The sequence below is a fragment of the Isoptericola nanjingensis genome, from assembly GCF_050311635.1.
Taxonomy (GTDB): Bacteria; Actinomycetota; Actinomycetes; order Actinomycetales; family Cellulomonadaceae; genus Isoptericola; species Isoptericola nanjingensis.
The window spans coordinates 1-102,069 of record NZ_JBNOZL010000006.1 but is presented as its reverse complement, the minus strand read 5'-3'; the positions used below and the strand labels follow the sequence as shown (position 1 = coordinate 102,069).

The following is a 102,069-nucleotide window of genomic DNA, read 5'->3' as shown; positions in this document are numbered from 1 at the left end:
CGGTTCGGCACGAGTGTGCCGAACCGCCGCCCGTCGTCGTGTACAGTTCTCGGGTAACCCAAGACCGCCGGTCGTCCGACGCTGCCCGGGCTCGCCCCAGCAAGCCGAAGACCGAAGTCCCGTGAGAGCGGGGGCCTGCGTAGGTGACACGACGACGATCACACAGCCTGGCTGTGAGCTCCGAGCCCCGTGCGCACCTGCGCCGGGGCTCTTTCTCTTGCAGGTACCGGTGGCACCACCACCGGAAGGATTGCCATGGCGAGGCCGGACAAGGCAGCCGCTGTCGCGGAGGTCGCGGACAAGTTCCGTGACGCGAACGCGGCCGTGCTGACCGAGTACCGCGGGCTCACCGTCGCACAGCTCAAGGAGCTGCGTCGGTCGCTCAGCGGCAACGCAACCTACGCCGTGGTGAAGAACACGCTGACGTCCATCGCGGCCAAGGAGGCCGGGATCGACGCGTTCGAGGCCGACCTCAAGGGTCCGTCCGCGATCGCGTTCGTGACCGGCGACCCGGTCGAGGCCGCCAAGGGTCTGCGTGACTTCGCCAAGGCGAACCCTGCACTGGTCATCAAGGGCGGTGTCCTCGACGGGAAGCCGCTGACCGCTGCAGAGGTCACCAAGCTCGCGGACCTCGAGTCCCGCGAGGTCCTGCTGGCCAAGACGGCCGGCGCGATGAAGGCCAAGCTCTTCCAGGCTGCCTACGCCTTCAGCGCGAAGCCGGCCCAGGCCGCTCGCGTCATCGATGCCCTGCGTCAGAAGCAGGAATCGGAGGCCGCTGCCGCCTGACGGCGGTGCGGCAAGCACAACCCCCTCCCTTGCTTCTGCGGGGCCGTACGCCCCAGGACGCACCAACCGAAAGGAACGCCATCATGGCGAAGCTCAGCACCGACGAGCTCCTGGCCGCCTTCGAGGAGCTCACGCTCATCGAGCTCAACGAGTTCGTGAAGGCTTTCGAGGACAAGTTCGAGGTCACCGCCGCCGCTCCCGCCGCCGTCGCGGTCGCCGCCCCCGCCGCCGGCGGTGCCGGTGGCGCCGAGGCCGCCGAGGAGAAGGACGAGTTCGACGTCATCCTCGAGGCCGCCGGCGACAAGAAGATCCAGGTCATCAAGGAGGTGCGCGCGCTCACGTCCCTCGGCCTGAAGGAGGCCAAGGACCTCGTGGACGGCGCCCCGAAGCCGGTCCTGGAGGCCGCGAACAAGGAGACGGCCGAGAAGGCCAAGGCTGCCCTCGAGGGCGCCGGCGCCACCGTCACCCTCAAGTGATCGCCGCGGCCTAGCCGCGCATCGCTTCCGCGAGGCCCGCATCCCCTTCGGGGGGTGCGGGCCTCGCTGCGTGCGGACGGTGGGCCGGCAGGACGCCGCGGGGGAGCGGGCCGGTTGTGGAGGTGTCGTGTCGTGACCGACGTCGCGCGCCGGCGCCTGGCCGTGGCCGCCTACCACGGGTTAGGCTGGTCCGACAACCGTTTCTTGGGCGGCATATGGCGGCCACCGAGACAACGTCCTCAAGACCCAGAACCGAGGGCGTCCGCTCGTGTGCCCGCGCGAGTTGGACAAACGATGAAGTTCTGGCTACGCTAGCGCTTTGCGCTCGCTTGTGCCCCGACGCCTCCCCGCCGACGATGCCCCGCCCTCCGTGATCACGTCTTCGTGACCCCTGGGGCGGTCCACTCCCGCGGTCCGGCGCCTCCAGCCCTCGCAGAGCGTACAGCGTGCCATCGAACTGCAGGGAAGGACCCCTCTTGGCTGCCTCGCGCACCCCTTCTGTTCCGTCCGCCGACGCCATCGCGAACCGCACCGCTTCCCGCCGCGTCTCCTTCGCCAAGATCTACGAGCCGCTCGAGGTCCCCGACCTCCTCGGGCTGCAGACCGAGAGCTTCGACTGGCTCCTCGGCAGCCCCGCCTGGCAGGCCCGGGTCGAGGCGGCCACCGCCGCCGGCCGGTCCGACGTCCCCGCGACGTCGGGCCTCGAGGAGATCTTCGAGGAGATCTCGCCGATCGAGGACTTCGGTCAGTCGATGTCCCTCTCCTTCTCGAACCACCGCTTCGAGCCGCCGAAGTACACCGCGGACGAGTGCAAGGAGAAGGACTTCACCTTCGCCGCCCCGCTGTTCGTGACGGCCGAGTTCGTGAACTACACGACCGGTGAGATCAAGAGCCAGACGGTGTTCATGGGCGACTTCCCGCTCATGACCGCGCGTGGCACGTTCATCATCAACGGCACCGAGCGCGTCGTCGTCTCGCAGCTGGTCCGTTCCCCGGGCGTCTACTTCGAGCGCACCCCCGACAAGACGAGCGACAAGGACGTCTTCTCGGCGAAGGTCATCCCGTCGCGCGGCGCCTGGCTCGAGTTCGAGATCGACAAGCGCGACGCCGTCGGCGTGCGCGTCGACCGCAAGCGCAAGCAGCCCGTCACCGTCCTGCTGAAGGCCCTCGGCCTCACGGAGGCGGAGATCCGCGAGGAGTTCGCGAACTTCCCGTCCGTGCTCGACACCCTCGAGAAGGACCACGTCCACACCCAGGACGAGGCCCTGGTCGACCTGTACCGCAAGATCCGTCCGGGCGAGCCGCCCACGGTCGAGGCCGGTCGCGCGCTGCTCGAGAACTTCTACTTCAACCCGAAGCGCTACGACCTCGCGAAGGTCGGTCGCTACAAGATCAGCAAGAAGCTGGGCGTCGACGCGCCGCTCGCGGACTCGACGCTGTCCGTGACCGACGTCGTCGCGACGATCAAGTACCTGGCCGCGCTGCACGCCGACCTGGAGACCATCCCCGGCACCCGCGACGGCCAGCCCACCGAGGTCCGCGTCGAGACCGACGACATCGACCACTTCGGCAACCGGCGGATCCGCGCCGTCGGCGAGCTCATCCAGAACCAGGTGCGCACGGGCCTGTCCCGCATGGAGCGCGTGGTCCGTGAGCGCATGACGACGCAGGACGTCGAGGCGATCACGCCGCAGACGCTGATCAACATCCGCCCCGTGGTCGCGTCGATCCGCGAGTTCTTCGGCACCTCGCAGCTGTCGCAGTTCATGGACCAGAACAACCCGCTCGCGGGCCTGACGCACAAGCGTCGTCTGAACGCCCTCGGCCCGGGTGGTCTGTCCCGCGACCGCGCCGGCATGGAGGTCCGTGACGTCCACCCGTCGCACTACGGCCGCATGTGCCCGATCGAGACCCCTGAGGGCCCGAACATCGGCCTCATCGGCTCGCTCGCGTCGTTCGGTCGCATCAACCCGTTCGGCTTCATCGAGACGCCGTACCGCAAGGTCACCGACGGCAAGGTCACGGACGAGATCGTCTACCTGACCGCCGACGACGAGGACCGGCACATCATCGCCCAGGCGAACACCGAGCTCGCCGTCGACGGCACGTTCCTCAACGACCGCGTCCTGGTGCGCACCAAGGGCGGCGAGACCGACGACCTGCCGCCGGCCGAGATCGACTACATGGACGTCTCGCCGCGCCAGATGGTGTCCGTCGCGACGGCGCTCATCCCGTTCCTCGAGCACGACGACGCGAACCGCGCGCTCATGGGCGCCAACATGCAGCGCCAGGCCGTGCCGCTGGTGCGCTCCGAGGCGCCGCTGGTCGGCACCGGCATGGAGCGTCGTGCGGCGGTCGACGCCGGCGACGTCATCGTGGCGACCAAGCCCGGCGTGGTCACCGAGGTGTCCGCGGACCTGGTCCTCGTCGCGAACGACGACGGCACCACGGGCTCCTACCGCGCGGCGAAGTTCCGCCGCTCGAACCAGGGCACCAGCTACAACCAGCGCGTGCTCGTGGACGAGGGCCAGCGGGTCGAGGTCGGCTCCGTGCTGGCCGACGGCCCGGCGACCGACGAGGGCGACCTCGCGCTCGGCCGCAACCTGCTCGTCGCGTTCATGTCGTGGGAGGGCCACAACTACGAGGACGCGATCATCCTGTCGCAGCGCCTCGTGGAGGACGACGTCCTGTCCTCGATCCACATCGAGGAGCACGAGGTCGACGCCCGCGACACCAAGCTCGGGCCCGAGGAGATCACGCGGGACATCCCGAACGTCTCCGAGGACGTCCTGGCGGACCTCGACGAGCGCGGTGTCATCCGCATCGGTGCCGAGGTCGGCGCGGGCGACGTGCTGGTCGGCAAGGTCACGCCGAAGGGCGAGACCGAGCTCACCCCGGAGGAGCGCCTGCTGCGCGCCATCTTCGGTGAGAAGGCCCGCGAGGTGCGCGACACGTCCCTCAAGGTGCCTCACGGCGAGCAGGGCACGGTCATCGGCGTCCGCGAGTTCAACCGCGAGGACGGCGACGAGCTGCCCGCCGGCGTGAACCAGCTGGTCCGTGTCTACATCGCCCAGCGCCGCAAGATCACCGTCGGCGACAAGCTCGCCGGCCGTCACGGCAACAAGGGCGTCATCTCGAAGATCCTGCCGCAGGAGGACATGCCGTTCCTCCCCGACGGGACGCCGGTCGACGTCATCCTCAACCCGCTGGGCGTGCCCGGCCGCATGAACGTCGGCCAGGTCCTCGAGACGCACCTCGGGTGGGTCGCGAGCCGTGGCTGGGACATCGAGCTGGCCGAGGGCAAGGACCTCTCCTGGAAGGAGACCCTGCCCGAGGTCGCGTCGAAGTCGGAGCCGGGGACGCCGGTGGCGACGCCGGTGTTCGACGGCCTCGAGGAGTCCGGCCTGCGCGGCCTGCTCTCCACGACGCTGCCGAACCGCGACGGCGACCGCATGGTCGCGACCGACGGCAAGGCCCGGCTCTTCGACGGCCGCTCCGGCGAGCCGTTCCCGGACCCGGTGTCGGTGGGCTACATGTACATCCTCAAGCTCCACCACCTGGTCGACGACAAGATCCACGCGCGCTCGACCGGCCCGTACTCGATGATCACGCAGCAGCCGCTGGGTGGTAAGGCGCAGTTCGGCGGCCAGCGCTTCGGCGAGATGGAGGTGTGGGCCCTCGAGGCGTACGGCGCGGCCTACACGCTGCAGGAGCTGCTCACCATCAAGTCCGACGACGTCCCGGGCCGCGTGAAGGTCTACGAGGCGATCGTCAAGGGCGAGAACATCCCCGACTCGGGCATCCCGGAGTCCTTCAAGGTGCTCCTCAAGGAGATGCAGTCGCTGTGCCTGAACGTCGAGGTGCTCTCGAGCGACGGGACCTCCATCGAGATGAAGGAGTCCGACGACGAGGTGTACCGCGCCGCGGAGGAGCTGGGCATCGATCTGTCGCGCCGCCCCAACTCGGCTGCCACGGTCGACGAGATCTGATCCAGCGACCAGCTGAACTCCACGGACATTCGAAAGCTTTGAGGAAGTAGGACATCTTGCTCGACGTCAACGTCTTCGACGAGCTGCGTATCGGCCTGGCCACGGCCGACGACATCCGTGCCTGGTCGCACGGAGAGGTCAAGAAGCCCGAGACCATCAACTACCGCACCCTGAAGCCGGAGAAGGACGGGCTCTTCTGCGAGAAGATCTTCGGCCCCACCCGGGACTGGGAGTGCTACTGCGGCAAGTACAAGCGCGTGCGCTTCAAGGGCATCATCTGCGAGCGCTGCGGCGTCGAGGTGACGCGCTCGAAGGTGCGCCGTGAGCGCATGGGCCACATCGAGCTCGCCGCCCCGGTCACGCACATCTGGTTCTTCAAGGGTGTGCCGTCGCGCCTCGGCTACCTGCTCGACCTGGCCCCGAAGGACCTGGAGAAGGTCATCTACTTCGCGGCCTACATGGTCACGTGGGTCGACGACGAGGCCCGCCACGAGGACCTCCCGAACCTCCAGAACGAGATCGACCTGGAGAAGAAGGAGATCTCGGACCGCCGCGACAACGACATCAACACCCGTGCCGCCAAGCTCGAGGCCGACCTGGCCGAGCTGGAGGCCGAGGGCGCCAAGGCCGACGCGCGCCGCAAGGTGCGCGACTCCGCCGAGCGCGAGATGGCGCAGCTGCGCAAGCGTGCCGACCAGGAGCTCGACCGCCTCGAGCAGGTCTGGGACCGGTTCAAGAACCTCAAGGTCGCGGACCTCGAGGGCGACGAGATGCTGTACCGCCAGCTCGTCGACCGCTACGGCACGTACTTCGAGGGCTCGATGGGCGCCGCGGCGATCCAGAAGCGCCTCGAGAGCTTCGACCTGGAGGCCGAGGCCCAGTCGCTGCGCGAGACCATCCGGACGGGCAAGGGCCAGCGCAAGACGCGCGCGCTCAAGCGCCTGAAGGTCGTCAACGCGTTCCTCACGACGACCAACTCGCCCACGGCGATGGTGCTCGACGCCGTCCCGGTCATCCCGCCGGACCTGCGCCCGATGGTGCAGCTCGACGGTGGCCGCTTCGCGACGTCGGACCTCAACGACCTGTACCGCCGCGTGATCAACCGCAACAACCGGCTCAAGCGCCTGCTCGACCTGGGTGCGCCGGAGATCATCGTCAACAACGAGAAGCGGATGCTCCAGGAGGCCGTGGACTCGCTGTTCGACAACGGTCGCCGCGGCCGCCCGGTCACGGGGCCGGGCAACCGCCCGCTGAAGTCGATCTCCGACATGCTCAAGGGCAAGCAGGGTCGGTTCCGCCAGAACCTGCTCGGCAAGCGCGTCGACTACTCGGGCCGTTCGGTCATCGTGGTCGGCCCGCAGCTCAAGCTGCACCAGTGCGGCCTGCCCAAGCAGATGGCGCTCGAGCTGTTCAAGCCGTTCGTCATGAAGCGGCTCGTCGAGCTCAACCACGCGCAGAACATCAAGAGCGCGAAGCGCATGGTCGAGCGCACCCGCGGCGAGGTCTGGGACGTGCTGGAGGAGGTCATCCAGGAGCACCCGGTGCTGCTGAACCGTGCCCCCACCCTGCACCGCCTGGGCATCCAGGCCTTCGAGCCGCAGCTCGTCGAGGGCAAGGCCATCCACCTGCACCCGCTCGTGTGCGCCGCGTTCAACGCGGACTTCGACGGTGACCAGATGGCGGTCCACCTGCCCCTGAGCGCCGAGGCGCAGGCCGAGGCCCGCATCCTCATGCTCTCGAGTAACAACATCCTCAAGCCGTCGGACGGCCGTCCGGTGACCATGCCCTCGCAGGACATGATCATCGGTCTGCACCACCTCACCTCGGACCGCCCCGGCGCGACGGGGGAGGGGCGGGTCTTCTCCTCGCAGGCCGAGGCGATCATGGCCCTCGACCGCGGCGCGCTGGACCTCAACGCCACGATCAAGCTGCGGATGTCGGACCTCGTTCCGCCGACCAGCGGCTTCGAGGCCCCCGAGGGCTGGGAGCCCGGGCAGCCGCTGCTGTTCGAGACCACCCTGGGCCGCACGATCTTCAACGAGGCGCTCCCGATCGACTACCCGTTCCAGAACGGCGTCGTCGGCAAGAAGGAGCTCTCGACGATCGTCAACGACCTGGCGGAGCGCTACCCGAAGGTCGACGTCGCGACGTCGCTCGACGCGCTGAAGGACGCCGGCTACCGCTGGGCCACGCGCTCGGGCGTCACGATCGCGATCTCCGACGTCGCGATGCCGGAGGTCAAGAACGACATCCTGGACGAGCACGAGCAGCGTGCGCTGAAGGTCCAGGACCAGTTCGACAAGGGTCTGATCACCGACGACGAGCGCCGTCAGGAGCTCATCGAGATCTGGACCCAGGCCACCGACAAGATCGCGTCGGTCATGCGCGAGAACCTCGAGAGCAACTCGCGGAACACGCTGTACCGCATGGTGTCCTCGGGCGCCCGTGGTAACTGGATGCAGGTCCGTCAGATCGCCGGTATGCGCGGCCTCGTGGCGAACCCGAAGGGCGAGATCATCCCGCGCCCGATCAAGTCCAACTACCGCGAGGGCCTGTCCGTCCTCGAGTACTTCATCGCCTCGCACGGTGCCCGCAAGGGTCTGGCCGACACGGCGCTGCGTACCGCGGACTCCGGCTACCTGACCCGTCGTCTGGTCGACGTGTCGCAGGACGTCATCATCCGCGAGGAGGACTGCGGCACCGAGCGCGGCCTCACGCTGCCCGTCGCCGAGCGCATCGGCGACGTGCTGGTGCCGCACCCGCGCGTCGAGACGAGCATCTACTCGCGCACGTTCGCGACGGACGTCGTGGACGCGGACGGCAACGTCGTGGCCGAGGCGGGCTCGGACGCGGGCGACGTGATCATCGACAAGGTGATCGCCGCCGGCATCGAGAACGTCAAGGTCCGGTCCGTGCTGACCTGCGAGTCGCGAGTCGGCACCTGCGCCAAGTGCTACGGCCGCTCCCTGGCCACCGGGAAGCTGGTGGACATCGGCGAGGCCGTCGGCATCATCGCGGCGCAGTCGATCGGTGAGCCGGGCACGCAGCTGACGATGCGTACCTTCCACACCGGTGGTGTCGCCTCCGCGGAGGACATCACGCAGGGTCTGCCCCGTGTCACCGAGCTGTTCGAGGCCCGCACCCCCAAGGGTGAGGCCCCGATCGCGGAGTACACCGGCACCGTGGCGATCGAGGACACGGAGCGCACGCGCCACCTGGTCCTCACGCCGGCCGACGGCGGCGAGGAGATCCGCTACCCGGTGACCAAGCGTGCCCGCCTCCTGATCGCCGACGGCGAGCAGGTCCAGGTCGGCACCCAGCTGGTCCAGGGCGCCGTCGACCCGAAGAAGGTGCTGCGCATCCTCGGCCCGCGTGCCACGCAGAAGCACCTGGTGGACGAGGTCCAGGAGACCTACCGCTCGCAGGGCGTGGACATCCACGACAAGCACATCGAGGTCATCGTGCGGCAGATGCTCCGTCGCGTGACCGTGCTCGACTCGGGTGACTCGCACCTGCTGCCGGGCGAGCTGGCGGAGCGCGTCCGCTTCGAGGACGCGAACCGTCGGGCCGTGGCGGAGGGTGGCCAGCCGGCCTCTGGCCGTCCGGAGCTCATGGGCATCACGAAGGCGTCGCTCGCCACCGACTCGTGGCTCTCGGCCGCCTCCTTCCAGGAGACGACCCGCGTGCTGACCGAGGCGGCGATGAGCGGTCGTCGTGACCCGCTGCTGGGCCTCAAGGAGAACGTCATCCTCGGTAAGCTCATCCCCGCCGGCACGGGTCTGCCCCGCTACCGGAACATCGAGGTCGAGCCGACCGAGCAGGCCAAGGCCGAGCTCTACCCGAGCTTCGGCTACGACGAGATCGACTTCCCGACGCTCGGCATGGGCTCGGGCGAGGCGATCCCGCTGGAGGACCTGGACTTCGGCGACTTCCGCTAGTCCGCTGATCCTGACCACGAGGTAGTCCGGGAGGGGCGCACGTCACAGCGTGCGTCCCTCCCGATCCTTTGACCCCGCTTGCTTCCGCGGGTAGCCTTGGAAGCCGTGCCCGTGCCGTCGCGCGCGCATCCCGCTGTCAGCCCAGAACGTTCTCGCTCGGGCCGGCTGCCGGAGGCGTCGCCGTCCTGAGCGCACAGGTACCCCGGGAAGATCGCTCGGACCGTCCGTGAGGGCGGGGGAGCTGAGCTGATCCGGGCCATCGAGCCGGTGGTAAGTGGCGTTGCGGTCCGTGAGGGCCGCGGGTGCCGCATGCGATCGGCACGCACCAGCCAGACAGACCACCGTCGAGGGCCGCCCGGCCCTCGTGAGCTCGAGAAGACGACGGAGACGTAGTGCCTACGATCCAGCAGCTCGTCCGCAAGGGCCGGTCCACGAAGGCCGTGGCGTCGAAGACGCCGGCCCTCAAGGACTCGCCCCAGCGGCGCGGCGTGTGCACCCGCGTGTACACCACCACCCCCAAGAAGCCGAACTCCGCGCTCCGCAAGGTCGCGCGCGTCAAGCTGTCCTCGGGTACCGAGGTCACGGCGTACATCCCCGGTGTCGGCCACAACCTGCAGGAGCACTCGATCGTGCTCGTCCGCGGCGGCCGTGTGAAGGACCTCCCGGGTGTCCGCTACAAGATCGTGCGCGGCGCGCTCGACACGCAGGGCGTGAAGAACCGCAAGCAGGCCCGCAGCAAGTACGGCGCGAAGAAGGAGAAGGCCTGATGCCTCGCAAGGGTCCGGCCCCCAAGCGGCCGCTCATCGTCGACCCCGTCTACGGGTCGCCCGTCGTCACGCAGCTGATCAACAAGGTCCTGCTCGACGGCAAGAAGTCCACCGCCGAGGCGATCGTCTACGGCGCCCTCGAGGGCGTCCGTGCCAAGACGGACCAGGACCCGGTCGTCGTGCTCAAGCGCGCGCTGGAGAACGTCCGCCCGGCCCTCGAGGTCCGCTCCCGCCGTGTCGGTGGCGCCACCTACCAGGTGCCGGTCGAGGTGCGCCCCGTGCGTTCCACGACGCTCGCGCTGCGCTGGCTCACGGACTTCTCGCGCGCCCGCCGCGAGAAGACGATGACCGAGCGCCTCATGAACGAGATCCTCGACGCCTCCAACGGCCTCGGTGCCGCCGTGAAGCGCCGCGAGGACATGCACAAGATGGCCGACTCGAACAAGGCCTTCGCGCACTACCGCTGGTGATGCGCACGGACGGCCCCGGGTGACCCCCGGGGCCGTCCGAGGATCCGGAACCGGCCGGCAGCCGGCCCTCCGGCCCGGCTTCCGACCTTCCACCGACAAGGGGTAAGACACCGTGGCACTCGACGTGCTGACCGACCTGAACAAGGTCCGCAACATCGGCATCATGGCCCACATCGATGCCGGCAAGACCACCACCACCGAGCGCATCCTGTTCTACACCGGTGTGAACTACAAGATCGGTGAGACGCACGACGGTGCGTCGACGATGGACTGGATGGAGCAGGAGCAGGAGCGCGGCATCACGATCACGTCCGCCGCGACGACCTGCTACTGGAAGAACAACCAGATCAACATCATCGACACCCCGGGTCACGTGGACTTCACCGTCGAGGTCGAGCGCTCGCTGCGCGTGCTCGACGGTGCCGTCGCGGTGTTCGACGGCAAGGAGGGCGTGGAGCCCCAGTCGGAGACCGTGTGGCGCCAGGCCGACAAGTACGACGTGCCGCGCATCTGCTTCGTCAACAAGATGGACAAGCTCGGCGCCGACTTCTACTTCACGGTCGACACCATCATCAACCGCCTCAAGGCGAAGCCGCTGGTCATCCAGCTGCCGATCGGCGCCGAGAACGACTTCGAGGGCGTCGTCGACCTGCTCGAGATGAAGGCGCTCACCTGGCGCGGCGACACCAAGATGGGTGAGGAGTACGCGGTCGAGGACATCCCGGCCGACCTCGTCGAGAAGGCCGAGCAGTACCGGGCCGAGCTCGTCGAGGCCGTCGCCGAGGCCGACGACGAGCTGCTCGAGAAGTTCCTCGGTGGCGAGGAGCTCTCGGTCGCCGAGATCAAGTCCGGCATCCGCAAGCTCGTCATCCGGTCCGAGGCCTTCCCGGTCCTGTGCGGCTCGGCGTTCAAGAACAAGGGCGTGCAGCCCATGCTCGACGCCGTGATCGACTACCTGCCGACCCCGCTCGACGTCCCGGCCGTCCAGGGCCACGACGTCAAGGACGCGGAGAAGATCATCGAGCGTCGTCCGGACGAGGCGGAGCCGTTCTCGGCCCTCGCGTTCAAGGTCGCCACGCACCCGTTCTTCGGCAAGCTCACCTACGTCCGCGTCTACTCGGGCAAGGTCGCGCAGGGCGCTCAGGTCCAGAACTCGACCAAGGGCAAGAAGGAGCGCATCGGGAAGCTCTTCCAGATGCACTCCAACAAGGAGAACCCGGTCGAAGAGGCGCACGCCGGGCACATCTACGCCTTCATCGGGCTCAAGGACGTCACCACCGGTGACACGCTCTGCGACCCGGCGAACCCGGTCATCCTCGAGTCGATGACCTTCCCGGAGCCGGTCATCGACGTGGCCATCGAGCCGAAGACGAAGGCCGACCAGGAGAAGCTCTCCACGGCGATCCAGAAGCTCGCCCAGGAGGACCCGACCTTCCGCGTCAAGCTGGACGAGGAGACCGGCCAGACCGTCATCGGCGGCATGGGCGAGCTCCACCTCGACATCCTCGTCGACCGTATGCGTCGCGAGTTCAAGGTCGAGGCGAACGTCGGCAAGCCGCAGGTCGCGTACCGCGAGACGATCCGCCGTACCGCGGAGAAGATCGACTACACGCACAAGAAGCAGACCGGTGGCTCGGGCCAGTTCGCCAAGGTCCAGGTGACCTTCGAGCCGCTCGAGACGACGGAGGGCGAGCTCTACGAGTTCGCCAACGCCGTCACCGGTGGTCGTATCCCGCGCGAGTACATCCCGTCCGTGGACGCCGGTATCCAGTCGGCGATGCAGCAGGGCGTGCTGGCCGGGTTCCCCGTGGTGGGGGTCAAGGCCACGCTGCTCGACGGCGCCTACCACGACGTCGACTCCTCGGAGATGGCGTTCAAGATCGCCGGCTCGATGGTCTTCAAGGAGGGCATCAAGCGGGCCGACCCGGTCATCCTCGAGCCCGTGATGGCCGTCGAGGTCCGGACGCCCGAGGAGTACATGGGCGACGTGATCGGCGACATCAACTCGCGTCGTGGGATGATCCAGTCCATGGAGGACGCGACCGGTGTCAAGGTCGTGCGCGCCCAGGTACCGTTGAGCGAGATGTTCGGGTACATCGGTGACCTGCGTTCCAAGACGCAGGGCCGTGCCGTGTACTCGATGCAGTTCGACAGCTACGCCGAGGTTCCTCGCAACGTTGCTGACGAGATCATCAAGAAGACCCGGGGCGAGTGAGTCCCCACAGGTCGACGACCAGCACAACCATCAACCTGTAGGAAACCCCCGTCGCCCCGCGGGATGTAGGCTCTCTCGCCGAGTCTCGCAACGTTCGGGAACATCTACCCAAGTCCCAGGAGGACCCCAGTGGCTAAGGCCAAGTTCGAGCGGACCAAGCCGCACGTCAACATCGGCACGATCGGGCACGTCGACCACGGCAAGACGACGCTGACCGCCGCGATCTCGAAGACGCTTGCGGACACGTACCCCGACCTGCCGGCGAACACGCAGCGCAACTTCGACGAGATCGACGCCGCGCCGGAGGAGAAGCAGCGCGGTATCACGATCAACATCGCGCACATCGAGTACGAGACGCCCAAGCGTCACTACGCGCACGTCGATGCTCCGGGTCACGCCGACTACATCAAGAACATGATCACCGGTGCCGCCCAGATGGACGGCGCGATCCTGGTGGTCGCGGCGACCGACGGCCCGATGGCCCAGACGCGCGAGCACGTGCTGCTGGCCCGCCAGGTGGGCGTCCCCTACCTGCTGGTCGCGCTCAACAAGGCCGACATGGTCGACGACGAGGAGATCCTCGAGCTCGTCGAGATGGAGGTCCGCGAGCTGCTGTCGTCGCAGGAGTTCGACGGCGACAACGCGCCCGTCGTCCGCGTCTCCGGCCTCAAGGCCCTCGAGGGTGACCCCGAGTGGACCAAGCGGGTCCTGGAGCTCATGGAGGCCGTGGACGAGAACGTCCCCGACCCCGTGCGCGAGCTCGACAAGCCGTTCCTCATGCCGATCGAGGACGTCTTCACCATCACCGGCCGCGGCACCGTCGTGACCGGCAAGGTGGAGCGTGGCACGCTCGACGTCAACTCCGAGGTCGAGATCGTCGGTATCCGCGAGCCGCAGAAGACCACGGTCACCGGTATCGAGACGTTCCACAAGCAGATGGACCAGGCTCAGGCCGGCGACAACACCGGTCTGCTCCTGCGCGGCATCAAGCGCGAGGACGTCGAGCGCGGCCAGGTCGTCGTGAAGCCGGGTTCGATCACCCCGCACACGGACTTCGAGGCGCAGGTCTACATCCTGGGCAAGGACGAGGGTGGGCGTCACAACCCGTTCTACTCGAACTACCGTCCGCAGTTCTACTTCCGCACCACCGACGTCACCGGCGTCATCACGCTGCCCGAGGGCACCGAGATGGTCATGCCCGGCGACAACACCGAGATGACGGTCGCGCTGATCCAGCCGATCGCCATGGAGGAGGGCCTCGGCTTCGCCATCCGTGAGGGTGGCCGCACCGTCGGCTCCGGCCGGGTCACCAAGATCATCAAGTGATCTGCTGATCCTCGGCTGATCGCCTGAGCAGGAGGCCCGGGCCCGACAGGGTCCGGGCCTCCTGCGCGCCCGGGCGCGTGCCGCCCCGAGGTGCGGTGCGTCCGGCGTCACAGCGGTCGAACCCCGTTCCGGCTTGGAATCACGGGGCTCCCTGTGGCAAGATGTTCAGGTTGCCTGTCACGGGCGCGTTCTTTCTCGTGTCGAACAGTGTGTAGCACCACGGTGCGTGTGCCGGTCCGGATCTCCGGAACGGTCCTCGTCGCCTGGAGCGGATCCCCTCCCGGAGAGGGGTCGCGGGGTTGCCGGCTGTCGACGCGCTAGAGCGCCCCGCGGGACACATGTCTCGACAGGCCAGACAAACGTCGTGGTCCGCCTCGCGGACCACAATCAACGGCCCCACGCCGGTTCGGTGTGCGCCCGGGTACGTCGCCTAGCGCGACACGCCCGAGCGCGGGGGTCGGACAGTAGCGGTTCGAGAGAGAGAGTCAGACGACGCCATGGCGGGACAGAAGATCCGCATCCGGCTCAAGTCCTACGACCACGAGGTCATCGACAGCTCGGCGCGCAAGATCGTCGACACGGTGACGCGCGCTGGTGCGACGGTCGTGGGTCCGGTGCCGCTGCCGACGGAGAAGAACGTCTTCACCGTCATCCGGTCGCCTCACAAGTACAAGGACAGCCGCGAGCACTTCGAGATGCGCACGCACAAGCGGCTCATCGACATCATCGATCCCACGCCGAAGGCCGTCGACTCGCTCATGCGGATCGACCTGCCTGCCGACGTGAACATCGAGATCAAGCTCTGAGGCTGGGATAGATATGACCAACCAGCAGAAGAACGTGACCGCGGTGCTCGGCACCAAGCTCGGCATGACGCAGCTGTGGGACGACGCCGGTCGTCTGGTCCCCGTCACCGTCGTGGCCGTCCCGACCAACGTCGTGACGCAGGTCCGCTCCGCGGACGCCGACGGCTACGCGGCCGTGCAGCTCGCCGCCGGCCAGATCGACCCGCGCAAGGTCACCAAGCCGCTCAAGGGCCACTTCGAGAAGGCCGGCGTCACGCCGCGTCGTCACGTCGCCGAGGTCCGCACCGAGGACGCCGCCGAGTTCACGCTCGGCCAGGAGATCACCGCCGAGGCCTTCGAGGCCGGTGCCGTGGTCGACGTCGTCGGTACCACCAAGGGCAAGGGCACCGCCGGTGTCATGAAGCGCCACGGCTTCTCCGGCGTCGGCGCCTCCCACGGTGCTCACCGCAACCACCGCAAGGCCGGCTCGATCGGCGGCGCCTCGACGCCGTCGCGCGTGTTCAAGGGTCTGCGGATGGCCGGTCGCATGGGCCACGAGCGCATGACCGTCCAGAACCTGACCGTCCACGCGGTCGACGCCGAGAAGGGTCTGCTGCTCGTCAAGGGCGCGGTTCCCGGCCCCAAGGGTGGCGTCGTCGTCGTGCGTACCGCTGCGAAGGGTGCGTGACCCCATGGCCAACCAGACCGTCGACGTGCTCGACGCCCAGGGCAAGAAGGCCGGCACCGCCGAGCTTCCCGCCGAGGTGTTCGACACCGTCACCAACGTCCCGCTGATCCACCAGGTGGTCGTGGCGCAGCGCGCCGCCGCCCGCCAGGGGACGCACGCCACCAAGACCCGCGGCGAGGTCCGCGGTGGTGGCAGGAAGCCGTACAAGCAGAAGGGCACCGGCCGCGCCCGTCAGGGTTCGACCCGCGCCCCGCAGTTCGCCGGCGGTGGCACCGTCCACGGCCCGCAGCCGCGCAAGTACGACCAGCGGACCCCGAAGAAGATGAAGGCCGCCGCGCTCCGTGGCGCCCTCTCCGACCGGGCTCGCGCCGGCCGCGTCCACGTGGTCTCCGGCTTCGGCCTCGACGGTGCGCCGTCGACCCGGACCGCCGTCAAGACGATCGCGGCGCTCACCGAGCGCACGCACGTCCTCGTGGTCACCGAGCGCTCGGACGAGCTGACGATCCTGTCGCTCCGCAACGTCGAGCAGGTCCACCTGCTGACCGCGGACCAGCTCAACACCTACGACGTGCTCGTCTCCGACGACGTCGTCTTCACCGAGGGCGCGCTCGCCGCGTTCCTCGCCGGCCCGGCCACGGGCAAGAGCGTGAAGGCTGTCGCCACGGAGTCCGAGGCGGCCGAGACCGAGGAGGCCACCAAGTGACCGCCGTGACGAAGGACCCGCGCGACATCCTGATCGCGCCGGTCGTCTCCGAGAAGTCCTACAACCTCCTCGACGAGGGCAAGTACACCTTCGTCGTGGACCCGCGGGCCAACAAGACCGAGATCAAGATCGCGGTCGAGCAGGTCTTCGGCGTCAAGGTCGACTCGGTCAACACGATCAACCGCAAGGGCAAGGCGCGTCGCACGCGCTTCGGCCTGGGCAAGCGCAAGGACACGAAGCGCGCGATCGTGACCCTCCGTGAGGGCACGATCGACATCTTCGGCGGTCCGGCTTCCTGAGGCGCAGAGAGCAGATCGAGGACTAACCCATGGGAATCCGTAAGTACAAGCCGACGACGCCCGGACGCCGCGGCTCCAGCGTCGCCGACTTCGTCGAGATCACGCGCTCGCAGCCGGAGAAGTCTCTGGTCCGTCCGCTGTCCAAGACGGGTGGGCGCAACAACTCCGGTCGCATCACGACCCGTCACAAGGGCGGTGGCCACAAGCGTGCCTACCGCGTGATCGACTTCCGTCGCCACGACAAGGACGGCGTGCCCGCCAAGGTCGCGCACATCGAGTACGACCCGAACCGCACGGCTCGGATCGCGCTCCTGCACTACGCGGACGGCACGAAGCGCTACATCGTGGCGCCGAACAAGCTGTCGCAGGGCGACGTCGTCGAGGCCGGTGCCGGCGCCGACATCAAGCCCGGCAACAACCTGCCGCTGCGCAACATCCCGACCGGTACGGTCATCCACGCCGTCGAGCTCCGCCCCGGTGGCGGCGCGAAGATCGCCCGCTCCGCGGGTGCCTCCGTGCAGCTCGTCGCGAAGGACGGCCCGTACGCGCAGCTGCGCATGCCGTCCGGCGAGATCCGCAACGTCGACCTGCGCTGCCGCGCCACGGTCGGCGAGGTGGGCAACGCCGAGCAGTCGAACATCAACTGGGGCAAGGCCGGCCGCAAGCGGTGGAAGGGCGTCCGCCCGACCGTCCGTGGCGTCGTCATGAACCCGGTCGACCACCCGCACGGTGGTGGTGAGGGCAAGACCTCCGGTGGTCGCCACCCGGTCAGCCCGTGGGGCCAGCCCGAGGGCCGGACCCGCCGCCCGAACAAGCCGAGCGACAAGCTGATCGTCCGCCGTCGCCGCACCGGCAAGAAGCGCTGAAAAGGAGCCTGACAGATGCCTCGTAGCCTGAAGAAGGGCCCCTTCGTCGACGACCACCTGCAGAAGAAGGTGGACGCTCAGAACGAGAAGGGGACCAAGAACGTCATCAAGACCTGGTCCCGTCGGTCGGTCATCACGCCCGACTTCCTCGGTCACACCTTCGCCGTGCACGACGGCCGGAAGCACACCCCGGTCTTCGTCACCGAGGCGATGGTCGGCCACAAGCTCGGCGAGTTCGCTCCCACGCGAACCTTCCGCGGCCACGTGAAGGACGACAAGAAGGGCCGTCGCCGCTGACCCCCGGGTCAGCCGGACGACAGGCCCCGACGGTCTGAGAAAAGGAAGCAGGACAGCAATGGAAGCCAAGGCGCAGGCGCGGTTCGTCCGTGTCACGCCCCAGAAGGCCCGGCGCGTCGTGGACCTCATCCGTGGCAAGCAGGCCGCCGAGGCCGTCGCGGTGCTGAAGTTCGCGCCGCAGGCGGCGAGCGAGCCGATCCGCAAGGTTGTGGAGAGCGCCGTCGCGAACGCCCGGGTGAAGGCCGACCGCGCCAGCGAGCGTTTCGACGAGACGGAGCTCTTCGTCTCGGCGGCGTTCGTCGACGAGGGGCCGACGCTCAAGCGGTTCCGTCCGCGGGCGCAGGGGCGTGCGAGCCAGATCCTCAAGCGCACCAGCCACATCACCGTGGTCGTCGCACCGCGTGAGCAGAAGGAAGGGGCCCGATAGTGGGGCAGAAGGTTCACCCGCACGGGTACCGCCTCGGCATCACCACCGACCACCGGTCGCGCTGGTTCGCCGACAGCACCAAGCCTGGTCAGCGGTACCGCGACTACGTCCGCGAGGACGTGGCGATCCGCAAGCTCATGAGCACCGGTCTCGAGCGGGCCGGCATCTCCAAGGTCGAGGTCGAGCGCACCCGCGACCGCGTCCGCGTGGACATCCACACGGCGCGTCCGGGCATCGTCATCGGTCGCCGGGGTGCCGAGGCCGACCGCATCCGCGGCGAGCTCGAGAAGCTCACGGGCAAGCAGGTCCAGCTCAACATCCTCGAGGTCAAGAACGCGGAGATCGACGCGCAGCTGGTCGCGCAGGGCATCGCCGAGCAGCTCGCGAGCCGCGTCTCGTTCCGCCGCGCCATGCGCAAGGGCATCCAGTCCGCGCAGCGCGCCGGTGCCAAGGGCATCCGTGTGCAGGTCTCGGGTCGTCTCGGCGGCGCCGAGATGAGCCGTTCGGAGTTCTACCGCGAGGGTCGTGTGCCGCTGCACACGCTGCGCGCGAACATCGACTACGGCTTCTTCGAGGCCCGCACCACCTTCGGCCGTATCGGCGTGAAGGTGTGGATCTACAAGGGCGACATGACCGAGAAGGAGTTCGCCGCGCAGCAGGCGACTGCCGCCCCCCGCGGGGGTCGTGGTGGTCGTCCGGAGCGTGGGGAGCGCCGTGGTGGCGGTCGTCGCCCCGAGCGTCAGGCCCAGCCGGCCGCCGAGAGCGCCCCCGCGTCCGACGCGGCCCCGGAGCAGGCTGCGGCCCCCGAGTCCGGAACGGAGGCCTGAGTCATGCTGATCCCCCGCAGGCTCAAGCACCGCAAGCAGCACCACCCGAAGCGCTCCGGCGCGGCCAAGGGTGGCACCACGATCGCGTTCGGCGACTACGGCATCCAGGCTCTCGAGCCCGCCTACGTCACCAACCGCCAGATCGAGGCTGCTCGTATCGCGATGACCCGCCACATCAAGCGTGGCGGCAAGGTCTGGATCAACATCTACCCGGACCGTCCCCTGACCAAGAAGCCCGCCGAGACCCGCATGGGTTCCGGCAAGGGCTCGCCCGAGTGGTGGGTCGCCAACGTCAAGCCCGGCCGCATCGTCTTCGAGCTGGCCGGTGTCGACGAGGAGCTGGCCCGTGAGGCCATGCGCCGCGCGATCCACAAGCTCCCGATGAAGTGCCGTTTCGTGGTGCGCGAGGGTGGTGCGAACTGATGGCAGTCGGAACCAAGGGCATGGCCCCCGCTGACCTCGACGGGTTCGACGACGAGAAGCTGGTCGCCGAGCTGAAGAAGGCCAAGGAGGAGCTCTTCAACCTCCGTTTCCAGTCGGCCACCGGCCAGCTGGAGTCCCACGGTCGGATCAAGGCCGTCAAGCGCGACATCGCGCGGATCTACACGGTCCTGCACGAGCGCGAGCTCGGTATCCGCACGGCCCCGAGCGTGAGTGAGTGAGGCATCGATGAGCGAGAACACCAACGCGGTGGCCGCTGAGACGACCGAGCGCAGCACGCGCAAGGTCCGTCGTGGCTACGTCGTCAGCGACAAGATGGAGAAGACCATCGTCGTCGAGGTCGAGGACCGCAAGAAGCACCCCCTGTACGGCAAGGTCCTGCGCACCACCACCAAGGTGAAGGCGCACGACGAGCAGAACTCCGCCGGTATCGGCGACCTGGTCGAGATCATGGAGACCCGTCCGCTGTCCGCGACCAAGCGGTGGCGCCTGACGGAGATCCTCGAGAAGGCCAAGTGATCCAGAAGGTCTTCTGACCTTCGGCCGGGGCAGGCCGTGACACACGTATGCGGCCCGCCCCGGCCACCACAGCAACTATCCGTTCGGCAAGGCTCGCCCGGGACAGCCTGGGACGAGAACCGGCTCGACGACAGGAGATCAATCGATGATCCAGCAGGAGTCGCGACTTCGGGTCGCCGACAACACGGGTGCCAAGGAGATCCTCTGCATCCGTGTTCTCGGTGGATCCGGCCGTCGCTACGCCGGTATCGGCGACACGATCGTCGCCACCGTCAAGGACGCGATCCCCGGCGGCAACGTGAAGAAGGGCGACGTGGTCAAGGCCGTCATCGTCCGGACCGCCAAGGAGCGCCGTCGTCCCGACGGTTCCTACATCAAGTTCGACGAGAACGCCGCCGTGATCCTCAAGAACGACGGTGAGCCCCGTGGCACCCGCATCTTCGGCCCGGTCGGGCGCGAGCTGCGCGACAAGCGGTTCATGAAGATCATCTCGCTGGCGCCGGAGGTGCTCTGACCATGGCGAAGATCAAGAAGGGCGACCAGGTGATCGTCATCGCCGGTCGCGACAAGGGCAAGACGGGCCGCGTGCTCGAGGTCCTCAAGGACTCCGACCGCATCGTGGTCGAGGGCGTGCAGCGTGTCACCAAGCACGTCAAGGCCGGCCAGACGGCTCGCGGCACCCGCACGGGTGGCATCGAGACCGTCGAGGCGCCGATCCACGTCTCGAACGTGATGGTCGTCGACCCGGAGACCAAGAAGGGCACGCGCGTCGGGTTCCGTACCGAGCAGGTCGAGCGCGACGGCCGTACCCGCACCGTCCGCGTGCGCGTCGCCAAGCGTTCCGGGAAGGACATCTGATGACCGAGACCACTCTCGAGGCCCCGGCCACCCCGCGCCTCAAGCAGAAGTACCGCGAGGAGATCATCGCGGCGCTGCGCGAGGAGTTCGGCCACCAGAACATCCAGCAGGTCGCCGGTCTGACCAAGATCGTCGTCAACATGGGTGTCGGTGACGCCGCCAAGGACTCCAAGCTCATCGAGGGCGCGATCCGCGACCTCACGGCGATCACGGGGCAGAAGCCCCAGGTGACCCGGGCCAAGAAGTCCATCGCGCAGTTCAAGCTGCGCGAGGGCATGCCGATCGGTGCGCACGTCACGCTGCGCGGCGACCGGATGTGGGAGTTCCTCGACCGGCTGCTGTCGATCGCGCTGCCCCGTATCCGCGACTTCCGCGGGCTGAGCCCGAAGCAGTTCGACGGGCACGGCAACTACACCTTCGGTCTCACGGAGCAGTCGATGTTCCACGAGATCGACCAGGACAAGATCGACCGCGTCCGCGGCATGGACATCACGGTCGTGACCACGGCGACGACCGATGACGAGGGCCGCTCCCTGCTGCGCCGTCTCGGCTTCCCCTTCAAGGAGAACTGACATGGCGAAGAAGGCCCTGATCAACAAGGCGAACGCCAAGCCGAAGTTCGCCGTCCGCGCCTACACCCGGTGCCAGCGCTGCGGCCGTCCGCACTCGGTCTACCGCAAGTTCGGCCTGTGCCGGATCTGCCTGCGGGAGATGGCCCACCGCGGCGAGCTCCCCGGCGTCACCAAGAGCAGCTGGTAAAACCACTACGCCGCAGGTCCGGGCGGTGCGCACGCACTGACTGGATACCCCGGCGAGGAAGGGCTGGAGCCCAATGACCATGACAGACCCCATCGCAGACATGCTCACGCGTCTGCGTAACGCGAACTCGGCGCACCACGAGACGGTCACCATGCCGCACTCGAAGCTGAAGTCGAACATCGCGGAGATCCTGCAGGCGCAGGGGTACATCACCGGCTGGAGCGTCGAGGACGCGAAGGTCGGCAAGTCCCTCACCCTGACCCTCAAGTACGGCCCGAGCCGCGAGCGCGCCCTCACCGGCGTCCGCCGCGTGTCGAAGCCCGGCCTCCGCGTCTACGCGAAGTCCACCAACCTGCCCCAGGTCCTCGGCGGCCTCGGCGTGGCGATCCTGTCCACGTCCTCCGGCCTGCTGACCGACCGCCAGGCCCAGGCCAAGGGCGTCGGCGGCGAAGTCCTCGCCTACGTCTGGTAATCCGGAAAGGAGATATCGCCATGTCTCGAATCGGCAAGCTCCCCGTTCCGGTCCCGGCCGGCGTGGACGTCACCATCAGCGGTGCGCTCGTGACCATCAAGGGCCCCAAGGGGACCCTGGAGCACGCGGTGCCCGCCCCCATCACGGTCGCCCAGGACGACGGCTCCCTCGTGGTGTCGCGCCCGGACGACGAGCGTGAGTCCCGTGCGCTGCACGGCCTCACCCGCACCCTCCTGGCCAACATCGTCACCGGTGTGACCCAGGGCTACGAGAAGAAGCTCGAGATCGTCGGTACCGGGTACCGCGTCGCGGCCAAGGGGCAGAGCCTGGAGTTCGCTCTCGGCTTCTCGCACCCGGTCACCGTGACCGCGCCCGAGGGCATCACCTTCGCGGTGGAGAGCCCGACCAAGTTCTCGGTCGCGGGCATCGACAAGCAGCAGGTCGGCGAGGTCGCAGCGAACATCCGCAAGATCCGCAAGCCCGAGCCTTACAAGGGCAAGGGCGTGCGCTACGCCGGCGAGGTCGTCCGCCGCAAGGTCGGAAAGGCTGGTAAGTGATGGCTCTCAAGGTTCTGGGCAAGGGCAAGGCCGTCGCTCGTCAGCGCCGTCACCTGCGCCTGCGCAAGAAGATCAAGGGCACCGCGGCGCGTCCGCGCCTCGTCGTGACCCGCTCCTCGCGCCACATGGTGGCGCAGATCGTCGACGACACGGTCGGCAAGACCGTCGCCTCGGCCTCGACCCTCGAGGCCGACCTGCGTGCCCTCGACGGCGACAAGACGGCGAAGGCCCGCAAGGTCGGCGAGCTCGTCGCCGCGCGTGCCAAGGCCGCCGGCGTCGAGACCGTGGTCTTCGACCGCGGTGGCAACAAGTACCACGGTCGGGTGGCTGCGGTCGCCGACGGCGCCCGGGAAGCGGGGCTGGAGCTGTGATGGCCGACGTCCGCGATTTCGCACGGAAGATGAGGATCCTCTGATGGCTGCAGGGCAGCGCACCGGCGCCCCCCAGGGCGCCAACGAGTCCAACAAGAACGACGGCCGCCGCGGCGGCGGTCGCCGCGACGACCGCCGTGGCGGTGGCCGCGACGCCGCCGACAAGAACGCCTTCGTCGAGCGCGTGGTGACGATCAACCGCGTCTCGAAGGTCGTCAAGGGTGGTCGCCGCTTCAGCTTCACCGCGCTGGTCGTGGTGGGCGACGGCGACGGCACCGTCGGTGTCGGCTACGGCAAGGCCAAGGAGGTGCCCGCGGCGATCGCCAAGGGTGTCGAGGAGGCGAAGAAGAACTTCTTCCGCGTCCCGCGCATCCAGGGCACCATCCCGCACCCCGTCCAGGGTGAGGAGGCCGCCGGCGTCGTGTTCCTGCGTCCGGCCTCGCCGGGTACCGGTGTGATCGCCGGTGGTCCGGTGCGCGCCGTGCTGGAGTGCGCCGGCATCCACGACGTGCTGAGCAAGTCGCTCGGCTCGTCCAACTCGATCAACATCGTGCACGCCACCGTCGCGGCCCTCAAGGGCCTCGAGGAGCCGGCTGCCGTGGCCGCCCGCCGTGGTCTGCCGCTCGAGGACGTGGCCCCGGCCGCGCTCCTGCGTGCGCAGGCCGCCGGGCTCGCCGAGAAGGCGGCCAAGGCTGACGAGAAGGTGGGTGCGTGATGCCTCGACTGAAGGTCACCCAGGTCAAGTCCGCCATCGGCGGCAAGCAGAACCAGCGTGACACGCTGCGGACCCTCGGCCTCAAGCGGATCGGCGACACCGCCGTGAAGGAGGACCGTCCGGAGATCCGTGGCATGGTCACCACGGTGGCGCACCTCGTCACCGTCGAGGAGGTCGAGTGATCATGGCGGACAACACCGAGAAGGCGGGTCAGCCGCTCAAGGTCCACCACCTGCGTCCGGCCCCCGGCGCCAAGACCGCCAAGACCCGCGTGGGTCGTGGTGAGGCGTCGAAGGGCAAGACGGCGGGTCGCGGTACCAAGGGTACGAAGGCTCGCTACCAGGTTCCCGCCGGCTTCGAGGGTGGGCAGATGCCTCTGCACATGCGCCTCCCGAAGCTGCGCGGGTTCAAGAACCCGTTCCGCGTCGAGTACCAGGTCGTCAACCTGGACAAGCTCGCCGCGCTGTACCCCGAGGGTGGCTCCGTCACCGTCGAGGGCCTCGTCGCCAAGGGCGCGGTCCGCAAGGGTCAGCCGGTGAAGGTGCTCGGCAACGGCGAGATCACCGTCAAGCTGGACGTCACGGTCGACCGCGTCTCCGGCTCCGCCAAGGACAAGATCCTGGCGGCCGGCGGCACGGTCTCCGAGGACTGACATCCGCAACAGGGCCGGCGGCGCACACGCGCTGCCGGCCCTGTGTGCTCCCGGCGTGCTCCGGCAGGCCAGCCCTCCGCGACGGCGTGTGGTCTGGCTCACTGGTCCGGGGCACGTAGAATCCGTCACGGTCCGCGCCACGCACCTGATCCGGGTGACGGCGAGGCCGGGGTCTCCCCGGTCGGACCTTGACCGAGTCGGCGTGACGGCGGCGTGGCCCAACGGCCGCGGTGTCGGGAGCTCGCGCCACACCTCGCCGGTCCCCGGCGACACGACAACCCGCCGCGGCGGGCCAGGAGGATAGGTGCTCAGCGCATTCGGCCGGGCTTTCCGGACACCGGACCTGCGGCGCAAGCTGCTGTTCACGATCGCGATCATGGCGCTCTTCCGGGTGGGGTCGCTCGTGCCCACACCCGGCGTCGACTACGGCAACGTGCAACAGTGCGTCGCGGCCCTCGAGGGCAGCACCTCGCTGCTCGGTCTCGTCAACGTCTTCAGCGGCGGTGCCCTGCTCCAGCTGTCGATCTTCGCGCTCGGCATCATGCCGTACATCACCGCGAGCATCATCGTGCAGCTGCTGCGCGTGGTCATCCCTCGGTTCGAGGCCCTGCACAAGGAGGGCCAGTCGGGCCAGGCGAAGCTGACGCAGTACACGCGCTACCTGACGATCGCCCTCGCGATCCTGCAGTCGACGACGATCATCACGACCGCCCGCACCGGGATGCTCTTCCAGGGCTGCCCCGTCGACGTGATCACGGACGACAGCTTCGTGACGGCCACGCTGATGGTCATCACGATGACGGCCGGTACCGGCCTGGTCATGTGGCTCGGCGAGATGATCACCGAGCGCGGCGTCGGCAACGGCATGTCCCTGCTGATCTTCACGTCGATCGCCGCGAGCTTCCCGTCGGCGCTCTGGTCGATCGCCGGCGGCTCGAACGGCCCCCTGAACTTCATCGTGATGATCCTCGTCATCGTGCTCGTCGTCGGGCTGGTCGTCTTCGTCGAGCAGTCGCAGCGCCGCATCCCGGTGCAGTACGCGAAGCGCATGGTGGGACGCCGCATGTACGGCGGCACCAGCACCTACATCCCGATCAAGATCAACATGGCCGGCGTCATCCCGGTCATCTTCGCGGCGTCGATCCTCGCCATCCCCGGGCTGATCGCCCAGTTCGGCGAGCCGACCGCGGGCTGGGTGCTCTGGATCTCGGAGAACCTGGTCCAGCAGTCCGACCCGCTGTACATCGTGCTGTACGTGCTGATGGTCATCTTCTTCGCGTTCTTCTACACGTCGATCACGTTCAACCCGGACGAGGTCGCGGACAACATGAAGAAGTACGGCGGCTTCATCCCGGGCATCCGCGCCGGCCGGCCCACGGCCGAGTACCTCGACTACGTGATCACCCGCATCACCTCCGCGGGCTCGATCTACCTGGCGATCGTGGCGCTCATCCCCACGATCGTGCTCGTGGTGCTGGGAGTCACCACGAACATCCCGTTCGGCGGCACGTCGATCCTCATCATCGTGGGCGTCGGGCTCGAGACCGTGAAGCAGATCGACTCCCAGCTCCAGCAGCGTCATTACGAAGGGTTCCTCCGTTGACCGAGACGAACGAAGGCGGCCCCGCCGCTGCCACGCCGACCACCCGCCGCGAGCTCCACGGTGCCCCCAGCGCCGAGGCGCGGGTGACGCGCCTGGTGATCATGGGGCCGCAGGGGGCGGGCAAGGGCACGCAGGCCGCGCGCCTCGCCGAGCTGTTCAGCATCCCCGCCATCTCGACGGGCGACATCTTCCGCGCCAACATCAAGGGCGGCACGGAGCTCGGCAAGCTCGCGCAGGAGTACAGCGCCAAGGGCGAGCTCGTCCCGGACGAGGTCACCGACCAGATGGTGCGCTCGCGCCTCGGCGAGGACGACGTGAAGGCCGGGTTCCTGCTCGACGGCTACCCGCGCAACGCGCACCAGGTCGAGGCGCTCGACGGCATCCTGGCCGACCTCGGCTGGGAGCTGGACGGCGTCATCGAGCTCACCGCCGCGCGGGACGAGCTCCTGTCGCGGATCGCCAAGCGCGCCGAGATCGAGGGCCGCGAGGACGACACCCCGGAGGCGATCGCGCGCCGGCTCGACATCTACGACGAGCAGACCGCGCCGCTGACCGCCGCGTACTCCGAGCGGGGCATCCTCGCGAAGGTGGACGGCATCGGCGACGTCTCCGAGGTCACCGAGCGCATCGTCCAGGCGCTGGCCGCCGAGCTCGGCTGAGGCTCGCCACGCCATGATCTTCGGTTCGCGCGAGCGCATCGAGCTCAAGACGCCGGACCAGGTGCGCGTCATGCGGCGCGCCGGCCTGGTCGTCGCGTCGACGCTCGACGCGGTGCGCGCGGCGGCCCGCCCGGGCCTCACGACGGCGGACCTCGACGCGGTCGCGGCGCGGTTCATCGCGGACGCGGGAGCGACGCCGTCGTTCCTCGGCTACGAGGGCTACCCCGCGACGATCTGCGTCTCCGTCTCCGAGGAGGTCATCCACGGCATCCCCGGCACCCGCGTGCTCGAGGTCGGTGACGTCGTGTCGATCGACTGCGGCGCGATCGTGGACGGCTGGCACGGCGACTCCGCGATCAGCTTCGTGCTGGGCCCGGACGGCGCGCTGGACGTCGAGGGCGCGACGGCGGTCGACGGCGTCGACGCGGCGGACCTCGACCTCGTCCGCGCCACGCGGACGGCCATGTGGGCGGGGATCGCGGCGCTGGCGGGTGGCAGGCGGCTCGGCGACGTCGGGACGGCCGTCGAGGCGGCCGTCGAGCTCGCCGGGGGCGTCTCCGGCGTCGATTACGGGATCGTCGAGGACTACGTCGGTCACGGCATCGGCACGGCGATGCACCAGCCGCCCGACGTCGTGAACTTCCGCACCTCGGACCGTGGTCCTCGGCTCCGCCCCGGCATGTGCCTCGCCATCGAGCCGATGGTCACGCGGGGGAGCGGGGCGACCCGGGTCCTCGCGGACGACTGGACGGTCGTGACGCAGGACGGCTCCCGCGCCGCGCACTGGGAGCACAGCGTCGCCCTCCTCGACGACGGCATCAGCGTGCTGACGGCCGCCGACGGCGGGCGTGCGGGGCTCGCCCCGTTCGAGGTCGTGCCCGTGCCCCTCGACGCGTGACCGACGAAGGCGTGTGACCGACGACCGTCCACCCACGTTCGCAGCTGCTGGAACCATGGAGTACGATGGTCTGTCGGGTGTAGTCCGTTCGGCAGTTCCTCGAGATGCAGGCGCGAGTTGGTGGCGCTGCAGACCAGCACCGGCTCGACGTCACGTCGACCGGTCGGGACGAGGGTGAGCAGGCGGCACGCACGACATCCGGACCTCCGTCACGTTGCTGACGGGCGCCCGGGGACAGACGAGAGTTAGCGGAGGACATGGCAAAGAAGGACGGCGTCATCGAGATCGAGGGCAGCGTGGTCGAGGCCCTGCCGAACGCGATGTTCCGTGTGGAGCTGGCGAACGGCCACAAGGTCCTCGCGCACATCTCGGGCAAGATGCGTCAGCACTACATCCGGATCCTCCCGGAGGACCGCGTCGTGGTCGAGCTCAGCCCGTACGACCTGTCCCGCGGTCGGATCGTCTACCGCTACAAGTAACCACCACCCCATCGAGCGCCGTCGTGGCGCCGGCACCCGCCGGCGTGCGTACGGCGGCGGAGGAACCACTGATGAAGGTCAAGCCGAGCGTCAAGAAGATCTGCGACAAGTGCAAGGTGATCCGCCGGCACGGTCGCGTCATGGTGATCTGCGAGAACCTGCGCCACAAGCAGCGCCAGGGCTGATCGCAGCCACCTGCTGACGGCACGCGCTCGCCGTCGGACACAGCGCACCACCACGAACCTCGACGCCGCTCTCTCGGGAGCGGGGCTCCTCACGGGGCGGTCGAGGGGAACCTCCGGTCCAGGGGCCGGGGCCCGCGGTCTTCGCGGGAGGGCGGTGCGGCAGACCTCTGGAAGAAGTACAGGAGCCGGAAGGCACATGGCACGTCTGATCGGCGTCGACCTCCCCCGCGAGAAGCGGCTCGAGGTTGCGCTCACCTACATCTACGGCGTCGGCCGTACCCGCGCCCAGCAGACGCTGGCCGCTACCGGGATCAACCCGGACCTGCGGGTCAAGGACCTCGGCGACGACCAGCTCGTCGCGCTCCGCGACTACCTGGAGGGCAACTTCCAGCTCGAGGGCGACCTGCGCCGCGAGGTCGCCGCCGACATCCGCCGCAAGGTCGAGATCGGCACCTACCAGGGCCTGCGTCACCGCCGCGGCCTCCCGGTGCGCGGTCAGCGCACCAAGACCAACGCGCGTACCCGCAAGGGTCCGAAGCGCACCGTGGCGGGCAAGAAGAAGGCCCGCTGATAGCAGTCCGTGGTGCGGTCGGCTCCCCGAGCTGAACCGCCCCGGTCCGATCAGACCAGGAGATCAGAGAACACATGCCTCCCAAGACTCGTGCCACGGCCGCGCGCAAGCCGCGCCGCAAGGACAAGAAGAACGTCCCGCTCGGCCAGGCGCACATCAAGAGCACCTTCAACAACACGATCGTCTCGATCACCGACCCGTCGGGCGCCGTGATCTCGTGGGCGTCCGCCGGCCACGTCGGCTTCAAGGGCTCCCGCAAGTCCACGCCGTACGCCGCGCAGCTCGCCGCCGAGTCGGCCGCCCGCCGCGCCCAGGAGCACGGTGTCAAGAAGGTCGACGTCTTCGTCAAGGGCCCGGGTTCCGGTCGTGAGACCGCGATCCGCTCCCTGCAGGCGACCGGCCTCGAGGTCGGCTCGATCCAGGACGTGACGCCCCAGGCGCACAACGGCTGCCGTCCCCCGAAGCGCCGCCGCGTCTGACCCTCCCGACGTCGTCGGGCCCCGGGGCCGAGGGATCGGCCCCGGGCTCGTACGACGCCGCAGCCTGCCCGGGCGGGTGGACCGAGTCCCACCCGGGGCCGCGAGTACTCGCGGATCCGTGATGCGTCATATGGCGGACGCACACTGAAAGGACCTGACCGTGCTGATCGCACAGCGCCCCTCCCTGACCGAAGAGGTCATCTCGGAGTACCGTTCGCGCTTCTCCATCGAGCCGCTCGAGCCTGGCTTCGGCTACACGCTCGGCAACTCCCTGCGCCGGACCCTCCTGTCGTCCATCCCGGGCGCGGCCGTCACCTCCATCCGCATCGACGGAGTGCTCCACGAGTTCTCCACCGTGCCGGGTGTGAAGGAGGACGTCACCGAGATCATCCTCAACATCAAGAACCTCGTCGTCTCCTCGGAGAACGACGAGCCCGTCGTGATGTACCTGCGCAAGACGGGTGCGGGCGTGGTCACCGCCGCGGACATCGTGCCGCCGGCGGGCGTCGAGGTGCACAACCCGGACCTGCACGTCGCCACGCTCAACGACAAGGGCAAGCTCGAGATCGAGCTCACCGTCGAGCGCGGTCGTGGCTACGTGTCCGCGGCGCAGAACAAGAACGACGAGGCCGAGATCGGTCGGATCCCCGTCGACTCGATCTACTCGCCGGTCCTCAAGGTCACCTACAAGGTCGAGGCCACGCGTGTCGAGCAGCGCACGGACTTCGACAAGCTGATCGTCGACGTCGAGACGAAGGCCGCGATCGCCCCCCGCGACGCGCTCGCCTCGGCCGGCAAGACGCTCGTCGAGCTGTTCGGTCTCGCCCGCGAGCTGAACGTCGAGGCCGAGGGCATCGAGATCGGCCCGTCGCCGACGGACTCCGCGCTGGCCGCGGACCTGGCGCTGCCGATCGAGGAGCTCAACCTCACGATCCGCTCGTACAACTGCCTCAAGCGCGAGGGCATCCACCAGGTGGGTGAGCTCGTGGCTCGCAGCGAGGCCGACCTGCTCGACATCCGGAACTTCGGCGCGAAGTCCATCAACGAGGTCAAGGAGAAGCTCGCCGAGCTGGGCCTCTCGCTGAAGGACTCGCCCCTCGACTTCGACCCGTCCAGCTCCGCGTACTTCAGCGGCGGGGACGACGAGGCCACGTACTCGGACGAGCAGTCGTACTGACGTCTCCGCGCCCGCAGCAGCCCGCTCGACCTGACCGGGCCGCGCGGTGCGGAACCACCCTCAAGGAGAACCAGAAATGCCTACCCCCACCAAGGGTCCGCGGCTCGGTGGCAGCCCGGCTCACGAGCGACTGATCCTCGCGAACCTGTCGACGTCGCTCTTCGAGCACGGCCGCATCACGACCACGGAGACGAAGGCGAAGCGCCTGCGCCCCCTGGCCGAGCGCCTCATCACCTTCGCGAAGCGCGGCGACCTGCACGCCCGTCGCCGGGTGCTGACCGTCGTCCGCGACAAGTCCGTGGTGCACACGCTGTTCACCGAGATCGCCCCGGCCATGGCCGAGCGCAACGGTGGCTACACGCGCATCACCAAGATCGGCAACCGCAAGGGCGACAACGCCCCCATGGCGGTCATCGAGCTCGTCACCGAGCCGGTGAGCCCGAAGCAGGCCGTCGTCAAGGAGGCCACGAAGGCCGCCGAGAAGGCTGCCAAGGTCGAGGACGAGAAGCCCGCCAAGGACGAGGCCGCCGTCGAGGAGGCCACCGAGGCTCCGGCCGAGGCGCCCGCCGAGGACAAGGCTGACGAGAAGGCCGAGGAGGAGACGAAGGAGGCCTGACCTCCCGCGTCCCCCGCGACCACGACGAGGCCCCGTGCCACCTCCCGAGGTGGCGCGGGGCCTCGTCGTTCCTAGGCTGGGGAGCATGGCCGCCCGCTCCGACGCGCCGCCCCGACCCCGGACCCCCGTGCCGGTCGTGCTCGTGCACGGCTCCCGCACGTCGGCGACCATGTGGCGACGCCAGCTCGAGGCGCTGGGGCGCGCCGGGGTCCCCGCCGTCGCGACCGACCTGCCGGGCCACGGTGCGCGACGGGGCGAGCCGTTCACGCTCGACGGCGCGGTGGACGCCGTGCACGACGCCGTGGAGGGGCTCGGGGGGCGGGCCCTCGTCGCGGGCCTGTCGCTCGGGGGCTACGTCGCCATCGAGCACCGCGCGCGCCACCCCGAGCAGAGCGCGGGGCTCGTCGCGGCGTCCTGCTGCACGGAGTCCTCGTCGTCGCTGCGGCCGGCGTGGCTGTCGCTCGCCCGGTGGATCGAGGGCTGGCCCGACCACGGCGCCCGCCTGAACAACGCGGTCGTCCGTCTCGCCCTCGACGCAGAAGGCGCGGGGGACCTGGGGGCCGGCGGCTACGCGCTCACCGCCATGGCCGAGGTGCTGCGGGAGCTCGGACCGACCGACACCCTCGGCGCCCTCGCGGCCGCGCGCAGCCCCGTGTGGTTCGTCAACGGGCGCTACGACCACTTCCGCGCCCAGGAGCGCGCGTTCGTCGCCGCGGCCCGGGCCGGCGGGGCGGCCGCCCGGCTCGTCGTCGTGCCGCACGCCCGGCACCTCGTCAGCCTCGACGCCCCGGTCGCCTTCACGCGTGCGCTCCTCGAGGCCGAGACCGTCGTCACGTCCGAGGAGGCAGCCGTCGGGGTGTCACCCGTCCACCGGTGACGGTCAGGGCAGCGTCAGGTCCCACGCCCGCGCGCCGCCGACCAGCGCGGCGGAGTTGGGCACGACGACGACGTCGTCGCCCAGGCGGTCGAGGGCGGCGGGCGTGATGCGGCGGGAGTTGCCGCCGCCCAGGTACAGGCGGTCCCAGCGGAACACCGGGCGCAGCCCGTCGACGGTCGCGACGACCCGCCGCGACCACAGCCCGTCGCCCAGGCGGCGGCGCTCCGGCTCTCCGACGTACTGGTCGTACGTCGCGCCGCGCCGCACGGGGGCGTGCGACCACTCCAGGTGCGGCGCGAGCAGGCCGCCGTCGAACAGCGCGGACCCCAGCCCGGTGCCGAGGGTGAGCACCAGCTCGACGCCGGAGCCCGCCACGACGCCCGCGCCGTGCACCTCGGCGTCGTTCAGCACGAGGGCGGGGACGCCGAGCCGGCGGGCGAGCGCGCCGCGGACGTCGAAGCTGGCCCACGCCTCCACGAGCTCCGGCAGCACCCGTGAGCGGGGACCCGAGCGTGTGACGTAGTGCGGGGTGTGGACGACCACGCCGTGGCGGATCATGCCGGGCATCCCGAGCGTCACGCGGTGCGCGGCGGGGAGGCGGTCCGCGATGCCGGCCACGGTGTCCAGCAGCAGCTGCGGGGGCAGCGGGTAGGGGGTGGGGACCCGCACCGGCGACGCGTGCGCGGTGCCCGCGGAGTCCAGGACCGCCGCCTTGATGCCTCCGCCGCCGCAGTCGACGGCGAGGGTGAGCACGTCGGAGGGCGCCGGCGCCCGGGAGGTGCCGTCGTCGGGGCGGGGAGCGGGGGTGCGCGCCGAGGCGCCTGGGTCGACCATCACGGGACATCATCCGGCCACAATGGGTCGGTGAGCACGCCGACACCTCCCGCCGACACCCTCCGGGTCCGGCTCGACCTCGCCTACGACGGCACCCACTTCGCGGGCTGGGCCACCCAGCCGCGGCTGCGCACCGTGCAGGGGGTGCTGGAGGACGCCCTCGCGACCATCCTCCGCACGGAGCCGCGCGGCCTGCCCCGGCCGCGGCTGACGGTGGCCGGTCGCACCGACGCGGGGGTGCACGCGCGCGGCCAGGTCGCGCACGTCGACATGGCGCGCGAGCGCTGGGAGGAGATGCCCGGCCGTTCCGACCGGGAGCCCGGCGTCGCGCTCGCCGACCGGCTGGCCGGCGTGCTGCCGCCCGACGTCGTCGTGCACCGGGCTGCCGAGGCTCCCGAAGGGTTCGACGCGCGGTTCTCCGCGCTGCACCGGCGCTACGCCTACCGGGTGGCCGACCGTCCGGACCTGCGCGACCCCCTGCGCCGGGACTGGGTGCTCTGGCACCGCCGCCGGCTCGACGTCGAGGCGATGCACCGGGCGATGCAGCCGCTCGTCGGGCTGCACGACTTCGCCGCCTTCTGCAAGCCCCGCGAGGGCGCCACGACCATCCGCGAGCTCACCCACCTGTCGTGGGACCGCCCCGCGGACGGGCCCGACGCCGGGCTCGTCGTCGCGACCGTGCAGGCCGACGCGTTCTGCCACTCGATGGTGCGCGCGCTGGTCGGCATGTCGCTGGCCGTGGGGGAGGGGCGCCGCGGCCCGGACGAGCCCGCCGCGGTGCTGGCGGGCCGGTCCCGCTCGGCGGCGGCCGGCGTCGTCGCCGCACGGGGGCTGACCCTCGAGGCCGTCGCCTACCCGGACGACGACGCGCTCGCCGCGCGCGCCGAGCGCGTCCGCGCGCGGCGGGACCCGGGCGAGGTCGACGCCGGCTGAGCCCGCGGGGCCCGGCCACGGCCCTTCGGCGCTACGGCTCCTCGACCCAGTGCACGGCGGCCTCCTCGGCGCTGGCGCCCGCGCCGTCGATCCCCGCGTCCTCGCCGTAGACGTCGTTCTCGCGGTCGCCGTCCTCCCCGGGGTCGGCGAAGGGGTCCTCCGCGAGCCGGCCTGCGCGGGTGGTGTCCGGGCGGTCCAGCGGGTCGCGCTCCCACACGTCCGGCTGCTCCTCGGCAAGGCGCCGGTCCAGGGGCTCGCCGGCGGACTCCTCCCACGCCGTCTCGCCCCAGTGGTTCGAGCGCGACCGTTCCAGGGGGGAGTAGCCCTCGTCGAGGACGTCGTCGAGCTCGGGGTCGAGGAGCGTGTCCTCCTGGGGGAGCTGGTCCTCGTCGCCCTCGGCTCCGGTCTCGGGGTCCGGGGTGGTGCCGGGTGTCTCCTGGGTCATGTCACCACGGTGCACCCGCGGCGGTGGCGCTGCAACGAGGGGCGGCCGGCGCGACCCGGTGCCCGTCCCCGGCGCGGGCGTGACGGGTGTCGCTTTGACCCCCGCACCCGGCGACGGCTAAACTGGCTCGTCGTTGTGCTATGCCTCCGGCGTCCCGCGTCGTCAGCGCGCCCACTCGCACCGACGATGCCCCGGCCAGGACGCCACCGGAGCACCCGCGCACAACACCTGACTCATCGGGCGCCGCTTCTCGCCCGACGACACCGAACATGAAAAGGTGACGCAACCGTGCGTACTTACACCCCCAAGCCCGGCGACGTCCAGCGCGACTGGTACGTCGTCGACGCGACCGACGTCGTCCTCGGCCGCCTGGCGAGCCAGGTCGCCACCCTCCTGCGCGGGAAACACAAGCCGACCTTCGCCCCGCACGTCGACGGCGGTGACTTCGTCATCGTCATCAACGCGGACAAGGTCGCCCTGAGCGGCAACAAGCGGGAGACCAAGCTGGCCTACCGCCACTCCGGCTACCCGGGCGGTCTCCGCTCGGTCAACTACGGCGAGCTTCTCGAGAAGAACCCCGAGCGGGCCGTGGAGAAGGCCGTGCGCGGCATGCTCCCCAAGACGTCCCTCGGTCGCGACCAGCTGGGCAAGCTGAAGGTCTACCGCGGCGCGGAGCACCCGCACGCGGCGCAGCAGCCCAAGCAGTTCGAGATCACCCAGGTTTCGCAGCAGGCCTGAGCCGCTGCCGGATGCAAAGCGAAGGATTCACAGTGGCCGAGACCACCGTCGACACCGAGCTGGACGAGAACACGCCCAGCACCTACACCTCTGAGTCCGCCGCGCCCGTCGCGGACGGCGGCCAGTCCATCACCGCTCCCGGCGCGGCCGTCGGCCGCCGCAAGGAGGCCGTGGCGCGCGTGCGCCTCGTCCCCGGCACCGGGACGTGGAAGATCAACGGTCGCACCCTCGAGGACTACTTCCCGAACAAGGTGCACCAGCAGCTCGTGAACTCGCCGCTGAAGCTGGTCGAGGTCGAGGGCCGCTTCGACGTCATCGTCCGCATCACCGGCGGCGGCCCCTCGGGCCAGGCCGGCGCGGTGCGCCTGGGCATCGCCCGCGCGCTCAACGTGATCGACGCCGAGGCGAACCGCCCCGCGCTGAAGAAGGCCGGCTACCTCACGCGTGACCCGCGTGCGGTCGAGTCCAAGAAGGCCGGTCTCAAGAAGGCGCGCAAGGCGCCGCAGTACTCGAAGCGCTGATCGAGCGCTCCTTCCCGCGGGCACTGCCCTCGGGCGTCGACAGGAGCGTCAGCGCTACGGACGGCCCCGTCGGAACTCTTCCGGCGGGGCCGTCCGCACGTCCGGCTACGATCGGTGCGGCGTCCGCTGGGGCGTCGCGGGGTGTGCGTGCGGATCCACCGCCGCGCCCGGAGGAGGAGACATCGTGCGACTGTTCGGCACCGACGGGGTCCGTGGGCTGGCCAACCGGGACGTCACCGCGGACCTGGCCCTCGGGCTCGGCAGCGCGGCGGCCCACGTGCTCGGCACGTCGGGCGACTTCGCCGGGCACCGCCCGCGCGCCGTCGTCGGGCGCGACCCGCGCGCGTCCGGGGAGTTCCTGTCCGCCGCGGTCGGCGCCGGCCTCGCCAGCTCCGGCGTGGACGTCGTCAACCTGGGCGTGCTGCCCACCCCGGCGCTCGCCCACCTCGTGGGGGCGATGGACATGGACCTCGGCGTGATGATCTCCGCGTCCCACAACGCGATGCCGGACAACGGCATCAAGTTCTTCGCGCGCGGCGGCTTCAAGCTGGCGGACCACGTCGAGGACCAGATCGAGGCGCGCCTCGGCCAGGACTGGGAGCGGCCGATCGGCGCCGACGTCGGGCGCATGCGCTCCGACAACGGCATCGCCGCCCAGCAGTACGTGGAGCACCTCGTGGCGAGCATCGGCACGACGGCGGACGTCCGCCCGCTGGAGGGCCTGCGCATCGCCGTCGACGCCGCCAACGGCGCCGCGAGCCAGGTCGGCCCGGAGGCGCTGCGCGAGGCGGGGGCCGACGTCGTCGTCATCAACGCGAGCCCCGACGGTCGCAACATCAACGAGAAGGCCGGCTCCACCCACCCGGAGCAGCTGCAGGCCGTCGTCGTGGCCGCGGAGGCCGACTTCGGCGTCGCGTTCGACGGCGACGCGGACCGCTGCCTCGCCGTCGACCACGGGGGAGTGCTGGTGGACGGCGACCAGATCCTCGGGATCCTCGCCCGTGGGCTCAAGGACGAGGGCCGGCTGCCGTCGGACACCCTGGTCGTCACCGTGATGAGCAACCTCGGCCTCCTGCTCGCGATGCGCGAGGCGGGCATCACCACGATCCAGACGGGCGTGGGCGACCGGTACGTGCTCGAGGAGATGCGGGCGCACGGCTACGGGCTCGGGGGCGAGCAGTCCGGCCACATCATCCTGGCCGACCACGCCACGACCGGCGACGGCGTCCTCACCGCGCTGCACCTCGCCGCGCGCGTGAAGGCGAGCGGGCGGCGCCTGGCCGACCTCGCCGCCGACGTCCCGCGCCTGCCGCAGACGCTCGTCAACGTCAAGGGCGTGGACAAGGCCCGCGCGGCCGACGACGAGGGCGTGCGCGCCGCGATCGAGAGCGCGGAGACGCTCCTGGGGGAGACGGGCCGCGTCCTGCTCCGCCCGTCGGGCACCGAGCCCCTCGTGCGGGTCATGGTCGAGGCGGCGACCCAGACGCAGGCCGACGGCGTGGCGGACACGCTCGCCGCCGTCGTGCGCGACCGGCTGGCGCTGTGACTGAGGGCGCGCCAGCCGAGCGCCCGGCGGCCGGCGTGGACGAGGCCCTGCGGGCCGCCGTCGTCGACCTGCTGGACCGGGCGGACGCGGCGGCGGACGGGCCGGGCACCGGGATCCTGCCGATCGTGCAGGCCGGGGCTCCGGTGCTGCGCGCCCCCGCGGCGACCTACACCGGACAGCTCGGCGACGCGCTGCCGCGGCTGCTCGAGGCGATGCGCCGCACCATGCACGCCGCGCCCGGCGTGGGGCTCGCGGCGCCCCAGGTCGGGATCGGGCTGGCGATCGCCGTCGTCGAGGACGGCGGCGCCGGCGCCGACGACCCCCGGGAGCGGGCCCCGCTGCCGTACCGGGTGCTGCTCGACCCCGCGTACGAGCCGCTGCCCGGCCCGGACGGAGAGCCGGAGCGGGCGGCGTTCCACGAGGGCTGCCTGTCGGTGCACGGGTGGCAGGCCGTCGTCGCGCGGCACCGGCGCGTCCGGCTCACCGGCCGCGACGAGACCGGGGCGCCGATCGACGAGGTCCTCACCGGCTGGCCCGCCCGGATCGTCCAGCACGAGACGGACCACCTCGCGGGCGAGCTGTACCTCGACCACGCGCTGCTGCGGACGCTCACCTCGAACGAGAACCTCCTGCGCTACGGCCAGGTCGTGGATCCGGGGCCCGTGGACCAGGGGTTCGTGGACCTCGGGTGAACATTCGGCACTCAGGGTGGAACCGGGGGAATTCCCCATGCAGCCGGTGCCCTGGTTCTGCCTAGGCTGGTGCCGTGACGCCGCACGGCGTCGTGCGACCGCCGGAGGCCCACCTCCCGGCCGACGAACCGAGGGACCGACCTGGTGAACCTGTCGACGATGCTGGCACAGCTGGAGGGCTGGGTCCTCGACCTCGGCGCGTCCCTGTGGATCTACCCGGCCATGTACGTCTTCGCGACGATCGACGGGTTCTTCCCCCCGATCCCCAGCGAGTCCGTGGTCATCACCCTCACCGTGCTGGCCCACTCGGAGGGCGAGCCGTGGCTGCCCGGCGTCCTCGCCCTCGCCATCGCCGGGGCGTGGACGGGCGACCAGATCGCCTACCAGATCGGCCGCGCCGTCGGCACCGAGCGGTTCGCGTTCCTGCGCTCCGCCCGCGGCCGCAAGGCCGTCGAGTGGGCGCGGCATGCCCTGGAGCACCGCGGGGCGTCGTTCATCCTCGCCGCGCGGTACGTGCCCATCGGGCGGGTCGCGGTCAACATGACCGCCGGCGCCGTGGGGTACCCGCGCCACCGGTTCATGCTCTACTCGGGCATCGCGGCCGTGACGTGGGGCATCTACTCGATGCTCATCGGCCTCGCCGCGGCCTCCTGGCTCGGGCACAACACGCTGCTCGCCATGGCCGTCGGCGTGGTCGCGGGCATCCTGCTCGGCGTCCTGGTCGACCAGGTGGTGCAGCGCGTCGCCGGTCCGCCCAGGGCGGAGCCGGTCCCGGCCGACGAGGACGAGGGCGACGAGGCCGACGCCGAGCCCACGAGCAGGGCGGCCTGACCGGGCCTCAGAGCTTGCGCAGCCGCACCCGCTGCACGGAGTGGTCCGACCCCTTGGTCAGCACGAGGGTGGCGCGCCCCCGGGTGGGGAGCACGTTGTGCTCCAGGTTCGGCGCGTTGATCGACTCCCAGATGGACAGCGCCCGCTCCGTCGCCTCGGCGTCGGACAGGTCCGCGTAGCGCCGGAAGTACGACTCCGGCCTGCTGAACGCCGTCCTGCGCAGCTGCAGGAAGCGCTCCACGTACCACTGCCGGATGTTGCGCGTGCGGGCGTCGACGTAGATCGAGAAGTCGAAGAAGTCGCTCACCGCCACGGTCGACTCGTCGATCGCGGAGGGGCGCGCGGGCTGCAGCACGTTGAGGCCCTCGACGATGAGCACGTCCGGCTTGCGCACCACGACCTCCTCGCCGGGCACGATGTCGTAGACGACGTGCGAGTACACCGGGGCGCGCACCTCGGCCTGCCCCGCCTTCACGCGCGACAGGAAGCGGATGAGGGCCCTCCGGTCGTAGGACTCGGGGAACCCCTTGCGGTCCATGATCCCGCGGCGCTGCAGCTCGGCGTTCGGGTACAGGAAGCCGTCGGTCGTGATCAGCTCGACGTGCGGGGTGTCGGGCCAGCGCGCCATCATCTCGCGCAGGATGCGCGCCGTCGTCGACTTGCCGACCGCGACGGACCCCGCGACGCCGATGACGTACGGGGTGCGCGGCGGCTCCTCGTGCAGGAACGTCGACGTGGCGCGGTGCAGGCCCGCGCTCGCGGCCACGTACAGGTTGAGCAGTCGTGACAGCGGGCGGAAGACGGCGTCCACCTCGGCGAGGTCGATCGGGTCGCCCAGCCCGCGCAGCCGCTCGACGTCGGCGTCCGTCAGCGGCAGCGGGGTCGACGCCGACAGGCGGCTCCACGCCGCGCGGTCGAGGTCGACGTACGGGGACGCCGGAGCGAGCCGGGTCAGGTGCTCACCCAGGGGCTGGGGGGTCGTGCCGGGGGCTGTGCCCGGTGCGATGTCGGGGGACTGCGGTGCCACCTGCACGATTCTGCCCGAGCACCCGGTTCGTCCCGCAACTCGGGCGACGGCGGACCAGCGCGTCGGTAGGCTCGCCGGCGGGTCCGCCACGGCGACGGGCGGCACCAACGGGCAGCGTACCCAGGGAGGGAACCGGGCCATGAACGAGGCGTCCGAGCGGTTCGTCGCGGGGCAGACGGCGCTGGTCGTGGTGGTGCCCGAGGCCGAGCCCGTCGTCGGGGTGCTGCGGAGCGACCTCGACACGGCCGCCGCGTACGGCGTGCCCGCGCACGTCACCGTCCTGTTCCCCTTCCTGCCCGTCGCGGCCGTCGACGCCGCCGTGCTCGACGCCCTGCGCGACGTCGTCGGCGCCCACGCCCCGTTCGACGCGACGTTCGCCGGGTGCGGCCGCTTCCCCGGAGTCCTGTACCTCGTCCCGGCGCCGGACGCGTCGTGGCGGGCCCTGCTGACCGCGGTGGCGGCGCGGTTCCCCGAGGCGCCGCCGTACGGCGGGGCGTTCGACGACGTCGTCCCGCACCTCACCGTGGCGGACGGGCAGGGGCCCGAGGCCCTCGACGACGCCGAGGCCGCGGTGGCGCCCCGCCTGCCGGTCCGGACGAGGGTGCGCGAGGTCGCGCTGCTGGTGTTCGACGGCGAGCGCTGGCGGCGGCGGGCGGACTTCCCCCTGTCTCCAGACACACCGGGGGCCGCCGGGCCCTGACCGCGCGCCGTCGTCGTCCCTAGGGTGGGCGTGTGGAACTCACGGAGCTGGGCGACGAGGTCGAGATCATCTCGAGGGTGTACGAGCGGCGGTTCGGCGTCGCGCGCACGGACGACTGGCTGGTGCTCAAGCTGCACGAGGAGGTCGGGGAGCTCACCCAGGCGTACCTCGCCCGGTCGGGGCGGTCGCGCGACCGGGGCGAGGGCGACGGCGAGGTGGACGCCGCGTTCCGCGCCGAGCTCGCGGACGTGCTCGCGCAGCTGCTGCTCGTCGCCCGACGGTTCGACGTCGACCTCGAGGCGGAGATCGAGCGCAAGTGGTTCCGGTGGCGACACCTCGTGGAGCCGGCGGACGAGGCCGGGGTCCGCCCGGAGGGCTGAGGCCGGCCCCTCGCCGTCCTAGTCGCCCGACGCCGCCTCCTCGACCCGGTCGAGCCACTCGCCCACGAGGGCGTCGAACAGCGCGGGCTGCTCGATCTGCAGGTTGTGGCCGGCGCGGTCCAGCACGGCGAACGTCGCGCGCGGGTAGTGCTCGAGGACCCGCCAGGCGTCGCGGTAGCCGGTCGAGGAGTCCTGGCGGCCGGTGAGGAACAGCGTGGGGCCGTCGTAGGGCCGCGGCTCGACCGCGAAGGTGCCGGCGAAGCGCTCGCCGACCCGCGCCACCGTCGCCGGGTCCGCGGCGTCGAGCCCTGGCGTCACCTCGGCCTCGGTGCGCCGCCACGTCTCGGGCGTCTGCACGACGCCGACGTCGTCGGCGTCCAGGGCCGCCGCTCCGACCTCCCGCAGCAGCGCGTCGTCCCGGACCAGCACCTGGTGCGGCGGGACGTCGCGCCGGTCGTGCTCCGGGACGATCAGGGGGCACAGGAGGGCGAGCCCGTGGACGCGCCCCGGTTCCGCGGCGACCAGCCCGCGCGCGAGGTAGCCCCCGAACGACTCGCCCACGAGGACGTACGGCCCGGGCACGAGCCGGTCGATCGCCTCCCGCACGACCGCGAGCACGTCGTCCGTGCTCGCCACGCCCGACGGCGCGCTCGCGCCCATCCCCGGGAGGTCCAGGTAGACCCGCCGCCAGCCCGGGCGGTCGGCGAGGGCGGCCTCGAAGGGCGTCAGCATCAGGCGGTGGTCCACGGGGAACCCGTGCAGCAGCACCATCGTGGGGGTCCCGGGTGCCGCCGGAGCGCCGCGTTCGACGTGATGGAGCGGCGCTGCGAGGTGGTCGGGCATGGCGCGCACGCTAGGTCACGGCACCGACACCACCGACCTGACGGTCGACGGACCTAGGCTGAGGGCCATGATCATCGGCGTGGGCATCGACGTGGTGGACGTCGCCCGGTTCATGGCGACGGTGGAGCGGGTGCCGCGCCTGCGCGAGAAGCTCTTCACCGAGGCCGAGCGGGACCTGCCGGCGTCGTCCCTCGCGGCGCGCTTCGCGGCCAAGGAGGCCATCGCCAAGGCGCTGGGCGCCCCCGGGAACATGCACTGGCACGACGCGACCGTGCACCGCACCGTCGGCGGTCCGCCCGAGGTCGAGCTGCGCGGCACGGTCCAGGCCCGTGCCGACGAGCTGGGCGTCAAGGCCTGGCACCTGTCCATCTCGCACGACGCAGGCATCGCCTCCGCCATGGTGGTCGCGGAGGGCTGACGACGGTCAGGCGGCGGACCGCCACCAGTCGAGCGCGACCGGGAGCGCGGTGAGCACGCTGACGTGGCCGTCGCGCGGGCGCAGCCACAGCTCCGCGGCGGGCAGGGCGTCCACCAGCAGGTCGGCGTGGTGTCGCGGCACGACGCGGTCGGCGCCGCCCTGCACGACCAGGGTCGGGGTCGCGACGTCGCCCAGCTCGACGCCCCACGGCCGCACGAAGGCGAGGTCGTCGTCGACCTGCCCGCCGGGCCACGTCTCGCCGGACCGCGAGGCGTCGGCGCCGAGCGACGCCCACGACCCCGCGAGCGTCGCGTAGTCGTCGGCCGTGAAGCTCGACCCGTCGAACTCCGCGGTCTCGGCGTGCCGCTGGCGGGCTGACGGGCCGTCGAGAGCCGAGCGCAGGCCGCCGTCGTCGGCCATCCCGGCGAACCAGAGGTCGTCGTGACCCTGGCCGGGGTAGGGCGCGACGCCCGCGAGGGTCACCGCGCCCGACACCAGGTCGGGCCGGAGCGCGGCGAGGGCCAGGGCGTGCGGGCCGCCGCCCGAGGCGCCGACGGCGAGGCACCGGGCCACGCCGAGGGCACCCAGGGCGTGCGCCACGTCCGCCGCGGCCTCGGCCACGGTGCGGCCGGGACGGCGGGTGGACCCGCCGTACCCGGCGCGCGCCACCGAGACCAGCCGCAGCCCGCGCGCCCGGGCGGCGGCCACGACCGGGGGGAGCAGCTCGCCGGACTGGGGCGAGCCGTGGTGCCAGACGACGGCGTCGGCGGACGGCGGGCCGTCGTCGTGCACGACGAGACGTCGTCCGTCCGGGAGCCCCAGCTCGTGTCGCGAGCCCATCGCTCAGTCCTGCAGGGCGGGGATGACCTGCCGCTGGAAGAGCTCGATCTGGTCGCGGTCGGCCGCGGCGTTCGGGAAGTACGTGATGGCGTACGTCATGCCGAGGTCGCGCAGGGCCGAGAGCTTCTCGACGACCTGCTCGGGCGTGCCCACGACGGGGCTGTTGCGCCAGTTCGCGATCTCCTGCTCACCCCGCTCGCCGGGGGCGTGCTTGCGGAAGTGCGACTCGATCCAGGCGAACCGGTCGTCCACCTCGGCCTGGTTCTCCCCGATGACCACGTTGTAGTCGGACGAGCGGGTGATCTCCCCGAAGTCGCGGCCCAGGTCGCGGCAGTGCTGCTCCAGGATCGACGACTTGTGCGCGAACGTCTCGGGGTCGCCCGCGAAGTTCGTGTACTGCGCGAACCGCGCGGCGATCCGCAGCGTCTTCTTCTCGCCGCCGCCTGCCACCCACAGCGGGATGCTCGGCACCTCGGCGCCGCCGTCGCCCACCGGGAGCTGCTGCAGCGGCTGCGGGTAGCAGAGCGCGCCGTCCACCTGGTAGCGCTCGCCGTCGAACGTGCCGGACGACCCGGTGCGCCACATCTGGGTGATGATCTGCAGGCCCTCGTCCAGGGCACGCAGGCGCTCGCCCGCGCTGGGGAAGCCGTACCCGTAGGCGCGCCACTCGTGCTCGTACCAGCCGGCGCCGATGCCGAGCTGGGCGCGGCCGCCGGAGATCGCGTCCACCGTCGAGGCGACCTTCGCCAGGTAGGCGGGGTTGCGGTACGACATGCACGTGCACATCTGGCCCAGCTTGACGCGCTGGGACGCCGCCGCGAACGCCGCCATCAGCGTCCACGCCTCGTGCGTCGCCTCGGTGCTGGGGATCGGAACGGAATGAAAATGGTCATAGACCCAGACGGACGACCAAGCGAACTCCCCGCCCGGGACCGCTTCACCGGCCGCGGCGTTGTCGGCGTAGTGAAGAAGGGAGAGCATCACCTCCCACTGCTGCGACGGCGGAACATCGGTCAGGTCGTGGCGCCATCCCTGGGGGATGAAGAGTCCGAACTCCATGGCTGTGAGCCTATGCCCGGGGGATAGCCTGCTCTAGTCCGCGAATCGCCGTGGAGCCATGTCGGTACGAGTCTGTCCGGGTCGACCTTGTTGTTGGCGCCCGAGTGCGGCATCACGACGACCACGGCCAGCACGTCGAGGATCGTGGACCGCTTCGTGGACCAGGACGAGGAGCGCCACGCCGCACGGACGTCGCCGGACTTTCCTCCCTCTCGCGCAGCGACCGCGGCCGACCGGACCTTCTCGCGAATCAGCAGGGCCTCGCGTTCCTCGAGAACCTCGATGGTCGCCAGACGTCGAGCGGACGGCTCACCGTCTTGAATCTCGCGGAGCACCCGCCCGGCGGTCGCCCGGATCTCGTCGAGCTCGGCATCGCCGGTGAACGTCGTCGATGCCCTGCTGGTCTCGCGACCGGCCTCGAGACGCCGGAGGACAAGTTCTTCGACGAGTTTTTCCGCCGCACGCCCCCGGATCGACGTGCCCCCACATCCGCCGGACCCACGGGGTGGGCATGCATAGATCAGCCCCTTGGTCGACGTCGTCTTCCCGATCAGCTTCTTCGTGCATCTCGAGCAGCGCAGCAGGCCCGAGAGGAGGTAGCGACGTGGCTCCTGTGTGCGCGGGACGCCGCGATCAGGTCCGACGACGGCCCAGTACGTCTCCCACTGCTCGATCGTGAGGATGGACTGCCATGGGCCTTTTACGTAGGTCCCGTCCTCATGGACGACCGGCTCGCCCTTGTAGGTCCGGATCCCTGCGAGTCGTGGATTGCGCAACGTCGCACGGACGTTGGCCGCGATCCAGGTGTTGCCGAACGGCGTGCGTAGGCCGACGTCGTTCCATCTGTTCGCGACCTGGCCCCACCCTGCGGCGCCTGCCATGACATCGAGCACCGCCTCCCGCACTGCGGCGGACTCGACCGGGTGCAAGGTCTGGCGGTCGTCGTTCCACCCGAACGGCCGTGGGCCCCCACCGGCCCGCCCTCGCCGGGCGTTGTCGAGATGGGAGCGAACGGCCCGACGGCGCGTTCTGCGGATCTCTTGGTCCGCGGCGATCACCTCCATCGCGAGGAGCATCACGTCGGACGGGACATGAAGGTCGAACGACCGTGTCGAGGTGACGATCGGTCGGATCTCTCGGCCGCATTCACTGGCCCTGTCCCAGATGTCGAGCAGGCGCTGAAGATCATCGAAACGGCGGACGAGGCGATCGATCGTGTGCACGACCACACCATTGACCCGGCCCGCCTCCAGATCTTCGAGGAGCCGTAGGAACTCCGGCCGGACGGCGTCGACATCGGCCGCGCTCACGCTGGGATCCACATATGGCGTGTCGCCGAAGGTCCGCCCGGCATCCGCAGCGAGCGCCGCGTTGTCCGCACCCTGGCGTGTGATGTCGCGCCCCTCCCCGGATTTGTCGGCGGAGATACGGCGGTATTCGGCGTCAGGTATGTCGTCCCAGGTCACGATGTTGATGCTGGCACTGGCGAAAAGTCCGCTGTCAAGAGGCAACCCCGAGGCTGTGAGGCAACGGGCATGGGATCCGCACCCGCGGCAGGATGCGTCCCATGATCTCCGCCTGGTCCGCTGCCGACGTCCGTGCCGCCGAGGAGCCGCTGCTCGCGGCGGGGGTGCCGCTGATGGAGCGGGCGGCGTTCGCGCTCGCGACGCTCGTGCTCCGGGACGTCGCGGTCCGCCGGGGCCCGGTGCGGGGCGCGCGGGTCGTGGTGCTCGCGGGGGCGGGCAACAACGGCGGCGACGCGCTGCACGCGGGCGCGGTGCTGGCGCGGCGGGGGCTGGGGGTCACGGCGGTGCTGGTCGCCGAGCAGTTCCACGCCGGCGGCCGCGCGGCGCTGGAGCGCGCAGGGGGCCGGGTCGTGGAGCTGTTCGCGGCGCCCGAGGGCCTCACCGCGGTGGTGGACGACGCCGCACGCGCCGACGTCGTCCTCGACGGGCTGGTCGGCATCGGCGCGCGCGGCCCCCTGCGCGGCCTCGCCCAGGACGCTGTGAGCGGGCTCTTGGCCCTCATCGACCGGCGTGTCGGGGCCAGGCGCGCGCTCGCAGCGGCGGGGCCGGGTCGACCGTGGGTGGTCGCGGTGGACGTGCCGTCGGGGATCGGGGTGGACGACGGCGCGGTGTCCGGCCTGGTGCTCACAGCCGACCGCACGGTGACGTTCGGCGCGGCCAAGCCCGGGCTGCTGCTGCCGCCGGCGTCGGGGCTGGCGGGCGAGGTGGGCGTCGTGGACATAGGCCTGGACCTCGCCGGCGCGCCGACAGTGCGACGGCTGGAGCCCGCCGACGTCGCCGCGTCGTGGCCGGTGCCGGGCCCCGCGGACCACAAGTACACGCGCGGCGTGGTCGGCGTCGTCGCGGGCACGGCGACGTACCCCGGCGCGGCGGTGCTCGCCACGACCGCCGCGGTGCGGACCGGGGCCGGGATGGTGCGCCACCGCGGCTCCGAGTCCGTCGGGCGGACGGTGCTCGCCGCACGCCCCGAGGTCGTCACCGCGCCAGGCCGCGTGCAGTCGTGGGTGGTGGGTCCGGGCCTCCCCGGCGGGCCGGAGGCGGCGCGCGAGGGGGAGGCCGACGGCCTGGACGACGGCCAGCACGAGCGGGGGCGCGCCTCCCTCGCGGCGGCGGCTGGCAAGCTCGCCGGGACCGCGGGCGGCCCCGTGCCGGCGGTCGTCGACGCCGGCGGGCTGGGCCTGCTCGACGGGCGCGTCCCGGCGTGGTTCGTGCTCACCCCGCACGCGGGCGAGCTGACGGCGCTGCTGCGCTCGCGCGGCCAGGACGTGCGCCGCCCGGACGTCGAGGCCGAGCCGCTGCGCTGGGCGCGGCGGGCGCACGAGCTCACCGGCGCGACGGTGCTGCTCAAGGGAGGCGTGACCGTCGTCGTCGGGACGGGCGGGGCTTACGCGCAGGCCGACGGGCCGGGCTGGTTGGCCACCGCGGGCGCGGGCGACGTGCTCGCCGGAGTGCTCGGCGCGATGCTCGCGGCCCGGTCTCGTGACGTCGTCGAGAACCCGGCGCTCGCGGCCGAGGTCGCCGCCGCGGCGGCGCTGGTGCACGGTCGCGCCGCGCACCGCGCGAACCCGGGCGGCCCCGTGGCGGCGCTCGACGTCGCGACGGCGGTGCCGGGCGAGGTAGCCGCCCTGCTGTCCGGGGCCTGACGACGGTCGGGAGCACCTGACCAGCGCCGTCGACGGGTCGTCGTACCTCGGCGGGTGGCGTACTACCTCGCGGTGATCCGGACTACCTCGCGGGGACTCGTACTACCTCGCCGGGCTGATGACTACCTCGGCAGGGACTTCTCGATGAGGTCGACGATCTCCTGGGCGTCGGGCACGGTCTGCGGGGAGAACCGGTGCACGTCGCCGCCGGGCAGCACGACGAACTTCTCGAAGTTCCAGCGGATGCGGCCGTCGTGGCCGCCCTCGTCGGGGGTCTTCTTCAGCTCGGCGTACAGCGGGTGCGTGTGGCGGCCGTTCACGCGGACCTTGGAGACCACGGGGAACGTGACGCCGTAGGTGGTGGAGCAGAACTCGGCGATCTTCTCGTCGGTGGAGAGCTCCTGGAGGAACTGGTTGGACGGGAAGCCGATCACGGTGAACCCGCGGTCGGCGTACGTCTTCTGCAGCTGCTCCAGCGCCTCGTACTGCGGGGTGAGCCCGCAGCGCGAGGCGACGTTGACCACCAGCACCACGTCGTCGCGGTGCTCCGCGAGCGTCGTCGTCGTGCCGTCCATGCGCTCGAACCGGATGTCGTAGAGGCTCATACGGGCCATCATGCCGCGCGCGACAATGGTCCGGTGCCACCCGGTCCGCGCAAGCACGCCCCGCCCCTGCCCGTGCGGGACGGCCTCAACCCCACGCGCGTCGTGCTGCCGCACGACGCGGCCAGCGTCGCCCGGTACGCGACGGCGACGCAGTACCTGCTGGAGCGGTTCGGCGACGACGCCGCCCGGCTGCGGGAGAAGCTCGCCGCGGGCGAGGTCGTGACGGGCGCGGGCGCCGTCGTCGACGACGCCACCCCGTACGCGCCGCGCGGGTTCCTCTACCTGTACCGCGACCCGCCCGCCGACGAGCCGGAGGTGCCCGCCCTCGCCGAGCTGGAGGTGCTGCACCGCGACGACGACCTGCTGGTGGTGGACAAGCCGCACCTCGTCGCCACGATTCCGCGCGGGCGCTGGGTGACCCGCACGGTGCTCGTGCACCTGCGCGCCACCCTCGACCTGCCCGAGCTGGTGCCCGCGCACCGGCTCGACCGGCCCACCGCCGGCGTGCTCGTGCTCACCGCGCGGCCCGAGGTGCGCGGCGCGTACCAGACGGCGTTCCAGGACCGCGCGGTGCGCAAGGTCTACGAGGCGGTCGCGCCGCTGCCGGCTCCGGGGTCGGTCCTGGCCCGCGAGGGCACGACGACGGTGCGCTCGCGCATCGTCAAGCACCGGGGCGTGGTGCGGGCCCAGGAGGAGCCGGGCGAGCCGAACGCGGAGTCGCGGGTGACGCTCGTCGCGCGGGACGAGGCCCGCGGCCTCGGGCTCTACCGGCTCGAGCCGCACACCGGCAAGACGCACCAGCTCCGCCTGCACATGGCGTCGCTCGGGCTGCCCCTGCTGCACGACCCGTTCTGGCCGGTGCTGCGCGAGGACGCGCCCGACGACCCGGACCGGCCCCTGCAGCTGCTCGCCCGCTCGCTCGCGTTCGTCGACCCGATCGACGGCGAACCCCGCGAGTTCCGCTCCCGCCGGCGCCTCGCCGCGTGGCCGGGTGGCGAGGGCGCGGACGACGGCGGCAGGGGCGACGGCACGCGGTGAGAGAATCGATGACCGTGAGCACCGAGGTCCCCTCCGCGGTCCCGGCCGACAGCACACCCGCCGCGCCGGTCGACCTGCCCTTCCCCGACGACGCGCTGGCGCGCGCGGTCGTCGACCTGTCCGCAGTGCGCGACAACGTGCGCGTGCTGGCGGGCCACGCCCCGGGCGCGGCGGTGATGGCCGTGGTGAAGGCGGACGGGTACGGGCACGGGATGCTGCCGGTGGCGCGGGCGGCGCTCGCGGGCGGCGCGACCTGGCTCGGCACGGCGGTCCCCGCCGAGGCCCTCGCGCTGCGCGCCGGCGGCGTCACGACCGCGGACGCCCGGGTGCTGACCTGGCTCGCGACGCCGGGGGCGCCGTTCGACCGGCTGGTCGCGGCGGGCGTGGACGTCGGCGTCGCGGCGCCGTGGGCGCTCGACGAGGTGGCCGCGGGCGCGCGGGCCGCCGGCGAGCCCGCCCGCGTGCACCTCAAGGTCGACACCGGCCTCGGTCGCAGCGGGATCGTGCCCGCCGACCTGCCGGACGTCGTGCGCCGGGCGGCTGCGCTCGAGGCCGAGGGCGTGCTGCGGGTGGTGGGCGTGATGTCGCACCTGGCGTGCGCCGACGAGCCCGGGCACCCGTCGATCGCCCTCCAGGCGGCGGCGTTCGACGCCGCGGTGGCCGTCGTCGAGGCCTCCGGCGCGTCGCTCGAGGTGCGGCACCTCGCGAACTCGGCCGCCGTGCTCACCGACCCCCGGCTGCACCACGACCTCGTCCGGCCCGGCATCGCCGTCTACGGGCACTCGCCGGTGCCGCAGCTCGGCGCGCCCGGCGACTACGGGCTGCGCGGCGCGATGACGCTGCAGGCGCGGCTCGCCACCGTCAAGGACGTGCCGGCCGGCCACGGCGTGTCCTACGGGCACCACTACACGACGCCGCGCGACACCCGCCTGGGCGTGGTGCCGCTGGGCTACGCGGACGGCATCCAGCGGCACGCGTCGGGCGGCAGCCTCGGCGTCGGCGGCCCGGTCGGCGTCGGGAGCGGCGCGTCCGCCCGGGTGCTGCGCGTGGCGGGGCGGGTGTGCATGGACCAGTTCGTGCTCGACCTCGGGCCGGACGCCACGGAGCGCGAGGGCGACGTCGTCACCCTCTTCGGGGCGTCGGACGGCGTCGAACGCGGCGCCACGCTGCCGAACGCCGAGGACTGGGCCCGCGCCGCGGGCACCATCAGCTACGAGATCGTCACGGGCATCGGGGCGCGCGCGGTGCGCGTGTACACGGGCCTCGCCACGAAGGCCGACACGGAGACCTGGAAGGAAGTGCAGCGGTGAGCGACGTCGTCGTGCGGACGGAGACGGACCTGCCGGACGCGGAGTCCACGCGGGCGCTGGGGGCGGCCCTGGCCGGCGTGCTCCGGGCGGGCGACCTGGTGATCCTCACGGGGGACCTGGGGGCGGGCAAGACGACGCTCACCCAGGGCCTGGGAGCCGCGCTGGGCATCCGGGGCCAGGTGGCGTCGCCCACGTTCATCGTGGCGCGCGAGCACCCGCCGCTGCCCCGCGAGGACGGCACGCGCGGTCCCGCCCTCGTGCACGTGGACGCCTACCGGCTCGGAGGCCTGGGGGAGCTGGACGCGCTGGACCTGGACTCGTCCCTCGAGGAGTCGGTCACCGTCGTCGAGTGGGGCCGCGGGCTGGCCGAGGCGCTCACCGACGACCGCCTGGAGATCGACCTGGAACGCCCCCGCGGCACGGCCGCCGGCGCGCCCGACGACGACGAGGCCGACCCCGGCGCCGGGACCCGCCACGCGACGCTGCGCGGCGTCGGCCCCCGCTGGGCCGGCGTCGACCTGGCCGCCCTCACCGCGCGCTGACCCGGAAGAATCGAGCATGCTCAACCGATCCTCAGACCTCGGTCTCGAGGATCGACTCAGCACGGACGATGCGTCCCCCGGCCGGGCCGCGGGAAACGTAGGCTGAGGCCGTGGCCGTTCTCGCACTGGATACCTCCGCAGCCGTCGCCGTCGCGCTCGTCGACCCCGGCGGCGCCCGGCTCGCCGCGCGCTCGGCCGACGAGCGACGCCGGCACGCCGAGTCGCTGGCCCCGCTCGTCGACGCGGTGCTCGCCGACGCCGGCCTGGACCGCACGGACCTCACGGCCGTCGCGGTGGGCACCGGGCCCGCACCGTTCACCGGCCTGCGCGTGGGGCTCGTGACCGCGCGCACCCTGGCGCTCGCGCTCGGGATCGACGTGCTCGGCGTGCCGAGCGTGGACGCGGTCGCGGTGCAGGCGGTCGCCGACCTCGGGCTGACGCCGGGCGACGAGGTGCTCGTCGCGACCGACGCCCGCCGCAAGGAGGTCTACTGGGCCCACTACCGCGTCGTCGCGCACGAGGGCCCGCACGGGGTCCCCGTCGTCGAGACCCTGGCCGGTCCGGGAGTGGACAAGGCCGCCGACGTCGCCGCGCGGCTCGCGGACGCGCCCGCCGACGGCGGGCGCCTGGTCGTGGTGGGGGAGGGCGCCATCCTGTACCCGGAGCACCTGCCCGCCGACGAGGACGCCCCGCTCGTCCCGGACGCCGCGGTCCTGGCGCGCCTCGCGCTCGCCCGCCGCGCCGCCGGCGAGGAGCTGCCCACGGAGCCGCTGTACCTGCGCCGGCCCGACGTGCAGGAGCCGGCGCCGGCGCGCCTCGTCCCCGCTACCGGGAGCCCGGCATGACCATCGGGCAGCCGACCTCCGAGCAGCCGACCTCCGAGCAACCGACCACCGGGCCGGTCGCCGACGAGCCCGAGCGCCCCGCCCCGGACCTGCCGCGCACGGTGCAGCACGTGTACGAGCCGTCGTGCCGGCTGCGCCCGCTGGCCAGCACGGACTTCGACCGGGTGCTCCAGCTCGAGCGGGTGCTGTTCGGCGCCGGGGCGTGGACCTACGGGATGCTCGCCGACGAGCTGGCCGCGCTCGGGCGCTGGTACGTCGTGGCCGAGCCCGCCGGCCAGGACGCCGTCGCGGTGTACGGGATCGGCCCGAAGCCCGTCGTCGGGTACGCCGGTCTCTGGTTCGACGGCGACGTCGCGCAGGTCATGACGATCGGCGTGGACCCCCAGTACCAGCGGCACGGCGTGGGGCGCGCCCTGCTGGAGGCGCTCGTCGGGCGGGCGCGCAAGCTCAAGGCGGAGGCGGTCCTGCTCGAGGTGCGGGTCGACAACGAGCCCGCACTCGCGCTGTACGAACGGCACGGCTTCGAGCGGATCGGGCTGCGCAAGCGGTACTACCAGCCCGAGGACAAGGACGCCTTCACGATGCGGCTCGACCTGCGCGACGATCACGCGCAACCAGGGACGACGTCGTGACCCGCGAGGACTCGCCGCGCTCGCGGGTGCTGGTGACGGTCGCGGAGCTCGCGGCGGACCTGCGGCTGAGTGCCGGGCCGGACCCGGCCGACGGCGCGCCCGTGCTGCTCGACGTCCGCTGGGCGCTCGGCATGACCGACGGCCGGGAGCGCTACCTCGGGGGGCACCTGCCCGACGCCGTGTACGTGGACCTGGAGTCCGAGCTGGCCGCGGAGCCGTCGGCGGAGGAGGGCCGCCACCCGCTGCCCTCGGCGTCCTCGTTCCAGCGCAGCGCGCGGGCCTGGGGGCTGCGGAGCTCCTCACGTGTCGTCGTGTACGACACGGTGGGCGGCACGTCCGCGGCGCGGGCCTGGTGGCTGCTGCGCTACTTCGGCGTCGACGACGTGCGCATCCTCGACGGCGGCCTGCCCGCCTGGGTCCGGGCGGGCTACGCGCTGGAGAGCGGTGAGGTCGTCCACGCGCCGGGCGACCTGGTGGCCCGTCCGGGACACCTGCCCGTGCTGGACGCCGACGACGCGGCGGACCTGGCCGAGACCGGCACCCTGCTCGACGCGCGGGCCGCCGAGCGGTACCGGGGCGAGAGCGAGCCCGTGGACCCGCGCGCGGGCCACGTGCCCGGTGCCGTGAGCGCCCCGACCACGGAGAACCTGCGCGAGGACGGCACGTTCCTCGACGAGGAGTCGCTCCAGGGCCGGTTCGCCGACCTGGGCCTGAGCGCGCCCGCCGACGCGCCGGAGGAAGCGGACGACGACGAGGTGCTCGCCGTCGGCGTCTACTGCGGGTCGGGTGTCACGGCGTCGCACGAGATCGCCGCGCTGGCGTGCGCGGGCATCCCCGCCGCCCTGTACCCGGGGTCATGGTCGCAGTGGTCGAACGACCCGTCGCGGCCGGCGGACACGGGCGACCGGCCCTAGCGCGCCTCGTTCCCCGGTCGTCCCCGGGAGTCGTGCTAGCGTCGCGTGTATACCGATCTGTATACACGGGAGGTCGATCGACGAGCACGCCCGAGACGATGCGCGCGGTACGGATGCACCGGCACGGGGGCCCGGAGGTCCTCCAGGTGACGGAGGTCGCCGTCCCGGCGCCCGGGCCGGGGGAGGCGCTGGTGCGCGTGGCCGCGGTGGCGCTGAACAACACCGACCTGTGGACCCGGGAGGGGGCCTACGGCAGGCCGGGCGACCCGGCGGCGCTGTCCGGCTGGCGCGGCCCCGTCGACTTCCCACGGACCCAGGGCGCGGACGTCGCGGGGCAGGTCGTGGCCGTCGGTGCCGGCGCGGACGCGGGCCTCGTCGGGCTCCGGGTCGTGATCGACCCGGCGAGCTACGACGGCGACGGTCCGGACGCCCACCCGGTGGGCCTCATGGGCAGCGAGCGGGACGGCGGGTACGCCGGGTACGTGACGGCGCCCGCCGACCAGGTGCACGACATGACGGGGTCGCCCCTCACGGACGACCAGCTCGCGACCCTGCCCACCGCCTACGGCACCGCGCTCGGCATGATCGAGCGGGGCGGCCTGCGGGAGGGCGAGACCGCCCTGGTCTCGGGGGCGTCGGGCGGGGTCGGCCTGGCGCTCGTCCAGCTCGCCCGCGCCCGCGGGGCGCGCGTGCTGGCGATCTCCAGCGGCGACAAGATCGCCGCCGTGCGCGACGCCGGCGCCGACGTCGTCGTGGACCGGGCGCACGACGTCGTCGAACAGGTCCGGTCCGCGGCCCCGGACGGCGTCGACGTCGTGCTCGACGTGGTCGCCGGCGACCTGCTGGGCGACGGGCTGCCGCTGCTGCGCGAGGGCGGGAGGTGGGTCGTCGCCGGGGCGCTCGGCGGGCACGAGGTGGCCTTCGACGTCCGTCGCCTGTACCTCCACAACGCGCAGGTCGTCGGCTCGTCGATGCACACGCGCGCGCACTTCGGCCTGCTGATGGACCTGGCCCGCCGCGGCAAGATCGAGCCCGTGGTCGCGGCGACGTTCCCGCTGGAGGACGCGGCCCGGGCGCAGGAGGAGCTCGCCCGACGGGCGCACGTCGGGAAGCTCGTGCTGCAGCCCTAGGCGGCGACCGGCCCCAGGCGTCGACGCCGGGGACGACGACGGCCCGGCCCCCTCGGGGGACCGGGCCGTGCCTGCGTCGTGGAGGCGCGGGTCAGAGGACCTGCGCGACCTCGTCGAAGGACAGGCGCGGGCCGCGCGGGTAGGGCGAGCCCTCGCCCTCGGCGTGGCCGACGTTGACGACGAGGAACGACTTCCAGCCGGACTCGGCGAAGAACTCGGCGTCGACGCCGTCGAAGTCCATGCCGTTCATCGGGCCGGCGGCGAGGCCGGCGGCCCGCAGGCCCACGATGAGGTACCCGGCCTGGATGAGGGCGTTGTTGCGGGCCATCTGCTCGCGGACCTCCGCGGCGGGCTCCAGCTGCTCCTTCATGCCCGGGTAGGCGGGGAAGAGGGTGTCGAGGTGCTGGTGGAAGGCCGGGTCCGCGGCCAGCACCAGGGAGACCGGCGCGCCGGCGACGCGGTCCTTGTTGCCGTCGCCCATGTGGGCCACGAGGCGCTCGCGCGCGTCGCCCGAGCGCAGCACCAGCACGCGCAGGGGGAGGGTGTTCATCGCGGTGGGCCCGAACTTCGCCAGGTCCCAGGCGGAGGTGAGCTGCTCGTCGGTGACGGGCTCGTCGGTCCACAGGGAGGTGGTGCGGGCGGAGCGGAACAGGAGGTCCGCCACCTCGTCGCCGACGGCGAGAGACGTGGACGGGTGAGTGAGGGTCTCGGTCATGGTTGCCGTAACAGATCGATGCAGACGCATGATTCCGGGTGCGGCCGTGACGTGCCCCACAGCAGGCCAGGTCACAGCGCCGCGAGGGGGTCGAAGTCGAACCCGTCGGCACGCGCGAGGTACAGCCTCTGCTCCGCGTGGTTGCCGCGGAACCGGACCAGGCCGCGCGGCCCCTCGTACGTGAGCCCGTCGACGGAGCGGTCGGTCGCGGCGACGACGGCGCTGCCCGCCCGCTCGACGATCGACCGCAGCGCGAGGATCCCCTCGTAGCAGGCCTCGGCGGCCGCACCGATCGCGGGCGCGTGCAGCCCGTGGTGCGCCGTGTAGCGGCCCACCAGGTCGAGCGCCTCGCCGGTCGCGAGGCTGCGGAACCAGCCGCCGGCCGAGTACAGGTTCGCCGTCGCGCCGGCCCCGCTGCCCATGAGCATGTTCTCCTCCATGAGCGTGCTGAGCCGCACGACCCGCTCGTGCAGGCCCCGCCGCGCGAACAGGCGGTTGAACCGCACCCCGTTCTGCCCGACCATCAGCAGCAGCACCCCCTCGGCGCCCGAGCGCGCCACGTCGTCGAGCGTGGCCGCGAGCTGCGCGTCGCTCGCCCCCTGCTCCGGCAGGAAGCGCGCGCCCGCGAACCCGGCGCCGAGCGCGGCCAGCTGCGGCGCCAGCGCCGCGTACGTGCCGCGGGGCCAGGCGTAGTCGTCCCCGACGACGAACCACCGGCGCGTGCCCGCCTCGGCCCGCAGCCGCTCGATCGCGGGGAAGAGCTGCGCCGACGGCACCTCCCCGGTGACGTAGAGACCCGGGCGGGTCTCGGCGCCCTCGTACGCCGCGGGGTACACGTACGGCACGCGGCGCTGCACGAGCGGCACGACGGCGCGCCGCACCGCCGACGTGTGCCACCCGGTGAGCGCGTGCAGGCGCCCGGCGTCGAGCGCGGCCCCGAGGCGCCGACGGAGCCGGTCGACCGGCTGGCCGGCGTCGAGCAGCTCGGCGCGCACCGGGCGCCCGAGGATGCCGCCCGCGGCGTTGAGCTCGGCGACCGCGAGCTCCGTGACGGCCTGGCACGAGGGGCCGTAGATCCCGCCCGGCCCCTGGAAGTGCAGCAGGACGCCGACGACGAAGTCCGACATGACGTCCCGTCCGCGCGAGGGGCCCTGGTCCGGGCCCCGGCCTGTGATGGCCGGTAGTGTACGAGCGCGAGGGAAGGCGGGTCAGCATGCGGACGTCGACGCGGTCGGAGAGCCCCACGGCGGGCCCGGACGTGGGTGCGTCCGGGGCGACGGCCGCCGCCGCGCTGCGGGGCTCCGTGGTGGCCGGGCGGCGCGCCGCGCGACGCGCGGCCGAGGCCGTCGCGCCCGCCGGCTGCACCGTCGACGAGTGGCTCGTGCTGGACGCGCTGCGGCGGCGGCCGGGCGCCATGATGTCCGAGCTGCGCGCCGCGACGGTCACGGACAAGGCGACCCTCGGCCGTCGCGTGGACGCGCTCGTCACCCGCGCGCTGGTGTACCGCGAGGTGGACGCCTTCGACCGTCGCGTGGTCCGCGTCCACCTGTCGTCCCGGGGGCGGGACGTGCTGTCAGACCTCGACGCGCGGCTGGCGGAGGCGGAGCAGGGCGACCAGCCAGGCGACCAGTAGCACCCCGGCGAGCACCAGGCCGTAGGGCTCGAGGCCGACCGACGCTCCCGGCACCTCGGCCAGGGCGGGGACGTGCTCGGCGGCCACCTGCAGCAGGGTCACCCCGCCGATGCCCACCGCGGCCGCGGCGGAGACGCCGGTGACCAGCACGTCGTAGCGCAGGCGGCCCCGCTCCGCGCCGACGCCCGCCTGGGCGTACGCGCGCCGGGCGGCCGAGCCCTGCAGGGAGTCGAGCAGCGACATCCCGGCGGCGAACAGCACCGCCAGCGGCAGCGGCGCGTACCACGGCACCTGGCCCATGGCGGTCGAGGCCGTCATCGCGAGCAGGCCGATCTCCGTGGCGGTGTCGAAGCCGAGCCCGAACACGAGGCCCACGCCGTACATGCGCCCCGGCCTGTCGGTGGCCCACGCGAACCGGCGCAGCGCCCACGAGACCGGGCCGCCGGCGGCGTCGAGGTCGTGGTGGTGGCCGTCGCCCGCCGCGCGCCGGCCGGCACGCAGGGCACGGCGCAGCAGCAGCACGTTCACCACGGCGATCGTCAGCAGGAAGGTGCCCGACACGACCGGGCCCCACACGCCGGTGAACCGGCGCCAGGGCGACGACTCGTCCTCGAGCGCGGGCGCCAGCGCCTGCACACCGACGGCGAGCAGGAGCGCGGCGCCCACGACCACCGTCGAGTGGCCGAGCGAGAACCACAGGCCCACCCCGCGCGCGTCGCGGCCCTCGCGCACGAGCCGCCGCGTCGTGTTGTCGATCGTGGCGATGTGGTCGGCGTCGAACGCGTGCCGCAGGCCGAACCCGTACGCCGTGAGGGCCATGACGAGGGTGATCGCGCCGGAGCCGCCGTCCAGGGCGAGGGTGGCGGCGAGGCCGCCGATCCCGACGACGTGCAGGGCGGCGACGACGAGGGCGGTGCGGGTCATGCGGGCTCCAGACGGACGAGGGGCGGCGCGGGCGGCGCCGCGACGGGGCGGGCCGGTACGGGATGAGACCGGTGCAACGGGCTGAGATGAGCGGTGGGCCCGAGCCAGCGGGTCAGGGTGCCGCCGCGTTCCAGGCGCAGCGTCACCGCGCCGTCGGGGCTGATCGCGGCGGGGTCGTCGGCGGGGTCGTCGGCGGGGTCGTCGTCAGGCGTGCCCCGGAGGTCGGTCACGGTGTCGACCACGCGCGCCCCGCCCAGGACCCCCGGCACGGGGCGGTCGCCGGCGGCGACGACCTCCTCGACGAGCAGCGGCCCGTCGTCGTCGTGCGCGCGGGACCGCAGCACGACGCGGCCGCCGCGCTCGCCGTCGCGCCCCAGCACGACGGTCTCGCGCAGCCGCAGCCGCGCGCCCGGGCCGAGCACCGCGTCCGTCGACCGGGTCACGTCCGCGCCCGTGGACACGACGAACGGCAGGCCTTCCCAGTCGAGCCGCGCGCCGGCCCCGAGCCGCACCTCGGCGTCCCAGCGGCACGGCACGCCCTCGCCGTCGTACGCGACCGTGCCGCCGACGTCGGTGAGGGTGAGTGCGCAGCCGTCGGCGACGCGCACCTGCACGGTGACGTGGTCGCCGCCGAGCAGCACCGCGCCGGTCGCGACGAGCGCCACCTCCGCGTGCGCGGCCCCGCGCGCGACGGTCCGCGCCGCGAGCAGCCCGTCCCGGGTGCGCACGCGCACGGGGGCGCCCGGCACGGTGCCCGGCTCGACCTCGACGAGCGTGCGGCGGACCTCAGTGCGCGGGGGTGTGCGCATGCTCGTGCCCGTGCGACCGCTCGCCGTCCGCGTGGCTGTGCAGGACGCCCCCGCCCTCCTCGTCGGCGTGGAAGTGCGGCGCCATCGGGCCGGGGTCCTGCGCCACGTGCGCGCCGGCGCGGAACAGGTCGAGCACGCCGAGGAGCCACGTCCGCAGCTCCGCGACGGACGCCGGGTCCGTGCGCGACAGGGCGACGACGTCCCGGCCGTCGCGGGCGGCCGACGCGTCGGCGACCATCTGCCCGACGTCCACCCCGACGTGCGGCGCGAGGTCGGTCTTGTTGACCACGAGGAGGTCGGCGCGGCCGATGCCGGGCCCGCCCTTGCGCGCGACGTCGCCCCCGCCCGCGACGTCGAGCACGAAGATCTGCGCGTCGACGAGGGCGGGGGAGAACGTGGCGGTGAGGTTGTCGCCGCCGGACTCGATGATCACGAGGTCGAGGGGCGCGAAGTCGCGCTCGAGGTCCTCGGCCGCGAGCAGGTTGGCGGTGACGTCGTCGCGGATGGCGGTGTGCGGGCAGGCGCCGGTCTCGACGGCGCGGATGCGCTCAGGGTCCAGGACGCCGGCGGACCGCAGGAAGCGCGCGTCCTCGTCGGTGTAGATGTCGTTGGTGATGACGCCGATCGCGAGCTCGTCGGACAGCGCCCGGCACACGGTCGCGATCAGGGAGGACTTGCCGACGCCGACGGGGCCGGCGACGCCCAGGCGCAGGGCGCGGGCGGGGAGCGACGGGTTCGCGGGGGTGGCGGGGGGAGTGGGTTCAGGCACGGAACAACCTCTGGGTCGTGACGGCGTGGGCCTCGGCCCAGCCCTCGGTCAACGGGGCACCGGAGGACGGGATGTCCTCCGGGGTGGCGCACGCCGCGACGCGGAGCACGTGCTCCTCGGCGGCGGCGCACGCGTCGAGGACCCACCGCGCCGGGGCGAGGGGGTCCAGCGGCTCGAGCTTGAGCAGGGCCGACGCCGCCGCCTGGGCGTCGTCGTAGACGGTCAGCCGGACGACGTCCGCCGGGGGGACGCCGGCCGCCGCACAGATCGCGCCGAGCACGACGGCGCGCGGCGGCGCGCCGGTGCCGCGCGGGTGCCCCGTGCTCTCCCGGCGGCTCGCCGCGTCGTGCCGGGCGACGACGTGCACGGCCGCGCTGCCCGGCCACAGGGTGCGTGCGACCCGCAGGTACCCGCGGCCCAGCAGGCGCGACGCGTCCCGCAGCGCGGGGGAGGGCGTCCGCGCCGCCCAGGCGCGCACGACGGCGTCGACCCGGTCGTCCGGCGCGTCGACCGTCCCGGCGGCGGGCCCGGCGTCGGCCAGCAGCCGGGCGGTGACCACCGCCGTGCCGGCCTCCACCAGGCTGACCGTCGTCGCCCGACCGACCATCCACGCCGGCACGTCGGCCGGCGGCATGCCGCCGCGCAGCGCGGGCTCGAGGCTCGCGGAGTGGGCGTGCCCGCCGCCGGGCAGGCGGGCGTCCGCGAGCAGCATCGCGACCGTGGCGGGGTGCGGGGACAGGGACGTCATGGGCGGCCTAGAACATCGAGTAGAGCTGGGCGAGCGGCAGGCGCACCGCGGGTGCGGGCTCGACCAGGTCGCCGTCGACGCGGATCTCGAAGGTGTCGGGGCGGATGTCGATGTCCGGCAGCGCGTCGTTGTTGCGCATGTCCGCCTTGGTGACGCCGCGCGTGGGTGCGACGGGGGCGAGCTGCCGGCGCAGGCCCAGGCGCCCGGCCAGGCCGTCCTCGATCGCGGCCGGCGCGACGAACGCGAGCGAGGTGTCGGCGCCGACGGCGTCGCCGAACGCGGGACGCATGAGCACCGGCTGCGGCGTGGGGATGGACGCGTTCGGGTCGCCCAGCGCCGCCCACGCGATCACCCCGCCCTTGATCACGAGCTCGGGCCGGACCCCGAAGAACCGGGGGTCCCACAGCACGAGGTCGGCCAGCTTGCCCGGCTCCACGGAGCCGATGTGGGCGTCGACGCCGTGCGCGACCGCCGGGTTGATCGTGTACTTCGCGACGTACCGGCGGGCGCGCTCGTTGTCCGCCGGCTCCGCGCCCGACAGCGGCCCGCGCCGGTGCTTCATCACGTGCGCCACCTGCCAGGTGCGGGTGATCACCTCGCCGATGCGGCCCATCGCCTGGGCGTCGGAGGAGGTGATGGAGATGGCCCCGAGGTCGTGCAGCACGTCCTCGGCGGCGATGGTCGACGCCCGGATCCGCGACTCGGCGAACGCCAGGTCCTCGGGGACGGCGGGGTTGAGGTGGTGGCAGACCATGAGCATGTCGAGGTGCTCCGCCACGGTGTTCACCGTGTGGGGCAGGGTCGGGTTGGTCGACCCCGGCAGCACGTGCGGCAGGCTCGCGATGGTGAGGATGTCGGGGGCGTGCCCGCCGCCCGCGCCCTCGACGTGGTACGCGTGGATCCCCCGGCCGCCGATCGCGTCGATCGTGGACTGGACGAACCCGGCCTCGTTGAGCGAGTCGGAGTGCAGCGCCACCTGGAGGCCCCACTCGTCGGCGGCCCGCAGCGCCGCGTCGAGGGCGGCGGGCGTGGAGCCCCAGTCCTCGTGCACCTTGTACCCGGCCGCTCCGGCGAGGGCCTGCTCCGCGAGGGCCTCCTCGCCCACGGTGTTGCCCTTGCCGAGCAGCAGCACGTTGAGCGGCAGGTGGTCCAGCGCGCGCAGCACGGACCGCAGGTGCCAGGCGCCGGGCGTCACCGTGGTGGCCTTCGAGCCCTCGGACGGGCCCGTGCCGCCCCCGGCGACGGTCGTGATGCCGGTGGCCAGCGCCTCGTGCAGCGCCGACGGCGACAGCAGGTGCACGTGCGGGTCGAAGCCGCCGGCGGTGAGGATCCGGCCCTCGCCCGAGATCACGTCGGTCGACGGCCCGATGACGAGGTCCGGGTGCACGCCGTCGGCCACGTCCGGGTTGCCCGCACGGCCGAGCGCGACGACCCGCCCGTCGCGCAGCCCGACGTCCGCCCGGACCACGCACCACCAGTCCAGGACGACGACGCCGGTGATCACGGTGTCCAGGGCCCCGGCGGCACGGCTCCGCGTCGACTGCGCCATCGACTCCCGGATGGACTTGCCGCCGCCGAACACGGCCTCCTCGCCGCCGACCGTGCGGTCCTCGGTGACCTCGATCCACAGGTCGGTGTCGCCGAGGCGCAGCTGGTCGCCGACGGTCGGCCCGTACAGGGCCGCGTAGCGCTCCCGGTCGATCCAGACCATCAGTCCTCCTGCTCGTCGTGCGGCGCCGTGGCCTCCGGGGACGGGACGGCGCCGAGCGCGCCGCCGTCGGTCTTGCCCCGGCGGATGCCCGGCACGCGCCGCGCGCCGCGGATCGTCACGGCGTCGACCTCGCGGCTCACCCCCGGCTCGAACCGCTGCGACGTGCCGGACGGGACGTCGAGCCGGAAGCCGTGCGCGGCGGCGCGGTCGAAGCGGAGCGCGTCGTTGGCGTCGGGCAGGTGCACGTGCGAGCCCACCTGCACCGGCCGGTCGCCGGTGTTCTCCACGACGAGGCGCAGCCGCTCGTGCGCCGGGCGCACGTTGAGCTCGAGGCGCCCGGGGGCGACGCGGGTCGCGCCGGGGCCGGTGGCGACGTGTGCGGTCACGGGACCTCCTGGGTCGGGGTCGGGTCGAGGCGGCCGGCGGGTGCCGGGGTCACGGGATGGGATGGTGCAGGGTCACGAGCTTGCGGCCGTCGGGGAAGGTGGCCTCGACCTGCACGTCGACGAGCATCTCGGGCACGCCGTCCATCACCTGCTCGCGGCCCAGCACCTCGCGGCCGTCCTGCATGAGGGTCGGCACGTCGGCGCCGTCGCGGGCCCGCTCGATCACCCAGCACGACAGCAGGGCGACCGACTCGGGGTGGTTGAGCCGCACACCGCGCGCGAGGCGGTCGCGCGCGACCATGCCCGCCACGGCGAGCAGCAGCTTCTCGGTGTCGGCGGGGGTCAGGTGCACGCGTCCTCCTCGGTGCGCACGGGCGTGCGGCTCACAGCGCCATCGCCTCGCGGGCGCCGGCGAGGGCGTCGGCGCCGCCGCCCGTGCCCCGGTGGGTCACCCGCCCGGTGGCGAGCACGGCGTACCCGGCGGCGTGCTCGACGGCGTAGCCGAGGTGCTGCTCCACCAGCAGCGCGGACAGCCCGCCCGCCGCCGTCAGCGACGTGATCGCCGCGTAGATCTCGCTCACGACGTTCGGCTGGATGCCCTCGGCGGGCTCGTCGAGCACCAGCAGCTGCGGGCCGGTGACGAGTGCCCGGGCGATGGCGAGCTGCTGGCGCTGGCCGCCCGACAGGAGCCCTGCCTGGCGGCCGAGCAGCTCGCGCAGCGCGGGGAACAGGTCGAGCGCGTCGTCGGTGCGGCGACGGCCGGCGGCGCCGTGGGCGTCGGCGACCACCTGCAGGTTCTCCCGAGCGGTGAGCTGGCCGAAGGACTGCTGGCCCTGCGGCACGTACGCGATCCCGGCGCGCACGCGCCGGTGGGTCGGCCAGCGCGTGACGTCGTCTCCGGCCAGGCGCACGGACCCGGCCCGGGCGGGCAGCAGCCCGAGCACGGCCTTGAGGAGCGTCGTCTTGCCCGCCCCGTTGTGGCCGAGGACGGCGGTCAGCGTGCCGTCCGCGACGTCGAGGTCCACGTCGTGCACGACGGCCGTGCGGCCGTACCCCGTGCTCAGGCCGATCAGCTCGAGCATCATGCGGGTCCCTCCGTCGTGGTGGCTCGTTCGCCCGCCGGGGCGCCGAGATAGACCTCGACGACCGCCGGGTCCTGCTGCACCTCGGCGACCGTCCCCTCGGCGAGGACGGCGCCCTGGTGCATGACCGTCACCGAGTCGGCGTAGGAGCGCAGGAACTCCATGTCGTGCTCCACCACCACGACGACGCGCTGGGAGCCCACCCGGCGCAGCAGCTCGCCGGTCTCCTCGCGCTCCGCCTGGGTCATGCCCGCGACGGGCTCGTCGAGCAGCAGCAGGTGCGCGTCCTGCACCAGCAGCATCCCGATCTCGAGCCACTGCTTCTGGCCGTGCGCCAGGACGCCCGCGGGCACGTCGCGCAGCGCGGCGAGGCCGACGGTCTCCATCGCCTGCTCGACCGCCTCCGGGACGCCCCGTCGCCGACGGAGCATCGTCGTCGGCCGGCGGCGCGCGCCGGCGGCGATGTCGAGGTTCTGCAGCACGGTGAGCTGCTCGAACACGCTCGCCGTCTGGAACGTGCGGCCGACGCCCGCCCGGGCGACACGGTGCGTGGCCCGCCCCAGCAGCTCCGTCCCGCCGAACCGGGCCGAGCCGCCGGCCGCCCGCACGAGGCCGGTGACGGCGTCGATGAGCGTCGTCTTGCCCGCGCCGTTGGGGCCGATGAGGAACCGGAGGTCCCCCTGGGCGACGGTGAGGTCGACGTCGCGGACGGCGACGAAGCCGCCGAACTCCACCCGCAGGCCGCGCACCTCGAGGTAGTCGTGGCGGAACCGGGCGGTGTCGTCCCCCAGCAGCGCCTCCGCGGCGGCGAGGTCGATCTCGGTCTGCTCGCTCATGCGCGGCTCCCTTCGGGCAGGAGGTCGGGGGACGGGGCGTCGCCCGGCGCGGCGGGGGCCTCCGGCTCCGCCTCACGGCCGGCGCGACGCCGGCGACGCAGCATCGGCACGACCGACGCCAGGCCGCCGGGCAGGAAGGCGACGACCAGCACGAACAGCGCCCCCTGGAGGTAGATCCAGCCGGAGGGGAACTGCTCGGACAGCGAGGTCTGCGCCCAGCTCACGGCGACGGAGCCGAGGACGGGGCCGAGCAGGGTCGCCCGGCCGCCGATGGCCACGCCGACGAGGAAGCCGATGGACGGCACGACGCCGACGTCGGCGGGGGAGATGATCCCGACGATGGGCACGAACAGCGCCCCGCCGACGGCGGCCATCACGGCCGCGACCACGTAGACGACGGTCTTCACGGCCGCCGGGTCGTAGCCGAGGAACCGGACGCGGTCCTCCTGGTCGCGGACGGCGACGAGGACCTCGCCGAAGCGCGACACCATGAGCTGGCGGGCGCCCACGACCATCACGAGCAGCACCCCGGCGGCGATCAGGTAGAGCATCCGCTGGTTGACCGGGTCGGCGAGGTCGTAGCCGAAGAACGACCGGAACCCGTTGAGCCCGTTGGTACCGCCCGTCGTCTGCTGCTGGCCGATCAACAGGATGGCGAACGCGGCGGCGAGGGCCTGCGACAGGATCGCGAAGTACGCGCCCCGCACCCGCCGCGTGAAGACGGCCCAGCCGAGGGCGGCGGCGAGCGCGGCGGGCACGAGCACGACCAGGGCGAGGGCGACGGCCGGCGAGCGCAGGGGCTCCCACCAGCCGGGCACCTCGCCGGTGCCGTAGAGCAGCATGAAGTCGGGCACGCCGCCCGGGCCGGCGTCGGCGAGCTTGAGGTGCATCGCCATGACGTAGGCGCCCAGGCCGAAGTACACGCCCTGGCCGAGGGTGAGCAGGCCGCCGCGGCCCCAGGCGAGGCCGATGCCGACGGCGACCATGGCCAGGCACAGGAACTTGCCGAGCAGGCCGAGCCGGAACGGGCTGAGCAGCACCGGCGCGACGGCGAGGAGCAGGACGGCCGCGAGGCCGAACCCGGCCGTGGCGCGCGCCCGGCCCGGGCGGACGAGGGCGGACAGTCGTGCGGTGCGGGTGCTCGTGCTGCCGGTCATGCGAGGCTCCTCGTCCGGACCGAGACCAGGCCCTGGGGTCGTACCTGCAGGAAGGCGACGATGACGACGAACACGAGGACCTTCGCGACGGACGCCGTGGTGGAGTACTCGAAGAACGCCTGCAGCAGGCCGAGCGCCGTCGCCGCGATCACGGTGCCCTTGATCTGCCCGATGCCGCCCGCGACGACGACGAGGAACGCGTCGACGATGTAGCCCGTGCCGAGCGTCGGGCCGACCGAGCCGAGCAGGGTCAGCGCGACGCCGGCGATCCCGGCGAGGCCGGAGCCGACGAAGAACGTCAGCCGGTCGGTGGCCCGCGACGAGATGCCGGACGCCTCCGCCAGGTCGCGGTGCTGCACCACGGCCCGGATGCGGCGTCCCAGCGGGGTGGCCTTCATGACGACGGCCAGCGCGACCAGGCACACGACGGCCAGCGCGAGGATGAACAGCCGGGTCCTGGGCAGCGCGAGCCCGCCGACCGTGACCGCGCCCGACAGCCAGCCGGGCGCGGCCACGTCCACGTTGGGGGCGCCGAACACGTCGCGCGCCACCTGCTGCAGCAGCAGCGCGACGCCCCAGGTGACGAGCAGCGTGTCGAGCGGCCGCCGGTACATGCGGTGGATGAGCGTGGCCTCGAGCAGCAGCCCGAGCGCCCCGCCGACGAGGAACCCGAGCGGCAGCGACACGAGCAGGCTCGCGCCGGGGTCGCCGAGCAGCCCCTGGATCACGAACGCCGTGTAGGCGCCCGCCATCATGAACTCGCCGTGGGCCATGTTGATCACGCCCATCTGACCGAAGGTCAGGGCGAGGCCCAGGGCCGCGAGCAGCAGCACCGAGCCGAGGCTCAGGCCCGCGAAGAGCTGGGAGAGGAGGGTGTCCATGTCGTGTCCAGGGGCCCCGGTCAGGAGAGCCCGTCGGCCCAGTCGTAGCCCTCGAGGAACGGGTCGGGCTCGATGGGCTCCTCGGAGCTCCACTCGGTGTGGATGAGGCCGTCCTCGCCGATGCGCCCGACGAGCGCCGTCTTGGCGACGTGGTGGTTCTCGCCGTCCACGACGACGGTGCCCTCGGGCGCGTCGAAGGTGACGCCGTCCGCGGCCGCCTGCACGTCCGCGACGTCGAAGGAGTCCGCCTTCTCGACCATCGCCTTCCACAGGTACAGCGACGTGTAGGCGGCCTCCATCGGGTCGGACGTCACACGGTCGTCGCCGTACTCGGCCTGGAACGCCTTCACGAACGCGTGGTTCTCGGGGCTGTCGACCGTCTGGTAGTAGTTCCAGGCGGTGAGCTGGCCCTCGATGTTGTCCACGCCGATGCCGCCCACCTCCTCCTCCGCGATCGAGACGGAGACGACGGGCATGTCGTCGGCGGACAGGCCGGCGTTGTTGTACTCCTTGAAGAACGCGACGTTGGAGTCGCCGTTGAGGGTGTTGAACACCGCGTCCGCCCCGGCGGCCTTCACCTTGTTGACGATGGTGGAGAAGTCCGTGTGGCCGAGCGGCGCGTACTCCTCGCCGACGATCTCGATGCCGTGCGCCTCGGCGTACGCGTTGATGATCTTGTTCGCGGTGCGCGGGAACACGTAGTCGGAGCCCACGAGGAACAGCGACGTGGTGCCCTGCTCGGCGAGGTAGTCGAGGGCGGGCACGATCTGCTGGTTGGTCGTGGCGCCGGTGTAGAAGATGTTCTCCGAGGCCTCGAGGCCCTCGTACTGCACCGGGTAGAACAGCAGCGAGTCGTTCGCCTCGAAGACCGGCAGCATCGCCTTGCGCGACGCCGACGTCCAGCCCCCGAACACGGCCGCCACGCAGTCGCCGGTGATGAGCTTGGTGGCCTTTTCCGCGAAGACGGTGGGCTCGGACTGGCCGTCCTCGGAGACGATCTCGAGCTGCTTGCCGAGCACGCCGCCGTCGGCGTTGATCTCGGCCGCGGCCAGCTGGAGCGAGTCGTGCACGGTCTGCTCGGAGATCGCCATCGTGCCCGACAGCGAGTTGAGGAAGCCGACCTTGACCGTGTCGCCCGAGGTGTCGACGCAGCCCTCCGCCGCGGAGGCCGAGGCGTCGCCGCTCGCGGCGTCCACCCGGGCCCCGCAGGCCGAGAGGGCGGCGACGGCGAGGACGGCGAGGGAGGCGACGACAGGTCGGGTGGTGCCGGTGCGCGTGGTGCCCGTGCTGCTTCGAGGACGCATGGTGCTCCTTCGTGGCCGTGGCCCGGGGGCCGGTTAGGTTCAGATGAACCCAAGTACGTCCACGTGTCCCCGCCGTGAGTTCGGTGTCACCATCGTGTTACGGCTGGTGGGGACGGGTGCCGGAGAGGTGGCCGGAGCGTTCGCCCCCGCGCCGGTGCGATCATGGGGCCATGGCATCCGCGCACGGGGTCGGTGACCCCCTCGTCCTCGGTATCGAGACCTCCTGCGACGAGACGGGCGTCGCGCTCGTCCGCGGCGACGAGCTCCTGGTCGACGCCGTCGCCAGCTCGATGGAGGAGCACGCGCGCTACGGCGGGATCATCCCGGAGGTCGCGAGCCGCGCCCACCTGGAGCAGATGGTCCCCACGATCACGCGCGCGCTCGGTGAGGCCGACGTCGACCTGTCCGAGGTGGACGCGATCGCCGTCACCGCCGGCCCGGGCCTGGTCGGCCCGCTCACGATCGGCGCGTCCGCGGCGAAGGCGCTCGCGATCGGCCTGAACAAGCCGCTGTACGGCGTCAACCACGTCATCGGGCACGCCGCGGTGAACCAGCTCGTCGACGGTCCGTTCGAGGGCCGCACGATGGCGCTCGTGGTCTCGGGCGGGCACAGCTCGCTGATGCTCGTGGACGACGTCGCGACGGGCGTCACCGAGCTCGGCTCCACGCTCGACGACGCGGCGGGGGAGGCCTTCGACAAGGTCGGCCGCCTGCTCGGCCTGCCCTACCCCGGTGGCCCGCACGTGGACCGGCTGGCACGCGAGGGCGACCCGGAGGCCATCCGCTTCCCGCGCGGCCTCACCGCCGCGAAGGACCAGGCGAAGCACGCCTACGACTTCTCCTTCTCCGGCCTCAAGACGGCGGTCGCCCGCTGGATCGAGGCCTGCGTCGACGCCGGGCGCGAGGTCCCGGCGGCCGACGTCGCCGCGTCGTTCGCCGCCGCGGTCGCCGACGTGCTCACCGCCAAGACGATCGCCGCGTGCCGCCGGCACGACGTCGAGACGCTCGTCGTGGGCGGCGGGTTCTCCGCGAACAGCCAGCTGCGGGAGATGGCCGCGAAGCGCTGCGCGGAGGCGGGCATCGACCTGCGCATCCCGCCGATCCGCTACTGCACCGACAACGGCGCGATGATCGCCGCGCTGGGTTCCGCCGTCGTGCGCTCCGGGGCGGCGCCGTCGAGCTTCGACTTCCCGGTCGACTCGTCGATGCCGATGACCACCATCACCGTCTGAAAAGACCTCGTGACCACCGGGCCGCGTCGGTAGCGTCCCGACCGTGGACACCGACCGCCCCACCATCTACCAGCACCCGCTCGCGTACCTCGTCGGGCTGGAGGGCGTGGCGCTGCTGCGCGCGTTCGCCGGCGAGCACGACCGCTCGTTCGTCGAGGCGCGGCTGGCCGACGTGCGCGCGCTGCTCGACGCCGCCGACCGCTTCGGCCCGGGCCACGAGGTCCCGCCGATCACGACCCGCGACGGATACCGGCACTGGGCGCCCCGCTACGACGGTCCCAACGGGTTCTGGGGGATGGAGGAGCCGCTCGTCCGGCCGCTGATGGAGCACCTGCCCCGCGGCGTCGCGGTCGACGCGGCGTGCGGTACGGGCCGGCACACCGAGTGGCTCGTCGAGCAGGGGCACGACGTGCTCGGCGTCGACTCGTCGCCCGACATGCTCGAGATCGCCCGCGCCAAGGTCCCGGGGGCGCGGTTCGCCGAGGGCGACCTCCACGAGCTGCCGGTGGACGACGCGTCCGCCGACCTCGTCCTCGTCACCCTCGCGCTGTGCCACGTGCGGGATCTGGGGCCCGTGTTCGCCGAGCTGGCGCGCGTGCTTCGCCCGGGCGGCCGCCTCGTCGTCTCGGACACGCGCGGGTACTTCACCGGGTCGCCGCTCTATCCGCTCGTCGAGGGCGCGGACGGCGAATTCGGGTACATCCCGAACTGGTTCCACGCCACGAGCGAGTACCTGCAGGCGGCCCTGCCCGTGGGCCTGGCGCCGCGGTTCTGCCGCGAGTACGTCGGCGGCGGCGCGGACCATGCCGACGGGGGAGCCGACGGGGGAGCCGGCGGCGGCCGCGAGTACACCGCGGCCACGGACGCCGGGACGGGGGCCTTCGACCCCGCCGCCGACGTGGAGCTCGAGGACCCGGCCAGGCCGCCGACCCTCTGGGAGCTGATGCCGTGGGTGCCGGCGGCGGCGGGCGCGGCGTACGCAGGCACGCCCTCGCTCGTCGTGTGGGACTTCGAGAAGGAACGGGGGGCCGGGCGATGAGCCTTCTCGCTGCCGAGCGCGCGCTCCAGGCCGCCCAGCGCGCCGGCGACGTCGACGCGCTGGGGGCGCTGCTGCATCCTCGGTGCGTCGGCGCCGGCCCGGACGGCTCGGTGTTCTCCCGGGAGGACGACCTGGAGAGCTACCGGTCGGGGCTGCTGCGGATCACCCGCCTGGAGGAGGAGTCGCTCGACGTCCGGGAGGACGCCGCGAGCGGGACGAGCCGGCTCGTCGCCGCCGTCGACGCGGTCCAGGGCGGCACCGCGGTGTCGGCGCGGCTGGTCTACACGCGCCTCTGGGTGCGGGCCGACGAGGGCTGGCAGGTCCTGGCCGCCACGCTCGCGCCGGCCGCCGAGGCGGCGCCCTAGCCTGCCGCCGGCAGCGGCCGCCCGGCGTGCAGCTCGGCGACGAGCGACGCGACCACGGCCTCGAGCGCCGCGGGGCCGCCGCCGTGCACGCGGGCCACCTCCCGCTGCCGCTGGTACGACGCACCACGGCGCACGATCTCGCGCACGCCGTCGAGCTCGGCGGCGCAGCCCAGCCGCTCGGCGACGGGCTCGAGCGTCGCGAGCAGGCGGGGCAGCGCGTCGGTGACGAGCTCCTCCTCGCCGGCGTCGTCGAGGATGATGATCGCCTCGGTGCCGTAGCGGGCAGCGCGCCACTTGTTCTCGTGCACGAACCACGCCGGCATCGTGGGCAGGGGGCGGCCCTCGTCGAGCAGGGTCGACAGGTGCTCCACCAGGCAGTGCACGAGTGCGCCGAGGGCGGCGAGCTCGAACGTGTTCGACGTGCCGTCGCAGATCCGCATCTCGACCGTGCCGAAGTGCGGCGCGGGGCGCACGTCCCACCGCACCTCCGTGAAGTCGTCGATGACGCCGGTGTGCAGCATGTCCGCGACGTACCGCTCCAGCTCGGACCAGGCCCCGAACTGGTAGGGCAGCCCCGCGGTGGGCAGCTGCTGGAAGATCATGGTCCGCATCGAGGCGTAGCCGGTGTCGTCGCCGCCGAAGAACGGCGACGAGGCGGACAGCACCTGCAGGTACGGCAGGTACACCAGCAGCGAGTTGACGATCGGCAGCACCTTGGCGCGGTCCTCGATGCCCACGTGCGCGTGCACGCCGTAGACGATCTGCTGGCGGCCCACGACCTGCGCCCGGTCGACGACGGTGGCGTACCGCTTCTTGTCGGTGACCTTCTGCTGCGACCAGTGCGCGAACGGGTGCGTGCCCGCGCCCATGAGGTCCACGCGCATGGGGCCGGTGGCGTCGTGGATGGCGGCGATGCCGCGCTCGAGGTCGGCGATCGCCTCGGGCACGGTGCGCCGCACGCCGCTGATCACCTCGACCGTGTTCCGCAGGAACTCGGGCTTCACGTAGCGGTGCCGCACGTCGTCGGCCACCGCCTCGATGACGGCGGGCGCCACCTGCCGCAGGTTGCCCGAGTCGGCGTCGACCAGCGCGAGCTCCCACTCGAGCCCGACGCTCGACCGCTCGGAGGCGGCGAATTCCAGCACCATGCGGGCCATGCTTCCACGGCGGGACGGCAGGCCGCGCGCCGGTCCGGCCGGGTCGCGGCGGGACGCCTCCTGGCGCGCGCCCGGCGCGGGATCAGCGCAGCGGATCGACGACGAGCACGTGCTGCGCGCCGCCGACCCGCGTGAGCACGAGGGTCGCCTCGGCGTCGCCCTTCGGCGAGAGCTGGGCGCGCAGCTGTTCGGGCGTGACGGCGGTGCCGCGCTTCTTGATGGTGAGCCGCCCGACGCCGCGCTCGCGCAGGTAGGCCTTGAGCCGCTTGAGGTTGAACGGCATGACGTCGAGCACGCGGTAGCCGGTGGCCAGCGGTGCCGCTCCCTCGGCCGGGGGCCCGGCGGGCTGGTCGGTCGTGACATAGGCGATGGTGCGGTCCAGCAGGCGCCCGCCCAGCTCGGCCGCGGCGTGCGCCACGAGCCCGGCGCGGATGACCGCGCCGTCCGGCTCGTACAGGTAGGCGCCGACGGGACCGACGTCGGGCACGAGGTCGGCGCCGCCCGCGTCGTCGTGCAGGTCCGTGCGCAGGGTGCGCGACGTCGTCACCCCGCCCGACGTCGCGAGCACGAGCGCGGACCGGCCGGGCCCCGCGGGGGCGAGCGGCCCGAACCAGAGCCCCGCCTCGACGACGTCGCCGTCCACGGAGACCCACTGCGTCTCCGCGTCGTCGGGGAGACCCTGGTGCGGGATGCCCGGCCCGACCTTGATGCCGAGCGCGGGGACCTGGGTGCGCAGGTCCCACACGGCGTCGAGCGGGGGAGCGTACGCGGTCGGGTCGAAGACGCGCCGCCCGCCGCGGGTGCGTCGCGCCGGGTCCGCGTAGACGCCGTCGACCCCCTCGGCGGCGAGGTCGAGCGCGAGCCCGTCGGCGTGCCGCACCTCGGCCTCGGGGAAGTGGCGCAGGTTGACGGTGGCCAGGGCTGCCGTGATCTCGTCGACGTCGGTCGCCAGGACGCGCAGCCCGACCCCCGCGAACGCGAGCGCGTCCGCGCCGATCCCGCTCGTGAGGTCCGCGACCTTGGTGACGCCGGCGGCGAGGTACCGGCGGGCGTGCAGCGCGGCGACCACGAGGCGGGTGGCCTGCTCCACGCCGTCGGGCGTGAAGAGCATCCCCTCGGCGAAGTCGCCGAGCTTGGCGCGTGCCTTGGCCCGCAGCCGCGACTGGGTGAGGGCGGCCGCCGCGAGGTCGGCGTCGACCCCGTCGGCCCGAAGCCGGGTGGCCAGGGCCATGGCCTGCTTCTCGTCGTACGGGGGGAGCGAGTTGAGCAGCGCCCACCCGTCCGGGCTCAGCAGCTTGCTCACGGAGGCGGCGTCCATCGGGCCATCGTCTCAGGCGTGCGGGTGACGCCCTGGGCGAACGACCCGCCGACCTCTGGCACTCGACTTGTCAGAGTGCTAACGCCTGCCTAGATTTGTCGTCAGCGACCGCAAGGCTGTACCGGCACCCGCGACGACGGCCAGCCCTCGGACGCGACCTGGTCAATCAGCTAGTCCATCCACGCATCGCGAATCAAGGAGGTCCGACGTGTCGGTCCCCATCAAGCCGCTCGAGGACCGGATCGTCGTCAAGGCCATCGAGGCCGAGACCACGACCGCTTCCGGCCTGGTCATCCCGGACACCGCCAAGGAGAAGCCCCAGGAGGGCGAGGTCCTGGCCGTGGGCGAGGGTCGCTTCGACGACAAGGGCAACCGCGTCCCGGTCGACGTCAAGGTCGGTGACAAGGTCATCTACAGCAAGTACGGCGGCACCGAGGTCAAGTACGCCGGTGAGGACTACCTCGTCCTCTCCGCCCGCGACATCCTCGCGGTCGTCGTCGCCTGACGACACCAGCACGCAGAAGGCCTCGCACCGTCGTCGGTGCGGGGCCTTCGTGCTGTCAGCCGGTCTTGCGGGCGCCGCCGGCGAGGATCGCGGAGCGCTCGTCCTCGCTGAGGCCGCCCCAGACCCCGTAGGGCTCCCGGACCCGGAGCGACTGCTCCCGGCACTGCATCATCACGGGGCACGCGCGGCAGATCGCCTTGGCCGCCTCGGCCCGACGCCGGCGCGTGGAGCCGCGCTCGCCCTCGGGGTGGAAGAACAACGTGTCGTCCGCGTCACGGCAGGAGCCCTGGTACTGCCACTCCCACAGCTCCATCACCGGACCGGGAAGCCTCGAGATCTCCGTCATGGCGAACAACCTACAAGTTGTGCAGAAGTTGTTCAAGGTCCGATTTCGTGACCGGATTCGATGATTCAGTGTTCAACTTCATGGCCGGGGCTGAAGGGGTTCGCCGGGCTTCTGAACGGCTTTGACCTGCGACGTCGACCATTACGGCGGCGCGCCCGGGGGAGCAGTGGCGACCCTCCGGTCCTCTCGGCAGAATCGACGCCATGACCTCATCCCGACCCGCTCCTCACGGGGGCGGGTCTCGCGCGTCGAGCGCGGGCCTCGCCGTCGCGGCGGTCGCCAGGCGCCTCGGAGTCGCTCCGGCGACCCTGCGCACGTGGGACCGTCGCTACGGACTCGGCCCGTCCGCCCGCACCGCGGGATCGCACCGTCGCTACACGCCCGAGGACGTGGCGCGCCTGCTCGTCATGCGCCGGCTCACGCTCGAGGGCGTCGCGCCGGTCGACGCCGCGAAGGCCGCGCTCGAGGCGGGCGTCGAGGAGCTCGAGGAGGCGACCGAGGAGGCCGCGGGCGGCGAACCGGACGCCGGCGACGACGCGGAGCCCGACCCGGCGCGACCCGCGCCCGCCGCCGACGGCGAGGCGCCGCGCGGGCGAGCCCACCTCCGTGCCCTGCCCGGGGGCGGGGAAGGTGCCTCGTCGGCTCCCGGACACGTGCCCGGTGGGAGCGCTTCCGGCCGGGTGTCGGCCGTGGTGGACGCCGCCCTCGCGTACGACCAGGCCGGGTGCGACGACCTGCTCGCCATCCCGGCCCAGGGCGACCCCGCCGTCTGGTGGACCGAGATCGCCGAACCGGCCTGGCAGCGTGTGGCCCAGCGGACGGTGCTCGCCGGCCCGGGCGCCGTCCCCGAGGTGGTGCTCGCGACCGCGGCCCTGCGCGCGCTGCGCGAGTTCACGGAGGCGTTCGAGCGGGCCATGGTCGCCGGCGGGGCCCCGCCGGCCAACCACCCGAGCCGCATGCGCAAGATCGTGCTCATCTTCGCCGCCCCCGACGAGGTGGTGCCGCTGTCCGCGCACGCCCTCGCCGCCGCGTTGACCGCCAAGGGCGCGACCGCGCGGATCGTCACCGGCCCCGCCAGCACCCACCGCTCGCTCGAGCTGGTGACCATGGTGCGGCCGGCGGCGCTCGTCCTCGCGACGGCGCAGCGGCGTCCGGACCTGGACCTCATCCACGCGGTGCACGAAGGCTTCGCCGAGCTGCCGGTCATCGTCAGCCTGCGGCGGGACGACGCCGCGAGCGAGCTCCCGCTGGCGCCGACCGTGCAGCGGGTGCGGTCGTTCACCGCGATGCTGCACGAGGCGCTCGCCGTGGTGACGTGACCCGTGACGTGATCCCGTGACGTGAGGTCCGCCACGACCGGGCGTTGGAGGGCGGGCGGGCCGGAATAAGGCGTCCGCCCAGAACGTAGACTCCTGTCATGACGGACTCGACCTCGCCCGCGCACGACCCGTTCGGATTCCTCGGCCTCACGTACGACGACGTCCTGCTGCTGCCGGGGTACTCCGACCTCGCCCCGTCGGACATCGACACCACCTCGCGCCTCACCCGCGAGATCTCCCTGCGCGTGCCGCTCGTCTCGGCCGCGATGGACACCGTCACCGAGTCGCGCATGGCGATCGCGATGGCCCGCCAGGGCGGCATCGGCGTGCTGCACCGCAACCTGTCGATCGAGGACCAGGCGTACCAGGTGGACCTGGTCAAGCGGACGCAGACCGGCATCATCTCCAACCCGGTGACGATCGGGCCGGACGCCACCCTCGAGGAGCTCGACAAGCGGGCGGGGGAGTACCGCATCTCCGGCTTCCCCGTGGTCGACGCGGGCGGCCACCTCACCGGCATCGTCACCAACCGCGACCTGCGCTTCACCCCGGTCGCCGAGTGGGCCACGACCAAGGTCTCCGAGGTCATGACGCCCGCCCCGCTCATCACCGGGCAGGCCGGCATCTCGCGCGAGGACGCCACGCTGCTGCTGCGCAAGCACAAGCTGGAGCGCCTGCCGCTGGTCGACGACGAGGGCCGCCTCGCGGGCCTCATCACCGTCAAGGACTTCGTGAAGTCCGAGCAGTTCCCGAACGCGTCGAAGGACGGCCAGGGCCGCCTGCTCGTCGGCGCGGCGATCGGCTACTTCGGCGACGCCTGGGAGCGCGCGACGACGCTGGTCGACGCCGGCGTGGACGTGCTCGTCGCGGACACCGCGCACGGCAACGTCCGGATGCTCGTCGACATGGTCCGCAAGCTCAAGACGGACCCCGCGACCCGCCACGTGCAGGTGATCGGCGGGAACGTCGCGACGAAGGAGGGCGCGCAGTCCTTCGTCGACGCGGGCGCCGACGGCATCAAGGTGGGCGTGGGCCCGGGCTCGATCTGCACCACCCGCATCGTCACCGGCGTCGGGGTCCCGCAGATCACGGCCGTGTACGAGGCGTCGCTGGCCGCGCGCGCGGCCGGGATCCCCGTCATCGCCGACGGCGGCATGCGCCACTCGGGCGAGATCGGCAAGGCGATCGTGGCCGGCGCGGAGGCGGTCATGCTCGGCTCGATGCTGGCCGGCACCGAGGAGGCGCCGGGCGAGACGATCCTCGTCAACGGCAAGCAGTACAAGGCGTACCGCGGCATGGGGTCGATGGGTGCGATGTCGTCGCGCGGCAAGAAGTCCTACTCGAAGGACCGCTACTTCCAGGCAGAGGTCACCAGCGACGACATGATCGTGCCGGAGGGCATCGAGGGGCAGGTGCCGTACAAGGGCACGCTGAACACGGTCGCGCACCAGCTCGTCGGCGGGCTGCACCAGTCGATGTTCTACGTCGGGGCCACCACCATCCCCGAGCTGCAGGCCAAGGGCCGGTTCGTGCGCATCACGTCCGCCTCCCTCAAGGAGAGCCACCCGCACGACGTGCAGATGACGGTCGAGGCGCCGAACTACGCCGGGTTCTGAGCCGACCCGCACGACGGCCGCGACGAGGCCCGGCACCCCCGCGGGGGTGCCGGGCCTCCGTCGTCCCGCCGTCAGCTCGCCATGACCCGGGCGTGCAGGGCCTGGACGGCGTACCGGGCGGACCAGAACGCGCCGTGCTGCCAGGCGGAGACCTCGGACATCCAGTCGCCAGCGAAGTAGACGCGGCCCGCGCCCTGCTGCAGCTGCTTGAAGCCCGACGACTCCGTGTTCGGGTAGGCCCACGCCCCCTCGATGTACGGGACCTTGTGCCAGGCGATGGAGAACGACGACTCCAGCTCGGTCCGGTACTTCTCGCCGTGGATCTTCACGCCCTGCTCGACGGCGCGCCGCTCGCGCTGACGGGGCGTGAGGTCCGCGTAGGTGCGGGCGTTGGCCCCGGTGTTGTAGTAGCCCACGACGAGCCCCTTGCGCTCCCCGTACCCGTACGACGGGTACCAGACGTGCGCCAGGTCCATGTCCGTCTCGGTGATGCCGCCGAAGATGCGGTGGTCGTCCTCCCACCACCGCGAGCGGTACTGCAGGCCGATCTTGCCCGCGGGCGAGCCGGTGGCGAACTCGCCCAGCGCGGCGTCGATCCCGGTTCCCCAGTTCGTGTCCCAGCGGCGCATGACGCCGGCCGGCGCGGCGACGATCGCGAAGTCGGCCTCGATCTGCCGGGGGCGGCCGTGGCCCGGCGTGTAGGTGACCCGCACGCCGTCGCTCGTGTTCTCCACGCCGGTGACGGGGGAGCCGAAGTGCACGTTCTGCTTGCCGATCGCCCGCACGAAGTACTGGTAGGTCGTGTCCATGCCGCCCTTCGGCTGGAACATGAGCATCGACTGCTCCCAGTTGATCTCGAACGGGAAGTACTGCCCCACCTTCGAGGCGAGCACCTCCGAGACCGTGCCGGGGCTGGGCAGCGGCGTGCCGTGCTCGTTCCACGCGGAGGGATAGGTCGTGAACCCGCGGTTGTCGCCGCCCGCGTACGTGCCGTCGGCCTTCAGCGAGCCCCAGCTGCGCAGGAAGGAGCGCAGGTTCTCCTTGTCCTCGGCGGTGAGCCGCTGGTCCAGGGCGCCCTGGTCGGTGGCATAGCTCAGCAGCTCCGAGGTGTAGCCGAAGACGTCGGCCTTGGCGGTGCGGTAACGCACGGGGTGGCCCGGGGTGGCCCCGGTCTTCTCGTTGTAGAGGTAGGCGTCGGCGTTCGCGTTGGTGAACACCTCGTACGGCACGCCGAGCTCGCGCAGGTAGTCCATGGTGACCATCCACTGCGCGATGCGGCCGGCGCCGGCGTTCATGTAGACGCCGTCGTCGAAGCGCGCCGTCTGCGTGACGCCGTCGACGTCCGTCTCGGAGTCCCCGCCGCGGATCGTCAGGGTGCGGCCGCCCGGCCGGTGGCGCGCCTCGAGTACCGTGACGCGGTAGCCGGCCTTCTGCAGCTCGTACGCCGAGGCGAGCCCGGCCGGGCCGGCGCCGACGACCACCACCTTCTTCGCCGAGCGGCCGGTGAGCGAGAAGTCGCTGCCCCGGGGCGGCGTCCAGGCCGCGGCCGTGGGCTGGGCGGCCGCGGACGGGGCGAGCCCCATCGCCCCCATCGTGGCGAACATGACGCCGGCGCTGGAGCCGACGCCGACGGCCTGGAGGAAGCCGCGGCGGGAGACGCCGGACCGGCGTCCGTCGGTGGCCCCGTCGGTGATCGTGTCAGTGACCATGTGGCACTACCTCTCGTGTCGAAAGGTCTGACGGACGGTCGCGGCGGCCCTGGATGCCGGGCGCCGCCGTCAGCACCGCGGCCGACGGTAGGAGAGCCGCGTCACGGCCCGGGGTCGGCGGGGTTACGGCGTCGTCGCCTGGGGTAACGGCTGCGTTTCGACGACGTCGCCGCAGGTCAGCGACTCGCGTTCGACCTGCGCCGGTCATCCGGCGGAAACGGTGCGCCCCTACGTTCCCCCCATGAAGAACACCACCAAGGTCGTCCTCGCCGTCGTCGTCACGACCGCCGTCGCCGTGCCCGCCACCGCCGTCGCGGGAGGCCGGCTCTTCGAGCCGCGGCCGACCGAGGCGCACTCCTTCGTCACCGGTGACACCCCGTCCATCGCCGACGGCGTGGCCCTCGGCAAGAACGTGGCCTGGTACAAGTCGTCGGGGCTGGGGCCGTCCGCCCTGAACCGCGCCCCGGGCGTGTCCGCCGAGGAGCGCTACGTCCCGACCGACGTCTTCCCCGGCGGCGAGCTGCCCGAGGGTGTGACGCTCACCGAGGCGCAGGGGATCAACGCGCTGATGCGGATCGGGGAGAACCTCGAGCGCGCGGGCCTGTCCTACGACGACGTCGTCTCCATGCGTGTCTTCCTGCAGAACCCGGACGGCGAGGAGGCCATGGACTTCGCCGGCTGGAACCGGGCGTACCGGCAGTTCTTCGCCAACACGAACCTCGCCACCGGAGAGACGCTCGACGTCCAGCTCGGGTCGGCCTCCGGCGAGCCTATGGTCGTCAACGCGGCACGGCCCTCCCGGTTCGCGCTGGAGATCGAGAACCTGCCGGTGGACGGGTGGCTGGTCGAGGTGGAGGTCGACGCCGTCTACGACCGGTAGGCCGGCCCCGCCGACGCGCGGCCGGTCAGGAACCGCCGGGGCCGAGCGCGTGCGGGAGGCCCGTGAGCGCCGGCCAGGCCGGCGACGTGGGCGGCCGTCCGCCCGGGGTCGCGGCGCGCTCCGCGTTGACGCGCTCCGCCCAGGCGCGGTGGGCGCCGGCCTGGGCGGCGTGCAGCGCGTCGAGCGCGGCGCCCCGCAGGCGCGGGTGGGCCACGAGCTGGGCGTCGAGGACGTCGAGCGTGGCGAGGACGTCGACGTCCGCTCGGTGGAGCTCGCCGTCGCCCTCGATCCCGTACAGGGCGCACAGGTCGCCGAGGCGCCGCTTGCCCTCGCGGGCGCGGTCCAGCCACCGGTCGAGGACGAGGGGGTCCAGCACCGGGGCGACGGGCCGGCCGAGCCGCTCGGGCACGGTCGGCAGGCCGTGGCGGGCCAGCTCGACGTCGAGCAGGGAGAGGTCGAACGAGGCGTTGTAGGCGACCAGGGGGACGCCGTCGCGCACGTGATGGACGAGGATCGCGGCGATCTCCTCGAGCGCCCCGACGGCGTCCTGGCCGTGGGCGCGCGCCTCGGCGGTGGTGATGCCGTGGATGGCGGCGGCCTCGGCGGGGATCTCGATGCCCGGGTCGAGCAGCCAGGTGCGCACCGACCGGGAGCCGTCCGGCCCCCGCAGCACGAGCGCGGCGGTCACGATGCGGTCGGCCTCGACGTCGAGCCCCGTGGTCTCCGTGTCGAAGCCGAGCAGGGGCCCGCGCGACCAGCCCGGGTCGGGGGCGGCCTGCGGTGCGTCGAGCTCCGCGTACGTCGTCATGCCCCCGGACTGTGCCACCGGCCACCGACAGCACGCGCCGGTAGGCTGTCCGGGTGAGCAACGAGATCGAGATCGGGCGCGGAAAGCGCGGCCGCCGCGCATACTCCTTCGACGACATCGCGATCGTGCCCTCGCGGCGCACGCGCGACCCGAAGGACGTGTCCGTGGAGTGGCAGATCGACGCCTACCACTTCGACCTGCCGATCATGTCGGCGCCGATGGACTCCGTGATGAGCCCCGCCACCGCGGTGGCGCTGGGGAACCACGGCGGCCTCGGCGTCCTCGACCTCGAGGGCCTGTGGACGCGGTACGAGTCGCCCGAGACGCTGCTGGCCGAGATCCGCGACCTGCCCGCCGACCGCGCGACGCGGCGCATGCAGGAGATCTACGCCGAGCCGATCAAGGCCGAGCTCATCACGCAGCGCCTCAAGGAGGTCCGCGCCGCGGGCGTCACCGTCGCGGGCGCGCTGTCCCCGCAGCGCACGCAGGAGCACTACCAGACCGTGGTCGACGCGGGCGTGGACCTGTTCGTCATCCGCGGCACCACGGTCTCGGCCGAGCACGTCTCCGGCAACGCCGAGCCGCTCAACCTCAAGCGGTTCATCTACGAGCTCGACGTCCCGGTCGTCGTCGGCGGCGCGTCCACCTACACCGCCGCGCTGCACCTCATGCGCACCGGCGCGGCGGGCGTGCTCGTCGGCTTCGGCGGCGGCGCCGCGCACACCACGCGCGTGGGCCTCGGCATCCACGCGCCGATGGCCACGGCCGTCTCCGACGTGGCCGCGGCCCGCCGCGACTACCTCGACGAGTCCGGCGGCCGGTACGTGCACGTGATCGCCGACGGCGGCGTGGGCCGCTCCGGCGACGTCGTCAAGGCCGTCGCCTGCGGCGCCGACGCCGTCATGCTGGGCGCCGCGCTCGCCCGCGCCGAGGAGGCGCCGGGCAAGGGCTGGCACTGGGGGCCCGAGGCCCACCACCCGGCGCTGCCCCGGGGCGAGCGCGTCGAGGTCGGGACGGCCGGCACGCTCGAGCAGGTGCTGTTCGGGCCGAGCGGCTCCGCCGACGGCACCCTCAACCTCGTCGGCGCGCTGCGCCGCGCCATGGCCACGACCGGGTACTCCGACCTCAAGGAGTTCCAGCGGGTCGAGGTCGTCGTCTCGCCGTACCAGCCCCGGTGACCGCCGGCTCCACGACCCGCGACGCGCTCGACGTCGCGTTCCGGGAGGTCACGGACGACGACGTCGAGCAGGTCGTCGCGCTGTGGGAGGCCTGCGGGCTGACCCGGCCGTGGAACGACCCGCGCCGCGACGTCGCCGACGCGCGGCGCACCCCGACGTCGACGGTCGTGGTCGGGGTGGCCGGCGACCGCGTCGTGTCCTCCGCGCTGGCCGGGTACGACGGGCACCGCGGCTGGCTGTACTACGTGGCCGTCGACCCGCAGCGGCAGGGGAGCGGCCTCGGCCGCGCGACGGTGGTCGCCGCCGAGGGCTGGCTCCGCCGCGCGGGCGTGCACAAGGTGCGCCTCATGGTGCGGCACGGGAACGAGCGGGTGCTCGGGTTCTACGACGGTCTGGGGTACACCGACTCCGAGTGCGTCGTGCTGGGCCGTGACCTGTGACGCCCCTCGGGGAGGGTTCCCGGTCGCGCTGAGAGCGAACGCCCGGCCGTCCGGGCACGACGGTTGCCGCGGTGTCGCCGGACCCGGCTAGGGTGTCGGCCATGTCCACCGCGCACGAGGGCGAAGGCGCTCTCGGGGAACTTCTCGACCCCGAGCTGCCCGCCGCCACCTATGTCCTGGAGCCCGACGTCGTGGAGCCGCTGACGCGGCGCATCGTCACGTCCCACATGGTCGGGACGCACCGTTCGGTCCTTCCCTTCACGGGTGCCCCGCTGGCGGCGTTCCCGCTGTCGTCGCCCGACGACGTCGCGTCGGCCGCGGGCCGCGCCCGCGCCGCGCAGCCCGGGTGGGCGCGCACGTCGCTGCGGGAGCGCACGGCCGTGCTGGACCGCCTCGGCGCGCTGGTGCTGGAGCGGCAGTCGGAGATCCTCGACCTGATCCAGATGGAGTCGGGCAAGGCCCGGCGCAGCGCGTTCGAGGAGGTCGCCGACGTCGCGATGGCGTGCCGGCACTACGCCGTGCGCGGCCCCGGGTACCTGGGCGAGCGCCGCGTGCCGGGCATGCTGCCCGTGCTCACGGGCGTGCGCGTGCACCGCCGTCCGGTCGGCGTGGTCGGCGCGATCGCGCCGTGGAACTACCCGCTGTCCCTGGTCCTGTCGGAGGCGATCCCGGCGCTGCTCGCGGGGAACGCGGTGGTGCTCAAGCCGGACCCGCAGACCACCCTGTCGTCCCTGTGGGTGGCGGAGCTCCTGCAGGAGGCGGGGCTGCCCGACGACCTGTTCCTCGTCGTCGCCGGCGGCGGGGACGTCGGCGCGGCGCTCGTGGACCACGTGGACCACATCGCGTTCACCGGCTCGACGGCGACGGGCCGCAAGGTCGCGGCGCGGGCGGGCGAGCGGCTCATCGGCACGACGCTCGAGCTGGGCGGCAAGAACCCGCTGTACGTCGCGGCCGACGCCGACCTCGACTCGGCGGTGCCGGGCGTCGTGCGGGCCTGCTTCGCGAACGCCGGCCAGCTGTGCATGTCGATCGAGCGCCTGGTGCTGCACGAGCGGATCGCGGACGCGTTCCTCGAGCGGTTCGCCGTCGCGGTGCGCGACCTCACGCTGGGCACCGGGCTCGACTACACCGCGGACGTGGGCTCGCTGGTCTCCGCCGCGCAGCTCGAGCGCGTCACGCGCCACGTCGACGACGCGCTCGCCAAGGGCGCCCGCGCGCTCGTCGGCGGGGTGCACCGCTCCGACGTCGGCCCGTACTTCTACGCCCCGACGGTGCTGGACGACGTCCCCGAGGACGCCCTGTGCGCCCGCGAGGAGACGTTCGGCCCGGTCGTCGCCGTGACCCGCGTGGCGTCGGACGACGAGGCGGTGCGCGTCATGAACGACACCGAGTTCGGCCTCAACGCGAGCATCTGGTCCACCGACGTCGCCCGCGCCCGGCGCCTCGCGGCGCGCGTGCAGTCCGGCACGGTCGTGATCAACGACGGGTACGCCTCGGCCTGGGGTTCCGCGGCCGCGCCGATGGGCGGGTTCAAGGCCTCCGGGCAGGGCCGCCGGCACGGGCGCGAGGGCATCGAGGCCGTCACCGAGGTGCAGACCGTCGCCGTCCAGCGCGGCGCCCGGTTCGGCCTGTCCCTCGACACGCTGTACACGCTCGGTGGGGAGACGCCGAGCCGCGTGCTGTCCGTCGCGCTCGGCGCGATGCGGCGGCTGCGCCTGCCGTAGGCCCGCCTCAGCGCCCTGGGCGGGACAGGAAGGAGCCCAGGGCGGCCTGCGCGGCGGGCTCGCCCAGCAGCCGGGTGAAGACCGCCCCCTCGTCCTCGATCCGGTCGAGGAGAGCGGCCTGGGTGCCGGAGCGCAGGAGGCGCTTGGTCTCGACGAGCGCGGTGACCGGCTTCGCGGCCAGCCGGGCGGCCTGCGCGCGGGCGTGGCCGAGCACCTCGGCGTCCGGCAGCACCCGGTTGACCAGGCCGGCGTCGGCCGCCGCGGCGGCGCTGAACGGCTCCCCGAGCAGGAGGGCGGCCGCGGCACGCTGGTGCCCGACGACCTGCGGCAGCAGCAGGCTGGACCCGGCCTCGGGGACCAGGCCCAGGTCGACGAACGGGAAGTGGAGCGTCGCGCCCTCGCCGGCGTACACGAGGTCGCAGTGCAGCAGCGTGGTCGCGCCCACGCCGACGGCCGGGCCGCACACCCCCGCGACGACCGGCTTCGGGAACCGCGCGATCGTGCGCAGGAATCGGAACGCCGGGTCGTCGGTGCCGGCCTGCGGGCGGTCCAGGAAGTCGCGGATGTCGTTGCCCGCGCAGAACACGGTCTCGTCGCCCTGCAGCACGACCGCCCGGACGTCCGCGTCGGCCTCCGCCGCGTCGAGGGCGTCGGCCAGCGCGGCGTACATCGCGGTGGTGAGCGCGTTCTTCTTCGCGGGCCGGTCGAGGGTCACGGTGGCGACGCCCTCGGCGGCGCTGGTGAGGACGTCGTCGGTCATGCCGAGACGATAGCGGCCCCCTCCGCCTGCCCGGTGCCCCGTCAGAGCTCCCGGACCGCCGCCCGCCACGACGCCGGGATCTCGCGCACGTGCCACCACACCCACTTCCGGGGCGTCGCGCTCGCCGCCGAGACACCCACGCCCTGCGCGTCCAGGCCCGCGCGGGAGCAGCTGAACAGCGCGCGGCGCAGGTGGTAGTCCTGCGTGACGACGACGGCCGTGCGGGCTCCCAGCTCGGCGGTGCGGCGGCAGGACGCCGTGGTGTCGAGGCCGTCGCGGTCCAGCGTCAGCGCCTCGTCCGGCACGCCGCGGCCGAGGATCCACTCGCGCATGGAGGCGGGCTCGTCGTAGGGGGTGCCGTCCGGGCGCGGCTGCCCGTCGCCGCTGAGCACCACCCGGTCGGCGACGCCGGCGTGGTAGAGCTCGGCCGCCGCGTCGAGGCGGCGGCGCAGGTAGGGCGACGGTGTCCCGTCGGGCCGGATGCCCGCCCCGAGCACGAGGATCGCGTCGACCGGCTCGACGGACTCGACGGACGGCCGGACCCGGGCCTGCCCGGTCAGCTGCACCCACGCGACCGGCATCACGACGGCCAGGGCGAGCGCCCCCGCGGTCGCGGAGGAGACCCGCAACGCACGACGGCGCCGGGAGCGGACGGGGGTCGGTGCGGCGGCCGGCGTCGGGGTCACGCCCCGCAACCTAGCGTCAGGGGACCAGGGCGGCGCGCTCGGCGCGCAGGTTGCGTCCCGCCGTGTCGGCCCAGCGGGCCGCGGCCGCGGGCGAGCGGTACAGCCGCGGCAGCCCGGCGAGCTGGTCCAGGACGGCGGCCCGGCCGGCCCGGAACGCGTCGTCGGGCACGTGCCCGTACTCGGCGCGGACCTGGGCCGCGTAGCGCGCGTACCGACCGGGCTCGGCGCCGAGGACGGCGAGGTCCGCGTCGCTGACCAGCGCGCCCGAGGCGTCCGCCGCGCCGGGGTCGTGAGCGGTCGTCACGAGCACGAGCCGGGCGACCTCGTCCACGTCGTGGTGCGTCAGCGGCTCGCCCGTCCCCGCCCGGCGCACCTCGCCTGCCAGCGGCCCGAGCAGCGCGCCCACCAGCGCGGCCGAGCGCTCCTCGTCGCGGCCCGCCTCGCCGTCGTGCACCGCGTCGTGGAACCACAGCGCCGCCGCCGCGTGCCAGCGCGAGCCGGGCGCGCCGTCGGCGACGAGGAGGTCCAGGGCGTCGAGGGAGTCGGCCAGGTGCAGGCGCGAGTGGTAGACGCGGTGCGGCTCGCGCCAGCGGCCCACGAGGTCGCGCCCGGCGTCGTCCGCCGCGGCGAGCGCGGACCGCGCGCCGTCGTCCGGCTCCCACAGCGTCGTCCACCGGGCGAGCAGCGCGTCGTGGGAGGCGCGCCGCCGTTCGCGGCCGGGCACCCGCAGGGCGGAGCCGGCGAGGCGCCGCGACAGCTCGCCGCCGGTCACCGGCACGGCCCCGGCGGCCACCAGCGCGTCGTGCCGGTCGGCGGGGACGTCGTAGTGGTCGAGGTCGAAGGCCCGGTCGCCCACGCCCTGGGCGCGGGCGAACGACCGCAGCTCGTGCAGCGACGTGTCCGAGACCAGGTGCGACCAGAGGGTGCCGTGCGCCGGCCAGGCGGGCGGGTCGAGCAGGAGCGTCATCGGCGCACCCGCCGCACCCTGAGGGCACCCGGCACCTCGAGCCGGTCGCCGAGGTCCTCGCCCCGCGCGAACGCGCCCCACACGGCGCGCACGCGCCGCGCGGAGCGCTGCAGGTCGTCCCACGACGTACCGTCCGTGAGCGCCGCCGGCGCCCACGCCTTCTCGTCGCCGAACAGCAGCGGCAGGTCGACGGTGTGCGCGGCGCCCCACGGGTTGCCTGGCGCGGCCCACGTCACGACGTACCGGTAGGCGGTGCCGCCGGCGGCCGCGTGCCGGGCGGCGAGCCGCCGGGCGGGGCGCCCGTAGACGGCCGCGGTGACGGCGGCGACCAGCGCGCGTCGCATCCAGGGCCCGACGACGGGCAGCGCGGCGAGCCGCCGGATCGCGGGGATCCGGGGGACGAACAGCCGCGCCTCCTCGGCGGTGCTTCCGACGAGCAGCGCGACCTGCGGCGCGACGGCGTCCCAGGCGGCGTCGATCTCGCCCTCGGGCGGCAGCGGGTCGTGGCCGTACTGGGTGCCGAACGGCATCGCGGCGCGCAGCCCGGCGCCCGTCGCCGCCCGCGCGACCCGCGCCTCCGCGGCCACGACGTCCGTGACGGGCGTCCGGGCGGAGATCCCGGCGGCGGCGCGCGCCATGGCGGCGTTCATCCGGTCCCGCCCCCGGGAGATGCCGAGCGGCGCGCTCTGCACGATCGCGCGCGAGACCAGGGCCGCCGCGGCGGGCACGGCCAGCAGGTGCGCGACGGCGTCGCCCCCCGCGGACTGGCCGAACAGCGTGACCCGCGCGGGGTCGCCGCTGAACGCGGCGATGTTGCGGTGCACCCAGCGCAGCGCCTCGAGCTGGTCGAGCAGCCCGAGGTTCGCGGGCCGCTCGGGGCCGTCGCCGAGGTAGCCCAGCAGGCCGAGCCGATAGGTGACGGTCACGACGACCACTCGCTGCTCCGCGACGAGCGGCCGCGGGTCCATGATCGGCAGGTCGCCCGCGCCGGAGGTGTACGAGCCGCCGTGGATCCACACCATGACGGGGAGGCGGTCGTCGGGGCGCACGTCGGCGGGCATCGTCACGGACAGGCGCTGGCAGTGCTCGTCGCCGGGGACGCCGGCGCCCGGCGAGCCCAGCACCTCGTCGAGGAACGGGACCGGCGCCTGCGGGCAGGCGGGGGACCACCCCGTCGCCGCGAACGCCTCACTGCGGTCGGGCACCGGCACGGGCCGGGCGAACCGGTCCGCGTGGGCGTACGGGATGCCGGTGGCGCGGACGACGTCGTCGTCCGCCCAGCCGTCGACCGGTCCGCAGGGAGGCGTGAAGCGCAGCATCGCGGTCGAGACTAACCCTGGCGCGAGGCGCCGTCCTCGTCGTCGGGCATGAGGTCGGGCAGGTCGTCGAGCGCGCGCCGCACCTCGCGGACGATCCGGGCCATCGCGGCCTCGGCGGCGTCGGGGTCGTGCTCGGCCACCGCCCGGGCGACCGCCTCGTGCTGGTCGAGGGCCTCGGGCGCGGGGGAGGGCGGCATGAGGCCGAGGTGGGTCCGCCCGGCGAGGACCTCGGCGACGACGTCGGCCAGCGGGCCGAACATCTCGTTGCCGCTGGAGCGCAGCAGCAGCTCGTGCATGCGGACGTCGAGGGCGAGGAACTCGGTGAGGTCGCCCGCCTCGCCGAGGGTGCGCATCCGGCGGGCGAGGTCCACGAGCTCGCCGCGCACCTGGGGGGTGGCGTGACGGGCGGCACCGGCGGCGGCGAGGGGCTCGACCGCGTGCCGCAGCTCGGTGAGGCTGCGCAGCTGCGCGTCGCGGCCGGGGCCCTGCAGCCGCCACCGGATGACGCGCGGGTCGAGCACGTTCCAGTCCTCCATGCCGAGGACCACGAGGCCGACCCGGCGCCGCGAGCGCACCATCCCGAGGCCCTCGAGCATCCGCATCACCTCGCGCGCCACGGTCCGCGAGACGCCGTGCTCTGCGCCGATCCCGTCGAGCGTGAGGGGGGTGCCCGCGGGGACGTCTCCGCTGGTGATCGCGCGGCCGAGCGCGTCGAGCACTCCGGCGTGCAGGGACGGTGACGACATGGGCGGAGCCTATCGACGTGGGGTCGGGCGAGCCATTGGTGTGATCAGTCTTGTCAAAGGTAGTACCAATGAGACATCCTCGGACGACGCGGCGACGCAGCAGTCGCCGCGGGGCCCGCCCCGGCGGGTCGCCGACCGAACAGGGAAGTCGAGATGGACACTGTCGTCATGAACGCCACCGGTGACGGGCGCGCCGCGAGCGCGCCGCGGTCTCCGGTCGCCGGGCACCTCGTCGTCATGGGCGTCGCCGGCTCGGGCAAGACCACGATCGCCGGGATGCTCGCCGAGCGCCTCGGCGTCGACGTCGCCGAGGCCGACGAGTTCCACCCCCAGGCGAACATCGACAAGATGTCGGCCGGCACGCCCCTCACCGACGCCGACCGGGCCCCCTGGCTCGCCGCCATCCGCGACTGGCTGACCGGGGAGACCGACAGCGGCCGGTCCGCCGTCGTGACCTGCTCGGCGCTCAAGCGCTCCTACCGCGACGTCCTGCGCGGCGCGCACGGCCGGGTGCGGTTCGTCCACCTCGACGGCACCCCCGAGCTCCTCGCCGACCGGATGGCGCACCGCAGCGGGCACTTCATGCCGCCGGCGCTCCTGCCGTCCCAGCTCGCCACCCTCGAGCCGCTCGACGACGACGAGGACGGCATCAGGATCGACGTCGCGGCCACGCCGGAGGAGATCGTCGACTCCGTGCTCGCCTGGCTCGCCGACCGGGCCTGACCGGCCGGACCCACCCCGTACGACCGTCGACGAGGACTTCGCCATGCCCTTCTCCCTGCCCTCTGCCATGCCCTTCGCCATGCCTTTCGCCCTGCCGGCCGCCGCACCCACCGACGACTGGACCCAGACGCTCACGGCCGGGCCGCTGCTCGCCATCGCCGCCGGAGCCGTCGCGCTCCTGCTCCTGCTCATCATCAAGGTGCGCCTGCACGCGTTCCTCGCGCTCGTGCTCGTCAGCCTGCTCACCGCGGTGGCCGCCGGGCTGCCCGCCGGCGGCGTCCTGGACGTCCTGCTGGACGGCTTCGGCTCGACCCTCGCGTCCGTGGCGCTGCTCGTCGGGCTCGGCGCGATGCTGGGCCGCCTGATCGAGACCAGCGGCGGCGCGAAGGTGATGACCGACGTGCTCATCGCGCGGTTCGGCGAGAAGCGCGCCCCGCTGGCCCTCGGCGTCGCGTCGCTGATCTTCGGCTTCCCGATCTTCTTCGACGCCGGCCTCGTCGTGATGCTGCCGATCGTGTTCGCGGTGGCCCACCGCCTCGGCGGGTCGCTGCTGCTGTACGGCCTGCCCGTGGCCGGCGCGTTCTCGGTCATGCACATCTACGTGCCGCCGCACCCCGGCCCCGTCGCCGCGTCCGAGTTCCTCGGGGCGAACGTCGGCATGGTCCTGCTCCTCGGGCTGATCATCGCGATCCCCACCTGGTACGTGACCGCCTACCTCTTCGGCAGGTTCGCGGGCCGCCGGATCGAGCTGCCGGTGCCGGCGATCCTCGGCCGCGCCGACGCCGCGCAGATCGCGAACCCGCCGCGCTTCGGCACGGTCGTCGGCATCCTGCTGCTCCCGCTCGTCCTGATCTTCGCCAACACCGGGCTGGAGACCGCGGTCTCCGCGGGCTGGGTCGCCGCCGAGAGCCCGGTCGTGACCTGGGCGGGCGTCGTCGGCTCGACACCCGTCGCGCTGCTGGTCGCCGTCCTCGTGGCGGCCTGGGCGCTCGGCCGTCGCCGCGGCGTCGAGAGCACCGTGCTCGAGCAGACGCTCGACTCGGCGCTGGGGCCCGTCTGCTCCGTCATCCTCATCACGGGCGCCGGCGGCATGTTCGGCGGCGTGCTGCGCGCGTCGGGCATCGGCGACGCCCTCGCCGACGTCCTCGCCGACCTGGGCCTCCCCGTCATCGTCGCCGGCTTCGTCATCGCCGCGGTCCTGCGGGTGGCGCAGGGCTCCGCCACCGTGGCGCTCACGACGGCGGCCGGGCTCATCGCCCCGGCCGTGGCCGCCGGCGGGTTCAGCCAGCTCGCGACGGCCGCGATCGTCGTCGCCGTGGCGGCCGGGTCCGTCGTGCTCAGCCACGTCAACGACTCGGGGTTCTGGCTCGTGGGCCGGTTCTTCGACATGGACGTGAAGACCACGCTGCGCACCTGGACCGTCATGGAGACGGCGATCGGCGTGATGGGCTTCGGGATCGCCTGCGTGGCGTTCGCGCTGGCCTGAGGGCCGGCGCCCGCGCCGCTCAGCCCGCCGTGACCGACGACGACGGGCGCAGGTGCTCCACCGCCTCGACGCACTGCCGGGCGATGGCGAGCTCCTCCATCGTGGGGATCACCATCACCAGAGTGGACGTCCAGTCGGGGGAGATGATGCGCTCGTCGCGCCGCGACGCGGCGTTGCGCTCCGGGTCGACGGCGATGCCCATGCCCTCGAGGCCGTCGCAGACGGCGGCGCGCACGGCGGCGTCGTTCTCGCCGACGCCCGCGGTGAACGCGATGACGTCCACCCGGCCCAGCAGCGCGGCGTAGGCGCCCACGTACTTCTTCAGGCGGTGGACGTAGACGTCGAACGCGAGCGCGGCCGCCTCGTCGCCGTCGTCGATGAGGCGCCGCAGCTCGCGGAAGTCGTTCACGCCCGAGAGGCCGAGCATCCCCGAGCGCTTGTTGAGCAGCGTGTCGAGCTCGTCGATGCCCAGCTCGGCGTTGCGGGCCAGATGGAAGACGACGGCCGGATCGATGTCGCCCGACCGGGTGCCCATCACGAGGCCCTCCAACGGCGTCAGGCCCATGGAGGTGTCGATCGGGACGCCGCCCGCCACCGCCGACGCGGACGCGCCGTTGCCCAGGTGCAGCACGATCGTGTGCAGGTCCTGCACCCGGCGGCCCAGCACCCGCGCCACCTTGCCCGCCACGTACTGGTGGCTGGTGCCGTGGAAGCCGTACCGGCGCACGTCGTACTCCTTGGCCACCTCCCGGTCGATGGCGTAGGTGTACGCCTCGGCGGGCAGCGCGGAGAAGAAGGCCGTGTCGAAGACGGCGACGTGCGGGACGTCGGACAGCAGCTCGCGCGCCACCCGGATGCCCTGCACGTTGGCCGGGTTGTGCAGGGGCGCGAGCGGGACGAGGGCGTCGATGCGCGCCACGACGTCGTCGTCCACCACGACCGGCCCCGAGAACTCCGCGCCGCCGTGCACCACCCGGTGCCCGACGGCGTAGATGCCGGCGTCCGCCAGGCGCGGGCCGATCTCGTCGAACAGGCCCAGCGCGATCCGCAGCGCCTCGCCGTGGTCCGGCACCTCGAGCTCGCGGCGGGTCCTGTTGCCTGCGAACGTGTGCGTGACGATGCCGGACGCCTCGCCGATCCGCTCGATCGTGCCCGCCGCGATCGCCTCCCCGCCGACAGGGTTGACCAGCTGGTACTTGAGCGACGACGAGCCCGAGTTCAGCACCAGCACGGACCCGTGCGCCCCGTACGCGCTGTACGGGGTGGGGCGCTCGGCCTCGGGGACGATGCTCATGCGGTGGCCTCCTGTGCCTGTGCCCCGAACGACTGGGCCTGGATCGCCGTGATGGCGACGGTGTTGACGATGTCCGCGACCAGCGCGCCGCGCGACAGGTCGTTGACCGGCTTGTTCAGCCCCTGCAGCACGGGGCCGACGGCGACGGCCCCGGCCGAGCGCTGCACGGCCTTGTACGTGTTGTTGCCCGTGTTGAGGTCGGGGAAGACGAACACCGTCGCCTGCCCTGCGACCGACGACTCCGGCAGCTTCGACTTCGCGACCGACGCGTCCACGGCGGCGTCGTACTGGATCGGCCCCTCCACGGACAGGTCGGGCCGGCGCTCGCGGACCAGCCCGGTCGCGGTGCGCACCTTGTCGACGTCCGCGCCCGAGCCGGACGTGCCCGTCGAGTACGACAGCATCGCGACCTTCGGGTCGACGCCGAACTGCGCCGCCGTCGCCGACGACGAGATGGCGATGTCCGCGAGCTGCTCCGCCGTCGGGTCGGGGATCACCGCGCAGTCGCCGTACACGAGCACCCGGTCCTGCAGGCACATGAGGAACACCGACGACACCACGGAGACGCCCGGCTGCGTCTTGACGATCTCGAACGAGGGCCGGATGGTGTGCGCCGTGGTGTGCGCGGCGCCCGAGACCATCCCGTCCGCGAGCCCGAGGTGCACCATCATCGTGCCGAAGTACGACACGTCGGTGACGATCTCCTTGGCCCGCTCCACCGTCATGCCCTTGTGCGCCCGGAGCCTCGCGTACTCCGCGCTGAACATCTCGACGTGCTCGGGGTCGGTGGGGGAGAGCACGGTGGCGGTGGCGATGTCGAGGCCCAGCTCGGCGGCGCGCGCCCGGATCGACGTCTCGTCGCCCAGGATCACCAGGTCCGCGATGCCGCGGGCCAGCACGGTCGACGCGGCGCGCAGGATGCGGTCGTCGTCGCCCTCGGGCAGCACGACGCGGCGCCGGTCGCCGCGCGCGCGCTCGATGAGCTCGTACTCGAACATCAGCGGCGTCACGACGCGCGTGCGCGGCAGGTCCAGGCGGGCCAGCAGCGCGGCGCCGTCCACGTGCTGCTCGAACAGGGCGCGCGCGACGTCGATCTTCCGTGTCGAGGCGACGGTGACGTAGCCGTGCGTCTCGGCCGCGCGGCGGGCGGCCTGGAACGTGTCGAGCGCGGTGGCCACCACGGGCACGCGCGGGCCGAGCGCCGACAGCAGCTGCGCGATCACCCCGCGCGGCACGTAGCCGCCGGTGAGCACGATGCCCGACAGGGACGGGAACGTGGCCGCGGACTGCGCCGAGAGCAGCCCGAGCAGCACGTCGGAGCGGTCGCCCGGCAGGATGACGACGGCGCCGTCGGACAGGTGGTCGAGCACGTGCTCGAACGACATCGCCCCGACGATGACCTCGAGCGCCTCGCGGCCCAGCAGGTCGGCGTCGCCGAGCATGAGCGTGCCCTCCACGGCCTCGGCCAGGCGGCCGACCGTCGGCGCGTGCAGGAACGGCTCCTCGGGGATCGTCCACACGGGCAGGTCGCCGTCGCCCACCAGCGCCGCGGCGCCCGCGGCGAGCACCCGCGGGGGGCACCGGTTCACGACGACGCCCACCGGCTGCGCGTGGTTGGCGCGCAGCTCCGACAGGCTGAGGCGCACCAGGGCGCGCACGTCCTCGGGCGAGCGCTCCCGGCCCGACGCCACCAGCAGCACCGGGGCGCCCAGGTTGGCCGCCACGCGCGCGTTGAACGCCAGCTCGGTGGCGCCCGCGACGTCGGTGTAGTCCGTGCCGACCACGACGACGGCGTCGCACCGCTCCGCGACCGCGTGGTAGCGGTCGAGGATGCGGGCGAGCGCGGCCTCCGGGTCCGCGTGAACGTCGTCGTAGGTGACGCCGACCGCGTCCTCGTAGGTCAGGTCGACGCCGTCGTGCGCGAGCAGCATCTCCAGGACGTGGTCGCGCGCGGCGTCGCCCCCCGCGTCCGACGCCGGCGGCGACGGCACGCGGGAGACGGCCCGGAACACCCCGACGCGCGAGACCTGCCGGACCAGCAGGTCCAGCACGCCCAGCGCGACCGTCGACTTGCCGGTCTCGCCCTCGGGGGAGGCGATGTAGAGAGAGCGGGTCGTGCTCGTCACGCGGCGTCCCCTGTCGATCGTGCGTCCCCTGTCACTCGTTGTCGCCGCCCGTCGCCGCCGCGGCGTCGTACTGGGGCCCGCCGTTCTCGGTGCCCGTCTCACCGACGTCCGGCCACACCCAGTCGCGCACGTCGGGGATGTCCTCGCCGTGCTCGCGGGTGTACTGCCGGGCCGCGAGCCGGGCGTCGACCATCTCCTGCCGCAGGCCCGCGTACCGCGAGCGCAGGGCCGGCACCCGGTCGATGACGTCGACCACGAGGTGGAACCGGTCGATGTCGTTGAGCATCGCCATGTCGAAGGGCGTCGTCGTGGTGCCCTCCTCCTTGTACCCGCGCACGTGGATGTTGGCGTGGTTGGTGCGGCGGTACGTGAGGCGGTGGATGAGCCACGGGTAGCCGTGGTAGTTGAAGATCACCGGCTTGTCGGCCGTGAACAGCGTGTCGAAGTCCTTGTCGGACAGGCCGTGCGGGTGCTCCTTCTCGTCCTGCAGCCGCATGAGGTCGACGACGTTCACGACCCGGACCTTGAGGTCCGGGATGCGGTGGCGCAGGATGTCGGCCGCCGCGAGCACCTCGAGCGTGGGCACGTCGCCCGCGGCGCCGAGCACGACGTCCGGGTCCTCGCCCTCCACCTCGGTGCCGGCCCACTCCCAGATGCCCAGGCCGCGCGTGGAGTGCGCGACCGCCTGCTCCATCGTGAGGAACTGCGGCGCCGGCTGCTTGCCCGCCACGACGACGTTCACGTACTGGCGCGAGCGCAGGCAGTGGTCGTAGGTGGACAGCAGGGTGTTCGCGTCCGGCGGCAGGTACACGCGGACGATCTCGGCCTTCTTGTTCACGACGTGGTCGATGAAGCCAGGGTCCTGGTGGCTGAAGCCGTTGTGGTCCTGGCGCCACACGTGGCTGGAGAGCAGGTAGTTGAGGCTCGCGATCGGCCTCCGCCACGGGATGTGGTTGGTGACCTTGAGCCACTTGGCGTGCTGGTTGAACATCGAGTCGACGATGTGGATGAAGGCCTCGTAGCTGGTGAACAGGCCGTGCCGCCCGGTGAGCAGGTAGCCCTCCAGCCAGCCCTGGCACTGGTGCTCGCTCAGCTGCTCCATCACCCGGCCGGCGCGGACGAGGTGCTCGTCGACCTCCGGCGAGAAGTACTCGGCGTTCCACTGCTTGCCGGTGACGTCGAACGTGGCCTGCAGGCGGTTGGACGCCGTCTCGTCCGGGCCGAAGATCCGGAAGTTGTCCGGGTTGCGGCGGATCACCTCGGTGAGGAACTGGCCCAGCACTCGCGGCGCCTCCACCGCACCGGCACCCGGCGCGGGGACGTCGACGGCGAAGTCGCGGAAGTCGGGCAGGCGCAGGTCGCGCAGCAGCACGCCGCCGTTCGCGTGCGGGTTGGCGCTCATGCGCAGCTCGCCGGGCGGGGCCAGCTCGCGGATGTCGTCGAGGATGCGGCCGTCGTCGTCGAAGAGCTCCTCGGCCCGGTACGACTTGAGCCACGTCTCCAGCACCTGGAGGTGCTCGGGCGTGTCCCGCGCGCTCGCGAGCGGCACCTGGTGCGCGCGCCACGAGCCCACCGTCTTCTTGCCGTCGATGTACTCCGGGCCCGTCCAGCCCTTCGGCGTGCGGAACACGATCATGGGCCAGGCCGGGCGCGCCATGTCCACCCCCTCGACGGCGGCCTGCGCCTTGATCGCGGCGATCTCGTCGAGCACCTCGTCCAGCACCGCGGCGAAGCGGCGGTGGATCGACTCGTGCGACTCGTCGGAGCCGTCGGCCACCTCGAACCAGTGCGGCTTGTGCCCGTACCCGACCATGAGCGACTCGAGCTCGTCGCGGCCGATGCGGTCGAGGATCGTGGGGTTCGCGATCTTGTACCCGTTGAGGTGCAGGATCGGCAGCACGACGCCGTCCTGCGCGGGGTTGAGCAGCTTGTTCGAGTGCCAGCTCGTGGCGAGCGGGCCGGTCTCGGCTTCGCCGTCGCCCACGACCGCCGCCACCAGCAGGTCCGGGTTGTCGAACACCGCGCCGTACGCGTGCGAGAGGGCGTATCCCAGCTCGCCGCCCTCGTGGATGGACCCGGGCGTCTCGGGGGCGACGTGGCTCGGGATGCCGCCAGGGAACGAGAACTGGCGGAACAGGCGGCGCACGCCGTCGGTGTCCTCGGTGATGTCCGAGTAGAGCTCGGAGTACGTGCCGTCCAGATACGTGCTCGCGACGAGGCCGGGGCCGCCGTGGCCGGGGCCGGCGACGTAGACCGTGGACTGCTCGCGCTCCTTGATCACCCGGTTGAGGTGCGCGTACAGGAAGTTCAGGCCCGGCGTCGTGCCCCAGTGGCCCAGCAGGCGCGGCTTGACGTGGTCGCGGGTCAGCGGCTCGCGCAGCAGCGGGTTGCCGAGCAGGTAGATCTGACCGACCGACAGGTAGTTCGCCGCCCGCCACCACCGGTCGATCCGGTCGATCGTCTCGGCCGAGAGCTCGGTGCCGGCGCCGGCGCGCCACGGGGTGGGGCTGACGGTCGGGGTGGTCGTGGTGCTCATCACACGCTCCAGAGGCTCGGGGAAGGCCGGCGCCTTCATTCCACCGCACCCGGTGCGCGAATGCAGCACGACCGGCGAGGTCAGAGGGCGTGACGTCGATCTGGCGCCGTGTCAGGTGCCCGCGGCGCACGGATTCCTGGGGTGGGGCCCGGGCCGATTACGGTGGTGCCGTGCCCAGCCCCCAGCCCGCCCGCAGGTCGTTCTGGGCGGTGGCCGTCCAGCCCCGCATGATCGGGATCCTGCTCCTCTTCCTGCTCGCCGCCGCCGTGTGCGGTCGGCTCGGCGTGTGGCAGCTCGACCGCGCCTACCAGCGCGCCGAGCTCGCCGCCCAGCAGGAGGCGGCGGAGCAGGCGTCGCACGGGCCCGAGGCGCTGGGCGACCTGCTCCCGCCGCAGACGTCGTTCCCCGGCGAGCTGGTCGGCACCGAGGCGTGGGTGACGGGGGAGTACGAGCCCGAGGGGCAGATGCTCGTCGCCGGGCGCGCGCTGGACGGCCGCACCGGGTACCTGGTGCTCACGCCGCTGCGCGTCACCGACGACGGCACTGGCGGTGCGTCGTGGGCGGACCTGTCCGGGCCGCCGGTCCTGCCGGTCGTGCGCGGGTGGGTGGACTCTCCCACCCCGGACGCCGCGTCGCTCGACGTCCCCGACGGCGAGGTACGCGTCACCGGCTGGCTGCAGGCGTCGGAGTCCGTGCAGGAGGGCACCGAGCCGCTCCCCGACAACCCGGACGGCCCCCCGCTCACCGACTCCATCTCCACCGGCGCGCTGGTCAACACGTGGGGCGGGCCGATCTACTCCGGGTACGTCGTGCTCACGACGTCCGACCCCGCGCAGGCGACCGCCGCCGAGGGCGGGCCCGCCTTGCTGCCGCGCCCCGTGCTCGAGGGCAGCGACGGCGTCAACCTGCAGAACCTGTTCTACGCCCTGCAGTGGTGGGTCTTCGGGCTCTTCGCGGTGGTGCTCTGGATCCGGCTCGTGCGCGACGAGGCGGCGGGGACGAAGCGCGGCCGCACGCACGACGACTCCGACGACCCCGTCGGCACCGGCATCGCGGGGCTGCCCGGCTGACCCCCTCGTGATGTCGGGGGCGGCTGCTTGGCTGTCGGCATGGCGAGCATCGACCTCAAGTGCGAGCCGCGGTACCGCTACCGTGCGACGACGACGCCCGCGATGGTGACGGTGCCGCCCCGCCCGTTCCTCATGGTCGACGGCGAGGGCGACCCGAACACCGCGCCGGCGTACCGCGCGGCGGTCGAGACGCTGTACCCGCTCGCGTACGCGCTGCGGGCGGCGGTCAAGGCCGCCACGGGCGACGCCTACACGGTCATGCCGCTCGAGGGGCTGTGGTGGGCGGACGACATGAGCACGTTCAGCGTGGCCGCCAAGGACGAGTGGCGCTGGACGCTGATGATCAGCCTGCCGGACGCCGTCGAGCAGGTCGACGCCGCCGACGTGCTGGCGCGCGCCGTCGCCGCGAAGCGGCCCCCGGCCGGCGACCGCGTCCGCCTGGAGAGCTACGCCGAGGGCGACGCCGCGCAGGTGCTGCACCGCGGGCCGTTCGCCACCGAGCCCGCGACGATCGGACGGCTGCACGCGTTCATCGACTCCGAGGGGCGGGCGCTGCGCGGGCGGCACCACGAGATCTACCTGTCCGACCTGCGCCGCACCGCGCCGGAGAAGCTGCGCACCCTGATCCGCCAGCCCGTCGCGCCGAGGTAGTACCGAACCCGATTTCGGTACTACCTCGGCGCGGGGTGGACTACCTCGCGCTCACTCGTGCTGCCAGCTGTGCCAGAGCCTGGCGTAGTCGCCGCCGGCGGCGACGAGCTCGTCGTGCGGGCCGATCTCGGTGATGCGGCCGCCGTCGACGACGGCGACGCGGTCGGCGTCGTGCGCGGTGTGCAGGCGGTGCGCGATGGCGACCACCGTGCGGCCGGTGAGCACGGCGTTGAGCGAACGCTCCAGGTGGCGGGCGGCCCGCGGGTCGAGCAGCGACGTCGCCTCGTCGAGGACGAGCGTGTGCGGGTCGAGCAGCACGAGCCGCGCGAGCGCGACCTGCTGCGCCTGCGCGGGCGTGAGCGTGTGACCGCCCGACCCGACCGCCGTCTCCAGGCCGTCGGGCAGCGCGGCCGCCCACGACGCGGCGTCGACCGCCCCGAGCGCGCCCCACAGGGCGTCGTCGGTGGCCGACGTGTCGGCCAGGCGCAGGTTCTCCGCCAGCGACCCGACGAACACGTGGTGCTCCTGGGTGACCAGCGCGACGTGGTGGCGCAGGTCCTCCAGCGGCAGCTCGACGAGCGGCACGTCGCCCACGGTGACCGAGCCGCCGGTGGGCGGGTGGATGCCCGCGAGCATGCGGCCCAGCGTGGACTTGCCCGCGCCGGAAGGTCCGACGACGGCCAGCCGCTCGCCGGGGGCGAGGTCCAGGTCGATGCCGTGCAGCACGTCGTGGCCCTCGCGGTACGCGTACCGCACCGACCGGGCGCGGACGTCCTCCGACGACGGCACGGCGGTACCGGCGGTCCGGTCCGGGCCGACCAGCCCGACGCCGACGACGCGCGCCAGCGCGACGGCCGCGACCTGCAGCTCGTCGAGCCAGAACACCAGGTCGAACACCGGGCCGCCCATCTGGTGGCCGTACATCGCGATGGTCGCGACGGTGCCCACGGTGGTGAGGTCCTGAGACACGAGCCAGCCGCCCCAGAGGATGACGACGATCGGCGCGATCGCGACCGCCGCGTCCAGGGCCGGGATGAGCCGCAGGCGCAGGCCCAGGGTGTACGACTCGGCGTCGAACGCCTCGCGCAGGTCGCGGTCGATGCGCCGGCGGATGCGGGCGCCGAGGTGCAGGGCGTCGGTGGTGCGGGCGCCCTCGACGGACTCGGTGATGGAGCCGTTGATCGCGGCGTAGGCCGCCGACTCGCGCAGGTAACCCGGCGTCGCGCGCCTGAGGTACCAGCGCGTGGCCACGACGATCAGCGGGACGCCGGTGAGCAGCCCGACCGCCACGAGCGGGCTCGCGAGGAACGACGCGACCAGCGTGAGCAGGATCGTCACGACGCACACGAGCACCCGCGGCACGCCGAACCGCACGGCGTGCTGCAGCTTGTTCACGTCGTTGGTGGTGCGCGCGACGAGGTCGCCGGTGCCGGCCTTCTCCACCGTCGACAGCGGCAGCCGGGTCACGGCGTCCATGAACTCCTCGCGCAGGTCGGCGAAGACCCGCTCGCCGAAGACCATCGACAGGCGCTGCGCGTACCGCGTGATGACGGCCTGCGCGACGACGGCGCCGACGAGCACCATCGCGAGCGAGTCGACGGCGGACAGCGTGGTGCCGTCGGCGACGAGGTCGATGATCCGCCCCAGCAGGAACGGGCCCGCCAGGCCGGCCAGCGCGGCAAGGGTGTGCAGCACGGCGACGCCGCCGAGCTGGCCGCGGTGGCGCCGGAACAGGCGGCCCACCGTGCGGTTGACCTCGGCGCGGTCGGCGATCGGCAGCAGGTTGGGGTTGGTGGTGCTGCTCATCGTGCCGCTCCTTCCAGGTCGGTGTCGGTCAGCTCGTCGGACTCGTCGTCGGCGTCCTCCGCCATGCTCCGGCCGACGACGGCGCGGTACGCGGCGCCGTGGGCGTCGCGGCGGGCCAGCAGCTCGGCGTGCGTGCCGGACGCCGCGACCGTGGCGTCGTCGTCGAGCAGCACGACCTCGTCGAGGTGGTCGAGCACGAGCGGGCTCGCCGTGACGACGAGCGTGGTGCGGCCGCGACGGACCTGAGCGACCCGCTCCGCGATCCGCGCCTCGGTGTGGGCGTCCACCGCGCTGGTGGGCTCCACGAGGACGAGGATCTCCGGCTCGGTGAGCAGGGCCCGCGCGAGCGCCACGCGCTGCCGCTGGCCGCCCGACAGGGAGCGGCCCTTCTCGGGCAGCTCGCCGGCGAGGCCGCCGGGCACGCTGTCGAGGACGTCGTGCGCGTCCGCGGTGACCATCGCGGCCAGCAGGTCGGCCTCGGTGGCGCGGCCGCGCGCGTCGAGCGCCTCGCCGAGCACGCCCGAGAACAGGTGCGGCGTCGCCTCGGAGACCACGACGCGGTGGCGCAGCGCCTCCTTGTCGAGGTCGGCCAGCGGCACGCCGCCGAGCCGGACCGGCGTGCCGGCCTCGGCCTCGTCGTCGAGCCGCCCGAGCCGCGTCGCGACGCGCGCCGAGGCGTCCGGGTCCGCGCTGACGAGGCCCAGGACGCGGCCCTCGCGCAGCACCAGGCCGCTCGTCTCGTCGGCGAGCTCGGCGCCGGCGGGCGGCGCGTCCGTGGGCGTCGCGGTCGACGGCGTCGCCTCGGTGACCCGCAGCACGTCGAGGATCTTGCGCGAGGAGATGACGGCACGGATGACCATCTGCAGCATCTGCGTGGCCATCTGCACCGGCCAGGCGAGGAACGCGGCGTAGCCGTAGAACGTCACGAGCTGGCCGCTGGTGATCTCGCCGCGGACGGCGGCGCGGGCGCCGAGCCACAGCACGAGCGCGGCGAGGAGCCCGGGCAGCAGCACCTGCAGGCCGTCGAGCACCGACTGCAGCACGGCGACGCGCACGCCCTGGTGCCGCACCTCCTGCGACTGGCGGGCGTAGCGGGCGGCGAACTCGTCCTCGCCGCCGATGCCGCGCAGGATGCGCAGGCCCGAGACGGTGTCCGCGCCGAGCGACGTCAGGCGGCCCGTGGCCTCGCGCTGCGTCGTCTGGCGCGACTGCAGCGGCTTGATCAGCAGGCCGAGGACGGCCGCCACCGCCGGGATGCCGAGCGCCAGCACCAGGCCGAGCTGCACGTGCTGCGACAGCATGATCACGACGACCACGACGTACGCGATCACGCCGCCGGTGAACCGGCCGGCCATGGAGAACATGTCGCCCACGCGCAGGGCGTCGTTCGCGACGGCGGAGACGACCTCGCCGGTGGGCAGCTTGCGCGTGATCGCGTGCCCCGCGCGCGAGGCCTTGTAGCCCACGAGCTGGGAGAACGACAGCGACGCCCGCACCCAGTTCTCGACGTCCCAGATGTGGTTGAAGATGCCGGCCACGACGATCACGGCGGCGGCGCCGAGCATCGCTCCGCACCACGCGAACAGGGGGCCGCCGAAGCCCTGCGACAGCCCCTCGTCGATGGCGCGACCGATGAGCAGCGGGGCCGCGGCCGACGCCAGCATCGCCACCACGCCCGCCACCAGCGACTTCGCGAGCACATCGCGCTGACGCCACCCCTGCCAGGCCAGCAGCCGGGCGGGGGACGTCAGGGGAGGGTTGCCCACGTCGGGCAAGGGAAGAGGTCGCACGAGGATCCAGCCTACGAACGCCCGCCGACACCGGGCCACGGAATAACCGCATCGTTTCGCGCCTACGATGCTGGGGTGAGCACGCCGCAGCAGACCCCCGCCCCGCAGCCCTCGTCGACTCCCGCCGGCGGCGCCAGCCAGGCCCAGGCCGAGGCCGCCATCCGCAAGGCGCGCGGCGCCCTCAAGCGCTACCGGTTCATGGCGATCCTCACCGGTGTGATGCTGCTGATCCTGTGCGTCGAGATGTTCTTCAAGTACGTGGTGCCCGTCGAGGTCGTCATCGACTACATGGGCTGGGTGCCGTTCGCGCACGGCTGGATCTACGTGGTCTACCTCGTCACGGTGCTCGACCTGTGGTCGAAGATGCGCTGGGGCTTCGGCCGGCTCGCCACGATGGTGTTCGCCGGCGTCGTGCCGGTGATGTCGTTCATCCTCGAGAAGCGCGTGCACGCCGACGCCGACGCCAAGCTCGCGGCGCTCGCGGAGCGGTACGCGGCATGACGTCGCTCGCCCCGCTCGTCGCGCCCGGCCCGGAGCTCGACGCCGCGCGCCTCGCCCGGTACGCCCGGCACCTGCCGCTGCCCGGCGTCGGGCCGGAGGGGCAGCGTCGGCTCGCCGCCGCGCGCGTGCTCGTCGTGGGGGCGGGGGGCCTCGGCAGCCCGGCCCTGCAGTACCTCGCGGCCGCCGGGGTGGGCACGCTCGGCGTCGTGGACGACGACGTCGTGGACCTCTCCAACCTGCAGCGCCAGGTGGTGCACGGCACGGCCGACCTCGGCCGGCCCAAGGTGGAGTCGGCGCGCGACCGGCTCGCCGACCTCGCGCCCGACGTCGAGGTCGTGGCCCACCCCGCGCGCCTCACCCCCGAGAACGTGCTGGAGATCGTGGGCGGGTACGACCTCGTGCTCGACGGGGCGGACAACTTCCCGACCCGCTACCTCGTCTCCGACGCGGCCGAGATCCTCGGCGTCCCGGTCGTCTGGGGCGCCATCCACCAGTTCGACGGCCAGGTCGCCGTCTTCTGGGGCGCGCCGGTGCTGGACGACGGCGCCCGCGAGCGCGGCGTCACCTACCGCGACGTCTTCCCCGTGCCCCCGCCGCCGGGCACCGTGCCCGACTGCGCCACCGGCGGCGTGCTCGGCGCCCTGTGCGGCACCGTCGGCTCGGTCATGGCGACCGAGGCGGTCAAGCTGATCACGGGCGCGGGTACCACGCTGCTGGGCCGCATCGCCGTCTACGACGCGCTCGAGCTCTCGTGGCGCCAGCTCGCCGTCCGCCCCGACCCCACGCGCGAGCCCGTCGCCGGGCTGCTCGCCGACGACGCCGCGTACGCCGCGTTCTGCGGGCTGCCCGCCCCGGCGGGCGGGTCGGCCGACGCCGGTACCGGCACCGTGAGCAGCGGGCTCGGCCCCGCCAGCATGAGCGCCGCCGACGCCGCAGCGCTGCTCGCCGGCGACGCCCCCGTGGCGATCGTCGACGTCCGCGAGGACTGGGAGGCCCAGGCGCTCCCGGTCGCGGGGGCGCGGCTCGTGCCGAGCGGCGCGTTCTTCGGCCCGGACGGCGCGGACGTCGCGCGCGCGGAGCTGCCCGCCGACCGGCCCGTGCTGCTCGTGTGCGCCGCCGGCGCCCGCTCGGCCCGCGTCGCCGACGTCGCGCGCGCCGCCGGCGTCGACGCCCGCTCCGTCGAGGGCGGCGCCCCCGCCCTGCTCCTCGCTTCGCCGAGATAGAGAAGGCTCCTCGCCGAGATAGAGAGGGCACGGACCGTAGCCGGCTACGGTCCGT

110 protein-coding genes are annotated in these 102,069 nt (G+C 72.8%); 73 read left to right on the top strand and 37 right to left on the bottom strand.

All coding sequences use genetic code 11. The features are described 5' to 3' along the window. The first annotated feature begins 255 nt into the window (after positions 1-255). From rplJ to ACQP6G_RS12870, 39 genes are all read left to right on the top strand, one after another. Positions 256-786, top strand: a complete 531-nt coding sequence (gene rplJ, locus ACQP6G_RS13060; protein ID WP_429764782.1) for a 50S ribosomal protein L10 — start codon at positions 256-258, stop codon at positions 784-786. Positions 787-869: 83 nt separating this feature from the next. Next, entirely contained in the window at positions 870-1,262 is a 393-nt protein-coding gene (gene rplL, locus ACQP6G_RS13055) for a 50S ribosomal protein L7/L12 (protein WP_429764780.1), read from the top strand. Positions 1,263-1,738: 476 nt separating this feature from the next. Continuing rightward, positions 1,739-5,251 (top strand): DNA-directed RNA polymerase subunit beta, encoded by a 3,513-nt coding sequence (gene rpoB, locus ACQP6G_RS13050; protein WP_429764778.1) that lies wholly within the window; start codon positions 1,739-1,741, stop codon positions 5,249-5,251. A gap of 56 nt (positions 5,252-5,307) precedes the next feature. Then, complete coding sequence (locus tag ACQP6G_RS13045) at positions 5,308-9,189, top strand: DNA-directed RNA polymerase subunit beta' (RefSeq protein WP_429764776.1); 3,882 nt, start codon at positions 5,308-5,310, stop codon at positions 9,187-9,189. A gap of 392 nt (positions 9,190-9,581) precedes the next feature. Next, the gene (gene rpsL / locus ACQP6G_RS13040; protein ID WP_416342463.1) at positions 9,582-9,956 is read left to right on the top strand and encodes a 30S ribosomal protein S12; all 375 of its coding nucleotides are present in this window, start codon (positions 9,582-9,584) and stop codon (positions 9,954-9,956) included. Next, on the top strand, positions 9,956-10,426 hold the full coding sequence (rpsG, locus tag ACQP6G_RS13035; RefSeq protein ID WP_429764774.1) for a 30S ribosomal protein S7: 471 nt from the start codon (positions 9,956-9,958) through the stop codon (positions 10,424-10,426). The genes rpsL and rpsG overlap by 1 nt, the downstream gene beginning before the upstream one ends. A gap of 112 nt (positions 10,427-10,538) precedes the next feature. After that, on the top strand, positions 10,539-12,641 hold the full coding sequence (gene fusA, locus ACQP6G_RS13030) for an elongation factor G (RefSeq protein WP_429764772.1): 2,103 nt from the start codon (positions 10,539-10,541) through the stop codon (positions 12,639-12,641). 129 nt (positions 12,642-12,770) lie between these two features. Next, positions 12,771-13,967, top strand: coding sequence for an elongation factor Tu (tuf, locus tag ACQP6G_RS13025; RefSeq protein ID WP_429764770.1), 1,197 nt, complete (start codon positions 12,771-12,773; stop codon positions 13,965-13,967). A 497-nt stretch (positions 13,968-14,464) separates the two neighbouring features. Continuing rightward, a complete protein-coding gene (gene rpsJ / locus ACQP6G_RS13020) occupies positions 14,465-14,773 on the top strand; it encodes a 30S ribosomal protein S10 (protein WP_013837837.1) in 309 nt (102 codons plus the stop codon). Positions 14,774-14,786: 13 nt separating this feature from the next. Continuing rightward, entirely contained in the window at positions 14,787-15,440 is a 654-nt protein-coding gene (gene rplC, locus ACQP6G_RS13015) for a 50S ribosomal protein L3 (protein ID WP_429764768.1), read from the top strand. Positions 15,441-15,444: 4 nt separating this feature from the next. Further along, a complete protein-coding gene (gene rplD, locus ACQP6G_RS13010) occupies positions 15,445-16,143 on the top strand; it encodes a 50S ribosomal protein L4 (protein WP_429764766.1) in 699 nt (232 codons plus the stop codon). Next, the gene (rplW, locus tag ACQP6G_RS13005) at positions 16,140-16,442 is read left to right on the top strand and encodes a 50S ribosomal protein L23 (protein WP_079572420.1); all 303 of its coding nucleotides are present in this window, start codon (positions 16,140-16,142) and stop codon (positions 16,440-16,442) included. The genes rplD and rplW overlap by 4 nt, the downstream gene beginning before the upstream one ends. A 29-nt stretch (positions 16,443-16,471) precedes the next feature. Continuing rightward, entirely contained in the window at positions 16,472-17,308 is an 837-nt protein-coding gene (gene rplB / locus ACQP6G_RS13000; RefSeq protein ID WP_429764765.1) for a 50S ribosomal protein L2, read from the top strand. Positions 17,309-17,323: 15 nt separating this feature from the next. After that, entirely contained in the window at positions 17,324-17,605 is a 282-nt protein-coding gene (gene rpsS, locus ACQP6G_RS12995; RefSeq protein WP_075829208.1) for a 30S ribosomal protein S19, read from the top strand. 58 nt (positions 17,606-17,663) lie between these two features. After that, positions 17,664-18,032 (top strand): 50S ribosomal protein L22, encoded by a 369-nt coding sequence (gene rplV / locus ACQP6G_RS12990; RefSeq protein WP_079572426.1) that lies wholly within the window; start codon positions 17,664-17,666, stop codon positions 18,030-18,032. Then, a complete protein-coding gene (rpsC, locus tag ACQP6G_RS12985) occupies positions 18,032-18,859 on the top strand; it encodes a 30S ribosomal protein S3 (protein WP_429764764.1) in 828 nt (275 codons plus the stop codon). Before rplV ends, rpsC begins: the two co-directional genes overlap by 1 nt. 3 nt (positions 18,860-18,862) lie before the next feature. Next, on the top strand, positions 18,863-19,282 hold the full coding sequence (gene rplP, locus ACQP6G_RS12980) for a 50S ribosomal protein L16 (protein WP_429727849.1): 420 nt from the start codon (positions 18,863-18,865) through the stop codon (positions 19,280-19,282). Further along, positions 19,282-19,521, top strand: coding sequence for a 50S ribosomal protein L29 (gene rpmC / locus ACQP6G_RS12975; protein WP_079572432.1), 240 nt, complete (start codon positions 19,282-19,284; stop codon positions 19,519-19,521). Before rplP ends, rpmC begins: the two co-directional genes overlap by 1 nt. 7 nt (positions 19,522-19,528) lie before the next feature. Further along, complete coding sequence (rpsQ, locus tag ACQP6G_RS12970) at positions 19,529-19,819, top strand: 30S ribosomal protein S17 (RefSeq protein WP_429764762.1); 291 nt, start codon at positions 19,529-19,531, stop codon at positions 19,817-19,819. Between the two features lie 145 nt (positions 19,820-19,964). Beyond that, positions 19,965-20,333 carry a 50S ribosomal protein L14 gene (gene rplN, locus ACQP6G_RS12965; protein ID WP_079572436.1) on the top strand — a complete coding sequence of 123 codons (369 nt, stop codon included), beginning with the start codon at positions 19,965-19,967 and terminating at the stop codon, positions 20,331-20,333. 2 nt (positions 20,334-20,335) lie between these two features. After that, a complete protein-coding gene (gene rplX, locus ACQP6G_RS12960; RefSeq protein WP_429764760.1) occupies positions 20,336-20,677 on the top strand; it encodes a 50S ribosomal protein L24 in 342 nt (113 codons plus the stop codon). Further along, a complete protein-coding gene (gene rplE / locus ACQP6G_RS12955; protein ID WP_429727852.1) occupies positions 20,677-21,249 on the top strand; it encodes a 50S ribosomal protein L5 in 573 nt (190 codons plus the stop codon). Before rplX ends, rplE begins: the two co-directional genes overlap by 1 nt. Before the next feature lies 1 nt (position 21,250). Then, entirely contained in the window at positions 21,251-21,436 is a 186-nt protein-coding gene (locus ACQP6G_RS12950) for a type Z 30S ribosomal protein S14 (protein WP_013837851.1), read from the top strand. A gap of 73 nt (positions 21,437-21,509) precedes the next feature. Next, positions 21,510-21,908, top strand: a complete 399-nt coding sequence (rpsH, locus tag ACQP6G_RS12945) for a 30S ribosomal protein S8 (protein ID WP_429764758.1) — start codon at positions 21,510-21,512, stop codon at positions 21,906-21,908. Between the two features lie 20 nt (positions 21,909-21,928). Further along, positions 21,929-22,465 (top strand): 50S ribosomal protein L6, encoded by a 537-nt coding sequence (gene rplF / locus ACQP6G_RS12940; RefSeq protein WP_429764756.1) that lies wholly within the window; start codon positions 21,929-21,931, stop codon positions 22,463-22,465. Further along, positions 22,465-22,836, top strand: a complete 372-nt coding sequence (rplR, locus tag ACQP6G_RS12935; protein WP_429764754.1) for a 50S ribosomal protein L18 — start codon at positions 22,465-22,467, stop codon at positions 22,834-22,836. Before rplF ends, rplR begins: the two co-directional genes overlap by 1 nt. 43 nt (positions 22,837-22,879) lie before the next feature. Further along, positions 22,880-23,551: a 30S ribosomal protein S5 gene (rpsE, locus tag ACQP6G_RS12930; RefSeq protein WP_380244182.1), complete on the top strand. Its 672-nt coding sequence runs from the start codon at positions 22,880-22,882 to the stop codon at positions 23,549-23,551. Further along, positions 23,551-23,733: a 50S ribosomal protein L30 gene (rpmD, locus tag ACQP6G_RS12925; RefSeq protein ID WP_079573239.1), complete on the top strand. Its 183-nt coding sequence runs from the start codon at positions 23,551-23,553 to the stop codon at positions 23,731-23,733. Before rpsE ends, rpmD begins: the two co-directional genes overlap by 1 nt. 2 nt (positions 23,734-23,735) lie before the next feature. After that, positions 23,736-24,203, top strand: a complete 468-nt coding sequence (rplO, locus tag ACQP6G_RS12920) for a 50S ribosomal protein L15 (RefSeq protein ID WP_429764752.1) — start codon at positions 23,736-23,738, stop codon at positions 24,201-24,203. Positions 24,204-24,507: 304 nt separating this feature from the next. After that, positions 24,508-25,806: a preprotein translocase subunit SecY gene (secY, locus tag ACQP6G_RS12915; RefSeq protein ID WP_429764750.1), complete on the top strand. Its 1,299-nt coding sequence runs from the start codon at positions 24,508-24,510 to the stop codon at positions 25,804-25,806. A gap of 101 nt (positions 25,807-25,907) precedes the next feature. Further along, positions 25,908-26,465 (top strand): adenylate kinase, encoded by a 558-nt coding sequence (locus ACQP6G_RS12910; protein WP_429765192.1) that lies wholly within the window; start codon positions 25,908-25,910, stop codon positions 26,463-26,465. Between the two features lie 13 nt (positions 26,466-26,478). Further along, a complete protein-coding gene (gene map, locus ACQP6G_RS12905; protein ID WP_429764749.1) occupies positions 26,479-27,363 on the top strand; it encodes a type I methionyl aminopeptidase in 885 nt (294 codons plus the stop codon). A 257-nt stretch (positions 27,364-27,620) separates the two neighbouring features. Beyond that, positions 27,621-27,842, top strand: a complete 222-nt coding sequence (gene infA, locus ACQP6G_RS12900; RefSeq protein WP_012867920.1) for a translation initiation factor IF-1 — start codon at positions 27,621-27,623, stop codon at positions 27,840-27,842. Between the two features lie 71 nt (positions 27,843-27,913). Continuing rightward, a complete protein-coding gene (gene rpmJ / locus ACQP6G_RS12895; RefSeq protein WP_009740505.1) occupies positions 27,914-28,027 on the top strand; it encodes a 50S ribosomal protein L36 in 114 nt (37 codons plus the stop codon). 196 nt (positions 28,028-28,223) lie between these two features. Next, the gene (rpsM, locus tag ACQP6G_RS12890) at positions 28,224-28,598 is read left to right on the top strand and encodes a 30S ribosomal protein S13 (RefSeq protein WP_380321661.1); all 375 of its coding nucleotides are present in this window, start codon (positions 28,224-28,226) and stop codon (positions 28,596-28,598) included. Between the two features lie 74 nt (positions 28,599-28,672). Next, a complete protein-coding gene (gene rpsK, locus ACQP6G_RS12885) occupies positions 28,673-29,077 on the top strand; it encodes a 30S ribosomal protein S11 (protein ID WP_380321664.1) in 405 nt (134 codons plus the stop codon). Between the two features lie 160 nt (positions 29,078-29,237). Then, the gene (locus ACQP6G_RS12880; protein ID WP_429727860.1) at positions 29,238-30,254 is read left to right on the top strand and encodes a DNA-directed RNA polymerase subunit alpha; all 1,017 of its coding nucleotides are present in this window, start codon (positions 29,238-29,240) and stop codon (positions 30,252-30,254) included. A 76-nt stretch (positions 30,255-30,330) separates the two neighbouring features. Then, on the top strand, positions 30,331-30,870 hold the full coding sequence (gene rplQ, locus ACQP6G_RS12875; protein WP_429764747.1) for a 50S ribosomal protein L17: 540 nt from the start codon (positions 30,331-30,333) through the stop codon (positions 30,868-30,870). 85 nt (positions 30,871-30,955) lie between these two features. Further along, positions 30,956-31,747, top strand: a complete 792-nt coding sequence (locus tag ACQP6G_RS12870; RefSeq protein WP_429764745.1) for an alpha/beta fold hydrolase — start codon at positions 30,956-30,958, stop codon at positions 31,745-31,747. A 3-nt stretch (positions 31,748-31,750) separates the two neighbouring features. Here ACQP6G_RS12870 and ACQP6G_RS12865 read toward each other — a convergent pair whose 3' ends face one another. Then, on the bottom strand, positions 31,751-32,584 hold the full coding sequence (locus ACQP6G_RS12865; protein ID WP_429764744.1) for an ROK family protein: 834 nt from the start codon (positions 32,582-32,584) through the stop codon (positions 31,751-31,753). Between the two features lie 27 nt (positions 32,585-32,611). Between ACQP6G_RS12865 and truA the strand changes: the two genes are divergently transcribed. Further along, a complete protein-coding gene (gene truA / locus ACQP6G_RS12860) occupies positions 32,612-33,514 on the top strand; it encodes a tRNA pseudouridine(38-40) synthase TruA (RefSeq protein WP_429764742.1) in 903 nt (300 codons plus the stop codon). 31 nt (positions 33,515-33,545) lie between these two features. On the opposite strand, the gene ACQP6G_RS12855 is transcribed toward truA, so the two are convergent. Then, the gene (locus ACQP6G_RS12855) at positions 33,546-33,959 is read right to left on the bottom strand and encodes a DUF5709 domain-containing protein (RefSeq protein WP_429764740.1); all 414 of its coding nucleotides are present in this window, start codon (positions 33,957-33,959) and stop codon (positions 33,546-33,548) included. 288 nt (positions 33,960-34,247) lie between these two features. Between ACQP6G_RS12855 and rplM the strand changes: the two genes are divergently transcribed. The 5 genes from rplM (at position 34,248) to ACQP6G_RS12830 (ending at position 38,287) form a co-directional block, all read left to right on the top strand. After that, positions 34,248-34,697 (top strand): 50S ribosomal protein L13, encoded by a 450-nt coding sequence (gene rplM / locus ACQP6G_RS12850; RefSeq protein ID WP_429764738.1) that lies wholly within the window; start codon positions 34,248-34,250, stop codon positions 34,695-34,697. 32 nt (positions 34,698-34,729) lie between these two features. Then, on the top strand, positions 34,730-35,218 hold the full coding sequence (gene rpsI / locus ACQP6G_RS12845; RefSeq protein WP_429764736.1) for a 30S ribosomal protein S9: 489 nt from the start codon (positions 34,730-34,732) through the stop codon (positions 35,216-35,218). Positions 35,219-35,399: 181 nt separating this feature from the next. Further along, a complete protein-coding gene (glmM, locus tag ACQP6G_RS12840; protein ID WP_429765190.1) occupies positions 35,400-36,764 on the top strand; it encodes a phosphoglucosamine mutase in 1,365 nt (454 codons plus the stop codon). After that, positions 36,761-37,456, top strand: a complete 696-nt coding sequence (locus ACQP6G_RS12835) for a peptide deformylase (RefSeq protein ID WP_429764734.1) — start codon at positions 36,761-36,763, stop codon at positions 37,454-37,456. Before glmM ends, ACQP6G_RS12835 begins: the two co-directional genes overlap by 4 nt. A gap of 144 nt (positions 37,457-37,600) precedes the next feature. After that, entirely contained in the window at positions 37,601-38,287 is a 687-nt protein-coding gene (locus ACQP6G_RS12830) for a DedA family protein (RefSeq protein WP_429764733.1), read from the top strand. A 7-nt stretch (positions 38,288-38,294) separates the two neighbouring features. Here ACQP6G_RS12830 and coaA read toward each other — a convergent pair whose 3' ends face one another. After that, positions 38,295-39,242: a type I pantothenate kinase gene (gene coaA, locus ACQP6G_RS12825; RefSeq protein WP_429765189.1), complete on the bottom strand. Its 948-nt coding sequence runs from the start codon at positions 39,240-39,242 to the stop codon at positions 38,295-38,297. Positions 39,243-39,453: 211 nt separating this feature from the next. Here coaA and ACQP6G_RS12820 point away from each other — a divergent pair, with 211 nt between their 5' ends. Both ACQP6G_RS12820 and ACQP6G_RS12815 read left to right on the top strand, forming a co-directional pair. Beyond that, a complete protein-coding gene (locus ACQP6G_RS12820; protein WP_429764731.1) occupies positions 39,454-40,014 on the top strand; it encodes a 2'-5' RNA ligase family protein in 561 nt (186 codons plus the stop codon). Between the two features lie 32 nt (positions 40,015-40,046). Further along, the gene (locus tag ACQP6G_RS12815; RefSeq protein WP_429764729.1) at positions 40,047-40,394 is read left to right on the top strand and encodes a nucleoside triphosphate pyrophosphohydrolase family protein; all 348 of its coding nucleotides are present in this window, start codon (positions 40,047-40,049) and stop codon (positions 40,392-40,394) included. A gap of 18 nt (positions 40,395-40,412) precedes the next feature. Here the strand turns inward: ACQP6G_RS12815 and ACQP6G_RS12810 are convergent, their stop codons facing one another. Continuing rightward, complete coding sequence (locus ACQP6G_RS12810) at positions 40,413-41,237, bottom strand: alpha/beta fold hydrolase (protein WP_429764728.1); 825 nt, start codon at positions 41,235-41,237, stop codon at positions 40,413-40,415. A gap of 67 nt (positions 41,238-41,304) precedes the next feature. Between ACQP6G_RS12810 and ACQP6G_RS12805 the strand changes: the two genes are divergently transcribed. Next, complete coding sequence (locus ACQP6G_RS12805) at positions 41,305-41,655, top strand: holo-ACP synthase (RefSeq protein ID WP_429764727.1); 351 nt, start codon at positions 41,305-41,307, stop codon at positions 41,653-41,655. Positions 41,656-41,661: 6 nt separating this feature from the next. Here ACQP6G_RS12805 and ACQP6G_RS12800 read toward each other — a convergent pair whose 3' ends face one another. From ACQP6G_RS12800 to ACQP6G_RS12790, 3 genes are read right to left on the bottom strand one after another with little or no spacing between them, the layout of a single operon-like run. Then, the gene (locus tag ACQP6G_RS12800; protein ID WP_429764725.1) at positions 41,662-42,495 is read right to left on the bottom strand and encodes an alpha/beta fold hydrolase; all 834 of its coding nucleotides are present in this window, start codon (positions 42,493-42,495) and stop codon (positions 41,662-41,664) included. Positions 42,496-42,498: 3 nt separating this feature from the next. Beyond that, on the bottom strand, positions 42,499-43,554 hold the full coding sequence (locus tag ACQP6G_RS12795) for an LLM class F420-dependent oxidoreductase (RefSeq protein WP_429764723.1): 1,056 nt from the start codon (positions 43,552-43,554) through the stop codon (positions 42,499-42,501). Continuing rightward, entirely contained in the window at positions 43,509-45,020 is a 1,512-nt protein-coding gene (locus ACQP6G_RS12790) for a recombinase family protein (RefSeq protein WP_429764722.1), read from the bottom strand. Before ACQP6G_RS12790 ends, ACQP6G_RS12795 begins: the two co-directional genes overlap by 46 nt. Before the next feature lie 101 nt (positions 45,021-45,121). Between ACQP6G_RS12790 and ACQP6G_RS12785 the strand changes: the two genes are divergently transcribed. Continuing rightward, complete coding sequence (locus tag ACQP6G_RS12785; RefSeq protein WP_429764721.1) at positions 45,122-46,723, top strand: bifunctional ADP-dependent NAD(P)H-hydrate dehydratase/NAD(P)H-hydrate epimerase; 1,602 nt, start codon at positions 45,122-45,124, stop codon at positions 46,721-46,723. A 122-nt stretch (positions 46,724-46,845) separates the two neighbouring features. On the opposite strand, the gene ACQP6G_RS12780 is transcribed toward ACQP6G_RS12785, so the two are convergent. Further along, complete coding sequence (locus tag ACQP6G_RS12780; RefSeq protein WP_429764719.1) at positions 46,846-47,328, bottom strand: glutathione peroxidase; 483 nt, start codon at positions 47,326-47,328, stop codon at positions 46,846-46,848. Positions 47,329-47,361: 33 nt separating this feature from the next. Here ACQP6G_RS12780 and ACQP6G_RS12775 point away from each other — a divergent pair, with 33 nt between their 5' ends. From ACQP6G_RS12775 to ACQP6G_RS12745, 7 genes are all read left to right on the top strand, one after another. Then, a complete protein-coding gene (locus ACQP6G_RS12775) occupies positions 47,362-48,366 on the top strand; it encodes a pseudouridine synthase (protein WP_429764717.1) in 1,005 nt (334 codons plus the stop codon). A gap of 8 nt (positions 48,367-48,374) precedes the next feature. Then, on the top strand, positions 48,375-49,676 hold the full coding sequence (gene alr / locus ACQP6G_RS12770) for an alanine racemase (RefSeq protein WP_429764715.1): 1,302 nt from the start codon (positions 48,375-48,377) through the stop codon (positions 49,674-49,676). Then, positions 49,673-50,218: a tRNA (adenosine(37)-N6)-threonylcarbamoyltransferase complex ATPase subunit type 1 TsaE gene (gene tsaE, locus ACQP6G_RS12765; protein WP_429764714.1), complete on the top strand. Its 546-nt coding sequence runs from the start codon at positions 49,673-49,675 to the stop codon at positions 50,216-50,218. Before alr ends, tsaE begins: the two co-directional genes overlap by 4 nt. 110 nt (positions 50,219-50,328) lie before the next feature. Beyond that, a complete protein-coding gene (tsaB, locus tag ACQP6G_RS12760) occupies positions 50,329-51,063 on the top strand; it encodes a tRNA (adenosine(37)-N6)-threonylcarbamoyltransferase complex dimerization subunit type 1 TsaB (RefSeq protein WP_429764713.1) in 735 nt (244 codons plus the stop codon). Then, positions 51,060-51,695 (top strand): ribosomal protein S18-alanine N-acetyltransferase, encoded by a 636-nt coding sequence (gene rimI, locus ACQP6G_RS12755; RefSeq protein WP_429764711.1) that lies wholly within the window; start codon positions 51,060-51,062, stop codon positions 51,693-51,695. The genes tsaB and rimI overlap by 4 nt, the downstream gene beginning before the upstream one ends. Continuing rightward, complete coding sequence (locus ACQP6G_RS12750) at positions 51,692-52,609, top strand: sulfurtransferase (RefSeq protein ID WP_429764710.1); 918 nt, start codon at positions 51,692-51,694, stop codon at positions 52,607-52,609. The genes rimI and ACQP6G_RS12750 overlap by 4 nt, the downstream gene beginning before the upstream one ends. 146 nt (positions 52,610-52,755) lie before the next feature. Beyond that, the gene (locus ACQP6G_RS12745; RefSeq protein WP_429764708.1) at positions 52,756-53,739 is read left to right on the top strand and encodes a zinc-binding dehydrogenase; all 984 of its coding nucleotides are present in this window, start codon (positions 52,756-52,758) and stop codon (positions 53,737-53,739) included. A gap of 91 nt (positions 53,740-53,830) precedes the next feature. Here ACQP6G_RS12745 and ACQP6G_RS12740 read toward each other — a convergent pair whose 3' ends face one another. Both ACQP6G_RS12740 and ACQP6G_RS12735 read right to left on the bottom strand, forming a co-directional pair. Next, entirely contained in the window at positions 53,831-54,454 is a 624-nt protein-coding gene (locus ACQP6G_RS12740) for a malonic semialdehyde reductase (protein WP_429764707.1), read from the bottom strand. Between the two features lie 71 nt (positions 54,455-54,525). Continuing rightward, positions 54,526-55,581 (bottom strand): substrate-binding domain-containing protein, encoded by a 1,056-nt coding sequence (locus ACQP6G_RS12735; protein ID WP_429764705.1) that lies wholly within the window; start codon positions 55,579-55,581, stop codon positions 54,526-54,528. Between the two features lie 86 nt (positions 55,582-55,667). Between ACQP6G_RS12735 and ACQP6G_RS12730 the strand changes: the two genes are divergently transcribed. Next, positions 55,668-56,087, top strand: a complete 420-nt coding sequence (locus tag ACQP6G_RS12730; RefSeq protein WP_429764703.1) for a MarR family transcriptional regulator — start codon at positions 55,668-55,670, stop codon at positions 56,085-56,087. Here ACQP6G_RS12730 and ACQP6G_RS12725 read toward each other — a convergent pair. Genes ACQP6G_RS12725 through urtA form a run of 12 tightly spaced genes read right to left on the bottom strand, consistent with a single transcriptional unit; the run spans position 56,028 to position 66,694 of the window. After that, positions 56,028-57,011, bottom strand: coding sequence for a HoxN/HupN/NixA family nickel/cobalt transporter (locus tag ACQP6G_RS12725; RefSeq protein WP_429764702.1), 984 nt, complete (start codon positions 57,009-57,011; stop codon positions 56,028-56,030). The genes ACQP6G_RS12730 and ACQP6G_RS12725 overlap by 60 nt on opposite strands. Next, on the bottom strand, positions 57,008-57,820 hold the full coding sequence (locus ACQP6G_RS12720) for an urease accessory protein UreD (protein ID WP_429764700.1): 813 nt from the start codon (positions 57,818-57,820) through the stop codon (positions 57,008-57,010). The genes ACQP6G_RS12725 and ACQP6G_RS12720 overlap by 4 nt, the downstream gene beginning before the upstream one ends. Next, a complete protein-coding gene (ureG, locus tag ACQP6G_RS12715; RefSeq protein ID WP_429764699.1) occupies positions 57,798-58,589 on the bottom strand; it encodes an urease accessory protein UreG in 792 nt (263 codons plus the stop codon). The genes ACQP6G_RS12720 and ureG overlap by 23 nt, the downstream gene beginning before the upstream one ends. Then, positions 58,582-59,337, bottom strand: a complete 756-nt coding sequence (locus ACQP6G_RS12710; protein WP_429764698.1) for an urease accessory protein UreF — start codon at positions 59,335-59,337, stop codon at positions 58,582-58,584. Before ACQP6G_RS12710 ends, ureG begins: the two co-directional genes overlap by 8 nt. Positions 59,338-59,344: 7 nt before the next feature. Further along, on the bottom strand, positions 59,345-61,048 hold the full coding sequence (locus ACQP6G_RS12705) for an urease subunit alpha (RefSeq protein ID WP_429764696.1): 1,704 nt from the start codon (positions 61,046-61,048) through the stop codon (positions 59,345-59,347). Beyond that, positions 61,048-61,434 (bottom strand): urease subunit beta, encoded by a 387-nt coding sequence (gene ureB, locus ACQP6G_RS12700; RefSeq protein ID WP_429764695.1) that lies wholly within the window; start codon positions 61,432-61,434, stop codon positions 61,048-61,050. The genes ACQP6G_RS12705 and ureB overlap by 1 nt, the downstream gene beginning before the upstream one ends. Before the next feature lie 49 nt (positions 61,435-61,483). After that, entirely contained in the window at positions 61,484-61,786 is a 303-nt protein-coding gene (locus tag ACQP6G_RS12695; RefSeq protein WP_429727897.1) for an urease subunit gamma, read from the bottom strand. Between the two features lie 31 nt (positions 61,787-61,817). After that, a complete protein-coding gene (locus tag ACQP6G_RS12690) occupies positions 61,818-62,519 on the bottom strand; it encodes an ATP-binding cassette domain-containing protein (protein ID WP_429764694.1) in 702 nt (233 codons plus the stop codon). Further along, positions 62,516-63,352 (bottom strand): urea ABC transporter ATP-binding protein UrtD, encoded by an 837-nt coding sequence (urtD, locus tag ACQP6G_RS12685; RefSeq protein WP_429764692.1) that lies wholly within the window; start codon positions 63,350-63,352, stop codon positions 62,516-62,518. Before urtD ends, ACQP6G_RS12690 begins: the two co-directional genes overlap by 4 nt. Next, the gene (gene urtC / locus ACQP6G_RS12680) at positions 63,349-64,509 is read right to left on the bottom strand and encodes an urea ABC transporter permease subunit UrtC (protein ID WP_429764691.1); all 1,161 of its coding nucleotides are present in this window, start codon (positions 64,507-64,509) and stop codon (positions 63,349-63,351) included. Before urtC ends, urtD begins: the two co-directional genes overlap by 4 nt. After that, positions 64,506-65,390 carry an urea ABC transporter permease subunit UrtB gene (gene urtB, locus ACQP6G_RS12675; protein ID WP_429764690.1) on the bottom strand — a complete coding sequence of 295 codons (885 nt, stop codon included), beginning with the start codon at positions 65,388-65,390 and terminating at the stop codon, positions 64,506-64,508. The genes urtC and urtB overlap by 4 nt, the downstream gene beginning before the upstream one ends. Before the next feature lie 20 nt (positions 65,391-65,410). Beyond that, positions 65,411-66,694, bottom strand: a complete 1,284-nt coding sequence (gene urtA / locus ACQP6G_RS12670; protein WP_429764688.1) for an urea ABC transporter substrate-binding protein — start codon at positions 66,692-66,694, stop codon at positions 65,411-65,413. A gap of 170 nt (positions 66,695-66,864) precedes the next feature. On the opposite strand from urtA, the gene tsaD reads away from it, so the two are divergent. Genes tsaD through ACQP6G_RS12655 form a run of 3 tightly spaced genes read left to right on the top strand, consistent with a single transcriptional unit; the run spans position 66,865 to position 69,330 of the window. Next, a complete protein-coding gene (gene tsaD / locus ACQP6G_RS12665) occupies positions 66,865-67,926 on the top strand; it encodes a tRNA (adenosine(37)-N6)-threonylcarbamoyltransferase complex transferase subunit TsaD (RefSeq protein ID WP_429764687.1) in 1,062 nt (353 codons plus the stop codon). Positions 67,927-67,969: 43 nt separating this feature from the next. Continuing rightward, positions 67,970-68,965 carry a class I SAM-dependent methyltransferase gene (locus tag ACQP6G_RS12660; protein WP_429764686.1) on the top strand — a complete coding sequence of 332 codons (996 nt, stop codon included), beginning with the start codon at positions 67,970-67,972 and terminating at the stop codon, positions 68,963-68,965. Further along, positions 68,962-69,330: a nuclear transport factor 2 family protein gene (locus ACQP6G_RS12655; RefSeq protein ID WP_429764685.1), complete on the top strand. Its 369-nt coding sequence runs from the start codon at positions 68,962-68,964 to the stop codon at positions 69,328-69,330. Before ACQP6G_RS12660 ends, ACQP6G_RS12655 begins: the two co-directional genes overlap by 4 nt. Here ACQP6G_RS12655 and ACQP6G_RS12650 read toward each other — a convergent pair. Together ACQP6G_RS12650 and ACQP6G_RS12645 are read right to left on the bottom strand one after the other, a co-directional pair. Continuing rightward, positions 69,327-70,478 carry a glutamate--cysteine ligase gene (locus ACQP6G_RS12650; RefSeq protein WP_429764683.1) on the bottom strand — a complete coding sequence of 384 codons (1,152 nt, stop codon included), beginning with the start codon at positions 70,476-70,478 and terminating at the stop codon, positions 69,327-69,329. The two genes, ACQP6G_RS12655 and ACQP6G_RS12650, sit on opposite strands and share 4 nt — an antisense overlap. A 91-nt stretch (positions 70,479-70,569) precedes the next feature. Beyond that, positions 70,570-71,805 carry a class I SAM-dependent methyltransferase gene (locus tag ACQP6G_RS12645; protein ID WP_429764682.1) on the bottom strand — a complete coding sequence of 412 codons (1,236 nt, stop codon included), beginning with the start codon at positions 71,803-71,805 and terminating at the stop codon, positions 70,570-70,572. Between the two features lie 208 nt (positions 71,806-72,013). Here ACQP6G_RS12645 and groES point away from each other — a divergent pair, with 208 nt between their 5' ends. Then, entirely contained in the window at positions 72,014-72,310 is a 297-nt protein-coding gene (gene groES, locus ACQP6G_RS12640; protein ID WP_079572552.1) for a co-chaperone GroES, read from the top strand. Between the two features lie 55 nt (positions 72,311-72,365). Here groES and ACQP6G_RS12635 read toward each other — a convergent pair whose 3' ends face one another. Continuing rightward, positions 72,366-72,656 (bottom strand): WhiB family transcriptional regulator, encoded by a 291-nt coding sequence (locus ACQP6G_RS12635; RefSeq protein WP_429764681.1) that lies wholly within the window; start codon positions 72,654-72,656, stop codon positions 72,366-72,368. 203 nt (positions 72,657-72,859) lie between these two features. On the opposite strand from ACQP6G_RS12635, the gene ACQP6G_RS12630 reads away from it, so the two are divergent. Together ACQP6G_RS12630 and guaB are read left to right on the top strand one after the other, a co-directional pair. After that, on the top strand, positions 72,860-73,975 hold the full coding sequence (locus ACQP6G_RS12630) for a MerR family transcriptional regulator (protein ID WP_429764679.1): 1,116 nt from the start codon (positions 72,860-72,862) through the stop codon (positions 73,973-73,975). A 98-nt stretch (positions 73,976-74,073) separates the two neighbouring features. Next, on the top strand, positions 74,074-75,591 hold the full coding sequence (guaB, locus tag ACQP6G_RS12625; RefSeq protein ID WP_429764677.1) for an IMP dehydrogenase: 1,518 nt from the start codon (positions 74,074-74,076) through the stop codon (positions 75,589-75,591). Between the two features lie 71 nt (positions 75,592-75,662). Here the strand turns inward: guaB and ACQP6G_RS12620 are convergent, their stop codons facing one another. Next, positions 75,663-77,300, bottom strand: coding sequence for a flavin monoamine oxidase family protein (locus ACQP6G_RS12620; protein ID WP_429764675.1), 1,638 nt, complete (start codon positions 77,298-77,300; stop codon positions 75,663-75,665). 241 nt (positions 77,301-77,541) lie between these two features. Between ACQP6G_RS12620 and ACQP6G_RS12615 the strand changes: the two genes are divergently transcribed. Beyond that, positions 77,542-78,180, top strand: coding sequence for a Rid family hydrolase (locus tag ACQP6G_RS12615; protein ID WP_429764674.1), 639 nt, complete (start codon positions 77,542-77,544; stop codon positions 78,178-78,180). A gap of 25 nt (positions 78,181-78,205) precedes the next feature. Here the strand turns inward: ACQP6G_RS12615 and ACQP6G_RS12610 are convergent, their stop codons facing one another. Continuing rightward, a complete protein-coding gene (locus ACQP6G_RS12610) occupies positions 78,206-78,988 on the bottom strand; it encodes an exonuclease domain-containing protein (protein WP_429764673.1) in 783 nt (260 codons plus the stop codon). A gap of 53 nt (positions 78,989-79,041) precedes the next feature. Here ACQP6G_RS12610 and ACQP6G_RS12605 point away from each other — a divergent pair, with 53 nt between their 5' ends. The 3 genes from ACQP6G_RS12605 to ACQP6G_RS12595 all read left to right on the top strand — a co-directional run bounded on the left by ACQP6G_RS12605 (position 79,042) and on the right by ACQP6G_RS12595 (position 82,330). Next, positions 79,042-80,166, top strand: coding sequence for a GuaB3 family IMP dehydrogenase-related protein (locus ACQP6G_RS12605; RefSeq protein WP_429764671.1), 1,125 nt, complete (start codon positions 79,042-79,044; stop codon positions 80,164-80,166). Next, positions 80,163-80,606: a GNAT family acetyltransferase gene (locus ACQP6G_RS12600; protein WP_429764670.1), complete on the top strand. Its 444-nt coding sequence runs from the start codon at positions 80,163-80,165 to the stop codon at positions 80,604-80,606. Before ACQP6G_RS12605 ends, ACQP6G_RS12600 begins: the two co-directional genes overlap by 4 nt. A 101-nt stretch (positions 80,607-80,707) precedes the next feature. Next, on the top strand, positions 80,708-82,330 hold the full coding sequence (locus ACQP6G_RS12595; protein WP_429764669.1) for a succinic semialdehyde dehydrogenase: 1,623 nt from the start codon (positions 80,708-80,710) through the stop codon (positions 82,328-82,330). 7 nt (positions 82,331-82,337) lie between these two features. Here the strand turns inward: ACQP6G_RS12595 and ACQP6G_RS12590 are convergent, their stop codons facing one another. From ACQP6G_RS12590 to ACQP6G_RS12570, 5 genes are read right to left on the bottom strand one after another with little or no spacing between them, the layout of a single operon-like run. Further along, entirely contained in the window at positions 82,338-83,090 is a 753-nt protein-coding gene (locus tag ACQP6G_RS12590) for an enoyl-CoA hydratase (protein ID WP_429764668.1), read from the bottom strand. A 41-nt stretch (positions 83,091-83,131) separates the two neighbouring features. Further along, positions 83,132-83,776, bottom strand: a complete 645-nt coding sequence (locus ACQP6G_RS12585) for a SanA/YdcF family protein (protein ID WP_429764667.1) — start codon at positions 83,774-83,776, stop codon at positions 83,132-83,134. A 16-nt stretch (positions 83,777-83,792) separates the two neighbouring features. Continuing rightward, positions 83,793-84,743, bottom strand: a complete 951-nt coding sequence (locus ACQP6G_RS12580; protein ID WP_429764666.1) for a DUF4031 domain-containing protein — start codon at positions 84,741-84,743, stop codon at positions 83,793-83,795. Then, a complete protein-coding gene (locus tag ACQP6G_RS12575; RefSeq protein WP_429764665.1) occupies positions 84,740-86,062 on the bottom strand; it encodes a carboxylesterase family protein in 1,323 nt (440 codons plus the stop codon). Before ACQP6G_RS12575 ends, ACQP6G_RS12580 begins: the two co-directional genes overlap by 4 nt. 11 nt (positions 86,063-86,073) lie before the next feature. After that, a complete protein-coding gene (locus ACQP6G_RS12570) occupies positions 86,074-86,808 on the bottom strand; it encodes a FadR/GntR family transcriptional regulator (RefSeq protein ID WP_429764664.1) in 735 nt (244 codons plus the stop codon). 168 nt (positions 86,809-86,976) lie between these two features. Between ACQP6G_RS12570 and ACQP6G_RS12565 the strand changes: the two genes are divergently transcribed. Together ACQP6G_RS12565 and ACQP6G_RS12560 are read left to right on the top strand one after the other, a co-directional pair. Further along, complete coding sequence (locus tag ACQP6G_RS12565) at positions 86,977-87,531, top strand: gluconokinase (RefSeq protein ID WP_429764663.1); 555 nt, start codon at positions 86,977-86,979, stop codon at positions 87,529-87,531. Positions 87,532-87,610: 79 nt separating this feature from the next. Continuing rightward, on the top strand, positions 87,611-89,017 hold the full coding sequence (locus ACQP6G_RS12560; RefSeq protein WP_429765187.1) for a GntP family permease: 1,407 nt from the start codon (positions 87,611-87,613) through the stop codon (positions 89,015-89,017). A 19-nt stretch (positions 89,018-89,036) separates the two neighbouring features. Here the strand turns inward: ACQP6G_RS12560 and ACQP6G_RS12555 are convergent, their stop codons facing one another. From ACQP6G_RS12555 to ACQP6G_RS12545, 3 genes are read right to left on the bottom strand one after another with little or no spacing between them, the layout of a single operon-like run. Next, the gene (locus tag ACQP6G_RS12555; protein ID WP_429764662.1) at positions 89,037-90,311 is read right to left on the bottom strand and encodes an acetate/propionate family kinase; all 1,275 of its coding nucleotides are present in this window, start codon (positions 90,309-90,311) and stop codon (positions 89,037-89,039) included. Then, positions 90,308-92,437 (bottom strand): phosphate acetyltransferase, encoded by a 2,130-nt coding sequence (pta, locus tag ACQP6G_RS12550; RefSeq protein ID WP_429764661.1) that lies wholly within the window; start codon positions 92,435-92,437, stop codon positions 90,308-90,310. Before pta ends, ACQP6G_RS12555 begins: the two co-directional genes overlap by 4 nt. A 31-nt stretch (positions 92,438-92,468) precedes the next feature. Next, the gene (locus tag ACQP6G_RS12545) at positions 92,469-94,973 is read right to left on the bottom strand and encodes a phosphoketolase family protein (protein ID WP_429764660.1); all 2,505 of its coding nucleotides are present in this window, start codon (positions 94,971-94,973) and stop codon (positions 92,469-92,471) included. A gap of 170 nt (positions 94,974-95,143) precedes the next feature. On the opposite strand from ACQP6G_RS12545, the gene ACQP6G_RS12540 reads away from it, so the two are divergent. Continuing rightward, a complete protein-coding gene (locus ACQP6G_RS12540) occupies positions 95,144-96,043 on the top strand; it encodes an SURF1 family protein (RefSeq protein WP_429764659.1) in 900 nt (299 codons plus the stop codon). A 39-nt stretch (positions 96,044-96,082) separates the two neighbouring features. After that, positions 96,083-96,694 (top strand): GyrI-like domain-containing protein, encoded by a 612-nt coding sequence (locus tag ACQP6G_RS12535; RefSeq protein WP_429764658.1) that lies wholly within the window; start codon positions 96,083-96,085, stop codon positions 96,692-96,694. A gap of 51 nt (positions 96,695-96,745) precedes the next feature. On the opposite strand, the gene ACQP6G_RS12530 is transcribed toward ACQP6G_RS12535, so the two are convergent. Then, a complete protein-coding gene (locus ACQP6G_RS12530; RefSeq protein ID WP_429764657.1) occupies positions 96,746-98,500 on the bottom strand; it encodes an ABC transporter ATP-binding protein in 1,755 nt (584 codons plus the stop codon). Then, on the bottom strand, positions 98,497-100,290 hold the full coding sequence (locus ACQP6G_RS12525) for an ABC transporter ATP-binding protein (RefSeq protein WP_429764656.1): 1,794 nt from the start codon (positions 100,288-100,290) through the stop codon (positions 98,497-98,499). Before ACQP6G_RS12525 ends, ACQP6G_RS12530 begins: the two co-directional genes overlap by 4 nt. Positions 100,291-100,365: 75 nt before the next feature. Between ACQP6G_RS12525 and ACQP6G_RS12520 the strand changes: the two genes are divergently transcribed. Together ACQP6G_RS12520 and ACQP6G_RS12515 are read left to right on the top strand one after the other, a co-directional pair. Then, positions 100,366-100,791: a DUF3817 domain-containing protein gene (locus ACQP6G_RS12520; RefSeq protein ID WP_429764655.1), complete on the top strand. Its 426-nt coding sequence runs from the start codon at positions 100,366-100,368 to the stop codon at positions 100,789-100,791. Further along, positions 100,788-102,014, top strand: coding sequence for a ThiF family adenylyltransferase (locus ACQP6G_RS12515; protein ID WP_429764654.1), 1,227 nt, complete (start codon positions 100,788-100,790; stop codon positions 102,012-102,014). The genes ACQP6G_RS12520 and ACQP6G_RS12515 overlap by 4 nt, the downstream gene beginning before the upstream one ends. Positions 102,015-102,069: the final 55 nt, after the last annotated feature.

Excerpts from the sequence above, each read along its gene's own strand:
- rplJ (WP_429764782.1), top strand. The coding sequence starts at position 256 with ATGGCGAGGCCGGACAAGGCAGCCGCTGTCGCGGAGGTCGCGGACAAG.
- rplL (WP_429764780.1), top strand. The coding sequence starts at position 870 with ATGGCGAAGCTCAGCACCGACGAGCTCCTGGCCGCCTTCGAGGAGCTC.
- rpsG (WP_429764774.1), top strand. The coding sequence starts at position 9,956 with ATGCCTCGCAAGGGTCCGGCCCCCAAGCGGCCGCTCATCGTCGACCCC.
- rpsJ (WP_013837837.1), top strand. The coding sequence starts at position 14,465 with ATGGCGGGACAGAAGATCCGCATCCGGCTCAAGTCCTACGACCACGAG.
- rplC (WP_429764768.1), top strand. The coding sequence starts at position 14,787 with ATGACCAACCAGCAGAAGAACGTGACCGCGGTGCTCGGCACCAAGCTC.
- rplD (WP_429764766.1), top strand. The coding sequence starts at position 15,445 with ATGGCCAACCAGACCGTCGACGTGCTCGACGCCCAGGGCAAGAAGGCC.
- rplB (WP_429764765.1), top strand. The coding sequence starts at position 16,472 with ATGGGAATCCGTAAGTACAAGCCGACGACGCCCGGACGCCGCGGCTCC.
- rpsS (WP_075829208.1), top strand. The coding sequence starts at position 17,324 with ATGCCTCGTAGCCTGAAGAAGGGCCCCTTCGTCGACGACCACCTGCAG.
- rplV (WP_079572426.1), top strand. The coding sequence starts at position 17,664 with ATGGAAGCCAAGGCGCAGGCGCGGTTCGTCCGTGTCACGCCCCAGAAG.
- rplP (WP_429727849.1), top strand. The coding sequence starts at position 18,863 with ATGCTGATCCCCCGCAGGCTCAAGCACCGCAAGCAGCACCACCCGAAG.
- rpmC (WP_079572432.1), top strand. The coding sequence starts at position 19,282 with ATGGCAGTCGGAACCAAGGGCATGGCCCCCGCTGACCTCGACGGGTTC.
- rpsQ (WP_429764762.1), top strand. The coding sequence starts at position 19,529 with ATGAGCGAGAACACCAACGCGGTGGCCGCTGAGACGACCGAGCGCAGC.
- rplN (WP_079572436.1), top strand. The coding sequence starts at position 19,965 with ATGATCCAGCAGGAGTCGCGACTTCGGGTCGCCGACAACACGGGTGCC.
- rplX (WP_429764760.1), top strand. The coding sequence starts at position 20,336 with ATGGCGAAGATCAAGAAGGGCGACCAGGTGATCGTCATCGCCGGTCGC.
- rplE (WP_429727852.1), top strand. The coding sequence starts at position 20,677 with ATGACCGAGACCACTCTCGAGGCCCCGGCCACCCCGCGCCTCAAGCAG.
- ACQP6G_RS12950 (WP_013837851.1), top strand. The coding sequence starts at position 21,251 with ATGGCGAAGAAGGCCCTGATCAACAAGGCGAACGCCAAGCCGAAGTTC.
- rpsH (WP_429764758.1), top strand. The coding sequence starts at position 21,510 with ATGACCATGACAGACCCCATCGCAGACATGCTCACGCGTCTGCGTAAC.
- rplF (WP_429764756.1), top strand. The coding sequence starts at position 21,929 with ATGTCTCGAATCGGCAAGCTCCCCGTTCCGGTCCCGGCCGGCGTGGAC.
- rplR (WP_429764754.1), top strand. The coding sequence starts at position 22,465 with ATGGCTCTCAAGGTTCTGGGCAAGGGCAAGGCCGTCGCTCGTCAGCGC.
- rpsE (WP_380244182.1), top strand. The coding sequence starts at position 22,880 with ATGGCTGCAGGGCAGCGCACCGGCGCCCCCCAGGGCGCCAACGAGTCC.
- rpmD (WP_079573239.1), top strand. The coding sequence starts at position 23,551 with ATGCCTCGACTGAAGGTCACCCAGGTCAAGTCCGCCATCGGCGGCAAG.
- rplO (WP_429764752.1), top strand. The coding sequence starts at position 23,736 with ATGGCGGACAACACCGAGAAGGCGGGTCAGCCGCTCAAGGTCCACCAC.
- ACQP6G_RS12910 (WP_429765192.1), top strand. The coding sequence starts at position 25,908 with ATGGGGCCGCAGGGGGCGGGCAAGGGCACGCAGGCCGCGCGCCTCGCC.
- map (WP_429764749.1), top strand. The coding sequence starts at position 26,479 with ATGATCTTCGGTTCGCGCGAGCGCATCGAGCTCAAGACGCCGGACCAG.
- infA (WP_012867920.1), top strand. The coding sequence starts at position 27,621 with ATGGCAAAGAAGGACGGCGTCATCGAGATCGAGGGCAGCGTGGTCGAG.
- rpmJ (WP_009740505.1), top strand. The coding sequence starts at position 27,914 with ATGAAGGTCAAGCCGAGCGTCAAGAAGATCTGCGACAAGTGCAAGGTG.
- rpsM (WP_380321661.1), top strand. The coding sequence starts at position 28,224 with ATGGCACGTCTGATCGGCGTCGACCTCCCCCGCGAGAAGCGGCTCGAG.
- rpsK (WP_380321664.1), top strand. The coding sequence starts at position 28,673 with ATGCCTCCCAAGACTCGTGCCACGGCCGCGCGCAAGCCGCGCCGCAAG.
- rplQ (WP_429764747.1), top strand. The coding sequence starts at position 30,331 with ATGCCTACCCCCACCAAGGGTCCGCGGCTCGGTGGCAGCCCGGCTCAC.
- ACQP6G_RS12870 (WP_429764745.1), top strand. The coding sequence starts at position 30,956 with ATGGCCGCCCGCTCCGACGCGCCGCCCCGACCCCGGACCCCCGTGCCG.
- ACQP6G_RS12855 (WP_429764740.1), bottom strand. The coding sequence starts at position 33,959 with ATGACCCAGGAGACACCCGGCACCACCCCGGACCCCGAGACCGGAGCC.
- ACQP6G_RS12820 (WP_429764731.1), top strand. The coding sequence starts at position 39,454 with ATGAACGAGGCGTCCGAGCGGTTCGTCGCGGGGCAGACGGCGCTGGTC.
- ACQP6G_RS12810 (WP_429764728.1), bottom strand. The coding sequence starts at position 41,237 with ATGCCCGACCACCTCGCAGCGCCGCTCCATCACGTCGAACGCGGCGCT.
- ACQP6G_RS12805 (WP_429764727.1), top strand. The coding sequence starts at position 41,305 with ATGATCATCGGCGTGGGCATCGACGTGGTGGACGTCGCCCGGTTCATG.
- ACQP6G_RS12800 (WP_429764725.1), bottom strand. The coding sequence starts at position 42,495 with ATGGGCTCGCGACACGAGCTGGGGCTCCCGGACGGACGACGTCTCGTC.
- ACQP6G_RS12795 (WP_429764723.1), bottom strand. The coding sequence starts at position 43,554 with ATGGAGTTCGGACTCTTCATCCCCCAGGGATGGCGCCACGACCTGACC.
- ACQP6G_RS12785 (WP_429764721.1), top strand. The coding sequence starts at position 45,122 with ATGATCTCCGCCTGGTCCGCTGCCGACGTCCGTGCCGCCGAGGAGCCG.
- ACQP6G_RS12780 (WP_429764719.1), bottom strand. The coding sequence starts at position 47,328 with ATGAGCCTCTACGACATCCGGTTCGAGCGCATGGACGGCACGACGACG.
- alr (WP_429764715.1), top strand. The coding sequence starts at position 48,375 with ATGACCGTGAGCACCGAGGTCCCCTCCGCGGTCCCGGCCGACAGCACA.
- rimI (WP_429764711.1), top strand. The coding sequence starts at position 51,060 with ATGACCATCGGGCAGCCGACCTCCGAGCAGCCGACCTCCGAGCAACCG.
- ACQP6G_RS12740 (WP_429764707.1), bottom strand. The coding sequence starts at position 54,454 with ATGACCGAGACCCTCACTCACCCGTCCACGTCTCTCGCCGTCGGCGAC.
- ACQP6G_RS12735 (WP_429764705.1), bottom strand. The coding sequence starts at position 55,581 with ATGTCGGACTTCGTCGTCGGCGTCCTGCTGCACTTCCAGGGGCCGGGC.
- ACQP6G_RS12730 (WP_429764703.1), top strand. The coding sequence starts at position 55,668 with ATGCGGACGTCGACGCGGTCGGAGAGCCCCACGGCGGGCCCGGACGTG.
- ACQP6G_RS12725 (WP_429764702.1), bottom strand. The coding sequence starts at position 57,011 with ATGACCCGCACCGCCCTCGTCGTCGCCGCCCTGCACGTCGTCGGGATC.
- ACQP6G_RS12720 (WP_429764700.1), bottom strand. The coding sequence starts at position 57,820 with ATGCGCACACCCCCGCGCACTGAGGTCCGCCGCACGCTCGTCGAGGTC.
- ACQP6G_RS12710 (WP_429764698.1), bottom strand. The coding sequence starts at position 59,337 with ATGACGTCCCTGTCCCCGCACCCCGCCACGGTCGCGATGCTGCTCGCG.
- ACQP6G_RS12705 (WP_429764696.1), bottom strand. The coding sequence starts at position 61,048 with ATGGTCTGGATCGACCGGGAGCGCTACGCGGCCCTGTACGGGCCGACC.
- ACQP6G_RS12690 (WP_429764694.1), bottom strand. The coding sequence starts at position 62,519 with ATGATGCTCGAGCTGATCGGCCTGAGCACGGGGTACGGCCGCACGGCC.
- urtD (WP_429764692.1), bottom strand. The coding sequence starts at position 63,352 with ATGAGCGAGCAGACCGAGATCGACCTCGCCGCCGCGGAGGCGCTGCTG.
- urtC (WP_429764691.1), bottom strand. The coding sequence starts at position 64,509 with ATGACCGGCAGCACGAGCACCCGCACCGCACGACTGTCCGCCCTCGTC.
- urtB (WP_429764690.1), bottom strand. The coding sequence starts at position 65,390 with ATGGACACCCTCCTCTCCCAGCTCTTCGCGGGCCTGAGCCTCGGCTCG.
- urtA (WP_429764688.1), bottom strand. The coding sequence starts at position 66,694 with ATGCGTCCTCGAAGCAGCACGGGCACCACGCGCACCGGCACCACCCGA.
- tsaD (WP_429764687.1), top strand. The coding sequence starts at position 66,865 with ATGGCATCCGCGCACGGGGTCGGTGACCCCCTCGTCCTCGGTATCGAG.
- ACQP6G_RS12655 (WP_429764685.1), top strand. The coding sequence starts at position 68,962 with ATGAGCCTTCTCGCTGCCGAGCGCGCGCTCCAGGCCGCCCAGCGCGCC.
- ACQP6G_RS12650 (WP_429764683.1), bottom strand. The coding sequence starts at position 70,478 with ATGGTGCTGGAATTCGCCGCCTCCGAGCGGTCGAGCGTCGGGCTCGAG.
- ACQP6G_RS12645 (WP_429764682.1), bottom strand. The coding sequence starts at position 71,805 with ATGGACGCCGCCTCCGTGAGCAAGCTGCTGAGCCCGGACGGGTGGGCG.
- ACQP6G_RS12635 (WP_429764681.1), bottom strand. The coding sequence starts at position 72,656 with ATGACGGAGATCTCGAGGCTTCCCGGTCCGGTGATGGAGCTGTGGGAG.
- ACQP6G_RS12630 (WP_429764679.1), top strand. The coding sequence starts at position 72,860 with ATGACCTCATCCCGACCCGCTCCTCACGGGGGCGGGTCTCGCGCGTCG.
- guaB (WP_429764677.1), top strand. The coding sequence starts at position 74,074 with ATGACGGACTCGACCTCGCCCGCGCACGACCCGTTCGGATTCCTCGGC.
- ACQP6G_RS12620 (WP_429764675.1), bottom strand. The coding sequence starts at position 77,300 with ATGGTCACTGACACGATCACCGACGGGGCCACCGACGGACGCCGGTCC.
- ACQP6G_RS12615 (WP_429764674.1), top strand. The coding sequence starts at position 77,542 with ATGAAGAACACCACCAAGGTCGTCCTCGCCGTCGTCGTCACGACCGCC.
- ACQP6G_RS12610 (WP_429764673.1), bottom strand. The coding sequence starts at position 78,988 with ATGACGACGTACGCGGAGCTCGACGCACCGCAGGCCGCCCCCGACCCG.
- ACQP6G_RS12595 (WP_429764669.1), top strand. The coding sequence starts at position 80,708 with ATGTCCACCGCGCACGAGGGCGAAGGCGCTCTCGGGGAACTTCTCGAC.
- ACQP6G_RS12590 (WP_429764668.1), bottom strand. The coding sequence starts at position 83,090 with ATGACCGACGACGTCCTCACCAGCGCCGCCGAGGGCGTCGCCACCGTG.
- ACQP6G_RS12580 (WP_429764666.1), bottom strand. The coding sequence starts at position 84,743 with ATGACGCTCCTGCTCGACCCGCCCGCCTGGCCGGCGCACGGCACCCTC.
- ACQP6G_RS12575 (WP_429764665.1), bottom strand. The coding sequence starts at position 86,062 with ATGCTGCGCTTCACGCCTCCCTGCGGACCGGTCGACGGCTGGGCGGAC.
- ACQP6G_RS12570 (WP_429764664.1), bottom strand. The coding sequence starts at position 86,808 with ATGTCGTCACCGTCCCTGCACGCCGGAGTGCTCGACGCGCTCGGCCGC.
- ACQP6G_RS12565 (WP_429764663.1), top strand. The coding sequence starts at position 86,977 with ATGAACGCCACCGGTGACGGGCGCGCCGCGAGCGCGCCGCGGTCTCCG.
- ACQP6G_RS12560 (WP_429765187.1), top strand. The coding sequence starts at position 87,611 with ATGCCTTTCGCCCTGCCGGCCGCCGCACCCACCGACGACTGGACCCAG.
- ACQP6G_RS12555 (WP_429764662.1), bottom strand. The coding sequence starts at position 90,311 with ATGAGCATCGTCCCCGAGGCCGAGCGCCCCACCCCGTACAGCGCGTAC.
- ACQP6G_RS12545 (WP_429764660.1), bottom strand. The coding sequence starts at position 94,973 with ATGAGCACCACGACCACCCCGACCGTCAGCCCCACCCCGTGGCGCGCC.
- ACQP6G_RS12535 (WP_429764658.1), top strand. The coding sequence starts at position 96,083 with ATGGCGAGCATCGACCTCAAGTGCGAGCCGCGGTACCGCTACCGTGCG.
- ACQP6G_RS12530 (WP_429764657.1), bottom strand. The coding sequence starts at position 98,500 with ATGAGCAGCACCACCAACCCCAACCTGCTGCCGATCGCCGACCGCGCC.
- ACQP6G_RS12515 (WP_429764654.1), top strand. The coding sequence starts at position 100,788 with ATGACGTCGCTCGCCCCGCTCGTCGCGCCCGGCCCGGAGCTCGACGCC.